Annotated in this window: 117 protein-coding genes and 5 pseudogenes (1 of these 122 running past the window's edge); 49 read left to right on the top strand and 73 right to left on the bottom strand. The window is 66.5% G+C overall.

The annotated features are described in order from the left end of the window. From GS4_RS17480 to GS4_RS17465, 4 genes are all read left to right on the top strand, one after another. Positions 1-1220: the 3' portion of an urease subunit alpha gene (locus GS4_RS17480; protein WP_007622991.1), read on the top strand. Its footprint begins 502 nt before the window's first position; the window shows 1220 of its 1722 coding nt (coding positions 503-1722); its start codon lies off the left edge, out of view; it ends in the stop codon at positions 1218-1220. A 7-nt stretch (positions 1221-1227) separates the two neighbouring features. Continuing rightward, entirely contained in the window at positions 1228-1914 is a 687-nt protein-coding gene (locus GS4_RS17475; protein WP_007622989.1) for an urease accessory protein UreF, read from the top strand. Positions 1915-2023: 109 nt separating this feature from the next. Further along, positions 2024-2713, top strand: coding sequence for an urease accessory protein UreG (ureG, locus tag GS4_RS17470; protein WP_007622987.1), 690 nt, complete (start codon positions 2024-2026; stop codon positions 2711-2713). Between the two features lie 4 nt (positions 2714-2717). Then, positions 2718-3422 carry an urease accessory protein UreD gene (locus tag GS4_RS17465; RefSeq protein WP_007622981.1) on the top strand — a complete coding sequence of 235 codons (705 nt, stop codon included), beginning with the start codon at positions 2718-2720 and terminating at the stop codon, positions 3420-3422. 20 nt (positions 3423-3442) lie between these two features. Here GS4_RS17465 and GS4_RS17460 read toward each other — a convergent pair whose 3' ends face one another. After that, positions 3443-4918: an NAD(P)/FAD-dependent oxidoreductase gene (locus GS4_RS17460; protein WP_007622979.1), complete on the bottom strand. Its 1476-nt coding sequence runs from the start codon at positions 4916-4918 to the stop codon at positions 3443-3445. Between the two features lie 123 nt (positions 4919-5041). Next, complete coding sequence (locus GS4_RS17455; protein WP_007622977.1) at positions 5042-5668, bottom strand: GNAT family N-acetyltransferase; 627 nt, start codon at positions 5666-5668, stop codon at positions 5042-5044. Between the two features lie 232 nt (positions 5669-5900). Here GS4_RS17455 and GS4_RS17450 point away from each other — a divergent pair, with 232 nt between their 5' ends. The 4 genes from GS4_RS17450 to recD are packed head-to-tail and all read left to right on the top strand — an operon-like array spanning position 5901 to position 15222. Continuing rightward, positions 5901-6332 carry an acyl-CoA thioesterase gene (locus GS4_RS17450; RefSeq protein ID WP_007622975.1) on the top strand — a complete coding sequence of 144 codons (432 nt, stop codon included), beginning with the start codon at positions 5901-5903 and terminating at the stop codon, positions 6330-6332. 45 nt (positions 6333-6377) lie between these two features. Next, entirely contained in the window at positions 6378-9842 is a 3465-nt protein-coding gene (locus tag GS4_RS17445) for an exodeoxyribonuclease V subunit gamma (protein WP_007622973.1), read from the top strand. Then, positions 9839-13249: a UvrD-helicase domain-containing protein gene (locus GS4_RS17440; protein WP_007622971.1), complete on the top strand. Its 3411-nt coding sequence runs from the start codon at positions 9839-9841 to the stop codon at positions 13247-13249. The genes GS4_RS17445 and GS4_RS17440 overlap by 4 nt, the downstream gene beginning before the upstream one ends. After that, positions 13246-15222 (top strand): exodeoxyribonuclease V subunit alpha, encoded by a 1977-nt coding sequence (gene recD / locus GS4_RS17435; RefSeq protein ID WP_007622969.1) that lies wholly within the window; start codon positions 13246-13248, stop codon positions 15220-15222. The genes GS4_RS17440 and recD overlap by 4 nt, the downstream gene beginning before the upstream one ends. Before the next feature lie 8 nt (positions 15223-15230). On the opposite strand, the gene GS4_RS17430 is transcribed toward recD, so the two are convergent. Next, entirely contained in the window at positions 15231-15989 is a 759-nt protein-coding gene (locus GS4_RS17430; protein ID WP_007622967.1) for a PIG-L family deacetylase, read from the bottom strand. Positions 15990-16124: 135 nt separating this feature from the next. On the opposite strand from GS4_RS17430, the gene htpG reads away from it, so the two are divergent. Both htpG and GS4_RS17420 read left to right on the top strand, forming a co-directional pair. Continuing rightward, a complete protein-coding gene (gene htpG / locus GS4_RS17425) occupies positions 16125-18077 on the top strand; it encodes a molecular chaperone HtpG (protein ID WP_007622966.1) in 1953 nt (650 codons plus the stop codon). Between the two features lie 113 nt (positions 18078-18190). Beyond that, positions 18191-19417, top strand: coding sequence for a hypothetical protein (locus GS4_RS17420; protein ID WP_245555749.1), 1227 nt, complete (start codon positions 18191-18193; stop codon positions 19415-19417). On the opposite strand, the gene GS4_RS17415 is transcribed toward GS4_RS17420, so the two are convergent. Next, on the bottom strand, positions 19418-20392 hold the full coding sequence (locus tag GS4_RS17415; RefSeq protein ID WP_245555740.1) for an N-acetylglucosamine kinase: 975 nt from the start codon (positions 20390-20392) through the stop codon (positions 19418-19420). A 69-nt stretch (positions 20393-20461) separates the two neighbouring features. Next, positions 20462-20902 carry a hypothetical protein gene (locus tag GS4_RS17410; protein ID WP_007622963.1) on the bottom strand — a complete coding sequence of 147 codons (441 nt, stop codon included), beginning with the start codon at positions 20900-20902 and terminating at the stop codon, positions 20462-20464. 136 nt (positions 20903-21038) lie between these two features. On the opposite strand from GS4_RS17410, the gene GS4_RS17405 reads away from it, so the two are divergent. Beyond that, entirely contained in the window at positions 21039-21509 is a 471-nt protein-coding gene (locus GS4_RS17405; protein ID WP_007622962.1) for a nitroreductase family deazaflavin-dependent oxidoreductase, read from the top strand. Between the two features lie 253 nt (positions 21510-21762). Here GS4_RS17405 and GS4_RS17400 read toward each other — a convergent pair whose 3' ends face one another. The 3 genes from GS4_RS17400 to GS4_RS17390 all read right to left on the bottom strand — a co-directional run bounded on the left by GS4_RS17400 (position 21763) and on the right by GS4_RS17390 (position 24895). Further along, on the bottom strand, positions 21763-23397 hold the full coding sequence (locus GS4_RS17400; RefSeq protein ID WP_007622961.1) for an alkaline phosphatase D family protein: 1635 nt from the start codon (positions 23395-23397) through the stop codon (positions 21763-21765). A gap of 130 nt (positions 23398-23527) precedes the next feature. Next, entirely contained in the window at positions 23528-24355 is an 828-nt protein-coding gene (locus GS4_RS17395) for a crotonase/enoyl-CoA hydratase family protein (protein WP_007622959.1), read from the bottom strand. Positions 24356-24412: 57 nt separating this feature from the next. After that, positions 24413-24895: a carboxymuconolactone decarboxylase family protein gene (locus tag GS4_RS17390; RefSeq protein WP_007622957.1), complete on the bottom strand. Its 483-nt coding sequence runs from the start codon at positions 24893-24895 to the stop codon at positions 24413-24415. A 73-nt stretch (positions 24896-24968) separates the two neighbouring features. On the opposite strand from GS4_RS17390, the gene GS4_RS17385 reads away from it, so the two are divergent. Next, the gene (locus tag GS4_RS17385; RefSeq protein ID WP_007622955.1) at positions 24969-25667 is read left to right on the top strand and encodes a PaaI family thioesterase; all 699 of its coding nucleotides are present in this window, start codon (positions 24969-24971) and stop codon (positions 25665-25667) included. Positions 25668-25679: 12 nt separating this feature from the next. Here the strand turns inward: GS4_RS17385 and GS4_RS17380 are convergent, their stop codons facing one another. The 3 genes from GS4_RS17380 to GS4_RS17370 are packed head-to-tail and all read right to left on the bottom strand — an operon-like array spanning position 25680 to position 27621. Then, a complete protein-coding gene (locus GS4_RS17380) occupies positions 25680-26111 on the bottom strand; it encodes a methyltransferase domain-containing protein (RefSeq protein ID WP_007622953.1) in 432 nt (143 codons plus the stop codon). Beyond that, positions 26108-26710 (bottom strand): dihydrofolate reductase family protein, encoded by a 603-nt coding sequence (locus GS4_RS17375; protein WP_051989766.1) that lies wholly within the window; start codon positions 26708-26710, stop codon positions 26108-26110. The genes GS4_RS17380 and GS4_RS17375 overlap by 4 nt, the downstream gene beginning before the upstream one ends. Next, positions 26677-27621: a helix-turn-helix transcriptional regulator gene (locus GS4_RS17370; protein ID WP_007622949.1), complete on the bottom strand. Its 945-nt coding sequence runs from the start codon at positions 27619-27621 to the stop codon at positions 26677-26679. Before GS4_RS17370 ends, GS4_RS17375 begins: the two co-directional genes overlap by 34 nt. 176 nt (positions 27622-27797) lie before the next feature. Here GS4_RS17370 and GS4_RS17365 point away from each other — a divergent pair, with 176 nt between their 5' ends. Then, positions 27798-28268 carry a nuclear transport factor 2 family protein gene (locus GS4_RS17365; protein ID WP_007622947.1) on the top strand — a complete coding sequence of 157 codons (471 nt, stop codon included), beginning with the start codon at positions 27798-27800 and terminating at the stop codon, positions 28266-28268. A 6-nt stretch (positions 28269-28274) separates the two neighbouring features. Here GS4_RS17365 and GS4_RS26250 read toward each other — a convergent pair whose 3' ends face one another. The 9 genes from GS4_RS26250 to GS4_RS17325 form a co-directional block, all read right to left on the bottom strand. Beyond that, positions 28275-28436 (bottom strand): hypothetical protein, encoded by a 162-nt coding sequence (locus GS4_RS26250; protein WP_007622945.1) that lies wholly within the window; start codon positions 28434-28436, stop codon positions 28275-28277. Next, entirely contained in the window at positions 28415-29470 is a 1056-nt protein-coding gene (locus tag GS4_RS17360; RefSeq protein ID WP_007622943.1) for a M23 family metallopeptidase, read from the bottom strand. The genes GS4_RS26250 and GS4_RS17360 overlap by 22 nt, the downstream gene beginning before the upstream one ends. An 88-nt stretch (positions 29471-29558) precedes the next feature. Further along, a complete protein-coding gene (locus GS4_RS17355; protein WP_007622941.1) occupies positions 29559-30251 on the bottom strand; it encodes a YoaK family protein in 693 nt (230 codons plus the stop codon). 19 nt (positions 30252-30270) lie between these two features. Next, positions 30271-32046, bottom strand: a complete 1776-nt coding sequence (locus GS4_RS17350) for an alpha/beta hydrolase (protein WP_245555739.1) — start codon at positions 32044-32046, stop codon at positions 30271-30273. Between the two features lie 89 nt (positions 32047-32135). Continuing rightward, positions 32136-33242, bottom strand: a complete 1107-nt coding sequence (locus GS4_RS17345) for an ABC transporter ATP-binding protein (protein ID WP_007622930.1) — start codon at positions 33240-33242, stop codon at positions 32136-32138. 34 nt (positions 33243-33276) lie between these two features. Then, positions 33277-34158, bottom strand: a complete 882-nt coding sequence (locus GS4_RS17340; RefSeq protein WP_007622929.1) for a carbohydrate ABC transporter permease — start codon at positions 34156-34158, stop codon at positions 33277-33279. Beyond that, on the bottom strand, positions 34158-35117 hold the full coding sequence (locus GS4_RS17335) for a carbohydrate ABC transporter permease (RefSeq protein ID WP_007622927.1): 960 nt from the start codon (positions 35115-35117) through the stop codon (positions 34158-34160). The genes GS4_RS17340 and GS4_RS17335 overlap by 1 nt, the downstream gene beginning before the upstream one ends. 4 nt (positions 35118-35121) lie before the next feature. Beyond that, positions 35122-36501, bottom strand: a complete 1380-nt coding sequence (locus tag GS4_RS17330; RefSeq protein ID WP_007622925.1) for an ABC transporter substrate-binding protein — start codon at positions 36499-36501, stop codon at positions 35122-35124. Positions 36502-36506: 5 nt separating this feature from the next. Beyond that, on the bottom strand, positions 36507-37496 hold the full coding sequence (locus GS4_RS17325) for a sugar-binding transcriptional regulator (protein ID WP_007622923.1): 990 nt from the start codon (positions 37494-37496) through the stop codon (positions 36507-36509). Positions 37497-37667: 171 nt separating this feature from the next. Between GS4_RS17325 and GS4_RS17320 the strand changes: the two genes are divergently transcribed. From GS4_RS17320 to GS4_RS17300, 5 genes are read left to right on the top strand one after another with little or no spacing between them, the layout of a single operon-like run. Next, entirely contained in the window at positions 37668-38708 is a 1041-nt protein-coding gene (locus tag GS4_RS17320; RefSeq protein ID WP_040510915.1) for an NAD(P)-dependent alcohol dehydrogenase, read from the top strand. Positions 38709-38745: 37 nt separating this feature from the next. Next, positions 38746-40227, top strand: a complete 1482-nt coding sequence (locus GS4_RS17315) for a mannitol dehydrogenase family protein (RefSeq protein ID WP_007622920.1) — start codon at positions 38746-38748, stop codon at positions 40225-40227. Further along, a complete protein-coding gene (gene xylB, locus GS4_RS17310) occupies positions 40224-41654 on the top strand; it encodes a xylulokinase (protein WP_007622918.1) in 1431 nt (476 codons plus the stop codon). The genes GS4_RS17315 and xylB overlap by 4 nt, the downstream gene beginning before the upstream one ends. After that, on the top strand, positions 41651-42007 hold the full coding sequence (locus GS4_RS17305; RefSeq protein WP_007622916.1) for a DUF1330 domain-containing protein: 357 nt from the start codon (positions 41651-41653) through the stop codon (positions 42005-42007). The genes xylB and GS4_RS17305 overlap by 4 nt, the downstream gene beginning before the upstream one ends. A gap of 60 nt (positions 42008-42067) precedes the next feature. Beyond that, the gene (locus GS4_RS17300; RefSeq protein WP_007622915.1) at positions 42068-43297 is read left to right on the top strand and encodes an oxygenase MpaB family protein; all 1230 of its coding nucleotides are present in this window, start codon (positions 42068-42070) and stop codon (positions 43295-43297) included. Between the two features lie 90 nt (positions 43298-43387). Here GS4_RS17300 and GS4_RS26010 read toward each other — a convergent pair. Together GS4_RS26010 and GS4_RS17290 are read right to left on the bottom strand one after the other, a co-directional pair. Then, positions 43388-43801 (bottom strand): annotated as a pseudogene (locus GS4_RS26010) (DUF3995 domain-containing protein); the annotation flags it as partial. A gap of 95 nt (positions 43802-43896) precedes the next feature. Continuing rightward, the gene (locus GS4_RS17290) at positions 43897-44982 is read right to left on the bottom strand and encodes an NAD(P)H-dependent amine dehydrogenase family protein (protein ID WP_040510909.1); all 1086 of its coding nucleotides are present in this window, start codon (positions 44980-44982) and stop codon (positions 43897-43899) included. 191 nt (positions 44983-45173) lie between these two features. On the opposite strand from GS4_RS17290, the pseudogene GS4_RS25320 reads away from it, so the two are divergent. Next, positions 45174-45914 (top strand): annotated as a pseudogene (locus tag GS4_RS25320) (alpha/beta fold hydrolase); the annotation flags it as partial. A gap of 195 nt (positions 45915-46109) precedes the next feature. On the opposite strand, the gene GS4_RS17285 reads toward GS4_RS25320, so the two are convergent. Together GS4_RS17285 and GS4_RS17280 are read right to left on the bottom strand one after the other, a co-directional pair. Continuing rightward, entirely contained in the window at positions 46110-46904 is a 795-nt protein-coding gene (locus GS4_RS17285; RefSeq protein ID WP_007622911.1) for an ABC transporter permease subunit, read from the bottom strand. Then, positions 46904-47815, bottom strand: coding sequence for an ABC transporter ATP-binding protein (locus tag GS4_RS17280; RefSeq protein WP_007622909.1), 912 nt, complete (start codon positions 47813-47815; stop codon positions 46904-46906). Before GS4_RS17280 ends, GS4_RS17285 begins: the two co-directional genes overlap by 1 nt. A 131-nt stretch (positions 47816-47946) precedes the next feature. On the opposite strand from GS4_RS17280, the gene GS4_RS17275 reads away from it, so the two are divergent. Both GS4_RS17275 and GS4_RS17270 read left to right on the top strand, forming a co-directional pair. Next, positions 47947-49110 (top strand): sensor histidine kinase, encoded by a 1164-nt coding sequence (locus GS4_RS17275; protein WP_007622907.1) that lies wholly within the window; start codon positions 47947-47949, stop codon positions 49108-49110. Further along, positions 49107-49760: a response regulator gene (locus GS4_RS17270; protein WP_007622905.1), complete on the top strand. Its 654-nt coding sequence runs from the start codon at positions 49107-49109 to the stop codon at positions 49758-49760. Before GS4_RS17275 ends, GS4_RS17270 begins: the two co-directional genes overlap by 4 nt. Positions 49761-49769: 9 nt before the next feature. Here the strand turns inward: GS4_RS17270 and GS4_RS17265 are convergent, their stop codons facing one another. Then, positions 49770-50843 carry an NAD(P)H-dependent amine dehydrogenase family protein gene (locus tag GS4_RS17265; RefSeq protein ID WP_007622903.1) on the bottom strand — a complete coding sequence of 358 codons (1074 nt, stop codon included), beginning with the start codon at positions 50841-50843 and terminating at the stop codon, positions 49770-49772. Between the two features lie 140 nt (positions 50844-50983). Between GS4_RS17265 and GS4_RS17260 the strand changes: the two genes are divergently transcribed. Further along, on the top strand, positions 50984-51718 hold the full coding sequence (locus tag GS4_RS17260) for a glucose 1-dehydrogenase (RefSeq protein WP_040510908.1): 735 nt from the start codon (positions 50984-50986) through the stop codon (positions 51716-51718). Between the two features lie 152 nt (positions 51719-51870). After that, positions 51871-52302: a type II toxin-antitoxin system Rv0910 family toxin gene (locus GS4_RS17255; protein ID WP_040510907.1), complete on the top strand. Its 432-nt coding sequence runs from the start codon at positions 51871-51873 to the stop codon at positions 52300-52302. Positions 52303-52324: 22 nt separating this feature from the next. On the opposite strand, the gene GS4_RS17250 is transcribed toward GS4_RS17255, so the two are convergent. Next, the gene (locus GS4_RS17250) at positions 52325-53449 is read right to left on the bottom strand and encodes a carboxylate-amine ligase (protein WP_007622897.1); all 1125 of its coding nucleotides are present in this window, start codon (positions 53447-53449) and stop codon (positions 52325-52327) included. A 96-nt stretch (positions 53450-53545) separates the two neighbouring features. Between GS4_RS17250 and GS4_RS17245 the strand changes: the two genes are divergently transcribed. Further along, positions 53546-54472, top strand: a complete 927-nt coding sequence (locus tag GS4_RS17245; protein ID WP_007622895.1) for a hypothetical protein — start codon at positions 53546-53548, stop codon at positions 54470-54472. Positions 54473-54520: 48 nt separating this feature from the next. Here GS4_RS17245 and GS4_RS17240 read toward each other — a convergent pair whose 3' ends face one another. The 5 genes from GS4_RS17240 to GS4_RS17220 all read right to left on the bottom strand — a co-directional run bounded on the left by GS4_RS17240 (position 54521) and on the right by GS4_RS17220 (position 60128). Continuing rightward, on the bottom strand, positions 54521-55723 hold the full coding sequence (locus GS4_RS17240; RefSeq protein ID WP_007622893.1) for a cation:proton antiporter: 1203 nt from the start codon (positions 55721-55723) through the stop codon (positions 54521-54523). A gap of 47 nt (positions 55724-55770) precedes the next feature. After that, the gene (locus GS4_RS17235) at positions 55771-57273 is read right to left on the bottom strand and encodes a flavin-containing monooxygenase (protein ID WP_040510952.1); all 1503 of its coding nucleotides are present in this window, start codon (positions 57271-57273) and stop codon (positions 55771-55773) included. A 65-nt stretch (positions 57274-57338) separates the two neighbouring features. Further along, on the bottom strand, positions 57339-58256 hold the full coding sequence (locus GS4_RS17230) for a hypothetical protein (RefSeq protein WP_007622883.1): 918 nt from the start codon (positions 58254-58256) through the stop codon (positions 57339-57341). Positions 58257-58289: 33 nt separating this feature from the next. Then, positions 58290-59162 (bottom strand): SDR family NAD(P)-dependent oxidoreductase, encoded by an 873-nt coding sequence (locus tag GS4_RS17225; protein ID WP_007622880.1) that lies wholly within the window; start codon positions 59160-59162, stop codon positions 58290-58292. Next, entirely contained in the window at positions 59163-60128 is a 966-nt protein-coding gene (locus GS4_RS17220) for an alpha/beta hydrolase (RefSeq protein ID WP_007622872.1), read from the bottom strand. A gap of 98 nt (positions 60129-60226) precedes the next feature. On the opposite strand from GS4_RS17220, the gene GS4_RS26005 reads away from it, so the two are divergent. Continuing rightward, positions 60227-61201 (top strand): MerR family transcriptional regulator, encoded by a 975-nt coding sequence (locus tag GS4_RS26005; protein ID WP_007622870.1) that lies wholly within the window; start codon positions 60227-60229, stop codon positions 61199-61201. Positions 61202-61238: 37 nt separating this feature from the next. Here GS4_RS26005 and GS4_RS24890 read toward each other — a convergent pair whose 3' ends face one another. The 6 genes from GS4_RS24890 to GS4_RS17185 all read right to left on the bottom strand — a co-directional run bounded on the left by GS4_RS24890 (position 61239) and on the right by GS4_RS17185 (position 68246). Then, positions 61239-61895, bottom strand: a complete 657-nt coding sequence (locus tag GS4_RS24890) for a hypothetical protein (RefSeq protein ID WP_007622868.1) — start codon at positions 61893-61895, stop codon at positions 61239-61241. Between the two features lie 122 nt (positions 61896-62017). Beyond that, positions 62018-62644: a response regulator transcription factor gene (locus tag GS4_RS17205; RefSeq protein WP_007622866.1), complete on the bottom strand. Its 627-nt coding sequence runs from the start codon at positions 62642-62644 to the stop codon at positions 62018-62020. Positions 62645-62647: 3 nt separating this feature from the next. Continuing rightward, positions 62648-63967, bottom strand: a complete 1320-nt coding sequence (locus GS4_RS17200; protein WP_245555735.1) for a sensor histidine kinase — start codon at positions 63965-63967, stop codon at positions 62648-62650. An 87-nt stretch (positions 63968-64054) separates the two neighbouring features. Then, complete coding sequence (locus GS4_RS17195; RefSeq protein ID WP_007622864.1) at positions 64055-65251, bottom strand: alkane 1-monooxygenase; 1197 nt, start codon at positions 65249-65251, stop codon at positions 64055-64057. A 282-nt stretch (positions 65252-65533) separates the two neighbouring features. Next, on the bottom strand, positions 65534-67768 hold the full coding sequence (katG, locus tag GS4_RS17190; protein ID WP_007622863.1) for a catalase/peroxidase HPI: 2235 nt from the start codon (positions 67766-67768) through the stop codon (positions 65534-65536). 31 nt (positions 67769-67799) lie between these two features. Next, a complete protein-coding gene (locus tag GS4_RS17185; protein ID WP_007622862.1) occupies positions 67800-68246 on the bottom strand; it encodes a Fur family transcriptional regulator in 447 nt (148 codons plus the stop codon). A 220-nt stretch (positions 68247-68466) separates the two neighbouring features. On the opposite strand from GS4_RS17185, the gene GS4_RS17180 reads away from it, so the two are divergent. Further along, positions 68467-68904 (top strand): VOC family protein, encoded by a 438-nt coding sequence (locus GS4_RS17180; protein ID WP_007622861.1) that lies wholly within the window; start codon positions 68467-68469, stop codon positions 68902-68904. A 71-nt stretch (positions 68905-68975) separates the two neighbouring features. Here GS4_RS17180 and GS4_RS17175 read toward each other — a convergent pair whose 3' ends face one another. Beyond that, a complete protein-coding gene (locus GS4_RS17175) occupies positions 68976-69689 on the bottom strand; it encodes a cutinase family protein (RefSeq protein WP_007622860.1) in 714 nt (237 codons plus the stop codon). Between the two features lie 177 nt (positions 69690-69866). Between GS4_RS17175 and GS4_RS17170 the strand changes: the two genes are divergently transcribed. Both GS4_RS17170 and GS4_RS17165 read left to right on the top strand, forming a co-directional pair. After that, the gene (locus tag GS4_RS17170; protein ID WP_007622859.1) at positions 69867-70298 is read left to right on the top strand and encodes a PPOX class F420-dependent oxidoreductase; all 432 of its coding nucleotides are present in this window, start codon (positions 69867-69869) and stop codon (positions 70296-70298) included. Positions 70299-70382: 84 nt separating this feature from the next. Next, positions 70383-70997 (top strand): class I SAM-dependent methyltransferase, encoded by a 615-nt coding sequence (locus GS4_RS17165; RefSeq protein ID WP_007622858.1) that lies wholly within the window; start codon positions 70383-70385, stop codon positions 70995-70997. 49 nt (positions 70998-71046) lie between these two features. Here GS4_RS17165 and GS4_RS17160 read toward each other — a convergent pair. Beyond that, a pseudogene (locus tag GS4_RS17160) lies at positions 71047-71328 on the bottom strand (Pr6Pr family membrane protein); the annotation flags it as partial. A gap of 114 nt (positions 71329-71442) precedes the next feature. Here GS4_RS17160 and GS4_RS17155 point away from each other — a divergent pair. Continuing rightward, positions 71443-71961, top strand: a complete 519-nt coding sequence (locus GS4_RS17155) for a putative immunity protein (protein WP_040510905.1) — start codon at positions 71443-71445, stop codon at positions 71959-71961. Between the two features lie 226 nt (positions 71962-72187). Here the strand turns inward: GS4_RS17155 and GS4_RS17150 are convergent, their stop codons facing one another. Then, positions 72188-72649 (bottom strand): flavodoxin family protein, encoded by a 462-nt coding sequence (locus tag GS4_RS17150; RefSeq protein ID WP_007622855.1) that lies wholly within the window; start codon positions 72647-72649, stop codon positions 72188-72190. A gap of 172 nt (positions 72650-72821) precedes the next feature. Between GS4_RS17150 and GS4_RS17145 the strand changes: the two genes are divergently transcribed. Then, positions 72822-73484: a hypothetical protein gene (locus tag GS4_RS17145; protein ID WP_007622854.1), complete on the top strand. Its 663-nt coding sequence runs from the start codon at positions 72822-72824 to the stop codon at positions 73482-73484. Positions 73485-73537: 53 nt separating this feature from the next. Here GS4_RS17145 and GS4_RS17140 read toward each other — a convergent pair whose 3' ends face one another. From GS4_RS17140 to GS4_RS17125, 4 genes are all read right to left on the bottom strand, one after another. Beyond that, entirely contained in the window at positions 73538-74296 is a 759-nt protein-coding gene (locus GS4_RS17140) for an alpha/beta fold hydrolase (RefSeq protein ID WP_007622853.1), read from the bottom strand. Between the two features lie 173 nt (positions 74297-74469). Continuing rightward, positions 74470-74784 carry a transcriptional regulator gene (locus GS4_RS17135; RefSeq protein ID WP_007622852.1) on the bottom strand — a complete coding sequence of 105 codons (315 nt, stop codon included), beginning with the start codon at positions 74782-74784 and terminating at the stop codon, positions 74470-74472. After that, on the bottom strand, positions 74781-75245 hold the full coding sequence (locus GS4_RS17130; RefSeq protein ID WP_007622850.1) for a hypothetical protein: 465 nt from the start codon (positions 75243-75245) through the stop codon (positions 74781-74783). Before GS4_RS17130 ends, GS4_RS17135 begins: the two co-directional genes overlap by 4 nt. A 102-nt stretch (positions 75246-75347) precedes the next feature. Beyond that, positions 75348-75719: a winged helix-turn-helix transcriptional regulator gene (locus tag GS4_RS17125; protein WP_051989764.1), complete on the bottom strand. Its 372-nt coding sequence runs from the start codon at positions 75717-75719 to the stop codon at positions 75348-75350. A 27-nt stretch (positions 75720-75746) separates the two neighbouring features. Between GS4_RS17125 and GS4_RS17120 the strand changes: the two genes are divergently transcribed. Further along, entirely contained in the window at positions 75747-76520 is a 774-nt protein-coding gene (locus GS4_RS17120) for an SDR family oxidoreductase (RefSeq protein WP_369403314.1), read from the top strand. 63 nt (positions 76521-76583) lie between these two features. On the opposite strand, the gene GS4_RS17115 is transcribed toward GS4_RS17120, so the two are convergent. Beyond that, complete coding sequence (locus GS4_RS17115; protein WP_007622845.1) at positions 76584-77156, bottom strand: CGNR zinc finger domain-containing protein; 573 nt, start codon at positions 77154-77156, stop codon at positions 76584-76586. 36 nt (positions 77157-77192) lie between these two features. On the opposite strand from GS4_RS17115, the gene GS4_RS17110 reads away from it, so the two are divergent. Continuing rightward, the gene (locus tag GS4_RS17110) at positions 77193-78431 is read left to right on the top strand and encodes an epoxide hydrolase family protein (protein WP_007622843.1); all 1239 of its coding nucleotides are present in this window, start codon (positions 77193-77195) and stop codon (positions 78429-78431) included. Between the two features lie 30 nt (positions 78432-78461). On the opposite strand, the gene GS4_RS17105 is transcribed toward GS4_RS17110, so the two are convergent. Next, positions 78462-78830: a VOC family protein gene (locus tag GS4_RS17105; RefSeq protein WP_007622841.1), complete on the bottom strand. Its 369-nt coding sequence runs from the start codon at positions 78828-78830 to the stop codon at positions 78462-78464. Positions 78831-78900: 70 nt separating this feature from the next. On the opposite strand from GS4_RS17105, the gene GS4_RS17100 reads away from it, so the two are divergent. Together GS4_RS17100 and GS4_RS25315 are read left to right on the top strand one after the other, a co-directional pair. Beyond that, positions 78901-79338, top strand: coding sequence for a MarR family winged helix-turn-helix transcriptional regulator (locus GS4_RS17100; RefSeq protein ID WP_007622839.1), 438 nt, complete (start codon positions 78901-78903; stop codon positions 79336-79338). Between the two features lie 16 nt (positions 79339-79354). Continuing rightward, complete coding sequence (locus GS4_RS25315) at positions 79355-79804, top strand: MBL fold metallo-hydrolase (RefSeq protein WP_281169221.1); 450 nt, start codon at positions 79355-79357, stop codon at positions 79802-79804. 16 nt (positions 79805-79820) lie between these two features. Here the strand turns inward: GS4_RS25315 and GS4_RS17090 are convergent, their stop codons facing one another. Continuing rightward, entirely contained in the window at positions 79821-80384 is a 564-nt protein-coding gene (locus GS4_RS17090) for a dihydrofolate reductase family protein (RefSeq protein WP_007622835.1), read from the bottom strand. A gap of 245 nt (positions 80385-80629) precedes the next feature. Here GS4_RS17090 and GS4_RS17085 point away from each other — a divergent pair, with 245 nt between their 5' ends. Both GS4_RS17085 and GS4_RS25660 read left to right on the top strand, forming a co-directional pair. Beyond that, positions 80630-81466, top strand: a complete 837-nt coding sequence (locus GS4_RS17085) for a DUF4436 family protein (protein ID WP_007622833.1) — start codon at positions 80630-80632, stop codon at positions 81464-81466. Positions 81467-81656: 190 nt separating this feature from the next. Next, on the top strand, positions 81657-82244 hold the full coding sequence (locus tag GS4_RS25660; protein ID WP_157226662.1) for a hypothetical protein: 588 nt from the start codon (positions 81657-81659) through the stop codon (positions 82242-82244). A 318-nt stretch (positions 82245-82562) separates the two neighbouring features. On the opposite strand, the gene GS4_RS24880 is transcribed toward GS4_RS25660, so the two are convergent. Further along, positions 82563-83429 (bottom strand): zinc-binding dehydrogenase, encoded by an 867-nt coding sequence (locus GS4_RS24880; protein WP_439644627.1) that lies wholly within the window; start codon positions 83427-83429, stop codon positions 82563-82565. Positions 83430-83671: 242 nt separating this feature from the next. Next, a complete protein-coding gene (locus GS4_RS17070; protein WP_007622826.1) occupies positions 83672-84052 on the bottom strand; it encodes a winged helix-turn-helix transcriptional regulator in 381 nt (126 codons plus the stop codon). Positions 84053-84150: 98 nt separating this feature from the next. Here GS4_RS17070 and GS4_RS17065 point away from each other — a divergent pair, with 98 nt between their 5' ends. The 4 genes from GS4_RS17065 (at position 84151) to GS4_RS17050 (ending at position 85921) form a co-directional block, all read left to right on the top strand. After that, positions 84151-84561: a RidA family protein gene (locus GS4_RS17065; RefSeq protein WP_040510902.1), complete on the top strand. Its 411-nt coding sequence runs from the start codon at positions 84151-84153 to the stop codon at positions 84559-84561. Positions 84562-84656: 95 nt separating this feature from the next. Beyond that, complete coding sequence (locus GS4_RS17060; protein WP_040510937.1) at positions 84657-85124, top strand: hypothetical protein; 468 nt, start codon at positions 84657-84659, stop codon at positions 85122-85124. Positions 85125-85155: 31 nt separating this feature from the next. Then, the gene (locus GS4_RS17055; RefSeq protein ID WP_217997692.1) at positions 85156-85479 is read left to right on the top strand and encodes a transcriptional regulator; all 324 of its coding nucleotides are present in this window, start codon (positions 85156-85158) and stop codon (positions 85477-85479) included. 49 nt (positions 85480-85528) lie between these two features. Beyond that, a complete protein-coding gene (locus tag GS4_RS17050; RefSeq protein WP_007622819.1) occupies positions 85529-85921 on the top strand; it encodes a hypothetical protein in 393 nt (130 codons plus the stop codon). A gap of 630 nt (positions 85922-86551) precedes the next feature. Here the strand turns inward: GS4_RS17050 and GS4_RS24875 are convergent. The 9 genes and pseudogenes from GS4_RS24875 to GS4_RS17005 all read right to left on the bottom strand — a co-directional run bounded on the left by GS4_RS24875 (position 86552) and on the right by GS4_RS17005 (position 94498). Continuing rightward, positions 86552-86764 (bottom strand): DUF2188 domain-containing protein, encoded by a 213-nt coding sequence (locus tag GS4_RS24875; RefSeq protein WP_051989761.1) that lies wholly within the window; start codon positions 86762-86764, stop codon positions 86552-86554. An 11-nt stretch (positions 86765-86775) separates the two neighbouring features. Beyond that, positions 86776-86943: pseudogene (locus tag GS4_RS26000) on the bottom strand (hypothetical protein); the annotation flags it as partial. Between the two features lie 236 nt (positions 86944-87179). Beyond that, positions 87180-88487, bottom strand: coding sequence for a PGRS repeat-containing protein (locus GS4_RS25655; protein ID WP_439644628.1), 1308 nt, complete (start codon positions 88485-88487; stop codon positions 87180-87182). A gap of 1219 nt (positions 88488-89706) precedes the next feature. Further along, entirely contained in the window at positions 89707-89868 is a 162-nt protein-coding gene (locus GS4_RS17030; protein ID WP_157226661.1) for a hypothetical protein, read from the bottom strand. 204 nt (positions 89869-90072) lie between these two features. Further along, on the bottom strand, positions 90073-91200 hold the full coding sequence (locus GS4_RS24870; protein ID WP_007622808.1) for a hypothetical protein: 1128 nt from the start codon (positions 91198-91200) through the stop codon (positions 90073-90075). A gap of 272 nt (positions 91201-91472) precedes the next feature. Beyond that, positions 91473-92102, bottom strand: a complete 630-nt coding sequence (locus tag GS4_RS17020; RefSeq protein WP_007622806.1) for a DUF3159 domain-containing protein — start codon at positions 92100-92102, stop codon at positions 91473-91475. 64 nt (positions 92103-92166) lie between these two features. Further along, on the bottom strand, positions 92167-92514 hold the full coding sequence (locus GS4_RS26245) for a hypothetical protein (protein ID WP_245555734.1): 348 nt from the start codon (positions 92512-92514) through the stop codon (positions 92167-92169). A 140-nt stretch (positions 92515-92654) separates the two neighbouring features. Next, complete coding sequence (locus tag GS4_RS17010) at positions 92655-93182, bottom strand: hypothetical protein (RefSeq protein WP_007622802.1); 528 nt, start codon at positions 93180-93182, stop codon at positions 92655-92657. Beyond that, positions 93179-94498 carry a glycosyltransferase gene (locus GS4_RS17005; RefSeq protein WP_007622800.1) on the bottom strand — a complete coding sequence of 440 codons (1320 nt, stop codon included), beginning with the start codon at positions 94496-94498 and terminating at the stop codon, positions 93179-93181. The genes GS4_RS17010 and GS4_RS17005 overlap by 4 nt, the downstream gene beginning before the upstream one ends. A 183-nt stretch (positions 94499-94681) precedes the next feature. Between GS4_RS17005 and GS4_RS17000 the strand changes: the two genes are divergently transcribed. The 6 genes from GS4_RS17000 (at position 94682) to GS4_RS26345 (ending at position 100496) form a co-directional block, all read left to right on the top strand. Then, positions 94682-95308 carry a TetR/AcrR family transcriptional regulator gene (locus GS4_RS17000; RefSeq protein ID WP_007622798.1) on the top strand — a complete coding sequence of 209 codons (627 nt, stop codon included), beginning with the start codon at positions 94682-94684 and terminating at the stop codon, positions 95306-95308. A 410-nt stretch (positions 95309-95718) separates the two neighbouring features. After that, positions 95719-96645: a glycine-rich protein gene (locus GS4_RS16995; protein WP_007622796.1), complete on the top strand. Its 927-nt coding sequence runs from the start codon at positions 95719-95721 to the stop codon at positions 96643-96645. A 328-nt stretch (positions 96646-96973) separates the two neighbouring features. Beyond that, positions 96974-97774: a glycine-rich protein gene (locus tag GS4_RS25285; protein WP_007622794.1), complete on the top strand. Its 801-nt coding sequence runs from the start codon at positions 96974-96976 to the stop codon at positions 97772-97774. A gap of 102 nt (positions 97775-97876) precedes the next feature. After that, positions 97877-98854: a hypothetical protein gene (locus GS4_RS16990; RefSeq protein WP_007622792.1), complete on the top strand. Its 978-nt coding sequence runs from the start codon at positions 97877-97879 to the stop codon at positions 98852-98854. Between the two features lie 272 nt (positions 98855-99126). After that, entirely contained in the window at positions 99127-100371 is a 1245-nt protein-coding gene (locus GS4_RS16985; RefSeq protein WP_007622789.1) for an ApeA N-terminal domain 1-containing protein, read from the top strand. Continuing rightward, positions 100368-100496 (top strand): hypothetical protein, encoded by a 129-nt coding sequence (locus GS4_RS26345; protein WP_281169218.1) that lies wholly within the window; start codon positions 100368-100370, stop codon positions 100494-100496. Before GS4_RS16985 ends, GS4_RS26345 begins: the two co-directional genes overlap by 4 nt. Before the next feature lie 23 nt (positions 100497-100519). Here GS4_RS26345 and GS4_RS16980 read toward each other — a convergent pair whose 3' ends face one another. The 10 genes from GS4_RS16980 to GS4_RS16940 all read right to left on the bottom strand — a co-directional run bounded on the left by GS4_RS16980 (position 100520) and on the right by GS4_RS16940 (position 106106). After that, positions 100520-101317: a Fic/DOC family protein gene (locus tag GS4_RS16980; RefSeq protein WP_007622787.1), complete on the bottom strand. Its 798-nt coding sequence runs from the start codon at positions 101315-101317 to the stop codon at positions 100520-100522. Between the two features lie 80 nt (positions 101318-101397). Next, positions 101398-101634, bottom strand: a complete 237-nt coding sequence (locus GS4_RS16975) for an antitoxin VbhA family protein (protein ID WP_007622785.1) — start codon at positions 101632-101634, stop codon at positions 101398-101400. A gap of 39 nt (positions 101635-101673) precedes the next feature. Then, the gene (locus tag GS4_RS16970) at positions 101674-101883 is read right to left on the bottom strand and encodes a hypothetical protein (protein WP_040510897.1); all 210 of its coding nucleotides are present in this window, start codon (positions 101881-101883) and stop codon (positions 101674-101676) included. Positions 101884-101936: 53 nt separating this feature from the next. After that, positions 101937-102140, bottom strand: a complete 204-nt coding sequence (locus GS4_RS16965) for a hypothetical protein (RefSeq protein WP_040510931.1) — start codon at positions 102138-102140, stop codon at positions 101937-101939. A 22-nt stretch (positions 102141-102162) separates the two neighbouring features. Next, entirely contained in the window at positions 102163-102861 is a 699-nt protein-coding gene (locus tag GS4_RS16960; protein ID WP_007622776.1) for a hypothetical protein, read from the bottom strand. A gap of 40 nt (positions 102862-102901) precedes the next feature. Further along, positions 102902-103063, bottom strand: a complete 162-nt coding sequence (locus tag GS4_RS25880; protein ID WP_007622774.1) for a hypothetical protein — start codon at positions 103061-103063, stop codon at positions 102902-102904. Positions 103064-103076: 13 nt separating this feature from the next. Continuing rightward, positions 103077-103322, bottom strand: coding sequence for a glutaredoxin-like protein NrdH (nrdH, locus tag GS4_RS16955; protein WP_007622773.1), 246 nt, complete (start codon positions 103320-103322; stop codon positions 103077-103079). Between the two features lie 415 nt (positions 103323-103737). Next, on the bottom strand, positions 103738-104733 hold the full coding sequence (locus tag GS4_RS16950; protein ID WP_007622772.1) for a DUF3560 domain-containing protein: 996 nt from the start codon (positions 104731-104733) through the stop codon (positions 103738-103740). Positions 104734-104822: 89 nt separating this feature from the next. After that, positions 104823-105404, bottom strand: coding sequence for an LPD29 domain-containing protein (locus GS4_RS16945; protein WP_007622771.1), 582 nt, complete (start codon positions 105402-105404; stop codon positions 104823-104825). A gap of 84 nt (positions 105405-105488) precedes the next feature. Further along, the gene (locus tag GS4_RS16940; RefSeq protein WP_007622770.1) at positions 105489-106106 is read right to left on the bottom strand and encodes a hypothetical protein; all 618 of its coding nucleotides are present in this window, start codon (positions 106104-106106) and stop codon (positions 105489-105491) included. Between the two features lie 423 nt (positions 106107-106529). On the opposite strand from GS4_RS16940, the gene GS4_RS16935 reads away from it, so the two are divergent. Beyond that, on the top strand, positions 106530-106973 hold the full coding sequence (locus GS4_RS16935) for a hypothetical protein (RefSeq protein WP_007622769.1): 444 nt from the start codon (positions 106530-106532) through the stop codon (positions 106971-106973). 80 nt (positions 106974-107053) lie between these two features. Here GS4_RS16935 and GS4_RS16930 read toward each other — a convergent pair whose 3' ends face one another. From GS4_RS16930 to GS4_RS16910, 5 genes are all read right to left on the bottom strand, one after another. Continuing rightward, positions 107054-107482 carry a hypothetical protein gene (locus GS4_RS16930; RefSeq protein WP_007622762.1) on the bottom strand — a complete coding sequence of 143 codons (429 nt, stop codon included), beginning with the start codon at positions 107480-107482 and terminating at the stop codon, positions 107054-107056. Between the two features lie 517 nt (positions 107483-107999). Beyond that, the gene (locus tag GS4_RS16925; protein WP_157226660.1) at positions 108000-109517 is read right to left on the bottom strand and encodes a hypothetical protein; all 1518 of its coding nucleotides are present in this window, start codon (positions 109515-109517) and stop codon (positions 108000-108002) included. 824 nt (positions 109518-110341) lie between these two features. Beyond that, positions 110342-110668: a hypothetical protein gene (locus GS4_RS26240; protein ID WP_007622759.1), complete on the bottom strand. Its 327-nt coding sequence runs from the start codon at positions 110666-110668 to the stop codon at positions 110342-110344. Continuing rightward, entirely contained in the window at positions 110665-111093 is a 429-nt protein-coding gene (locus GS4_RS16915) for a hypothetical protein (RefSeq protein WP_007622758.1), read from the bottom strand. The genes GS4_RS26240 and GS4_RS16915 overlap by 4 nt, the downstream gene beginning before the upstream one ends. Before the next feature lie 61 nt (positions 111094-111154). After that, on the bottom strand, positions 111155-111823 hold the full coding sequence (locus GS4_RS16910) for an MspA family porin (RefSeq protein ID WP_007622757.1): 669 nt from the start codon (positions 111821-111823) through the stop codon (positions 111155-111157). 140 nt (positions 111824-111963) lie between these two features. On the opposite strand from GS4_RS16910, the gene GS4_RS25280 reads away from it, so the two are divergent. Then, complete coding sequence (locus GS4_RS25280; RefSeq protein ID WP_007622756.1) at positions 111964-112167, top strand: Eco29kI family restriction endonuclease; 204 nt, start codon at positions 111964-111966, stop codon at positions 112165-112167. 2645 nt (positions 112168-114812) lie between these two features. Then, positions 114813-115097, top strand: a pseudogene (locus tag GS4_RS26500) (ANTAR domain-containing protein); the annotation flags it as partial. Positions 115098-115343: the final 246 nt, after the last annotated feature.

Here is a 115343-nt window from a genome sequence, read left to right as displayed (position 1 = left end):
CAGCGGAGGGCAGCAAGGCGACGACGGTCACGCCCGGCGCCTGGCACCTCGCGTCGATCTTGCGCGCCACCGACGGTTGGCCGCTGAACATCGCCTTGCTCGGCAAGGGCAACACCGTCAACCCCGCCGCGATGCACGAGCAGATTCGGGCGGGGGTGTCGGGCTTCAAACTGCACGAGGACTGGGGGAGCACGCCGGCCGCGATCGACGCCTGCCTGCGCGTCGCCGACGAGACCGGCGTGCAGGTCGCACTGCACTCGGACACCCTCAACGAGGCGGGATTCGTCGAGACGACGCTCGGCGCGATCGCCGGTCGCAGCATCCACGCGTATCACACGGAGGGGGCCGGCGGCGGCCACGCGCCCGACATCATCACGGTTGCCGCGAGTCCGAACGTCCTCCCCAGTTCCACCAATCCGACGCGTCCGCACACGGTCAACACGCTCGACGAGCATCTCGACATGCTGATGGTGTGCCATCACCTCAACCCGACGGTCCCTGAGGACCTGGCGTTCGCGGAGAGTCGGATCCGGCCGTCGACCATCGCTGCAGAAGACCTGCTGCACGACCTCGGCGCCATCTCGATGATCGGTTCGGACTCGCAGGCGATGGGCCGTATCGGCGAGGTCGTGCTGCGCACCTGGCAGACCGCACATGTCATGAAGAGCAAGCGCGGACCGTTGCCCGGTGACGGTCCGGCCGACAACGTCCGCGCTCAGCGCTACATCGCCAAGTACACGATCTGTCCCGCCGTCGCGCACGGCTTCGACGCCGAGATCGGATCGATCGAGGACGGCAAGCTCGCCGACCTCGTCCTGTGGGATCCGGCGTTCTTCGGCGTCCGACCCGAGCTCGTCATCAAGGGAGGCGCGATCGCATGGGCCGCGATGGGTGACGCGAATGCGTCGATCCCGACGCCGCAGCCGGTGTTGCCGCGCCCGATGTTCGGCGCCGCACCCAAGACGGCCGCCGACACGTCGCTCACCTTCGTCGCTCAGGGCGGCCTCGACGACGGGCTCGCCGACCGACTCGGACTCGACCGTCGATTGGTGGCGGTCACCGACACCCGGTCGGTCGGCAAGGCCGACATGCCGAACAACGACGCGTTACCCGACATCCGGGTGGATCCCGACACCTTCACCGTCCGCGTCGACGGTGAGGTCTGGGACTCCGAGCCGGTGGGGTCACTGCCGATGGCCCAGCGGTACTTCCTGTTCTGAGCACACCATGACCACAGAGCAGATCCCTTCGGAGGGAGCACATCCCGGGCGGTACGCGAACTCACCGCTCGCCATGATGCTGACCCTCGCCGACTCCCGGCTGCCGGTGGGCGGCCACGTCCATTCCGGTGGAGTCGAGCAGGCGATCGCCGACGGGCTGATCCGTGGCCTGCCCTCGTTGGCCGACCATCTCCATCGGAGGCTGACCACCAGCGGTCTGGTGGCCGCCTCGATCGCCGCCGCGGTTGCCGACGATGTCGTCGATGTCGGTCGCGCACAGGTCGAGACCGACGCTCGGACACCGTCGCCCGCCGCCCGCAAGGCGTCGCTGGCGCAGGGACGGGGGATGGCCCGCCTCGCCCGCCGGATGTGGCCCGAGCGCGATTGGACGGCGCACGCACCGACCACACACCTGCCGGTGATCTCCGGGGCAGTCGGGCGGGCGTGCCGCCTCTCCGGGTTCCACACCGCGCTGGTGCTGGTCTACACCACGGTGAGCGGCTCGGCGACGGCCGGACAACGACTGCTCGCACTGGACCCGGCCGACGTGGCGATCCTCATCGCCGACCTCGGCGCGGAATGTGAACGGGTTGCCGCCGCCGCGGCCGTCGGACTCGCCGACCTCAGCGACCCGGCCCTCGACGTGCTCGCCGAACGCCACGAACGTCGACCGATGCCGCTGTTCATGTCCTGATCGTCCATCCCGTCCACCCCGACCGCCCGGCCACCACCGACTATCTGTTCACCGACCACATCGACTGAGGACCGGCACGGTGCCGGTCGACCCGAGGAGAGGAGATCCGTTGCCTCCGCATCTGATCGACGGACAGCCCCACACCCACGACCACGATCGACCGCGACGACACCGCGAACCCGGCGAGGCGCTGCGGATCGGGATCGGTGGTCCGGTCGGTTCCGGCAAGACCGCACTGGTCGCAGCCCTGTGTCGGGAGCTGCGTGACGAACTGTCGGTGGCGGTGCTGACCAACGACATCTACACCACCGAGGACGCCGACTTCCTCCGCCGTCACGCGGTGCTGCCCGACGAACGCATCACCGCGGTGCAGACCGGCGGCTGCCCCCACACGGCGATTCGCGACGACATCACCGCGAACCTCGACGCCATCGATGATCTGGTGGCGGCGAACCCACCTCTAGATCTGATCCTGGTCGAATCCGGTGGCGACAACCTCACCGCCACCTTCTCGACCGGTCTGATCGACGTGCAGATCTTCGTCATCGACGTCGCCGGTGGGGACAAGGTCCCGCGGAAGGGCGGTCCTGGGGTCACGTTCTCGGATCTGTTGGTGGTCAACAAGACCGACCTCGCGGAACGCGTCAACGCAGACCTCTCGGTGATGCGACGCGATGCCGAGAAGGTCCGAGAAGGACGACCGACAGCCCTGATCTCGCTCACCGACGATCCATCGGCGACTGACGTGCTCGACTGGGTTCGCGCACAGTTGGCCGCGGCGGCCGTCGCCGCCCCGTAGCGCGGTGCGTACCGAGGTCGAGATCGTCGCCGAACCCGGACGGTCCCCACGGTTCCGCAGCGTCGGGGGGCTGGCCGTCCGGCGCACCGGCGCCCACACTGTGCATCTGATCGGGACCGCGGCGACTCCGCTGGGCGGCGACCTGGTCACTGTCGACGTCCGCGTCCATCCGGGAGCCCGGCTGACCATGCGGAGCGTCGCCGCCACGATCGCACTCCCGGCGCTCGACCGCGCCGACTCCGAGATCCGATGGCACATCGAGGTCGGGGCCGGCGCGCGACTGGTCGTCGAGCCCGAGCCGACCATCGTCGCCGCCGATGCGGTGCTGCGCACCACCACGGAACTGCACGCGGATCCCGGGTCGGACGTGTCGGTGGCCGAGCACGTCCAGTTGGGACGCACCCTCGAGCGTGACGGCGATGCCCGGGATGCTCTGTGGGAGGGGGCACTTCACGTGGACATCGGATCGGCGCCGGTGCTGCGCCACCGGTTGCGGATGTCCGCCGCGGATGCCCGGCCGCGGGGGCTGAGCAGTACCTTCCGCCACCCCGAGCATCGACCGGACGCGGTCTCGCCGACCGACCTCGTCGGTCGGATGACCCTGGCCGGGGGTGGGAGCCTGACGACCTCCATCGCCGACACGGCGACGGCGGCGAGACGGCTCCGAGACGAACTCGACGTGCCCCTGGTCGGGGGCACGTCGAGGTAGAACCGATCAGGTGGTACGGGTCAGCCGGCCCGGGTCGACGGCTCCTCGTCGCGGTCGGCCTCGCTGGTGGTCTCCGACGGTGCGGCCGGTGCCTGATCGGCACCCAGTGCGCCTGCCTCCACCTCGGGTAGCGACTTCTTCTCCAGTTCGCTCAACTGGCCGAGCGCTGTCCGCGCGTACACCTGCTGTTCGGTGACGGCCAGTTGCGAGCGCCCGCGGGTGCTGAAGGCGAAGAACCAGTTGATCAACGTGTTGAGTCGGTTGCGGAAGCCGACCAGGTACACGAGGTGCAGGGCCAGCCAGCCGAGCCATGCGAAGTAACCCTCGGTCTCGAACTTCTTCTTCGTCCCCGGGATGGGCACCTGCATCACGGCACTGAACCGGGAGACCGTGGCCATCGAGCCCTTGTCGTAATAGCTGAACGGCTTGCGCTGGTCCGGCGTCTGTCCCTTGATCTCGGCCTTGATGGCGTCGGCCGCGTAGCGTCCACCCTGGATCGCGCCCTGGGCGACGCCGGGCACGTCGTCGACGGCCATCATGTCGCCGACGACGAACACGTTGGGGTGGCCGGGGATCGACAGATCGGGGAGGACCTTCACGCGGCCCGCTCGGTCCAGTTCGACCCCGGACTGTTCGGCCAACTGCTTGCCCAGCGGGCTGGCCTGCACGCCTGCCGACCAGACCTTGCACTGGGATTCGATCCGGCGGGTGGTGCCGTCCTTCTCCTTGACGACCAGTCCGTCGTAGTCGACGTCCACGACCATCGCGTTGAGCTGGATCTCGACCCCCATGCTCTCCAGGCGTCGGGCGGCCTTGGTGCCGAGCTTCTCACCGAACGGCGGCAGCACCGCGGGCGCGGCGTCGAGCAGGATCACGCGCGCCTCGGTCGGGTCGATGTTGCGGAAGGTGCCCTTGAGGGTCTTGTCGCTCATCTCGGAGATCTGGCCCGCCAACTCCACACCGGTGGGTCCGGCGCCGACGACGACGAAGGTCAGCAACCGGGCACGCTCTTCCGGATCGTCGGACAGCTCGGCCTGTTCGAAGGCGCCCAGGATGCGGCCGCGGAGCTCCAGCGCGTGGTCGATGGTCTTCATGCCGGGGGCGTACTCGGCGAAGTGATCGTTGCCGAAGTAGGACTGGTCGGCGCCCGCGGCGATGATCAGGTCGTCGTACGGGGTGACCGTGATGCGCTCGAGCAGCCGCGAGGTGACGGTCTTCTGCTCCAGGTCGACCGCGAAGACGTCGCCGAGCAGGACCGCCGTGTTGCGCTGTTTGCGCAGGATGACGCGGGTAGCCGGGGCGATCTCACCCTCGGAGACGATGCCGGTGGCCACCTGGTACAGCATCGGCTGGAACAGGTGGTGGGTCGTGCGGGCGATGAGGGTGACGTCGACATCGGCCTTTCTCAGGCGCTGGGCTGCGAAGAGGCCCCCGAACCCGGATCCGATGATGACCACCCGTCGGCGTGCCGGCGTCTGGAGAGTGGGGCTGCTCATGAGAGAAACATCTCCTCCTGGATCGGTTGTCGGCATGCACTGCCGCACACCCTCAACGGTAGACAATCATCGCGCGCAGGTCGCGCCGAGGACCCCTTGTCCGGACAAATAGTCGACGAACGGTCAGGCGGTCAGGCCGGAATGTCCGAAGCGGTCGGGAGAAACAGCCGTCGACCACGTCATGGTCGTGGTCTCCCAGTGGGTCCTGAGCACCTCGTACTCGACCTCTCCGTGCCCGCGGGACGACCAGTCGTCGGAGGCGTCCCCGGTCACCCATGCGTCGGACAGATGGATCGCGGAGAGTCGCATGCCCACCTTCTCCATGACGCGCCGCGAGCCGACGTTGGCCGCGGTGGTGCTCGCGAACACGCGGTCGGCGCGGATCTGCTGGAAGGCCGTCGCGATGAGGGCACTCGCCGCCTCGGTCGCCAGTCCGCGACCCCAGGCCGAGCGATGCAGCCGATAGGTCAACTCCAGCTCGGAGCTCCGGCTGTGCCGAGGTGCTCGCAGCGACAACCAGCCGAGGAATGCCCGGTCGTAGCCGCCGATGGCTGCCCACATCCCGGTGGAGTGTGAGCGACGTTCGGCCTCGGCGCGTGGGACGACCCAGTTCTCGATGACCTCGCGTGGGGTCGGGACACCGCCGCTGACGTACCGCATGACCTCGGGATCGCTGTCGAGACGGACCAGGTCCTCCACATCGGCGACGGTCACCGGGCGCAGCCACATCCGTGCCGTCTCGATGATCACGCGTCCCCCCGTCGCACTGCGTCGTCGCCGTCGGCCACCGGCGCCCGGTGGATCGCGACCGACGGCGGAGCCGACCGCTCCCGCATCCGATCGGCCGCGTCCTGCTCACGACGCCCCCCGGCGTCGCCGACCGTTCGTCGCGAGTCTACGGTCTCGGCCCCGCGCTGGTCGCGACATCGCGAAGCGTGTTGTCCTCGGCGGTGCGTCGGCACCGCCGGATAGTGTGCTGACCGTGACGGACCAGTCTCTCGACGTGTCGATCCAGCTCCGCTGGGGTGACATGGACATCAACAACCACATCAACAACGTCCAGTTCGCGCGGCTCTTCGAGGAGAGTCGTGTCCGTGCCTTCAGCACCTGGTTCCCGACGCGCCCGGCACGCCTGTCGATGCTCGTCGCGCGGCAGGACATCGAGTTCACCGCGACCCTCGACTACAGCCCGGATCCGGTGGTGGTCCACGCGTCGGTGAGTCGCTTGGGTACGTCGTCGTTCACCATGACCTTGATCCTGGACGACGCGTCCGGCACCACCTGTGCGATGGCCGAGACCACGATGGTGGTGGTCGATCCCGCGACCGGACGGCCCACGCCGATGGAGGACGATCTGCGCTCCGAACTCGAGCGGTGGCGGGGCCCGCGCGCACCGTTCCACGATCGCCGGTGACATCGCCCACGACGTAGTCCGTCTCGAGATCGAGAGGCCACCAGGATGTTCCACCTCCACCGTGCGGAGCGCGCCGACGTCCTCGCCGATGCGCTGACCGACGTTCTCGCCGTGCCACTCGCCGACGTGATGGCGACCGAGATCGTGGCGGTCCCAGCACGCGGCGTCGAACGGTGGCTGCAGCAGCACCTGGCGGTGCGACTCGGCGGCAGCGGCCTCGCCGACGGGGTGGCGGCGAACATCGACTTCTCGTCACCGAACGCGGTGGCCGATGCGGTCATCGACGCGGCCGTCATCGCCGGCGGCCATGTCGATCTGGCTGCCGCAGAACGCGATCCGTGGCGACCGGATGCCCTGTGCTGGCCGGTGTTGCGTGCGGTCGACGACATGCTCGACGATCCGCGGATGGCGGTGCTCGCACGACACCTGGGATCGGGTGCCGCGCGTCCCGACGCCCACCGGATCGGCCGCCGCTATGCGACCGCACGCCATATCGCCGGACTATTCCACGGCTACGGGAGGCAACGCCCGGACGTCATCGTGGACTGGGCGGCCGGCACGGACACCGACGGTGCCGGTGCACCGGTGCCCGCCGACATGTCGTGGCAACCCGACCTCTGGCGCCGCGTGCGTGACCTCGTCGGCAAGCCCCATCCCGCTGAGATCCTGGGTCGCGCTTGCGATCTGGTGCGAGACCGACCGGAGGCACTCGACCTGCCGGAACGTCTGGCCGTCGTCGGACCGACCCGGCTGTCCGAGACCGCGCTGCGGGTCCTGTCGGCTGTCGCGGTACATCGCGACGTGCACCTGTTCGTCCCGCATCCCTCGCCGTCGTTGTGGCAGACGATCGGCGAGTCGACCGATACACATGGGACGAGGGCGGCCGCACGTCGATCGGAACGCCCCGCGGTGCCGGTGCGTCACCCACTCGTGGCCAGCCTGTCCAGGGACGTGCAGGAACTCCAGCTCCGGTTGCTCCCGGTCGTCGACGTCGATCAGCACCATCCGGCGCGACCGGACACGCCCGCCACCGTGCTGGCGGCCTTGCAGCGCGGTATCGCCGCCGACCGCCTCGACACTGATTCGGTCGACGCCGACGACACGGTCGAGATCCACGCCTGCCACGGACCCGAACGCCAGGTCGAGGTACTCCGGGATCGTCTGCTGCACCTGTTCCAGTCCGATCCGACGCTGCAGCCGCGTGACGTCGTCGTGATGTGCCCCGACGTGGAGACGTTCGCACCGCTCATCCGGGGCGCCTTCGGTCAACCCGGGTTGGGAGAGGGGCCCATCGGCCACCCGGCGTTCCAGCTCCGCGTGCGGCTCGCCGACCGCGGTCTCCGACAGGTGAACCCGATTCTCGACGTGGTCGCGGCGGTGGTCGAACTGGCGGCCGGTCGCGCGTCGGCCGGTGACGTCGTCGACCTGCTCGGCAGACCGCCGGTCCGGGCCCGCTTCGCGCTGACCGACGACGACCTCGACGTGGTCCGGGAGTGGGTGGCGGCAGGCCAGATCCGATGGGCCATCGACGACACCCAGCGTGATCGATATGGACTCAAGGGCTTCCGCCAGGGAACCTTCGCGAGCGGTCTCGACCGGATCGCGCTCGGAGTGGTGGCCGACGAGAGTGACCGCGAGTGGTTGGACACCTCGCTCCCGCTCGGTGGTGTGGACAGCACATCGATCGATCTGGCGGGACGACTGATGGAGTTCGTCGAGCGACTCGGCTCGGTGGTCGACTCCATGGCCCAACCCAGATCGGCTGCGGGCTGGCGGACGTCGATCGTGGACCTCATCGACCAGCTGACGCTGCCCGACACCGGCGAGGAATGGCAGCGCGCACAGGCGATCCGCGCGATCTCGGAGATGTTGGGCACCGAATCCACCGACGGCACCGGCGGCGATCCGGACGCAGTCGCCGATCGCGGTGCGGTGGGTGTCGACGCTCCGGCGGCTGGTGGCTCGGAAGCGACGCGGATCCGACTCGCCGACATCCGCGACATGATGACCGCCCTCGTCGCCGGCCGACCGACCAGGGCGAACTTCCGGACCGGTGAACTGACGGTGTGTTCCATGGTGCCGATGCGCGCAGTGCCACATCGGGTCGTCGTGTTGCTCGGCGTGGACGCGGACAGCTTCCCCCGGGTGCAACGCATCGACGGTGACGACCTGCTCGGACGCGATCCGCTCGTCGGTGAGCGGAGCCCGCGCGACGAGGATCGCCAACTGTTCCTCGACGCGATCGGTGCGGCGTCAGAGAACCTCTTGGTCTTCTACAGCGGCGCCGATCCTGTTTCCGGCGTACGGACACCACCAGCGGTGGTGGTGAGTGAACTGGTGGACACCGTCGCCGCCCTCGTCGGTGCGGAACCCGACGACGCCGGGCTGGTCCGTCGACACAGTCTGCACGCGTTCGACGCGCGCAACTTCCGCCCCGGCGCGGTGCGTGGTGTCGACGGTCCGTTCGGGTTCGACAGTGCCCTCGCCGCAGGCGCTCGAGCGCTTCGTGAAGAGCCGCAGCGCGTGCCGCCGCTCAGCACGGCAGTGGTGGGGAGTCCGGGGGCCGGCGACGTCGATCTCGCAGACCTGATCACCTTCCTCAACGACCCGATCGCGGGCTTCCTGCGTCAGCGTCTCGGTGCCCGCATACCCGACGACGACCAACCGCATCCGGATCACCTCGACGTGGCTCTCGAACCACTCGACCGCTGGGCCGTCGGGGACCGGTTGCTGGCCGGTCTGCTCGCCGGCGCAGATCTGGTGGCGTGCCAGGCAGCCGAGCTCCGCCGTGGGACGTTGCCGCCGTTCGCCCTCGGTACCGCCGAGCTCCGCGACGTGGTCGACGCCGTGGGTGCGGTCTTCGACGCAGCGGTGTCCCTGCGATCAGGGGAGCGGGAGAGTCGTGACATCGTCGTCACGTTGACCGGTGGTCGTCGCGTGCAGGGCACGATCGGCGACGTGTTCGGGCGGCGGATCTCCACCGCCACGTACTCGACCCTCCGGCCACGACAACGACTCGGGGCGTGGGTCCGGTTGCTGGCGCTGGCTGCCGGTGGGACGACCGCTGCCACCGTCGACTCGAGTGTCGCCGTCGGTCGCCGAAGTTCACGGTCTCGCCGGGTCGCCCGGTCGGAGTTCACCGTCCCTGCCGACCCGCTCGCCGAGATCACCTCGTTGGTCGGCATCCGCGATCTGGGCCTCCGGGTTCCGCTGCCCTTGCCGCTACAGCCGGGGGCGGTGTACGCCGAGCGCCTGTCGAGCACACGCGACCCGCGCGAGGCGCTGGCCGCGGCGCGCAACGAGTACGAGCGGGGCTTCGAGTCGACCAGTTCGTACCTGCGACTGACCTTTGCGGGCGATCCGACGTCGCCGGTGGCGTTCGACGATCTGCTCGGCCCAGCACCGCAGGCCGCTGCAGGAGTTCTGGACGCCGCCCCGGGCGAACCGTTCTTCTGTGCGCTGGCCCGTACGCTCTGGACCCCGGCCATCGAACAGGAGACGCGCATATGACCCCACGTGGCGAACGTCCGTCGCCGTTCGAGATCGGTGAACCGACCGCCGACGGCACCACCGTCCTGGAGGCGAGTGCGGGTACCGGCAAGACCTTCGCCATCGTCGGCGTCGCCGCACGGCATCTCGCCGACGGTGTGCCGATCTCCGAGCTGCTGCTGGTCACGTTCAGTCGTGCAGCGACCGCCGAGCTGCGTGAACGCATGCGGGATCGCGTGCGACAGTTGGTCGCCGACCTCGGCGACATCGCGGTCGCGCGGGCATCCGACGACGAGTTGACCCGTCTGCTCGCCGACGGGTCCGAGGAGACGGTCGTCGAGCGCCGCACCAACCTCGCCCGTGCGCTCTCCGACTTCGATGCGTCGACGATCGCCACCACCCACACCTTCTGCAACCGGATGCTGGAGGCCCTGGGCTTCCTGGGCGAGCGGGAGTGGGCGCACCAGATCGTCGAGGACACGGACGAACTGACCGAGGAGGCCGCTCGCGATCTGTACCTGCGTGGGTTCGCCGGTCAGGAGAGGCCGCCGATCACCTTCGCGGAGGCAAGCGAGACGGCGCTGGCGGCCGTGCGTGCGCCGGCAGTCGATCTCGCCCCTCGGCCCGAGCAGGATCACGCCATGGACGACCGTTCGTCCGCGGCGATCGCCGCCCTGCGGGTGCGGTTCGCCACCGCGGTCCGCGCACAGACGGAGTCCCGTAAGCTGACCGCCCGCCTGCGCACCTATGACGATCTGCAGCAGATCCTCTTCCGCATCCTGACCGATCCGGAGGTGGGCGAGACCGCTGCGCAGCGCATCCGAGACTCCTTCGCCGTGGTGCTGATCGACGAGTTCCAGGACACCGACCCCCAGCAGTGGGAGATCGTCCGCCGGTGCTTTCACGGACACCGGCGACTGGTCCTGGTGGGTGACCCCAAACAGTCGATCTATGCTTTCCGCGGGGCAGAGGTGCTCAGTTACCTCAGTGCGGTGCGACACGCGGACGCCTTCCGGGTGCTCGACGTCAACCGTAGGTCGGATGGCGACCTGGTCGACGCCCTCGGCCAGATCTACGGCGGCGCGCAACTCGGGCACCCCGACATCGAGGTGCTGCCGGTGGTCGCGTCGCACCGCGGGAGTCGACTCACCGGTACTGCGCCACTGCGTATCCGCACCTTCGTACGAGGTGACTTCTCGGTCGTCGGCGCGAGTGGGTACCCGGGTGTCGCGGCGATCCGCGAACGGGTCACCGCCGACGTCGCGGCCGACATCGCCCGGCTCCTCGCCTCCGAGGCCACCATCGACACCGGTTCGGGTCCGCGGGCGGTCACACCAGGCGACATCGCGATCCTGACCAAGACCAACAAGACGATCGGACCCCTGCAGGAGCAGTTGCAGGACCTCGGGGTGGCGGCGGTCGTCGGGTCGGGCACCAGCGTCTTCCACACCGCGTCCGCGATGCACTGGCTCTGGGTCATCCGCGCCATCGAGCAGCCGGCCCGCAGCGATCGTGTGCGACTCGCCGCGCTGACGCCGCTGATCGGCTGGGCCCCCGACGATCTCGCCGCCGCCGACGAACATCCGTTGTCGGCGCTGGCCCAGCGACTTCAGGAGTTGGGCCGCGTCTTCGACACCGGCGGCTTCGCAGCGCTCTCGCAGCGACTGATGGTTGCCGACGACGTCGCGGGCCGGGTACTCGGAACAGTCGACGGTGAACGCGTCCTGACCGACCTGATCCAGGTGTCGGCGCTGTGTACCGCGCACGTGATGGAGACGGCCTGCGGTCTCGGAGCGCTGGCGCAGTGGTTGGCGGATCGGGTCGCCGACGGGTCGCGATGGCGTCGGCACGACGACCAGATCCGCAAACTCGATCGTGACACGCACGCGGTGCAGATCATGACCGTCCATGCCAGCAAGGGGCTGCAGTTCCCGATCGTCTACGTCCCGTTCGGATGGGATGCCTCCCGTCTGTCGGATCCGGCGACCTTCACCTTTCACGATGCAAAGGGTGTTCGTCAGCTCGATGTCGGTGGTCGTTCTGCTCCGGGACGTGGTGAACGACTGGCCGTTTCGGAACGCGAGAACGCGGGGGAGGACTTGCGGTTGCTCTACGTCGCCCTCACCCGGGCACGCTCGCAGGTCGTGCTCTGGTGGGCGCCGTCGTACGCCGGCAGTTCTGCTTCGTTGCAGCGCATGCTCTTCCGGGCGAGTGACGGTGGAGTGGTCCCGGAGACGGTACCGATCCCCGACGACGCCGAGTGTCTGCAGACGCTGTCGTCGATCGCCGCACGCCATCGGTCGATCTCGGTCGAACCCGTGGAGCATCGCGCCATCGAGCCCTGGCGTCACGGGGATGACACCGACACGGACGAGCCGTTGACGGCCGCTCGGTTCGACCGGATGGTGGACCAGTCGTGGCGTCGGACGTCGTATTCGGCGATCGTCGCAGCCGCCGGGCACGTGGTCGCGCCTGTCCTGACCACGGGGAGCGAGCCCGAGGATGCGGTACTCGCCGACGAACCGGTGGTCGCCGACACTGCCGACGTCGAAATGGTCGAGCGATCCCTGGTCGACCCGTCCCCGGTCGAGGAGGTGCCCGACGGCATACCCTCGCCGATGAACGGGATGCCTTTCGGCGCTGCCTTCGGAACGCTCGTGCACGAGGTCCTCGAGTACGTCGACACCGACGCACCCGACCGCGCAGCCCACGTCCGCGAGCTCTGCGCGGCGTCGGTGTCCCGACAATCTCTCGAGGTCGACGTCGACGACCTGGCGGACGCGTTGGTCGCCGTGCTCACCACGCCGCTGGGTTTCGGTGACCTGTGGGGTGTCGCACCGCGGGATCGGCTCGCGGAGATGGATTTCGAGTTCCCGCTCGGCGACGTCGGGCAGGGCATCGGTGCCCGGGCGGGCGAGAGTGCTCGGGGCCGCCCGGGAGTGGAGATCACTGCGATCGGTGACCTGCTGCGCCGACACCTGCGCGCCGACGATCCGCTACGCCCATACGCGGACGTCGTCGGCGATCTCCCGGACGATCGCCTCCGCGGATTCCTCACCGGGAGCATCGACTCGGTGCTGCGAGTGGACGGGCGGTTCGTGATAGTCGACTACAAGACCAACCGACTGCGTCCCGGTCTGCTGGTCGCGGAGGACTTCACCGCCGAGGCGATGGCCGGCGAGATGATGCACGCCCACTATCCGTTGCAGGCGCTGCTGTACTCGGTTGCGCTGCACCGATATCTGCGATGGCGGTTGCCCGCGTACACGCCGGCTCGACACCTGGGACCGGTGCAGTACCACTTCGTGCGGGGGATGGCCGGGCCCACGACTCCTCCCGGTTGCGGCGTGTTCGGCTGGCAGATCCCACCGGATCTGGTGACCGAGCTGTCGGATCTGTTGGCGTCGTCCGGAGGAGGAGAACGATGACCGATCCGGGGACCGTCGACGAGGTGACGACCCGTCGCGAGCGGCATTCCGGCCAACTGGTGGAGTCGGGGGCCGGAACCCTCCGGGTGCTGAACGAACTCGGCGTCCTCGCAGCGGCTGATCTGCACGTGACCCGGCGCCTCATGAGGATGTCAGGCGCCGGGAGCGGAGCGAGCGGGCCGGGTGATGCAGGCGCCGGGAGCGGAGCGAGCGGGCCGGGTGATGCAGGCGCCGGCGGCGAGGTGGCCGCGCTGGCAACGGCTCTCACCGTTCGCGCCGTCCGTCTGGGGTCCACCTGCCTCACCCTCGACCGGTACCGGGACGTTATCCCACTCGATGACGAGGTCCTCCGCGCCGAAGGGGTGACACTCCCGTCTCCTGCCGAACTGGTGCGTGCCGTGGTCGGCAGTCCGCTGGTCGCCGGTGGTACCGCGGGACCGCTGCGACCTCTTGTGGTGATGGACAGCGACGACGGGCCGTTGCTCTATCTCCAGAAGTATTTCCGCCAGGAGGACACGATCCGCGATCTGCTGGATCGTCGGTCGGGGAGCCGGCCGACGGTGGATGCGGTTGCGCTCGCGGAGGCTGTCGACGCGGTGTTCGGCGATGCTCCTCCCGGTGGCCGCACCGACCGTCAGCGCGTCGCGGCTGCGTTGGCCGCCACGAGTTGGACGACCGTGCTCGCGGGTGGCCCGGGAACAGGCAAGACGCATACGGTGTCCCGCATCCTGGCCGTCCTGCATCGCTTGAGCGGTGGAGCCTCGCGGATGGGTCTGTGCGCGCCGACCGGGCGGGCGGCGGCCCAACTCCAGTCGGAGGTGTCGGCCGACGAGCTGGCACCCGCAGGGCTCCGCGCGGTGACCGTCCACAGCCTGCTCGGCTGGCGGCCGGGGTCGGTCCCGCGCCACGGCCCGTCGGACAAACTGCCCTTCGACGTGATCGTCGTGGACGAGACATCGATGTTGTCGATCACCGCGATGAGCGCCCTCCTGTCGGCAGTGCGCGCCGACGCTCGGGTGATCCTGGTCGGCGACCCGCACCAGTTGGCGTCGGTCGAGGCGGGCGCGGTACTCGCCGACCTGGTGGATCGCGAGTCCTCCGGCAGCGGCAACCCGGTGTTCGACGAGGTCGTCGCCCCTGCCGCACAGGATTTCTCGGGGGCTGAGATCGATCGCCTGCGATCGGGGGTGATCACACTGCGTCACGGCTTCCGGTTCGGGGGGCGGATCGCCGAGGTTGCCGAGGCCGTCAACCGTGGTGACGCGGAGCGCGTGGTCGAATTGGTGTCGGCCGGTGACGACGACGCGGTCACACTGTTGTCCGCCGACGATGTCGACGACCTCCGTCCGGTCATCGCGACGTGGGGACATGCGTTGTACCGCAGCGGGATCGCGGGCGATCAGAAAGGCGCGCTCGCCGCGCTGGAGTCGCATCGGGTGCTCTGTGCACATCGTGACGGTGTGTGGGGCGTCAGCGGCTGGTCACAGCGCATCCGGGAATGGTTGACCGCCGACGGCGGGATCCCGTCCGGAATGCTCGACCCCGCTGCGTGGTATCCGGGCCGCCCGGTCCTGGTGACCGCCACCGATCGGCAGGCGGGGGTGTTCAACGGTGACAGCGGCGTCGCGGTCGCCGCCGATCCTGGTGACCGCCACGGGCCGGTGGACGTGCTGTTCCGACGGGGCGACGAGATCCGGACGCTGCATCCCACCCGTCTCGCGGACGTGGTGTCGGTGTACGCCATGACCATCCACCGCAGCCAGGGCAGTCAGTTCGACGAGGTGACCGTCGTGTTGCCACCCACCGGATCGGAGCTGCTGACCAGGGAACTGCTCTACACGGCCGTCACGAGGGCGCGGCGAGCCGTGCGGATCATCGGTGACGTCGAGGTGTTGCGGGCAGCGGTCTCACTGCCGGTACAGCGTGCGAGCGGGCTCCGCTCGGCCGTGCGTCCCCATCGATCGGGAGCGTGAACGACGCGTCACCAGACCAGGTCGGCTCCACCGGCGGTCAGGTCGCGGCGGATGTAGCACTCGGAATCGAGCAGCAGGTTCCGACGATCGGTCGGCATGTTCATCAGCAGGCTCAGCGTTCGACTCCGGTCGATCTCCGAGCGGTGCGCTTCGATGGCGGCGAATTTGCGGTCACGCCAAGCGCTCACATCGTTGGTCACGGCGATGTCGGAGTCAGGTGTGCCGGGCATCGCATCCCGCGGGGTGTCGCCGAAGACCTCGGGCCAGATGATGTCGAGCATCCATCCCGGGATGGTCACCTGATAGACCGAGCCCACCTGCCAGGGCAGGCCTGCCGATCGATGTAGTCCGCCGACCCCGGACGCCTCGGCGGCAGCCACCGCGAGACGGTGCGCGTGGACATGGTCGGGATGGCCGTAGACGCCGATCGGGTCGTAGGTCACGACCGCCTCGGGACGCAGTCGGCGGATGATCGTGACGAGCTCACGCACCTGGTCGTTGAAAGCCACGTCGCAGAAGCGCTCGGAGTCGGGCGCGGACTCGGGCACCTGCGCGTCGGCATATCCGAGCATGATCGGCTCGCGCCCCATCCCCAGGGCCTTCGTCGCGGCGAGCAACTCGCCGTGTCGGTGGGTGCCCTCGTCCCAGGTACAGGTGACCAGATCCACCTCGCCGCCACGATCGATGTGCCGTGCGATGGTGCCTCCGGTCCACAACGACTCGTCGTCGGGATGAGCGTGGACGAACAGCAGTCGGGGAGGCGACATCAACCTGCTTCCTTCGGCGGTCGGGGATCATCGCTGATCCCCCGACCGGTCTGACCCAGTTCAGCGTAGCGGCTGACGGCGTCGGTAGAATCCGGCTTCGTCGTCACATGCCCAGCAGTCGAGTGGAGGTCGTGCATGAGCGCCCCGTCAGAAGTTCGTGAATTCCAGGCGGAGACCCGGCAGTTGCTGGATCTCATGGTGCACTCGGTGTACTCCAACAAGGACAGTTTCCTGCGGGAACTGATCTCCAACGCGTCGGACGCGCTCGACAAGTTGCGCATCGAGTCGCTGCAGGACAAGGACCTCGACGCCGACACCACTGATCTGCACATCGACCTCGTCCCCGATGCGGCCGGCCGGACGCTCAGTGTCGTCGACAACGGGATCGGGATGTCTCGCGACGACGTGATCGGGCTCATCGGAACCCTGGCGCGGTCGGGCACCGCGGAGCTGCGCAAGTCCCTCGCCGAGGTGAAGGACGCGGCCGCGGCGGACGACCTGATCGGTCAGTTCGGCATCGGCTTCTACTCGACGTTCATGGTCGCCGATCAGGTCACGTTGATCACGCGTCGGGCCGGGGAGAGCACCGGTACGCGCTGGGAGTCCAACGGTGACGGCACCTACACCCTCGACGAGGTCGCCGACGCCCCGCAGGGCACGTCGGTGACGTTGGCGCTCAAGCCCGCCGACGCCGACGACCACCTGTACGACTACACCGATCCGGGCAAGCTCCGGCAGCTGGTGAAGCGGTACTCCGACTTCATCGCCTGGCCCATCCGGATGGATGTCACATCGACGGTCGAGACGGAGGCGGGGGAGTCGGAGACCACCGTCGAGTCGGAGACCCTCAACTCGCAGAAGGCCTTGTGGGCGAAGTCGAAAGACGAGGTGTCCGCCGACGAGTACAACGAGTTCTACCGGCATGTCAGCCACGCCTGGGACGAGCCGCTCGAGGTCATCTCGCTCAAGGCGGAGGGCACCTTCGAGTATCAGGCGCTGCTGTTCATCCCGAGCCAGGCGCCGTTCGATCTCTTCATGCGAGAGCGCACCGGCGGGGTCCATCTCTACGTCAAACGCGTCTTCATCATGGATGACTGCGAAGAACTCATCCCCGAGTACTTGCGCTTCGTCAAGGGTGTGGTCGATGCAGCCGACCTGTCGCTGAACGTTTCTCGCGAGATCTTGCAGCAGGACCGCCAGATCCGGGCGATCCGACGTCGGCTGACCAAGAAGGTGTTGAGTACCGTCGCCGACATCCGCGCATCGCGCCCCGAGGACTACGCGACCTTCTGGCAGCAGTTCGGTCGGGTGTTCAAGGAAGGGCTCGTCAACGATCCCGACAACCGGGATGCGATCCTGGCCGCTTCGTCCTTCGAGTCCACCGACGGCGCGGAGCCGATCGCGCTCGGGGACTACCTGGGGCGGATGCGCACCGGCCAGGACACGATCTACTACATGACCGGCGAGTCCCGGCAGCAGATCGAGAACTCTCCCCATCTCGAGGCGTTCCGATCGAAGGGGATCGAGGTCCTCCTGCTGAGTGATCCGGTCGACGAGATGTGGGTCGGTTCGGGCGTGACCTTCGAGGGCAAGACCTTCACCTCGATCGCCAAGGGTGCCGTGGACCTCGACGAGATCGAGGGCGCGGACGGCTCTGAGTCCGACAGAACCGATCGCAGCGAGGAGTTCGCCGGCCTGCTCACCTGGCTCGGTGAGACCCTCGGGGACGAGGTGAGCGAGGCGCGCCTGTCGCATCGTCTGACCGAGTCGCCTGCCTGCCTGGTCGGCGACACGTTCTCGATGTCCCCGCAACTCGAGAAGCTCTACCGGGCGTCGGGACAGCAGGTGCCGGTATCCAAGCGCGCGCTCGAGCTCAACGCCGATCACCCACTGGTCACCGCACTCAACGCGACATTCGCCGCGGACGACGACCACTCCTCGCTGGTGCCGACCGCCCAGCTCATCCACGGGATGGCCGTCATCGCCGAGGGGGGCGAACTGGCGGATCCGGCAGGTTTCGCGAAACTGCTGGCCCAACGGTTGACCGACACGATCGACCCGGATGATTCGGCCGCAGAAGCCCCCTGACCAGGGAATCTGTTTCGATGTGCGCACTGCCGTGGTCGTCCGAACGAGGGACACCGCACTGACCTGAACCGTCGATCCGGGCGACGTTCGTTTATGGTGAGTCCGATCGTCCCGTGGGACGCGACCGAAAGGCAGTCGTGAGTTACCCGAACACTCCAGGTCAGCAAGGCCCCAACCCGTACGACCAGACCCAGCTGGGTCCGTCTGCGGGTGGTCAGTACGGCGCTCCCGGCGGACAGTACGGACAGCCCGGATACGGTGCTCCCGGTCCGGGGGCGAACTACGGCGGCCAGTACGGGGCCCCGTACGGTCAACCCGCGCAGGGCTACCCGCAGGGCCAGCAGCCGCAGCAAGCATGGGGCGGCGGTGGCGGCGGCCTGCCGCCGCAGACGGGGTCCGGGCGTCGGAAGACCATCCTCTGGATCACCATCGGTGCGGCCGTCCTGGTGGTCGCACTCGTCGTCACCCTCGTCCTGGTCGTGACGCGCGACAAGGGGCCCGGCGGGTCCCCTCAGGCGGCGGTTCAGACGTATCTCGAGGCGCTTGCGGGCGGCGATGCGAAGAAGGCCCTGAGCGTCATGAAGACCCCGCCGTCGGAGGATCTGCTCACGGACGAGATCCTGAAGAAGCAACAGGACATCGCCAAGATCACCGAGATCGACGTCCGGGAGCCCGACACCGACACCGGGACCCTGGCAGTTGTGAAGGCGACCTACCGGTTCGGTGATCGCAACGCCGACATCGACTTCCGGCTCAACAAGTCCGGCGACGAGTGGCAGATCGACGACGGCGCCATCGCGTTGAGTGTCGAGAACCTGCGCATCCCGCAGCCGACCTTCTTCGGTGTCGACATCTCCGACGAGACCAAGATCTACGTCTTCCCCGGCCCGCAGGACTGGGGATCGGCGAACCAGAACATCACCGCAGAGAACAGCAACGGTCGCGAGTTCCCGCTGGGGCCGGGCGCGTTCAGTTATGTCTCGTTGGATGCGGTGCTCAGTCCCAAGGGCAAGTCGACCGTCGAGACCGCGGTGAACAACTACCTGACCACCTGCGCGACGTCGACACAACCGCGTGCCGCCACCGACAAGCCGGGATGCTCGCAGTCGATCTTCGGCGCCCAGGCCGGGACCGTACGCTGGACGAAGCCGACCGATCTGTCGGGTCTGTCCTACCGGCTCGACTACTCCGACCCGTCATCGGTCTCGGTCAACGGAACCGTGCAGTGGAGCGCGACGTATGTCCCGACCTACTCGAGCTCCACGAGTAGCACCGACACCGACTACCTCAGCGGCAAGGTGGATCTCAGCGCCAGCACGCCGACCTTCGACGGTAGCTGATCAGGTGCCGGCGTCGGTGAGGGAACCGGCGTCGGCGACCAACTCAGTGAGCGGGTGACCGACCGGGACGGCCAGCAGCCGTTCGAGTCCGGACATGGTGTCGCCCAGCGGTTCGCGGACGGCGACCTGCGGTGCGCGAGTGGTGACCTCGGTGACGAACCGTTCCCGAAGCCTACGATTCGCTGCGGGCACCGTGCCGGTCCAACTCACCCGACTCTGTCGCGCCCCCGACTCTTCGGTGGTGGGTGATGCTGATCCCAGCGCACCGCAGCGACCGAGCGCGGCGACTGCGGAGTCCGCGAGTTCGACCGCTGCGCTGTCGATGATCGCGCCGGCGATGTGGTCGCCGCCGTCTGCCGACTCGGCGACGGATCGTGCGAATCCCGCGGTGCGGGAGACACGATCGGGGTCGCCCTGCAACTGCATGTACAGCTCCGGCAGGGAGCCGAAGTGCTCGGTTGCCGCGACCATTAGTGTCGTGTCCCCACCACGGCCGTCGTACGCCCGCAACGCTGCGTCGATTCCCGCCCGGCCGATCCAGTAGGCACTGCCGGCATCACCGAACAGGTGACCCCATCCGTCGACCCGCGCTGTGCCCGACGGTCCGGCGCCGAGGGTGACCACGCCGGTGCCGACAGCGCACACGGCCCCGAACTCGAATGCGTTGGCCGCCAGGTACGACGAGACCGAATCGTGTGTGAGCACGACACGGGTGACCCCCACGGACCCGACGAGGTCGAGCAGTTGCTGAGGTTTCGTAGCGGCCGGTGTCAGGCCCGACACCCCGACCGCGAGCTGCGCGCCGGGCTGTGTCTTCGGGACCACGGATCGTATGAGTTCGGCGACCTGGTCGACGACAGGACGATCCGTGTGTACCGGGTCGACCTCATGATCCACCACCCGACCACCGGCCACGATCCGGATCCGGCTGCCCGTCTGACCGGCGTCCACCAGGATGTGCGAACTCGGGACCACCACTCCTCCTTGCAGACTCGTCCGTCGGCGGGTGGCAACAGCTCGGGGCGGCCACGCCTCAGGGGCGGCTCACGCGGCGGCGTCGGTCGGAGTCCACAGCGTGACCACCGACGTACCGTTGGCGCGATGCACAGGGTACAGCGGCACATGATGGCGCCGAGCCGACTCCACCAGCAGGCGCGCCCATTGCGCATCGGCCTCGGTGATGCCGTCGCGGCCGGGACGGCTCAGCAGGAAAGCAACCGAGATGTCGGGTGATTCGTCGACCACCTCGGCGAGCCGCGACAGGAGCACGTCGATCATGCCCGCGACCGGCGTCGTCGACATCGGCAACTGGTTGAGCGCAGGCAGCAACGTGCCGTCCGCGTCGACGAAGGCGAACCACAGCAACGTCTCGGAGAACCCGAGGGGGCTGAGGATGTGGACCCATCGCTCGCGTAGCGACTCGGCGTCGGTGAGCGGGGTGTGGATGAGGTCGTCCGCCGCGGCGGTGTGATCGTCTGGTGCCATGCGCACAGGATCGGCGCGAAGCTTCGTCGGCGCGACTGATCCGTCCACAGCTGGACCGGGTGGGGACCGCGGTGTTGACATCGACTCACAACGGGTGTGCGCACGCGATCGGGGGCGGGGTGACAGACTCGAGCACATGGGTGTGTTGACTCCGCTGGCGGTGAAGGTCGGCTCGATCAGCTGGATGCCGAAGCTATTGCCGCAGATCGTCAAGGTGGACGCCGCGATCCAAGGTGTGAGCGGTCGGCGGGTGTCCCTGCTCGACATCGCCGGCCTTCCCAACATCGTGATGCTGGTGCCCGGCCGGAAGTCGGGAGTCCCTCGGCTGACCCGACTCCTGGCCGTGCCGTCCGGCGAGAACTGGCTGATCGCTGGGTCCTACTTCGGCGGTCCCACGATGCCGCAGTGGGTGTTCAACGTCCGTGCGGCCGATGAGATCGAGGTCCGGCACAGCACCTCTTCCGGTCGGTTCACGCCTCGAGAGCTGCACGACGCCGAGCGGGACGCGGCGTGGCAGGAACTGCGGTCGGTGTGGCCGAACTTCGACCTCTACGAGAAGCGGACCGAGCGGCTGATCCCGGTGTTCCTACTCGAGCCGATCGACTGAACCACCGCTCCGCCGACCTTCACCTCGCGTCGATCGTGCGCTCGAGAGCGTTGATCGTGCGCTGTAGACGGTCGATCGTGCGCTCGAGAGCGTTGATCGTGCAGTGTCAGGGCGTCGATTGCGCTTCGAACCCTCTCAGTCGGGCGTGCTGGACGGGCGTCAGCGTTGTAGACGACTGCCGGTAACGCACGGTCAACGGATTCGAGCGCACGGTCAACGGATTCGAGCGCACGGTCAACGGATCCGGGCGATGTCAGACGACGTCGACGACCGGCGCCCGCCCGCCGCCGTCTCGTGCCGGGACGGTCACCACGGCGCGGCGTCGCAGGGGTGCGGCAGGGTCAGAGACCCGGTCAGAGACCCGGAACTCGGACTCCCACGCCCGCTCGGTGATCCGACCCAGGACATATCCGCGCTGCGCGTTGCCGAACCGTACGTGTGGCGACGCCGACTTCAGTGCGCGATCGGTCGCATCACTGTCCGAGCCGTCACCACCCGACGAGATCGACGTGCCGGCGAACTCGACGCCCAGGGTCGGCGATGCCCGGTCGTAGTCGGTCCGGATGTCTGCCACGACGTTGCGATGGATGTCGCCGACGAGCGAGACGAGATTGTCCACCCGCCGTGCACGCACCGCGTCGAGCAGTCGCCGGCGCTGTGCCTGGTAGCCACTCCATCCGTCCATGGACACCGAGCGCACACCGTCGTCGATGCGGGCCAGATCGGCGATCGGGACCTGATGGGCGAGAACCGACCAACGCGTGGACGTGTCCAACCCGGCGGCCAGCCAGCGTTCCTGCGTCGAGCCGAGCAGGGTCCTGTGCGGATCGGCGGTCGCGCTGTTCTGCGCGGTGTCGTTGTCGCCGTTGACCTGATCGTCGCGGTACTGCCGCGTGTCGAGGAGGTCGAACTGGGCGAGGGTCCCGAACCGGAACCGTCGATACATCCGGAGGCGCCCACCGTTCGGGGCCGGAAGCCGGACCGGCATGTGCTCCCACCAGGCCTGGAAGGCGGCGGCACGTCGACGCATGAAGCGTGCGGTATCCATGCCGTCCTCGGGAATCGTTGCCGCCCAGTTGTTGTCGACCTCGTGATCGTCCATGGTCACGATGAACGGCGACATCCGGTGGGCTTCGCGGAGAGCAGGATCCGACTTGTAGAGCGCGTACCGCTCCCGGTAGTCGTCCAGCGTCTCCGCCTCGAAACGCGCCGACGCCGGTACCGACTGTCCGGGTTGTCGGCCGTTCTGTGTGGGAATCGGCTTCTCGTAGATGTAGTCCCCGAGATGGAGGACGACGTCCGGGGCGTGCGCGGCCATGTCGGTGTACGCGGGGTAGTGACCGTCCGACCAGTTCTGACAGGACGCCCAGGCGACGGTGAGTGCTCCGGCAGGCGCGAAGGCGAGCGGGGCGGTACGAGTCCGCCCGGTCGGCGACACGTGCCCGTCCACGCGGAACCGATACCACAAATCAGCGCCCGGAGGCAGTCCGGTCACGTCGACTTTCACGGCATGGGCGGTCGGCCGCCGAGCACGCACGGTCCCGGCGCGGACGACGGTGCGGAACCGCTCATCGAGCGCCACCTGCCAGTCGACGTCGCGATCGCCCGGCGGCAGTTCGCCGTCGGGCGCGCACGGATCGACGACGAGACGGGTCCAGATCACCACGGCGTCGGGCAGCGGATCACCTGACGCGACGCCGAGGGCGAAGGGATCGTCACCCGCGAGTCGGCGGGTGGCAGTCGACGGCGCGGCCACCCCGGCTGCGGAGACCGCACCCACCGCGAGGCCCAACCCCACCATGCCCAGTCGCCGCCGGCTGAGAACCGTACCGGTCCCGGATCGGTGGGAGGCCTCGGTGGATCTGTGGAGCCCGTCGAAATCCGCCACGACGCCACCCGACCATCGACGGGTGGACCGTCGGCGTCATCGGGTCGACGCGTCGGTGAATGGTCCCGGACATCTCGTGCGGCGGCTTCCGGCCCGGTGGGGCGGCGCGACGATCGGCCGCCTGAACGGATCAGGCGCCGGTGAACTTCGGCGGACGCTTCTCGAAGACCGCCGCGATCGCCTCGCTCAGGTCCTCACTCGGCAGGAACGCCGCGTTCCACGCCGCCACGTACCGGAGACTGTCGTTCACGTCGGCCGAGCGGCTGTGGTCGAGGACCTGCTTGATCCCGTTGACCACGAGCGGAGGGTTCGCGGCGATCTCTGCCGCAGTCGCGCGCGCCGCCTCGACCGCCGCCGCCTGATCGTCGAAGACATCGTTGACGAGTCCGATCCTTGCAGCATGTGCCGCGTTGATGTCCTTGCCGGTCAGGGCCAGCTCACGCAGGTGGCCGTCGGAGATGATCGCGGGGAGCCGGGCGAGGCTACCGACATCGGCCACCATACCCACACGGACCTCGCGGACGCTGAACTTCGCATCGGAACTGGCATAGCGGATGTCGGCGGCACTGATCAGGTCGACGCCACCGCCGATGCACCAGCCCGAGATCGCCGCGACGACCGGGGTCCGGCAGTCGGCGACCGCGGTGATCGCACCTTGCATCCGGGTGATCGTGTCGTGGAAGGTGGTCCGCGCGCGGGCCTTGGCACCGTCTGCGAGAACCGGTCCGATGTCGCCCGCCATCGCGGCGAGGTCGAGACCGTAGGAGAAGTGCTTGCCCGAACCGGTCAGCACGATTGCGCGAACCGCGTCGTCGGCCTCGAGGGCGGCGAAGATCTCGGGGAGTTCCCGCCAGAAGTCGGGTCCCATCGCGTTGCCCTTGCCGGGCCCGATGAGAGTCACCTGCGCGATGTGATCGGCGACGGAGACCTCGAATGCTGTCCATTCCTGCTCGCTCATCTGCCCGAGGTTACTCGGCGGTCGGGTCCGAGAGGACCCTGGCCGGTGCGAACGTTTCTACAGGGTCAGACGGCACGCCTGGCCGACGTCGAGCACCCGCAGGGCGCGGCCCTGCCCGAGCCACAGCGCACAGGACAACGCGAGATCGGTGATCAGCTCGTCGGACAGCACCGCGTGACAGCGGGTCCAGAAGTCCTCGTCCTCGCGGAGGCCGACATGATCGGTGGCGAAGCGAAACGCGAACTCGGCGACGATGCGCTCGTCGTCGCCGTACCCGGACCATGTCGCCCAGTCGTCGACGTGGGCGTAGAACTCCTCGTCGAGGCCGGCGGCGTCCCCGTCTTCGGTTCTCGTGTTGCGACAGACCTCGCACTGGTTGTCGGTGGCGATCACCATGCGCGCCAGTTCACGCGAGCGGGTCGACAGCCGATCTTGCCGATAGACCGCGTCGGCGTAGGAGCCCAGTGCGCCGCCGAGGTCGGGGGAAAGGGCGAACCACCCGATGAGATCGTCCGGGGCGAAGTCGCCGATTCGTGCCATGATCGGAGATTACCAGCGAAACTATAACATGTTCTTGTTTTGTGGCGAGGTGTGACGAGTGGGACGACACGACATGGTGGCCGCCGACGGCGACCGGGGAGCAGGTGTGACGGTGCGGGGTTATTTCAACGAGGATCTGAGTCCGGCCGAACTCGAGCATCGGACCCGGGTGGCCGACGACCTGACCGCGGACGTGCGACGGCTCGTCTCGGCAACGGTGCTCACCGACACCGACGATGACTCGGTGGCGGAGGCGCGGCGGCACATCGCCGCCGCCACCGCGGCGCTGCAGAGGCGCACACTCGACTCCGACCACTTCGGCATCCGCTACAACTCCGATGGGTCGAGGCGCCACTGGGGGAATGCGATGGTGGGTCGGCGCAATCCCATCGCGCCACCGATGGTGCTGCACCATGACGCCGAGCGGACGTGGGCCGAGTTCGAACTGGGGGCGCAGTACGAGGGCCCTGGTGGCCTCGTCCACGGCGGCGTGCTGGCCTGTGTCCTGGACCAGGTCCTCGGGTCGGCTGCCGAGCACGCCGGCGCACCCGGTATGACCGGGACCCTCACGATCCGATACCGACGCGCGACCCCGCTGGGACCGGTGCGCGCCGAGGGCCGACTGGATCGGGTCGAGGGCATCAAGTCGTACGCCACGGGTTCGGTGTCGACCGCCGATGGTGTGACGGTCGAGGCCGAGGGGGTGTTCATCCTGCCGCGCTGGGCGCGTGCGGCCGACGGAGACATCCGGACCGCAGGTGGTGATGCCTGAATTGGCGTCCCGTCATCGGTAGCCGGTCAGATCCACTTCGCGCAGCGGGCATCCGCCGTCGACGTACAACCGCCCCGCCGGCGTCAACAGATCGGCGATGCATTGCAGCGCCGATGAACTCCGATCCGGGTGACGACCGTCGAGGACCCCCACCCGGAGTGCGATGGCGATGTCGAACCGTGCGTGGTGCGAGGCGACGAACTCCTCGATCTCGGCTCGCTGGAACGACAGCCACGGCAATCGGTCGGCCTGGGTCGAGCGCGCCGTGGCGATGGCGTGCGCCGAGCGATCGATGCCGAGCACGGCACCTCGGGGACCGACGCGCCGTGCGATCTCACGCGCGGCCGCGCCGGGCCCGCAACCGATCTCGACGACGCGCAGCCCGGGTGAGAGCGGCAGCGCGTCCACCGCCGCGGACAGTCGACCCGACAGCCGATCGGTCATCGGGCCTGCTCGTGACCCGACTGCGGCGCATCCCGTGGCCCGACGACGGCATACCGCGCGCATGCGAATGCCTTGTTGCGGTCGAGGTCGATGAGTTCCAGGTCGTACGCGCGCGGGAACAGCGGACGCCCGGATCCCAGGGTGACCGGTGCGTAGCTCAGGTGGACCTCGTCGAGCATTCCCGCCTCGGCGAACTGCCCCGCCAGGTCTCCACCCCCGACCACCCAGAAGTCCTCGTCGCCGGCGGCATCGACGAGCTCGTCGCGTCGATCGACCACCGGTCCGGCCACGATCCGGATCGAGTCCGCCACCGGCTCGACGTCGCGATGGGTGAAGACGAAGGTCGGTATGTCGTACGGCCACGGATTGCCGGTTCGTATCTCGTGATCGACCACCCACTCGTAGGTGGTCGCACCCATGGCCATCGCGCCGATGGTGCCGAAGAACGCGGAGTAGTTCATCGGTCCTTCTTCGTCGATCGGTTGCGTGAGCAACCAGTCCAGGGAGTCCCCCTCGTCGGCGATGAAACCGTCGAGAGTTGTTGCGGTGTAGTAGTGGAAGCGGGTCACAAGAGTCCTCCGGATCGGTCGCGGTGCCATTGGATGGGGTCGGGGTCGAGTCGCGGGTCGGCCGTGGACACACCGGCGTCCTGGAGCATCCACCGTGCGAGTTGTCGGCGGTGTGCGGCGAAGGTCAGGACATGGGCGACGATCTGCGACATGAGAAACGACTCCGGTGGTTCGCAGAGCGCATCGATCACTCGGTCGCCCCACGCACCACGACGGTCGATGTCGCGCACGATCGCCAGCCAGCGCGGTGCGAGGTCCCGGTGCCGGTCGATGAGGCCGGCCACCGTCAGAGTTGCCGACTGATCGGGCATGTCTGCACCCTCGATGGTGGCGATCCAGGGCTCCTTGGACATCACCAGGTGTGTCAACACCTCGGCGAGGGACTCGTCCGGTCCGTCCCATTCCAGCGTCCGTGATCCGGGCAGCCGCTGTGTGCGGAGTGCGTCGTCTCCGATCGCCTTCGCGGCATCCAGCAGCGCACTCACGTCATCCAGATCGTGGCGGATCATCAGGGCCAGAACGTCACCCGACGACTCCTCACGGGCGACGCCGTTGTCGACGTAGAGGACTGTCGGCGAATGGAAGTGGATTCCGTTGGGTGCGGGGAGCCAATGGCCGCGTTCGGTCGGTGAGCCCATCTGGGAGGGGGCGTGTCCATAGGCGCGTGCGAACGCCCGACCGAATCCCTCGACCGAGTCGTACCCGGCGGTGAACGCCGCGTCGGTGACACTCGTCCCGCGCTGGACCTGCCAGGCCGCACGCTCGAGCATGACCCTCCGCCGGAGCGCGACCGGGGACTCGCCGGCGTGGCGGGACAGCTGCCGACTGAAGTGGAACTGCGACGCGTGGGCGCCCGATGCCATCGAATCGAGCGTCGCGTGGTCGTCGGCGAGCACCGCGTCGATCAGTTCACGGATCCGATCGCGTCCGGGCGTGGTCATGAGTTCAGTATCTCCGTCCGGGGGCGTTCTCGACCCGACCGTTCTTGCTCACCGCGGTCGCATCCGGACACGAGGTCGCCTACGCCGACCTGTTGACACCGTGGCCGCCGACCCCGTTGGATCAGCGCAGGTGTCGACCCGAGTCGGGCGGCTGAGAACGAGACCCGGAGGCCCGCGTGCCCGTCGATGTCGATCCCGAGACCGATCCCCGCGAGATCGTCCTGGGTATGTGGCGGGAGCTCGCCGCGCGGAACTGGTCGCGGGTCGCAGACCACCTCTCCGACGATTGCATCTACTTCGACGTGCCGTACGGGCCGGCGTTGTCGGCGCGTGGGCCGGCCGACATCGTCGCGAGACTGAAGGTGGGGCTGGAACCGTTGGCGGCGTACACCAATCACGACGGGGTGTTGGTGGCCGACGGCGCCGACGTCCTCTACGAGCATGCCGAGACCTGGGAGTGGTCGTCGGGGGAGTCGGTCGTCCTGCCGTTCGTGACCGTGCACCGTGTCGCCGACGGTCGGATCACGCTGTGGAAGGACTACTGGGACGCCACCACCCTGGTGTCCGCGGCACCCGCCGAGTGGATGACGCAACTCGCGTCCGCAGACACCGATTGGCTGTACGACGCCACCGATGAGTTCAGCTGACCCGGGTCACCGGTTGCCGAAGTCGACCACATCGAGGAACAGCGGCATCTCGCCGGTCTTCCGACCGGTGTGTTCGGCCACCGTCGCGACCGGACCGCCGGTCGATATCAGCCGGTCGATGAGGTCCTCGGAGGCGACCTCTTCGGTCAGGTCGAACGACGTGAACACGTAGGGGAGTCCTTTGGACCGCAACGGGTCCGGTGCGACATGACGTGGAAGTGCAGGTGCGGGGCGTCGGTGTTGCCGAGCTTGGCGATCGTCTGTCCCTCGGTGAGGTCGTCGCCGACCTTCACACCACCCAGACTCCCGGTCGTCAGATGTGCATACAGCACGTATCGGCCGTCGCCGATCTGTTGCACGATGTGGTTGCCCGCGTACTGGTCGAGAGGGAGGCCGGTGGGGGCGGTTCCCGCGGTCTGTTCGGGGAGGTCGTCGCGCAGTCCGACGATGCGACCGGGTGCGACCGCGTGGATGTCGTCGTCGAAGTACGGGTACGACTCGACCTTGGTGGGGTCGCCGACGTAGAGCCTGCCCGCCGGATCGAGTTGCACGAAGTCGATGGCGAATCTCTCCGCCAGCCAGAACGATCCGTCGATCGGGTTCGCCGCGCCGCGGTGCGGAGTGATCTCGCAGCATCCGTTCGCGTCGAACCAGCCGGCGCCGCGGAGCGGTGGCGCGATCTCGACCGGCTTCTGGTCCGACACGGTGACCTCGGCGATGGGTTCGGCGATCTGCGCCGGCAACAGTGGCGGTTCGGGCTTCTCGGGCGCCACGGTCACCACGTGACTCAGCGTGCGGGGCACCGCGTCGGCGTCGACCGCCACGTCGAGCCACAGCCGCCCAGCCTGCCCGGGACTGAAGATGTCGGTCGGTGCCGATGTCCCGAAAACCCTGAGCCAGTTGCTCAACGTGGCCTGGTCGAGCGTCAGTAGCGACTTCCCGTCACCCTTCACCTCGACGGCGCGGATGGTCATCCGTTGGGGGCTCGGGTTGGTCAATGCGACCTCGTAGACGAGGTGGGTCTTGCCGTCGGTCGCGGGCACCGGGATGGGCGGGTCCATCACCGCTCCCGTCACCGGCGTGATCACGTTGGCCGCACTGGTGGACGCGGATGCCGCGGCCGAGGTGGCCGTCGATGCCGAATCTGCACCGGAACACGACGTGAGGAGGACGGCGGTGACGACTACGGCGACCAGGTTCACGGTGGCGATCCGTGGCTTCCCCGGGCGACCGTACCATCAGATGACACGGCTTGACCTGTGGTTTCGTCGGAATTCACCGAGGCGCGCCTCAGTCGCGTGCGGTCTCGTCCCGACTACGCCGTTCGTCGACGACGAACAGCACCAGGGTGCCGACGAGGACTGCGGCCGGCACCCAGACCGCGTGGATCCCCCAGGTCTCGGTTGCGAAGGCGCCGACGACCGCTCCGACGATGAAGGCGCCGACGACTCCGATGTAGATGCGAAAATTGCGCCGCGACGCGGTGTCGCGCTCGATGGTCGCGGTATAGCCGGATTCGACGAGGCGGGCGAGATTCCCGGTTGTCGCGATGGCCATGTACGGTAGCTCGCCGATGGTCCGGAACAGTTCGAACTGCATCGCTGCGACGAACGCGATCGGCACGGTGGCGATCCCCGGAGGCCACGATGCAGGCAGGAACCCGACCACGACCAGTAGCACTGCCTGCGCGAGCATGGTCCACCGGATCGGGTGGGAGAGTGCGTTGTCCATCCGGCCGGCCTTGATCGCGGCCGCCGAAGCGACGCCGGCGACGAAGGCGAGGATCGGCCAGAGATGGGCGAGGGCGCTGCCTGCGCGACCGTTGGCAAGGTCGAGGGCGCCCAATACGACGTTGGCCGTCTGGGCATTGGCGAACACCCCGCCGCGGGCGAGGTAGGTGTACGCGTCGAGGAAACCGGCGGCGCCGGTGACGATCAGCGCGAATCGCAGCGTCGTGGTCGTCGCTCGCGAACCGGCACCCATGCCCGAAGGATACGTCCGGTCAGTCCCGACTCAGGAGCGGAACGAGCGCTTGCGTCTTCGCGTCGTCCCACCCCGGCGGCCGGAGGATCTCGGCCCAGATGTAGGGGATCGCGGCCCGGTAGTTGTGGCCGTGTCCGTCCGGGACGCCGACCGAGACGGCCATGTCGGCCGACACCTGGAGGAAGGTGACCAGGGGGATCCACCGGGTCGATCCCACCACATCCGCTCCGCGCTCTTCACGAAGCCAGTCGGGTTTGGTGAGTGCCAGGTCGGGCGACCACCAGGTGATGGGATCGGAGGCGTGCTGCAGATACACGATGCGCGAGTCACCCCACGCGGTCCGGGGTCTGCCGAGATCGGCGGTGTCGGCGACGAACCGGGCCTGTCTGCCGTTCTCGTACACCGGGAGTCGTTGCGGCGAACCCGGATCGCGGTCTCGGGTGGCGTCCTGCCACAGGCCGTTGCTGAACGTCGGTCCGACGAAGAAGGCGCCGTCGGTGCGTGCCGCGATCGACGGGATGGTCCCGAATGCCGACTCCCCGGCGAAAGAGCCCAGGCTCTCACCGAACACCACGATCCGAGGCCGCTCGGCTTCGCCGATCGCGCTCACGCGCTCCCAGACGGCCTCGAACAGGGCGCGCCCGGCTTGGCGCGCGCGTTCGCGATCGACCAGGAAGGAGAGCCAACTCGGCAGGTAGGAGTACTGCATGCTCACCGTCGCGACGTCGCCGTCGGTCATGTATTCGAGGGAGTCGACCGTGGCTTTGTTGAGCCATCCCGAGCCGGTGGTGGAGCCGATCGCGATGGTTGATCGTCGGAGGCCACCGGCCCGTTCCAGTTCGCGCGCGGCGAGTTCGGCCGTACGACGGATCGTCGGGGCGGACTTCAGTCCGGCGAACACCCGGATCGGTGCGAGCGCCTGTCTTCCGTTGAAGGCGGTCAATTGCTCGGTACTGGGTCCACTCGAGACGAACAGGCGCCCCTCACGGCCGAGCGAGTCCCAGGTGACGAGGGAGTCCGGACCGCCGGATCGCAATGACGACGTCGGCGGCGCCGAGTCGGCGACGGTTTCGTCGTTGGCGGCCGCGAACGACGAGTTGAGCCATTGCATCGAGTAACGCGCGACCACACCGTTGAGGATGAACACGGTCAAGGCCATCACCAGGGTCGCCGCGATCGTCGCGGAGATCCGCGGCGGTGCGATCCGGTTGAGCTTGCCGACCAACCATGACACCGATCGACCCCACGCCTGGCCGAGTGACATGAGCACCCCGAACACCACGAGAGCGACCGCAGCGGTCACCGGATAGGCTGTCCACGACAGGTGTTCCACGCCCATCAGGTCACGGATCTCGTTCTGCCAGCGGGAGAACCAATACAGCATCGCAGCGGTGCCGATGACGGCGACACCACCGAGACATGTCCACCACCGACGTCCGGGACTCGGCCACGGATCGGTGCGCGACATCATGTATCCGGCCAGCCAGGCGCCGAACACACCGATCCCGTATCCCATCGCGGCCGACGCCCCGCTCACGATGCCCTGGAACAACGGGCCACGCGGCAGCAGCGACGGCGTCACCGAGAACCACAGGAGCAGCAGCGCGATCACCATGCCGCTGTAGGCGTACCGGTGACGATGCCGGGTGAAACGATCGGACCACGTCGGCCGACCCGCACCGCCGACGTCGGCGATGCCGGGCTCCGAGGCCGCGGGGATCTCGACCTCGGACGAGGTCTCCGCGTTCACCTCATCTGCCGGTGTCCCGATATCGGTCGACTCGCTCGTGGACACCTGTGCTCCTGCGCTGACACTCGTTCGGGTGGAGCGGCAAGAGTATCAGCAGGTGACAGCGCGATCTGCGCGACGACCCGCCTGCCGACTCAGCCGAGGCGCTCACCGGTCGACGGGTCGAACAGGTGGACGGCCGTGGACGTCTGGCGGATCCGGACGCCCTCGCCGAGCTTCGCCGGGGCCCGCTGCGGTGAGCGGGCGACGATGATCTTCGAGTCGCTGTCGAGGGGCGTGATGTCAGGGTCGTCGATCCGCGCATACACGTATGTCTCGCTGCCGAGTTCCTCGAGTAGCGCCACGTCGGCATTGATCCCGTCACCGCTGTCGGCGAGCGAGAGGTGCTCGGGACGGATGCCGACGATCACCGACGACAGCCCGGATCTCCGGAGCAGCGCGTCGGATTCGGCATCGAGGTCCACGGCGGCTCCGGCGATGCGGATGACACCGTCGCGTACCGGCGCGGTGAACAGGTTCATCGCGGGTGAGCCGATGAACCCGGCGACGAATGCGTTCTTCGGTCGGTCGTAGAGGTCGGTGGGGGTGGAGAACTGTTGGAGCACCCCGTGGCGGAGCACCGCGACGCGGTCGCCCATGGTCATCGCCTCCACCTGGTCGTGGGTGACGTAGACGGTGGTGGTGCCGAGTCGACGTTGGAGTGCCGCGATCTGCGAGCGCGTCTGGACACGCAGCTTGGCGTCGAGGTTCGACAGTGGCTCGTCCATACAGAAGACCTGCGGCTCACGGACGATGGCCCGGCCCATCGCGACGCGCTGGCGTTGGCCACCGGACAGCTTGGCGGGCTTACGGTCCAGGAAGTCGGTGAGGTCGAGGAGCTTGGCCGCCTCGGCGACCTTCTCCTTGCGCTCGGCCACCGGGATGCCGCGCATCTTGAGCGCGAATCCCATGTTCTCGCCGACCGTCTTGTTCGGGTACAGCGCGTAGTTCTGGAACACCATGGCGATGTCCCGATCCTTCGGCGCGACCCCGACCATGTTCGACCCGCCGATGCGGATCTGACCGGAGTCGATCTCCTCGAGACCGGCCAACATGCGCAGCGCGGTCGACTTGCCCGATCCCGACGGACCGACCAGGACGACGAACTCGCCGTCGTCGATGTCGAGGTTGAGCGAGTCGACGGCGAGCTTCTCGGCGCCGGGGTAGACACAGCATGCGTTGTCGTAGGTGATGGAAGCCATGGGAAATCTCTCTCCTGGTGAGAAGGGAATCGGGTTACTTGATCGCGCCGAAGGACAGGCCGCGGACGAGCTTGTTCTGGGCGACCCAGCCGGCGATGACCACCGGGAGTGCGGCGAGCACGGATGCCGCCGACAGCTGCGCCCAGAACAGTCCCTGGCCGGACATGAACCCGGTGAGGGCGACCGGCATCGTCTGCGCGTTGACCGCCGTCAGGTTCACCGCGAAGAAGAACTCGTTCCACGAGAAGATGACGCAGATGAGTGCCGTCGCGGCGATACCGGGTGAGATCAGCGGGAGGATCACCTCACGGACCGAGGTCCACAGGCTCGCACCGTCGATGCTGGCCGCTTCCAACAGTTCTCCCGGGACCTCGAGGAAGAACGACCGCATCATCCAGACGGCGATCGGGAGGTTCATCGCGGTGTACAGGATGATCAACGTCCAGATGTTGTCGAGCATCCCGATGCGACCCACGATGACGTACAAGGGGATGATCGCCGCGACGATGGGCAGCATCTTGGTGCTGATGAAGAAGAACAGCGCGTCCTTGGTCTTGCGAACCGGGCGCAGCGACAACGCGAACGCGGCCGGAATGCCCAGCAGCAGCACCAGGATCGTGGACACGACGGTCGCGAAGACCGAGTTCAGCAGTGGCGTGGCGATGCCGGAATCGAAGACGGCCTTGAACTGGTCGAGTGTCGGCGTGAAGAAGAACGTCGGCGGATCGGTGGCCGCCTGGTTCTCCTGTTTGAACGCGGTCAGCACCATCCAGAGCACGGGGAAGAAGAATCCGAGCCCGACGATCCAGGTGATCACGGTCAGCAGTGCGTCCTGTGGCCGCCTGCGGCGTCTGATGTTCAGCTCGGCGGCGGTATGCGACCCGGTGGTCGCCGGCCGGGGTGCGGTGGTGGTCATCAGGCTGCCTCCTCGGCTCCGCTGAAACTCTTGAAGATGAGTCGGATGGCCAACGATGCGACCACGATGGTGCCGATCACGGTCACCACACCCATTGCCGCCGCCTGACCGATGTCGAAGCCGAGAAATGCGCGCTGATAGATGTAGAACGGCAGGTTCGCGCTCGCCACACCCGGGCCACCGGATGTCATCATGTACACCGCGTCGAAGGTGTTGACCAGGTAGATGGCTCCCAGCACGGTGCCCAGTTCGATGAACCGACGCAGATGCGGCAGTGTCAGCTCACGGAACAACCGGAAGCTCGTCGCGCCGTCGACGCGTGCGGCCTCGGCGATGTCCTTCGGCATCGACTGCAGCCCGGCGAGGATGAGCAGCATCATGAACGGAGTCCACTGCCAGACCAATTCGGCCATCACCGACATCAGCGGGAACTCACTGAGCCAGTCGACGTCGATCCCGAGCGGACTCAGTGCCCAGTTGACCAAGCCGTTGGTGGGGGAGAGCAAGCTCGTCTTCCACAGCAACGCGGCGGCCACCGGGGTCACCAGGAACGGCGTGATGAGCAATGTCCGGACAATGCTGCGGCCGATGAACTTCCGGTCGAGCAGTAGCGCGAAGATCAGTCCGAGAACCACCGACAGGACCACGGTGCCGACGATCAGCACGATGGTGTTGAGGGTGACCTTCCAGAACTGACCGTCCTGGAAGACTTCGACGTAGTTGTTGAGTCCGTTGAATTCTCGGGAGCCCGGGCGGACGAGGTTCCACGACTGAGTCGAGTAGTAGAGCGTGAACAGGAACGGGATCTGCGTGACCACTATCATGAAGATCAGGGCCGGGAGCAGTGGTCCCCGTCTACGCCACCCCTCGGCGCGAGAGATGTGGTCCCGCTTGGAGGTCGGGGTGCCCGACGAGTCGGGTCCGGCGGGGGTCGGCCTGTCGGCCAGCGCGGTCGCCATCACGTCACCTCTTGTCCTGGTATGTCTTACCCACGACCTCGGCATAGGTCTGGGCCTGGGCGAGTGCGTCCTCGACGCTGATCTGACCGGCGATCGCGGCACTGATCTGCTGGCTCACCCGGGTTCCGAGATCCTGGAACTCGGGGATGGCCAGGAATTGGATACCGGTGTACGGCACCGGCTTCAGCGACGGCTTGCTCTGGTCGGCTGCCTTCATCGAGGTCAGTGTCGGCTCGGCGAACGGGCCGGAGATCTTCTGGTATGCAGGCAGTTCGTACGTGGAGAGCCTGCTGCCCGGCGGGACGTGGCTCGGGCCGAGCTTGTCTGCGACACCTGCGATGTAGTCCTTGCTGGTCATCCACTCGATGAACTTCCAGGCATCGTCCTTCTTCGCACTGCTCGAGGGGATGCCGAGCGACCAGGTGTACAGCCATCCGTTGTCGCCCTTGGCCTTGCTCGGCGCGAGGGCGTACCCGACGTTACCCGCGATGGTCGACGTGTCCGGGCTCTCCAGCACCGACACCGCCGACGTCGCGTCGTACCAGATCGCGGCCTGCCCCTGGGAGAGCAGATTGCCGCACTCCTGGAACCCGGTGGACGCCGCGCCGGCCTCGCCGTAATTCCGGACGGTGTCGACGTAGAACTTGACCGCCTCGGTGACCTCCGGGCTCGTGAGCTGCGCATTCCAGTTCTCGTCGAACCAGCGGCCGCCATAGGCGTTGATCACGGTGTCCAGCGGCGCGAGGATCTCTCCCCAGCCGGGCTTGCCGCGTAGACAGATCCCGGCCACGCGATCGCTGTGCAGTCGTCTGGCGGCGTCGGCGACCTGGGGCCAGGTCGGTGCCGCGGGCATCTCGATGCCCGCGTCCGCGAACATCTTCTTGTTGTACATCAGGAACGACGACTCGCCGTAGAACGGCGCCGAGTACATCGAACCGTTGTACGAGAGTGCATCTTTCAGTGTCGGGATGAAGTCATCCGGGTCATAGGCGGGGTCAGCTGCCATGTACGGCGAGAGATTGACCAACCAGCCGTTCTCCGCCCACATCTTGGTCTCGTAGTTGCTGATCATGACCACGTCGAACTCGCCACCACCGGTGGCGACCGACGCGGTGATCTTGGCCCGTGCCTCGTTCTCCGACAAGGTCACGAACTTGAGGTTGACCCCCGGGTTCTCCTGTTCGAACTCCTTCGACAGCGACACGGCGTCGGTCATCTGGGAGTTCGAGACCATCGCGATGGTCACCGCCTCGCCGCCGCCGGTCAGCGAACCGGCACCGGAGCACCCGACCGAGAGTCCGAGCAGCGCACCCAGACCGAGTGCCGCGCAGGCCTTCGCAGTCCGCCGGTCGCGCCTCTCGCGCCGGCGCAATCGTGGTGTCACAGTGATCACCCTTGACCTTTCTGTTGGGCCAACAGCCATGTCGCGGTCGGCAGATCGGTGACGAGGATCGTGGCGTATCCGCCTCGGAGTGCGCCGAGAACGGATTCGCGGCGATGGGTCCCACCGGAGGTGAGGATGGTGGTCGGGCAGGCGCGTACGTCCGCGAGAGCCACCGAGACAGTGCGATCGACCAGGGTCGACTCGACCGCCACACCGTCGGCATCGTAGAAGCGGCCGCCGATCTCTCCGACCGCACCGAGATCATGGAGCTCGTCGAGGACGGCTGCGTCGATGTAGGCGCCCTCGAACAGCGTCGTGGACGTCGAGACCGAACCGACTCCGAAGAGCATCACCGAGGCGGTCTTTCCGGCGAAGAGTGCCTGCGAGAGAATCGAATCCCGGTTCAGCGCGCGGACGGTGGCAGGGTCGGCGTACAGCGGGGCGACCAGACGCATCGGCTGCGCGCCGAGCCTTTCGGAGAAGCGCGAGAGTGCGTGATCGACACCGGTGTGGTACTCGACCGACGTCATCGAGCCGTCCATCTGAACCACCCGTCGGCAGCTCGCCGCACCGGAGAGCGCATCGGCGACCGCCACCTGCTCCGGTCCCCAGGTGAAGCCGAAGGTGTCGCCGAGCTGGAGACGTCGCGTCAGGACCGAGGCTCCGGCGCGGCCGAGAGCCGCATTGCCCGAAGCGCTTCCGTCGGCCTGCTCGTCGATGATCAGCACTTCGTCGAGTCCGAAGACCGATTCGACCTCACGCTCCTCCTCGGTGTGGATCGACGGGCTCAGGTGTTCCGGCGCAGTCACCGTCACGTGCACGAGGCCCTGTGCGCGCGCCCGGGCGACGAGTCGCCCGGCGGTCGGTCGGGAGAGGCCCAGTCGGGCGGCGATCTCGGCCTGCGTCAGACCTTCCAGGTGATACATGGTCGCTGCGCGGACGAGCAGTCGCAGATCGTGTCCCGACTCCGAGGAGGTCCGCTGCGGCGAGGACATTGGGCGACTCCGTGTGTTCGGTCGGGTGTGTTCGGTGTGCCGATCCGGATCGCGATCGACGAACGATAGGGTGAGCAGATGCTCACTGGCGGTGCATGTGCTCATTACGCTAACATCGGACATGTGACCTACGCAACAACCAGCTCGAAGAGTGATCTGACATCCACATCGATGCAGGCGAGCGTCCTTCATGTGGACGGCTCGCTGACGGTCGAGTCACGGGAGATACCCACCCCGGCGCCCGACGAGGTGTTGGTGCGTGTGGCGGCAGTCGGCGTGTGCGGATCGGACACCCACTACCTGCGCCACGGTCGGATCGGAGATCACGTGGTGACGGGGCCTATCGTGTTGGGCCACGAGGCATCGGGTCGCGTCGTGGCGGTCGGCTCAGCGGTCGGGGGGGACCGGATCGGCGAGCGGGTGTCGATCGAGCCGCAGACGCCGGACCCGACCAGTCGTGAGTCGCGACGCGGCGACTACAACCTGTGCCCGAGCATGCGCTTCTACGGAACGCCGCCGATCGACGGTGCGCTGGCCGAGTTCGTGACCATCGGCGCCTCCTTCGCCCATCCGGTGCCCGAACATGTGTCCGACGAGGCCGCAGCGCTCATGGAACCGCTGTCCGTCGCGATCGCATCGATCCGCAAGGCCGGGGTCGGGATGGGAGAGTCGATCCTCATCACGGGCGCCGGTCCGATCGGGCTGCTCTGCGCTCAGGTGGCGCGGGCGGCCGGCCTCACGCGCATCATCGTGGTCGAGCCGGGTGTGCAACGTCGTTCGGCTGCACTGCGGTTCGGCGCGACGGAGGTGGCCGTATCGGTCGCCGACTCCGACGCCGGCCAGACGGCGGTGGACGCCTTCGTCGACGCCAGTGGCGCTCCGCCCGCGGTCCTCGACGGCATCTCCGCGGTCCGGCCCGGTGGCCGTGTGGTGCTCGTCGGCATGGGCGCCGACACCATGGAATTGCCGGTCTCGCTGATCCAGAACCGCGAGCTCGTCCTCACCGGCGTGTTCCGCTACGCGAACACCTGGCCCACGGCGATCGAGTTGGTCGCTACCGGAAAGGTCGATCTCGACGATCTGGTCACCTCGCATCACGGGATCGCCGATGTGCGTGCCGGGTTGGACGCCGATCGGATTCCGAGCAGCATCAAGGCCGTGGTGCATCCCGGGATCGACACCGTCGAACCGGCCGCCCGACCCTCATCCTGACCGCCGCGACCCATCCGATCCGAGAGGAGTGCACACCGTGACGTCCGCGCACGAGCTGAACACCGCAGAGTTGCCGAAGATCTCCACCGTGCCGACACCGGGATACGACCGGAGCGCGGTCCGCACCGGCATCGTGCACTTCGGTGTCGGCGGCTTCCACCGCGCCCACCAGGCGATCTACCTCGACCGGCTGTTGTCGGCCGACGAGTCGGCGAGTCGGTGGGGATTGTGCGGAGTCGGTGTGCGCCCGGCCGATGCAGCCATGCGTGACGCACTGGTCCCGCAGGACGGTCTGTACACGGTTACCACGAAGCATCCCGACGGCGAGATAGACACCGCGGTCGTCGGTTCCATCGTCGAATATCTCTTCGCACCTGATGATCCCGAGGCGGTGATCGAGAAGCTGGCTCATCCGGACACCGAGATCGTCTCGCTGACGGTGACCGAGGGGGGATACAACTTCGCACCCTCCACCGGTCTCTTCGACGCCGAGAACCCCGATGTGGTCGCCGATCTCCGGCCGGACTCGGTGCCGATCACGGTCTTCGGCTTCGTCGTGGAAGCACTTCGTCGCCGCCGGGATCGTGGACTCCCGTCGTTCACCGTCATGTCGTGCGACAACATCCAGGGCAACGGGGAAGTCGCGGCGGCCACCTTCGGCGCGTTCGCCCGGCTGAAGGATCCGCAACTGGCGGACTGGATCGCCGAGCAGACCCGTTTCCCGAACTCGATGGTCGACCGGATCACTCCTGCGACGCCGTCGACCCTGCGTGCCGAGGTCGTCGAGCGCACGGATGTCGACGACCGTTGGCCCGTGGTCGCCGAGCCGTTCATCCAATGGGTGCTGGAGGATTCGTTCTCCACGGGGCGGCCTGCCCTGGAACGGGTCGGCGTACAGGTGGTCGACGATGTGACACCGTACGAACTGATGAAGCTACGGCTGTTGAACGCCGGCCATCAGGCGCTCTGCTATTTCGGATACCTGCTCGGTTATCGCTATGTGCACGACGCCGCAACGGATCCGGCCATCCAAGCACTGCTTCGTCGCTACTGGGCGCAGGAGGGACGGCCCACCCTGCATCCCGTTCCCGGCATCGATCTCGACGACTACACCGAGACACTGCTCGAACGCTTCGGGAACCCTTCGATCGCCGACACCATCGCGCGCCTGTGCCAGGACGCGTCCGATCGCATACCCAAGTGGTTGGTCCCGGTCATCCGTGAACGGCTCGATGCCGGCGGCGAGGTCGAGTTGGCGGCGGCCGTCGTGGCGAGCTGGACCCGGTACTCCGAAGGGGTTGACGAGCAGGGCGAGCCGATCACCGTCGTCGATCCGCTCGCCGATAAACTGGTGGAGCGCGCCCGGGCGTCGCGGACCGAGCCCCATGCCTTCATCGACGACCCGGCCCTGTTCGGCGATCTCGCCGAGCGGGACGGATTCGTCGTGCCATACCTGCGCGCACTCGATTCGCTGCGCGCCAAGGGAGCACGGGCGACGCTGACGGATCTGCTCGGATGACCCTGGTGGCCGGCGTCGACTCCTCGACGCAGTCGTGCAAGGTCGTGATCTGCGATGCCGACGACGGGCGGGTGATCCGCACAGGAAACGCCGCCCATTCCTCGGGTACCGAGATCCATCCCGACAACTGGTGGGACGCACTCCGGTCGGCCGTCGCGGCTGCGGGTGGCCTCGATGATGTCGCCGCCGTGTCGGTGGCCGGCCAACAACACGGCATGGTCACGCTCGATGAGCGCGGCGATGTGGTCCGCCCGGCGCTGCTCTGGAACGACACCCGATCCGCAGATGCCGCGGCAGATCTGGTCGACGAGTTCGGTGGCGCGCAGGCATGGGCGGACGACGTCGGAGTCGTTCCGGTGGCCTCCATCACCGCGACGAAGCTGCGCTGGCTCGCCGACAACGAACCCGACCACGCCGACGCCACCGCCGCGGTGTGCCTGCCACACGACTGGCTGACCTGGCGGTTGTCCGGGTCGACCGACATCGCCGACCTCGTCACCGATCGCAGTGACGCGTCGGGGACGGGCTACTTCTCCGCTGCCGCAGGCGACTACCGTCCCGACATCGTCGAGCTCGCGTTCCGTGGGCGTCGTCCCGATCTGCCGCGCGTGCTCGGTCCCGCGACGTCGGCGGGGACGACTCCCGGAGGGATCGTGCTCGGGCCCGGGGCGGGAGACAACGCCGCCGCGGCGCTCGGCGTGCACGCGAGCGCCGGAGACGCAGTGGTGTCGCTCGGGACGTCGGGGGTCGTCAGTGCCGTCACCGACACCGTGCCCCGCGATGCGACGGGACTGGTGGCCGGCTTCGCCGACGCCACCGGGCGGCACCTTCCCCTGGTGTGCACGCTCAACGGCGCACCCGTGCTGGCGGCGACCGCGTCGACGCTCGGTGTGGACCTCGACGAGTTCGCGCGACTCGCGCTGTCGGTGAGACCGGGTGCCGACGGGCTCACCATGGTGCCGTACCTGGCCGGCGAACGATCGCCGAATCTACCCGACGCCACCGGTGCCCTGCATGGCATCACTGCTGCGAATCTCGATGCAGCACACGTGGCCCGGGCTGCCACCGAGGGATTGTTGTGCTCGCTGGTCTTCTGCATCGACCAGATCGTCGGGCAGGGCGTCGACGTCGATCGCATCGTCCTCGTCGGTGGTGGAGCGCGATCGGAGGCGGTGCGCGAGATCGCGCCGGCCCTGTTCGGTCGTAGCGTCGTGGTGCCGGATCCGGGCGAGTACGTCGCGCTCGGTGCGGCTCGCCAGGCCGCCTGGACGTTGACCGGCTCCCTCCCGGAGTGGGAGCGCGGTCGTGCCGAGCGACCGGTGGGTGCAGCCACTCCGGCGGTCTACGAGCAGTACCTCCGGGCTGCCGACCTCATCGTCGCACGACCCACGACATCCAGTATCGATACGACCGGAGGTGGCCGATGACCGATCCCGACGGACCTGTGTACGCGCTCAACCTGTTCGACCTCGCCGACAACCAGGACTATCGGGCCTACGCTCGGCGGTCTGTCGCGGAGGTGACGGCTCACGGCGGAAAAGTCGTGTCGCTGGGCCGTTTCCGGCGATCCGAGACCGGGGATGTCGAACCCCGGCAGGTGATGGTGCTGGTGGAGTGGGAGTCCATCGAGGCCTTCGAGAGTTACCGCGACGACCCGGCTCTCGCGGACCTGCATCCCCTGCGGGAGAACGGGACGACCGGCTACATCTGGCATCTCTTCGACAAGCTGTCCGATCTGCGGCCGGTGTTGAACGTGCCGGCCGTCGACGATCGGACCTGACCGCACGAAAGGATGCGGGGGGCCATTGCGCACGGTGAGACGAATGGTTAGATTCGTCTCATGACCGCCGCGCTGCAACCCCGCCGATCGGATCATCCGCGCCGTCATCGGGCAGCGGAGAGTCGCGGCCGGTCGATCGGGCGGGCGCTCAGGCTGTACATGCGGCTGCGCGAGCCGACCGCCGCCGAACTCGATGCCGTGGGTCGGCGCCTGCTCACCCGCGACGAGACGGCAGCGGCCCTGGTACGGGCCATGCGATTGCCCGCAGGTACCGACGGTCGGGTGACGATGCGACAGTTCGAGCACGCGTTGGCGGGCGCGATGCCGGAGACTGCACCGGCTGCTCTGCGCGAGTTCTTCCGACACGTGGAGGACACCCCCGACTGGGTGGACCGGGAGCTGTGCGAGAGGGGCGCCGGAGTGTACCGGCGGTTGGGGCAGAACGCGAACGACGTCCTGCTGCAGCTCTCGCTGATCGGCGGCTACCGTTTCGGCGGCCCCGCCGACCTGCTCGTCGCGACCGGTGGTCTCACCGGGTCGACGGCGATGCGTCGTCTGGGAGAGACCCAGACCTGGGGGATCGCCGTCGGCCGGCCTGGTGGGATGGAGCGGTCGGGGGAAGGGTGGCGACTCACGGTCCATGTACGCCTCATGCATGCGCTCGTCAACGAGTCGTTCGAACGCAACGGGCGCTGGGACCACGAACACTGGGGTCTACCCATCAACCAGTCCGACCTCGCCGCGACGCTCAGTCTCTTCAGCGGCACGCTCCTCATGGGGGTCCGCGCTTTGGGTGTACCGGTGTCGCAGGAGGATTCGCGCGCCATGATGCACCTGTGGAAGTACGTCGGATGGTTGATCGGGGTCGACGACGACTGGCTGTTCGATGCCGAACGCGACCAGCACCAGCTGAGCTACGCGATCCTGTTGTCGCAGAGTGACGTCACGCCGGCGGGTGCAGCGCTGACAACTGCCATCGTGGAAGCCCAGCGCGACCTCCATTACCGATGGCTCCCGGGACCTGCGGCACGATACTCACGGCTGCGACTGCTCAGCATGCTGCAGGCATTTCTCGGGCTCCGCGGGATGCGCGATCTCGGTCAGCGACCCGCCATCCCATGGGCCGTCGGTGTCGCCTGGATCCGGAACACGTTGAACCATCGAATCATCGGGCGCGCACCGTTCGGTGAGCGATATCTCGAGTTCCTCGGGCGCCGGGCCAGTGACCGTGCACGATTCCGACACTTCGGGACTACCGCCGCCGAGATCGGTCGCCTCGACGGTCGCTGACCATCGTCGACGATCAGCCGCGGGGTCGGCAGAGCTGAGCTCGGCGCGGATCGGCCTCGTCCACCACAGCCCCAGGCAGAGAGCGACACCCCACCCCAGGAACAGTGGATCCCACACCGCCGCATGCCCGATGGTTGCCGCGGCATCGTAGTCGGTCGGGCGGGCGAGGACTCCGAGCGCGAGCATCGATGCGGTGACGGTGTTGAGCAGGCCCCACGCGACGAGCACTGCCGCGCCGGACCACGCGCCCGATCGCCAGATCCGACCTCCGGGGCGCGCCTGTGACAGCCACACCGGTGCGATCGCGGCGACGATCTTCGCGATCCCGATGCCGATCACTGCTCCCGGGTGGGTGTCGGCGACCTCCGCGATCGCGCCGACCGTGGTCAGGCCGACGTGTCCGCCGAGGCCCCAGTAGACACTCCATGCCCCGTGGACGATCCCGGCAAGAGCGGCGATGCCCAACGCGGTACGGGCGTGCGCCGACGGTGAGGACGTGATCATCCGATCAGCATGGGCGGCAGAGGAGTCCGCCCACATCCGGGACATCACCCATGTCGCCCCGGGACTCGTCGCCAGGCGTCAGCGATGCAGGACGATCAGTGCGGTCTCCCGAGCTTGCCGGGGACCGGGCTGAGTGGAACCTCGAGGCCGTCATAGATTCCCGGTTCGGCCACGGCCAGCCACGGGATCGCGTTCACCAGGCGCCCCACCGCGGTCGCATTGCCGCCGCCGGCACGGTTCCCGGCATCGTCGGTGGCCTCGACGGTGATCTCGATGCGTGGCAGCCCTTCGATGATGACCCGATGGGCACCGTCGCCCCCGTCGGCAGGGGTGGGCCAGTCAGCGGCGCAGAACGCATGGATCCGGGTCACGTGTTCGATCACGATCAGCGGATCGCCGCCGACGATGCCCTGGACCTCGAATCGGATCGCGCCCTGGGTGCCCGCCTCGAAGAGGCCCATGGACGCGGTACTCACATCCGCCTCCAGTGGCCGACGTTCCAGCGTCTCCCGGATCTCGTCGAGCTCCACGCCGAGCGCTCGGGCGATCAGGCGGACCTGACCTCCCCAGACCATCGACGGGACACCTGCCGCGACCATCGGGGGCTCATAGTCCATCGGTTGGCCCATTCCCACGAGGTAACGAACCGAGTCGGGTTGGTCGTAAGTCGTGTAGTCGAAGATCTCCTGGCATCGGATCCCGTCGATCCGGGACCCCAGACCGCTGGCGAGCGCCGGCAGGATGTCGTTGCCCCAACCGGGGTCGATACCCGAGACGAACAGCGAACCACCGCCGCGCGCGACGGCGTCGAGCACCGGGTCGCGGACCTCGGGAGGTGCCGACCGGTGGTCGTACAGCGCATAGAGCGACGGAGTCACGACGATTGCGCCTGCGGCGACGGCCCGCACGATGTCCGCGAGGGCGTCGTCGGGCCGGATGTCGCCGGACGCTGCGTAGACGACTGCATCGGCATCAGCGAGCACATCGTCGATGCGGTCGACGGCGGCGACGCCCAGGTCCACGTCCAGCCCGGCGAGGGCACCTGCGTCGCGGCCGACCTTCTCCGGATTGTGGACGACCACCGCCGACAATTCGAGCGCGGGGTGGGTGTTGACCGCGTGGATCGCCGCCTGCCCCACGTTCCCGGTTCCCCAGACGACCGTGCGTTGTGTACCGACCATCGCGTCAGGATAGGGAAGCGGCGGTCGGAGGGCGGAGGTGTTCGCAGAACCCACTCGAACACAACTCATCCTGATACCGAGCGCCGCGCCACGGCCCACCGCTGCACGGGACCGATGTGCCATTTGTCCGATGAGTTCCGGTGGCGGGCCCGGTCTGTCCTTCGAGACCCGATGACCAGGAGAGGTACGAGATGAGCGAGACCACGGTCAGCAAGCACGGCGACACCATCGCCTTCGACCGCCACGGGGATGGCGAGGGCCCGACCGTGGTGTTCGTCGCAGGGGCGGGTCCATGGCGCGAGATCGATCCGACCACCTCCGAGACCGCTCGACTACTCGCCGCCCGGGGGATCAACGCACTGGTCCACGACCGGGTCGGGCGCGGTGAGAGTTTCACCTCCGGACCGATCTCGCTCGAGCGTGAAGTGGCCGCACTCGATGCATTGCTCTTGGAAGCGGGCGGACGGGGAGTTCTTTGTGGTCACTCGTCGGGATGCTCGATCGCGTTGTACGCCGCCGTCACGGGCCTCCCGGTCTCGGGGCTCGCACTGTGGGAGGCTCCGCTGGCGCCACCTGGGAGCGGAGGCCGGGAGTGGGCGGACGAGATCCAGGCATGTCTCGCGACGGACCGCCTCGAGGAGGCGTTGCGTCGCTACATGGTCGACATGCCCGATCAGATCCTCGAGATCGTGTTGTCCACACCCGCAATGATCGACCAGGCGGGCAGTCTCGCCGCGGATGCGGAGTCGCTGGCGTGGGCCGAGTCGGCCCCGCATGCTGATCTGTTCGGAGACCTGACGATTCCTGTCGCGGCCTACATCGGCTCCTCGACGTACGACGTCATGCGGCCCGCGGCCGAGTCGATCGCCGCAGCCGTGCCCGGTGCCGAATGGCACATCGTCGACGGTGCCGAGCACTCCTGGGATCCGGCGGCGATGGCCGATGAACTCGAGGTACTCGTGCGTCGCGCAGGAGTCGTCCGGGCACAACTGAACTCGGGAGCATCAGGTTCGGACTCGCCCGGTTCGGGTGGGCGGCAAGCGACGAGGAGCGCCGGCGGGCCCTCGGAGAGAAGGGCCCGCCGGCGGTGGTACCGCGGTGGTGATCGCGCTAAGCGCGCTGGGATATCACTTCACCTCGGACCGGAGAATCCGGATCACGCCCAGCGTCAATGGGATTGCGATCCAGATGATGCCGGAGACGGCCAACCGGGCCCACTCGCCACCGGTGGCCCATTCACTGGCCTGGAAGGGGATGTTGGTCGCAGTCGTGTCGATCCAGCCACCGATGTTGTCCTTGAACCAGGGCACGAGCTGGGTGACCAGTGACAACGCACTCGGGAGCGCGAAGTAGGCGACGATCGCACCGGGAGTGTTCAGGATCAGTGCTGCGAAGCCGAATCCGAGCAGCAGTCCGAAACCCTGGAGCACGAAGGCGTTCACGACGCCGGCCGCGGTGAAGCTCCACGACCCGGCGGGGTCCCCGTAGGCGATGCCGGCGATCAGGGTCGCCACCGCACCCAACACGAGCGTCACGCCGATCGCGGCGACACCTGCGGCCAGCGCCGCTGCCAATTTGGCGATGATGACGCGTTGCCGCCGCGGTTCCAGTGAGAACGTGGTCAGTGCGGTCCGCTGGCTCCACTCGCCGGTGACGAGCAGGATGGCCAGCACCGGCAGGATGATCGACACCGGGATGCCCATGATCCCGAAGAAGTGACCGAAGGTCAGGTCCTCGGGGGAGTTCCGTGAGGCGATGAGCAGCACGACGGCGACGACCGCGGTGATCACACCCACCGAAGCGGTCAGCCAGAAGCCGGCCCGGGTGTCGACGAGCTTGCGGATCTCGACCCGGAGCAGGCGGGAGAGCGGGATGTGCGGTCGATCGAGCTCGACCACAGGTGATTCGAGCAGGGTGGTCATCAGAGGGCTCCTTGGGGGGTGGGTTGTTCGCGCTGGGTGTCGGCGGTGAGCTGGAGGAACATCTCCTCGAGCTGGGCGCCGTCGCCAGTGCGCAGTTCGATGAGAGCGACGCCTGCGGCGGCCGCGGCTCGTCCGACCTCTTCGGGTGTCGCGTCGGTGGTGAAGCCGCCGTCGGGGACCGCCTGGGTTCGGATGTCGGCGCGCCGGAGAGCGTCGAACAGCGCGACGTCGTCGAGCGAACGGACACGGGTGCCCGCGCCGGCCAGCAGCGAATCCTTGGTGCCCGCGGTGACGATCCGGCCCTGTCCGATCACGAGGATCTCGTCGGCGATGATCTCGATCTCGTGGAGCAGGTGCGACGACAGCAACACGGTTCCGCCGCGATTGGCATAGTCACGCAACAGGCTTCGCATCCAGTGGATACCCGCCGGGTCGAGGCCGTTGGCGGGCTCGTCGAGGATGAGGATGCGCGGATCACCGATCAGCGCGTTCGCGATGCCGAGCCGCTGTCGCATGCCGAGCGAATAGTTGCGGACGCGTCGTCCCGCCTCCTTCGGCGAGAGGCTGACGAGGTCGAGCATCTCGTCGACCCGACGCCGCGGGAGACCCATGGTCAGCGCGCTGAGGGTCAGGATCTCGGCGCCGGTGCGGCCCGCGTGCTGTGCGGAAGCGTCGAGCAGGACCCCCACCTCGGTGCCCGGGTTGGGGATGTCGGTGTAGGCGACACCGCCGACCGTCGCGCTACCGGAGGTGGCCGGGGTGAGTCCGGCGATGATCCGCATTGTGGTGGATTTGCCGGCGCCGTTCGGTCCGAGGAAGCCGGTGACCTGACCGGGCTTGCACACGAACGAGACGTCGTCGACCGCGACATGGTCGCCATAACGCTTGGTCAGGTTCTGGACGGTGATCATGCAATCATCCTGCTGCGCGGGCACAGTCCGACACATCACCCGGCGGGCTGACTTTGCATCAGCCGAAAGTCGTAGTCGGGTCGAGCCGCAGGTCGGGGGAAACCCCGACCTTCCGACGATACGGTGATCAGGTGCAGCCCGAGGACTATCAGCCACCGCTCACGTGGTGGAGCCACGTCTGGCGGTTGGTGGTCATGCTGGCGATCAGTGGGATCTCCTGGGGCACTCGTATCGACTACCAATGGGATCATGCACGATGGTGGTTCTTCACCGACCTCGCGCTCGGACTCGTCACCTACGCCGCCATCTGGTGGCGCCGCAGTCATCCGGTCGCGCTGGCGACCCTGACCAACCTCACCAGCATCGTGTCGGCCAGTTCGGGCGGTCCGGCCGCGCTCGCGATGGTGTCGTTGTCCACACGCAGACGCTGGGGCGAGATCCTCCCACAGGTCGTCCTCGGTGCCCTGTGCAGCGTGCTCGCCGAACAGTTCTTCCGCACGCCGCAGGAGTCGGAACCGATGTTGGTGCGGTACAGCGTGGTGATCGCGACGATCGGCATCACCGTGTCCTGGGGAATGTATGTCGGCTCGCGCCGCGAGTTGCTGGCCAGTTGGCGCGCCCGTGCGATGGCGTCCGAAGCAGAGCAGCAGGCGAAGGTCCGGGAGGCCAAATCGCTGGAACGCGCACGGATTGCACGGGAGATGCACGATGTTCTCGCACACCGCATCTCGGCGGTCAGCATGTACGCCGGAGCGCTGGCCTACCGGGATGATCTGACACCGGCCCAATTGCGGGAGACGGCGACCACCATCCAGGAGAACGCGCACCTCGCCCTCACCGAGCTGCGTGAGGTCCTCGGTGTTCTTCGGGAAGGGCCCGGGGACGCCGACCCAGAGCGACCGCAACTGGGCGTCGGTGATCTCGACGCACTCATCGAGGAATCCCGGCAGACCGGCGTCCGCGTGGAACTGGTGCGGTCGGTCGATCTGGCCGCGGTGACGCCGACCATCGGGCGCACGCTCTACCGCTGCGTTCAGGAAGCCCTGACCAACGCGCGCAAGCATGCTCCGGGTACCACAGTGTCGGTCCGGATCACCGGTGGGCCGGAGCAGGGGATCGACCTACTGGTGGAGAACCCGTTGCCGGTCGGCGGCCACCGGGCGTCGTTCCCGGTATCCGGACTCGGACTCGTCGGCCTGGCCGAGCGCGTCGCTCTCAACGGCGGCCGTCAGTCCTACACGCGCACCGACGATCGTCGGTTCGTGTTGCACGTCTGGCTACCGTGGCAGTCATGACCGCGCGCATCATGATCGTCGACGACGACCCGCTCGTCCGTGCCGGGTTGTCGCTGCTGCTGGGCGGTGACCCCGATCTCGACGTGGTCGCGGAGGCGGGCGACGGCAGGCAGGCGCTGGACCTCCACCGTGCGACACCGGTCGACATGGTGCTGATGGATCTGCGGATGCCGGTGATGGACGGGATCGCTGCGACCACCGAGTTCAAACGGCTCGAATCCGCACCAGCGGTGATCGTGCTGACGACCTTCGACGCCGACGACTACGTCGTGCGTGCGCTGGCGGTGGGCGCCGATGGGTTCTTGGTGAAGGACACCCCACCCGCCGACATCGTCGCGGCGATCAAGAACGTCCTCGCAGGCAACCCGGCCCTGAGCCCGTCGATCACGGCGACACTCATCAAACAGGTCGTGCAGCAGACCGGCGGCGGACGCACGGTCGATGCCGACGATCTCGTGGCGACGCTCACCGAACGTGAGCGCGAGGTCGCGATCGCGTTGGCGCACGGCGCATCCAACGCAGAGATCGCGGCGCAGCTCTACATGGGACTGGCCACGGTGAAGGCACACATCTCGCACATCTTCACCAAACTCGGTGTCGCGAACCGGGTCCAGGTGGCGATCCGGATGCACGACGCCGGCCTCGTGTAGCGGTCGGTGTCAAGGCCGATACAGCCCGGTGCCGGTGATCAGCGGAAGGTCCAGTGTGGTCCGGATCCCGGCTGGTGCATACACGACGGCCGGTATCGCGTTGACGATGCGGCCCGCCGCCGCGACGATCGCCGCGTGGTTGTGGTCGCCGCGTGTGCTGGTGGGGCAGATGTCGACGGCGTAGTTCGGCTCGCCGACGATCTCCACGCGATACGAACCACCCGCTTGCGCGGGGCGCGCCCAGTCCGGGCGCAGATCGTCGCGCAGTCGCGTGACGTGCTCGACGACGATCACCGGTGCGCCGTCGACGAGCCCGGTGATCTCGAAGCGCACGGCTGCCCGGGTGCCCTCGTCGATGTGCCCGGCCGCGATGTCGAACGGCTCCGGTGCGGGCTCGTCCTCCCAGTGCTCGACGATCTCGTCGACCGTGACGCCGAGGCCGGCCGCGAGCTGCCGAATCGTGGTTGCCCAGGCGAGTCCCAGAACTCCGGGTAGGAACAGCAGGGGCACGTCGTCGAGTGCCTTGCCGAAGCCCATGACGTCGAACATGACCTCGGCGCCGTCATACGTGGCGTAGTCGGCGATCTCGAGGCACCTGATCTGACTGATGTGCTGACATGTCGATGCAAAGGCGAGGGGGATGAGATCGTTGGCGAAGCCCGGGTCGACGCCGGTGACGAAGATGCTCGCGTCGCCGTCGGCGGCAACCTTCTCGAGTTTGTCGATCGCCTTGTCGGGCAGCACACCCCACGGGAACTGGAGAGAACCGGGCGCCGAACCGACCACGTCGATACCGGCGGCCAGGATGCGGCGACAGTCGTCGAAGGCCTCGATCGGCCGGGTGTCGCCCATCGCGCAGTAGACGACGCAGTCGGGTCGGGACGCGATTGCCGCGTCGAGATCGTCAGTGGCCGCGATGCCTGTCGTGGCGTCGGTGCCGGCGAGCTCACCGGCGTCGCGGCCCACCTTCTCCGGCGTCGAGACGACCACGGCCGTCAGCTCGAATCGAGGATCCTCGATCAGCTGGGTCAACGCGAGCCGGCCGACGTTCCCCGTACCGACGTGTGCGACGCGGAGCGCCATTCCCATACCTCCTCCGGGTCCGCCGGACCAGGGCGACGTGAACACCTGTCCGGACTTCTGTCCATGCCAGTAGACCACGGCAAACGCCATTCCGGTAGAACGTGTTCTCATTTGTTGGAAGCCGATGTACTGTGCTCGCCATGGGACGAGTGGACGGCAAGGTCGCGGTGATATCCGGCGGTGCGCGCGGCATGGGCGAGGCTCACGCGCGACTCCTGGTCGCTGAGGGCGCGAAGGTCGTGATCGGCGACATCCTGGACGCGGAGGGTGCGGCGCTGGCCGAGGAGATCGGCGATGCTGCACGGTTCGTGCATCTCGACGTGACGTCGCCGGAGGAGTGGCGAACCGCCGTCTCGACGGCCGTGGACCAGTTCGGCCACGTAGACGTCCTCGTGAACAACGCGGGCATCGTCAACGGCAGCACCATCCAGGACTTCCGCCTCGACAAGTGGCAGCAGATCATCGACGTCAACCTGACCGGGACGTTCCTGGGCATCCAAGCGGTGGCCGACGCGATGATCGCCGCCGGTGGTGGTTCGATCATCAACGTGTCGTCGATCGAGGGGATCCGCGGAACTCCGTGGGCGCACGGCTATGTCGCTTCGAAGTGGGCGGTGCGGGGACTGTCCAAGTCGGTGGCGGTGGAGCTGGCACCGCACAACGTCCGGGTCAATTCGATCCATCCGGGTCTCATCCGAACGCCCATGACCGAGGGAATCCCCGAGGACATGATCACCATCCCGCTGGGGCGGGCCGCGGAGTCGTCGGAGGTGGCGAATTTCGTGCTGTTCCTGGCCAGCGACGAGTCGTCGTATGCGACTGGCTCGGAGTTCGTGATGGACGGCGGGACGACCGCGGGCGTGCCGCACAAGTAGGCGGCCTGCGCGTGGCCCGCGGGCGTGCGTGCGGTCCACGACGGGTCCACGGCGGGTCCACGATGGCGAGCGGCCGTGTTTCCGTCGGCCCGGGATGGGTAGATTCGTTCGGGAGCACGACAGACCGAGTACCCGACGCGGGGAGACACGACGTGGCCAGAGTGGCAGTGGGCATCGAATCCGATCTCGATCCGGCAGCGGCGTGGAAACTGGCCTCCGACCTGTCCCGGTTCGGTGAGTGGATGACGATCTTCGGCGGCTGGCGGAGTCCGGTTCCCGATCAGATCCGACAGGGCACCAAGGTCTCCTCACTCATCACGGTCAAGGGCTTCCGCAACGTGATCCATTGGACCGTCACCGAATACGACGAGCCGAATCGGATCGCCTTGGCCGGCAGCGGGCGCGGTGGAGTACGAATCGACATCGCCATGAAGGTCGGCCGGGCCGGCGACGGTGGTTCGCATTTCGACCTCACCGCCGACCTCTCGGGCGGTCTCCTCAACGGACCCATCGGCCGGCTCGTGGCCAAGGTGCTGGAGTCCGATGTGCGCAAGTCGATCTCCAACCTCGCCGCGTTGCGCTGACCGGTCGTACTGGACCGAGGTCTCATCCGTCGTCGGCAACGTCGACTCGCGCCGCGGCGGCCACCGCACGACCCGATCCTTCGGCATCGAAGACGGCCCGCTGCCGTATCGCGCCGTTCCCCTCTGATCCCGAGCGGTGCAGAGACCGTTCCACCTCCAACAGTTCGCCGAGGTGATCGAGGGCGTGTGACACCCGGTCGACAAAGGTGTGCAGGTGATCCTGCGCCTCCACCAACCGTCCGGTGACGACGTCGACTGCGCTGCCGCTCAACCCGTCGTGGGCGGCACGCCAGTACGCGGCCGACAGCACGGTGGGGTCGACGTCGTCGGGGACACGGTCGGCGCGCAGTTCAGCGGTCGCGGTCATGACCGCCGCCCGAGCCAGCGATGCCAATGTCTGGGTCTCGGCGGCGCGGCCTTGGACGTCGCCGACCCTGATCTCGATGGTGGGCAGGTGATCCGATGGTCGGACGTCCCAATAGATCATGTGCTCGTCGAGTACCGCACCGGTGTCGACGAGAGTTCGCCTGATCTCCGCCAGATGCTCGACGGAGCGCAGGTACGGAGGAGGACCGCCCGCCGGCCATCGCGACCACAGCACCGAGCGCCAGCTCGCATACCCGGTGTCGGCGTCGCGATGGATCGCTGAGTTGGCCGACAACGCGAGCAGGATCGGCAGCCACGGGCGGAGCCAGTTGCACACGCCCAGCGCAGTGGTCTGATCGGGGACACCGACGTGGACGTGACAGCCGCTGATGCCCTGCTCGTGGGCGAGCATGCCGAAACGCTCCGCGATGCGCCGGTAGCGATCGCCGTCGGTGATCGGGAACGAATCGGGCACCGTCGGTGGAACGCCGGCCGCGATCAGGTCGATGGCCACGTCGTCTGCACTCGCCGACAGCAGGCCGCGCAACCGACGCAGGTGTCCTCCGACGTCGTCGATGGACGTCAGGGTCGGGGTGGCGATCTCGACCTGGCACGACGTCAGCTCCAGGTCCAACTCGAGTCCACGCCGTGCGGCGGCCTCCGCGACGTCGCGATTGCGGCCCACGGGGTGCCCGGAGACCCGGTCGACCAGAACGAACTCCTCCTCGACCCCGATCGTCGGTACCTCGCGGTCCCGGAGGCCGCCGATGTGAGCGATCATGAAGACGAGTGCCCGCCAGGCACGCCCGACAAACGCACCCGCATCGAACCGGCGGGTGTTGTCCCCGAGCCCGGACAACGCGACAATTGCTCGACCATGGCCACTGCTGATTTCGACGAGATCGCCGACGAGCTCTACGGGCTCGACCCGCCGGAGTTCGTGCCGTCGCGCACTGCGCGTGCCCGTGATGCGAAGGCCGCGGGCGACACCGACCTCGCGAAGGCGGTCAAAAAATTGCGCAAGCCGACCCAGTCGGCCTGGATGGTGAACCTGCTCGCACGTCGTCGACCCGACGAGATCGCCGAACTGCTGGATCTCGGTGCTGCGATCCTGTCGGCCCAGCGACGGGCCTCCGCCGAGGCGTTGCGCGAGTTGTCGACACAACGGCAGCGGGTGATCGGAGCCTTGGCCGACATCGCCGCCGATCTGGCGCATGAGCGCGGTACGACCCCTTCGCCTGCTGCCGTGCGAGACGTCGCGGCGTCGTTGCGCGCCGCGATCGCCGATCCCGACGTCGGCGAAGCAGTCAGACGTGGTCGGATGGTGACCGCGGTCGAGTACAGCGGGTTGGGTCCACCCGGGCTCGTCGCCGTCGGTAGCGCCGATGCCCCGACTCGCGGTCGTCGACGGTCGGAGTCGACCGGGTCGGGTGCCGACGGGACCGACTCCCGTACCGGATCTCCCGGCGCAGACGACGCAGATGACACCGGCACCGAAGTCGACGATGAGCGGGCTGCTGCCGAGCGACGACGGGAAGCCCTGATCACGGCCGCTCAGACCGCGGTCGACGATGCATCCTCTGCGTCCGAAGCAGCCGCCGATCGTCTGACGGAGGCGGAGGCCAGGGTCACCGAGCTCCACGCCGAGATCGAACCGATGCGGGCGAAGCTGGCTCAGCTCGACGAAGAGCTGCGATTCGCGCGACGATCGGCGAAGACCGCCGAGACCGAGAGTCGAGACGCCGCACGCGAACGCGACCGTGCACGCACCGAACTCACGCGGTTGCGGGAGTCGACCGACTGACACATCTCATGACAGCGCTCGCGCGCGGACGATTCACGACTGCACCGTTCAGCCCGACGTCTGCCGCGAGCGGGGGTAGTGCTCGGCCGCCCATCCCGATCCGGCGCCGTGGATGACCACGCTGCCGATCACCACGGCGGCCATGGCGTACAGCGTCTGGTCGCCAGGCGCGTCGTCGAGTGCGTTGTAGGCCAGCAGTCCGAAGACGATCGAGGCAGTACCTCGAGGACCGAGCAGACCGATCATCACGCGGTCCCGACGAGCGAAGTCGGTACCGATCAGCGAGAGGTACACCGGCACCATCCGCAGGACCGTGAGTGCCGCCAGCGCGAACACGATCAGGCGCCAGTCGAGACCCATCGAACCGAGCATGACCACCGCGGAGCCGAAGACGAACCACATCGCGAGGCTGGTGAGGATGCTGACATCGTCGACGAGACTCAGTTCGGGCTCACTCGGCGGCGTCGAGCGGGCCGCGCGATAGGCGAGTCCACAGATGAACGCCGCGACGAATCCGTTGCCCTCCACCGACAGCGCCACCGAATAGCTGAGCAGCGGGATGAGCACGAGACTCATCCGTATCGAGGCAGGCGTGGTGAGGCCGGCCGCGGTGCACTTACCGGTGAGCCACGCGGTTGCGAGGCCGATCGGTGCCCCGATCACGACCGCATAGCCCGCTGCGGGCAGTGCCGCTCCCAGCGCGTCCAACGGGGTGTCGTGCTGGTTGTCGCCCGCCAGTGCCAGCGCGAAGATGAAGACAGGCGCGATGATGCCGTCGTTGTAGCCGCTCTCCACGTTCAACAGATGTCGGACGCGACCGGGGATGCGCTCGTCGCGCACGATCGCGGCGGCCGGCGCGAAGTCGGTGGGGATGACGATGCAGGCGATCACCAGGATCACCGCCAACGAGATCCCCGGCAGCAGCACTGCTCCCACGCCGACCGCGGCCAGGATCGACAACGGTAGTCCGATGAGCAGGAGGCGGAGAACCGGCCCGCGTTCACCGCCGAAGTACCCGCCCTTCACCTCCATTGCGTCGACGAACAACAAGAGCGCCAGGATCAGCTCGACGATCCGTTCGGCGACAACCGTGTTGAGCGTGCGACCGATCTCGTCGGTGGTGGTGAAGCCGATCGCCACCCCCGCAGCGACCATCAACAACGGGCCGGTGATCCGCCATCGGGTCAACCGTCCCGCCAGCAGCGTCCAGACCACCATCACCAGCAGGCCGATGAGAACGGACGCGATCACGTGTTCGGCCTCCTGCTCGACGACGTTGCCTCGTGAGCATATTGCGATCAGTGCACGCCTGCGGCCTCTCGCGCAGGCGCGTCGTCCGACTCGTCCGCCCATCGCAGGGCCCGGAAGTCGCGACTGAAGTCCACGCCCCGCATCTGGGCGATGAACTGGCTCGCGAAGCCGGGGAACATCGTCGCGTTGAATCCGTCGTCGGTGAGATACCAACTACGACAGCCGGAGTTCCACGTCGTACGCCGTAGGCGCCGCTGGATGTCGGCGTTGTAGCGACGTTGTGCCGGCTCGTGGACGTCGAGGGCCTTGATCCCGCGGTCGAGGACGACCCGGACCGCGGCGACGATCGTGTCGATCTGCGCTTCCATGTAGACCAGCGCGGAGTTGTGGCCGGGACCGGAGTTGGGGCCGAAGGTGAAGTACATGTTGGGGAATCCGGACACCGCGAAGCTCTTGTACGCGAATGCGCCTCGAGACCACTCGGATCCGAGGTCTCGACCGTCGCGGCCGGTGATCGGGATCGGGGCACCTTGTTTGGACACCTCGAACCCGGTCGCGAACACGATGCAGTCCAGGTGGCGTTCGATGCCCTCCACCGTGCGCACCCCGGACGGGCAGATCTTCGCGATCGGCCACGTCACCAACGAGCAGTTGTCACCCTGCAGCGCAGGGTAGTAGTCGCTGCTCATCAGGAGTCGTTTGCAGCCGGCGCGGAAGTCGGGGGTCAGCTGTCGGCGCATCCACGGGTCGGAGACCTGGGCACGGAGGTTGAGTTTCGCCGCCATCTCGATCAGACGGGTGGCCGGTGAGGTCCAGACGGCGCCGACCGCCACCGACTCGTGGCCCCAGAACCAGGCCGCCCGCGCGAGTTGTTGGGCACCCGGGACCCGGCGGTAGATGGAGGTCGTCGTGGCCCCCACCTCACGGTCGAGCCGGGGGAGTACCCAGCCGGGGGTTCGTTGGAAGACGGTCACCGCGGCTGCCTCCCGCACCAGTTCCGGGACGATCTGTACCGCACTCGCCCCGGTACCGATGACGCCCACACGTTTGCCCGCGAAGTCGTAGTCGTGGTCCCACGCCGCCGAGTGGATCCGCTTCCCCTCGTAGGTGTCGATCCCGGGGATGTCGGGGTAGCCGGGTGTGGACAGCGGGCCGGATGCCATCACGACGGTGCGGGCGACCATCGGTGCGCGCCCGGTGATGTCGATGCGCCAGGTCCCGGTCGGTTCGTCGAACTCGAGGCCGGTCACCTCGTGGTCGAACCGGATGACTTCGGCCAGCCGATGGTCGGCGACCATGGCGTCGATGTAGCCGAGTATCTCTTCGCTCCGTGAATAGGTGTGCGACCAATCGGGTTTCGGAGCGAACGAGTAGGAGTAGAGACGCGACGGGATGTCGCAGGCCGCGCCGGGATAGGTGTTGTCCCGCCAGGTCCCGCCGACCCGTGTGCCGCGCTCGAGGATCACCAGATCGTCGACGCCCGACTGGCGTAGCCGGATCGCGGTCCCGATGCCCGCGAAGCCGGCACCGATGATGACGGTCGAGACCACCCGGTCGGCGACGGAGGCAGCCCCCGAGGTGTCGGTGACGGGATCGGCGGTGGAGTCGCCCGCGGTCACGCGATCGCCTCGTACGTCAATTCTTTGGACCACGTCGGCTGCGCGCGCAGCAGACGCCGCGGATACCGATCGGTGAGGGTCACCATCGCATCCGCGAACAGGTGGTACGGGCTGGAACGGTCGATCACCCAGCCGGCATGGACTTTGAGCACCTGGTAGGTGAGGATTCGTCGGCCGGCTCCTCGTTCTCCATTGCGCTTGAAGCGCTTCATCGCCTCGTAGAGCCGCTCCTCCTGCAGACCCATCGCCACGATGTTGTCGCGCATCTTGTTCAACAGCGGCACATACATCAGCGCACCGATGAGCACACCGGGCGAGACGACCGACCCCACCGACTCGATGACGAGCTTGCGTAGCTTCGCCTGGCCCAACATGTCCAGGGCGTGGAAATCGACTGCCAGGTGGCGGGACTCGTCGGAGTTGATCTTGCGGAATGCCTCGTGACACACCGGGTCGTGGACCTCTTCGAGGAGGAATTTGAGCAGCGCGCCGTCGAGCGCGACCTCCAGCATCGGGATCACCGTGCCCAACACCGACAACGACATCCGGTCGGCGAAGGTGTCGAGCCATTCGATGGCGAGTCGGATGTTGATGTTGGGTTCGGGCACCTCGTCGTCGGCAAGCATGCCCCACCGCCGCATCAACGCGAGTTCGGCGTTGGCATGTTTCTGCTCCTCGGCGTGGAAGTAGCGGTAGATCTCTGCCAGCGTCTCGTCCGGTGCCTTCTTCGCGAGCGCCGCGAATCCGCGTGCGCCGACGTTCTCGATCCACACGAGATCGGCCATGAAGGCCTTCAGCTTCGGCCGCTGTTCGTCGGTGATCATCTCGGCTCCCGGCGCATCCCAATCGATGTCGGCGAGCGCCCACTGGCGGTCCTTGATCGTCTGCAGCATGTCCTCGAGCACGATGGCCATGGTGTACCTCCTCGATGTGTCGTCGTTCGTGGTTCAGCTGGTCCGCGCGGCGCTGCCCGCGTCGGCCGTCTCGGTCGTCGGTGACGTCGCCTGGGGGAGTAAGCGATTCAGCAGACCGGCACCGTAGGTGTAGGCGCCGGGCGCCAGCCGCTTGCCCAACCAGACCGCCTTGGCGTCGATCTGGGGCACCACGTGCAGTCGTCCGCGATCGTGGGCGTCGAGGGTGCGTCGGGCCACCCGGTCGGCGTCGGCACCTGTGTGACGCATCAGGTTCTGCGCCAGGTTCATCGCCTCGCCGGTGATCCGTCCGTCCGCGGCGACGTTGGTCTTGACGAAGGTCGGGCACAGGACCGTCACCGCGAGCTTCGTCCCTGCCAGCTCGGCCGAGATCGTCTCCGACAGCGCCAGAACGCCGGCCTTGCCGACGTTGTAGGCAGCCATCCCAGGGGCGGCGGCGAAGGCGGCCGCCGATGCCACGTTGATCAGTCCGCCGTATCCCGCCTCTCGTAACTGAGGGACGAAGACCTCGGAGCCGTAGACCATGCCCCAGAGGTTGATGCCGAGAGCCCACTGCCAATCGTCGACGCCGATCTCACCGACCGGGCGGCCCCCGATCCCCACACCCGCGTTGTTGATCATCAGCGTCGTCGGCCCACCGAAGTGCTCGCGGGCGAACGCACCGAGGCGATCGATGTCGTCGGTCTGGGAGACGTCGCAGAAGAAGGCCGTTGCGCGGCCCGCCGGCAACTGTCCGATCATCTCGACCGTCCCCGCTGCGCGGTCGACGTCGATGTCGGCGCAGATGACGTTGCCGCCGCGGCGGGCCAGTTCGAGAGCGAAGGCACGGCCGATGCCGCTGCCCGCGCCGGTGACCACGGCGTGTGCTCCTCTGGTTCGTCGGGACATTCAGGCACTCCTCTGTAGTGGGTCGGTGGAACCATGTCTGGCGATGAAGTCGACCGCCTCCGCGAGCGCCGGACGCGCTTCGGGGATCAGTGCGGGGAGCGCCTGGAACACGTGGATCTGACCGGGCCAGACCCGCAGCTCACAGACGCCGCCGGCGTCGGTGATGAGTCGGTGCGCGGCTTCGGCATCGGCGCGGAGCATCTCGCGGCCGCCCACTTGGATGAGGACCGGCGGGAGGTCGTGGCCGTGTTGGAGGGTGAGTCGTAGACGAGGCAGATCGTCCGCCTGGCCGCGGGTGTAATGCCGTACGAGTCGACCCGCGGCCTCGGCGGAGATCAGTGGATCCGGATGCGTCCGTTCGCGTTCGGCGGCGAGTCCGAGCGTGAGGTCGAGGAGCGGGGACATGAGGACGGCGGCCCGTGGTTGCCCGCGCCCGGTCCGGAGGTTCTCGCCCAGCAGATCCAGGATGAGATGGCCGCCGGCAGAATCGCCGACGACGAAGATGCGATCCGGCCGATGGCCGCTGGAGATCAGCCACTCATACGCGGCCGCGACGTCGTCGGCGGCCGCCGGGAACCGGTGTTCGGGGGCAAGTCGGTAGTCGACGGTGAACACCGGCATGCCGGTCTGTCGGGTCAGGCGGGCGACGAGGCCACGGTGCGTTGCGGGGGAGCAGATCGCGTATCCGCTGCCGTGGACGTACAGGATGACGTGCCCGTCGGCGGTGGCGAGCCGGCGCGTGTCCCCGCTACCTGCGCGCACCCATTCGCCACGGACGTGTGGGGTTCGGATCTTCTGAACGCGTACCCGACGCGGCGGCGGTGATCCCGCCAGCATCGAGACGGCGACCAGGCCGCGGGCGATCCCGACGCCGAACCGGTTCGCGGGCAGCGCTGTCGCGAGCGGACGTAGCCAGAGACGGGAAGTCGCCGCGACGAACTGTGACCTGCACGACACCGAAGGCATGTCACGACAACACCAGTAACTGTGCCATTTGTCAATGGCGCAAACAGTCGTGTCGTATGCTGACGCGACAAGGCCCTGATCATCCCGGGAAGAAGCTGATGCCACGACCCACGCAGACCAACCGCGCCGTGCTGGTGTCCGCGTTGGAGCGCGCGGTGCGCAGCCCGGCCCGCGTCGGACGACAGTCCCGCGAGGTCGAGGCGACCGTCACCCGCCTCGTCGACTCCGCCGTGCGCCAGGCACGCGGTGAGCGACCGCCGACCGAGTACCGGATCGACGAGCTGGCGCGGGCAGCAGGGACCACCACCCGCAACGTCCGCGCCTATCGAGAGCGCGGACTGCTTCCGCCGCCCCGGCGCGTCGGACGTCTCGCGTTGTACTCCGACGACCACCTCGGCCGATTGAAGCTCATCGGCTCGATGCTCGAGCGCGGGTACACGTCCGCCCACATCGACGAGATGCTGACCGCTCTGCGCGACGGCCGCCAGCTGTCCGACATCCTCGGTGTCGAGACCGAGGTCGCCGACGCCTGGGCAGACGGGACCCACCAGATGATCAGCCGGTCGGAGTTCACTGACGCCGGCTTCGGCCCGGCCGAACTGGCCCGACTCGCCGATCTCGGCCTGCTCGTCGACGACTCCGTTAACACTGCCGGCGGCCCCGAGGCCACCGGCGAGGTGCGGGTGCGCGCGCCGGAACTCGTCGAGCCGTTACTTGCTCTCGTCGATGGTGGTGTGCCGCCCTCGGCCGTGCTCGACATCGCCGAGCGCTTCGCGCCGGTTCTGACCGACCTGGGCCGCGCCGCGGTGCAGTCGGGTGTCGACCTCAGCGGTATCCCCGACGACCAGACCATCGGCGATGCCGACCTCGTGGGCCTGGTGACGGCCGTGCTCCGGCTCCGGGCGCTCGCCACCGCTGCGCTGAGCGTGACCATGCGTGCGGCGATCCGCGAAGTGCTCGACGCACATTCGCCTGACGACGCCGGCCACCGGTCCGACCCGGTCGATGAGTCTGTCGAGGTCACCGATGATCCGAACAGGGTCTCGACCGAGCGCGACGCCGCCTCGGGCTGAGACGCCGGGTCGGTCAGTGGTCAGTGCTGCAGGTCGGTCAGTGACTGCGGGCGCGGCGGGAACCGACCTCGGTGTCGGCAGCTTCGTCCCCGCGAGGCCACAGTGCCAGCGCGGCCACCAGGAATGCGATGGCACCGAAGAATGTCCCCGCGTTGTCCCAGAAGGGACTCAGCAGGTGACCGTCGGGATCGAGCGCGGCCCCGACCGCGGATACGCCGAAGAAGATCGAGCCGAGCATGTTCGCCACGCAGATCAGCCGCGACCGTCCGGCCAGCAGGTGGTGACGTCGTCGGCGAGCGACCGGATGCCACGCGATCCAGCTCGACACCAGGAACAACACCGAACCGATCGCGTCCGGACGCCAGATCGCTGAATAGTCGGGCTCCGACAGTGCCATCGACTGCACGACCGAGCGGATGGTCATGACGTTGAAGTAGACGGTTCCGACGAGCTGGACGATTGCACCGAGCCAGTCGGCGTCACGCAACGGATGACGTGGGTGATGGCCGATGGCCTCTGCCCACTGCACTCCCGCCGCTGCCGTGAACAGCACGGCACCGACTGCGTACACGACGCCGTTGGTCACGTTGTCGATCCGCGTCGTCGCCAACACGGCACCGGTGGCGAAGAGCACCGAACCGACCCCGAAGCCCGCCGACATCCATCGCAGCCGACGGACCTCGTGCGACACCATGGTGCACACCCTATGTCGCACAGCGTCCTTCCGCCCCGAACTCGTCCCTCCGCGTCATGTCCGCGGCGGGAGGAGGGACTCGGAGCGGAAGAACGTCGGGTGCGACCTGATCCGACTGCCGGTCAGTGCTCTGCCAGATAGGTGAGGATCGCCCGCACCCGCCGATTGCCCTCCTCCGGCGGCAGATCGAGCTTGGTGAAGATGTTGGCGACATGCTTCGCGACCGCTGCGTCGGAGACGGTGAGGCGCACTGCGATCTGGGTGTTCGACAATCCCTCCGACATCGCGGTGAGGACTTCGCGCTCCCGTGGTGTCAGACGGTCGAGCACGGAGGTCCGCAGCATCGTGCTGATGACCTCCGGGTCGACGATCACGCCGCCCTCGGCCACCGTCGCGATCGCCCGGAGGAAGTCGGCGACCCGTCCCACGCGTTCCTTGAGCAGGTACCCGACCGCGCCGCCGGAGTCCAGGAGTTCGCGAGCGTATGCCGAGGCGACGTACTGGGAGAGCACCAGGACGGGGAGTTCTCGTCGGACGGTGCGGATCTCGAGTGCCGCACGGAGTCCGTCGTCGCCGTGACCGGGCGGCATGCGGACGTCGGTGACGACGAGATCGACGTCGTCACCGACGCTGCGGCGCAGCGTGTCGGCATCGGTCACGGTCGCGACGACCTCGTGCCCGGCCTTCTCGAGGATTCGCGTCAGCCCCTCTGCGAGGAGGATCGAGTCCTCGGCCACCACGATCCGCACCCGCTACAGCTCCTTGGTCTTCGACCAGCGCAGCACGGTCGGTCCACCCTGTGGGCTGTCGATGTCCAGTCGCGCACCGACGGCTGCGGCACGCTCGACCAGACCCGACAGTCCCGACCCGCGATCGGTCGTCGCGCCACCGATCCCGTCGTCGACGATCTCCATCGAGATCGTCGTGTCGTCCTCGCTCAGATAGATGGTGACGGCATGCGCGCGCGCGTGTTTGGTCGCGTTGGTGACCGCTTCACTACCGGTGTAATAGATCGCCTTCTCGACCTCGGGGGTGAATCGTCGGGTGTGGTGCCACGAGCCCTGCGGCACCACGTGCACGGGGAGCGGACCGCGACCGAGTTCGATCAGGGCTGCCGTCACCCCGTGATCGTCGAGCACCTGCGGGTAGACACCGCGCACGGTGTCGCGCAGGCCCGAGAGTGCACCCTCCACGCGGGCTTGCGCCGCGATCACCTGGGTGCGGACATCGTCGTCGTCGACGGCGAGTTGGAGTTCGCCCAATTGCATCGACAACGCGACAAGGTCTCGTTGCGGTCCGTCGTGCAGGTCGCGCTCGATCCGACGTCGTTCGCCCTCGAACGAGTTCATTAGGATTCCGCGCGAGGCACGCACGTCGGCCAGTTGAGCGGCGAGTTCTTCCTCTCGCGGCCCGAGCAGCGCCTGGGCGAGCGATGCGAGGATCGCCGAGACGGCGGCGCACAGATAGACCGCGGGGATGAGCAACACGATGCCGATCACGGTTGCGGTCCACGCCTCGGCCGGGGTGTCGATCGTCCAGCCGCCGAACATCATCGGATCGGTGTCGGTGAAGGCCGGCGCGAAGATGGTCCCTCCGACCGCCGCCCCCAGGACGACGAGGCCGATCGACAGGAACGGCGTGGCTGCCGCGAGGATCAGCGAGTAGCCGGTCTCACGCCATGTGGACGTCTCGGCGAGGCGGTCGCCGATGTGGGCGGCGACGCCGCGCGAGTAGAGGGTCCGGTGGGGGTCGGCGATCGGCGCGAGGCGGAGCAGTGCGACCCGTCGACGCTCGAGCTTGGCGAGTACATACGACCACGCGGGCGCGAACGGCAGGAGGATGATGACGATGAACAGGCCGAACTGAATCCACCCGAGCACCAGGGACACGGCCAGATGGGTCAGCGCGCGCCACGGATCCGAGGACAACAGGTACCGAACCGGGTTGCGGGCCATCGCGAGCCACGCGTTGCGATAGGGAGCACGCGGCTGCCCGGCCGGTGTGTCCGGCCCGGTTTCGGTGGTGATGGTCGGTGGCGCGTCGGGTTCGATCGTCATGGGTTCTGTCATCATGCCGCCGACGCTATGACGATGTCCACGCGCGATCACTGGTGTGCGCTGTAGTTCTGGGGGTGGTGCTGACACCACCCCCAGACCAGGTCACGACGCTGCGCCTACTCCCGCGGAGTCCGCTCGCCGGGCCGGACGCCGTAACGGACCGGCGATGCGCTGCGTCAGAGGGGCACGGGTGGGACCGTGATTCACCAATGTCACGTCGCCGTCGTAGTGGGCGAGCAGGCGCGGATGGATCACGCGACGCCACACCGGAGGGATGTAGGCGAGCAATCCCATCGCCGCGTACCCCGCCGGTAGCTGGGGGGCCTCCCGGGCCGAGCGCAATGTCTGATAGCGCCGCATCGGATTCGCGTGGTGATCGCTGTGTCGCTGCAGGTGATACAGGAATGCGTTGCTGCACACATGATCACTGTTCCAGCTGTGTCGCGGTGACACCCGAACGTACCGGCCGCGCGGAGTCGTCTCGCGCAGTAGTCCGTAGTGCTCGATGTAGTTGGCCGTCTCGAGCAGGACGACGCCGATCGCCGCCTGCAGGACCAGATACGGCGCGACCTGCCATCCGAAGACCGCGACCAACGCAGCGAACAGTCCGAGACTGGTGAGCCAGCCCAGCACCAGGTCGTTGCGAAGACCCCAGCGCAGCTGGCCGCGCCGATTCAGTCGGGCCGACTCGTGCCGCCATCCCGACCGCAGACCCCCGAACACCGACCGCGGCAGGAAATGCCAGAACGTCTCGCCGAACCGCGCGCTCGCCGGGTCGTCGGGCGTGGCCACCTTCAGGTGGTGACCGTGGTTGTGCTCGACATAGAAGTGGCCGTACCAGGACTGTGCCAAAGCGATCCTGGCCAGACGGCGCTCGTGTCGAGTCCTCTTGTGGCCCAACTCATGTGCAGCATTGATCCCGACACCGGCGACCACGCCGACGGTCAGTGCCAGACCCAGGCGTTCGGCCGTCCCCATCGAGGCGGTCGTCCACACCCAGCATGCGAACACCAGCCCCGCGTACTGCATCGGCAGGTACAGGTACACGCACCACCGATAGAAGCGGTCGTCTTCCAACGCCGCCATCGCTTCCTCCGGCGGACTGCTCCGATCGGTGCCGGTGAACCGGTCGACGATCGGAATGATCACGCCCACGAGCAAAGCGCCACTGGCCCAGAAGATTCCGAGCTTCAGATAATGAACGAGAACCCACGACAGGAACGGGCTGAGCGGAATCACGATTCCGCACAACCAGAAGTGTCTTTTCGGGTCTCGCCAGAGATCCCCCCCGATATTCATGTTTTCCCACCCCGCAGAACAGTTGTCGACGATTCCGTCGTCGACGACATGATCTGCCCATCACGATCCACCTGCCGTGATGCGGCAGATCGCGTTGATTTCTTTCCCCATTCGAAAGATTACCGGGCGGCATGCTCACGCCGAAAGTCGCGTGGGAGTGCAGAATGTCACAGCCGTTCCGGTGCAGGTGAGCCGGTGCGTGTGCCAGCACATTCCGGCGCAACTGACGACGGCACCCCCGCGGTGTCCCGCGGGGGTGCCGTCGTCGTGATGCGTGCCGAGTCAGTTCTTCACGTCGAACCGATCGTTGTCGGCGACCTTGACCCACGCCGCGACGAAGTCGGCGACGAACTTGGCCTGCGAGTCATCCTGCGCGTACAACTCGGACAGCGCGCGGAGCTGCGAATGCGAACCGAACACGAGGTCGGCCGCGGTCGCGGTCCACTTGGTCGCACCCGACGTCCGATCGACTCCCTCGTACACGTTCTCCCCGGACCCCGCGGACTTCCACTCGGTACCGAGATCGAGCAGGTTGACGAAGAAATCGTTGGTCAACGCGCCCGGGCGGTCGGTGAGTACGCCGTGGGTGCTGCCGCCGTGGTTGGCGCCGATCGAACGGAGACCGCCGAGGAGGACCGTCAACTCCGGTGCGCTGAGGTCGAGCAGGTACGCGCGGTCGAGCAGGAGCTGCTCCAGCGGCGCCTTCTCACCCGCACGGGAGTAGTTCCGGAAGCCGTCGGCGCGTGGCTCGAGGAATCCGAACGACTCGACGTCGGTGTTCTCCTGTGTCGCGTCGGTGCGGCCGGGTGTGAACGGGACGGTGACATCGTGCCCGCCGTCCTTGGCCGCCTTCTCGACGCCGGCAGCGCCGGCGAGCACGATGAGATCGGCCAACGAGATCCTCTTACCGCCCGAAGCGGATGCGTTGAAGTCCTGTTGGATCTGCTCGAGGACACCGAGCACGGACGCGAGCTGTTCGGGTTCGTTGATCTCCCAGCTCTTCTGGGGCTCCAGACGGAGCCGTCCGCCGTTGGCGCCGCCGCGCTTGTCGGTGCTGCGGAAACTGCCCGCAGCCGACCACGCAGTGGCGACCAGCTGGGCGACGGTGAGGCCGGACTCGAGCACCGTGGCCTTGAGCGCGGCGACGTCCTCGCCGTCGACGAGTTCGTGATCGACTGCAGGTACCGGGTCCTGCCAGAGCTGTTCGGCTGGAACCCATGGGCCGAGATAGCGAGTGACCGGCCCGAGGTCGCGATGCAGCAGTTTGTACCAGGCCTTCGCGAAAGCCTCGGCGAGCTCTTCAGGATGATCGAGCCAGCGTCGGGTGATCTTCGCGTACTCCGGGTCCTCGCGCAGCGAGACGTCGGTGACGAGCATCGTCGGGTTGCGGCCCGGGCCACCGAAGGGATCCGGGATGGTCCCGGCGCCTGCCCCGTCCTTGGCGGTGTACTGCCACGCGCCTGCCGGGCTCTTGGTGAGCTCCCACTCGTAGCCATACAGGTTCTCCAGGAACCCGTTGCTCCACCGCGTGGGGGTCTTGGTCCACACGACCTCGAGCCCGCTGGTGATGGAGTCCTCGCCCTTGCCGCTGCCGTAAGCGCTCTTCCAACCGAGACCCTGCTGCTCGATCGGTGCTCCTTCTGGCTCGGGGCCGACGAGGTCGGCGTTGCCGGCGCCGTGCGTCTTGCCGAAGCTGTGGCCACCGACGATCAGGGCGGCGGTCTCCTCGTCGTTCATCGCCATGCGGCCGAAGGTCTCGCGGATGTCGTGCGCCGCGGCCACGGGATCCGGTTGTCCCTCCGGTCCTTCGGGATTTACGTAGATCAGACCCATGGTGGTCGCGCCGAGGGGCTTGGCGAGTTCACGCTCACCGGAGTAGCGCTTGTCGGTGCCGAGCCAGGTGTCCTCCGGTCCCCAGAAGACCTCTTCGGGCTCCCACGTGTCGGGGCGTCCGAACCCGAAGCCGAAGGTCTGGAAACCCATGGACTCGAGGGCCACGTTGCCCGAGAACACCAGCAGGTCGGCCCAGGAGACCTTGTTGCCGTACTTCTTCTTGACGGGCCAGAGCAGTCGACGGGCCTTGTCCAGGTTGGCGTTGTCGGGCCAGCTGTTCAACGGCGCGAATCGTTGCGCGCCCTCACCCGCGCCGCCACGTCCGTCGAAGGTGCGGTAGGTGCCGGCCGCGTGCCAGCTGAGACGGATGAAGAGGCCGCCGTAGTGGCCGTAGTCGGCGGGCCACCAGTCCTGGGAGGTGGTGAGCACTTTCTCGACGTCCGCCTTCAGCTCGTCGAGGTCGAGCTTCGCGAACTCGGTGGGGTAGTCGAAGTCGGCGCCGAAGGGGCTCGACTTCGTGTCATGAGCATGCAGAACCGAGAGGTCGATCTGCTCCGGCCACCAGTCCTGGTTCTTCAGCGGCGCATGTGCTTTGGGTGTCGGCGACGGGATCGCCGGGTTCTCGCTCTCGCTGGCGCTGTGGGTGCCTTCATCGGGATTGGGTGGACGACTATCGGAGGTCACAGCGTTCCTTTCGGGTTGATCGGGCTGATGATCACGGATGTGATCGGGCTGAGGGCGTCGTTGATGTGCACTGCGGGCAGGTGCCCCAGAAGGTGACCTCGGCCTCGTCGAGGACGAAGCCATGATCGTCGGGAGCATTCAGGCACGGTGTCTCGCCGGTCGCGCAATCGGCGTCGGCGATGACACCGCAGACTCGGCAGACGATGTGGTGATGGTTGTCGCCCACCCGCGATTCATAACGGGCGACGTGGCCGGCGGGCTGGATCCGCCGCACCAGTCCTGCGAGTGTCAGGGCCCCGAGCACGTCGTACACCGCCTGCCGGGACACGCCGGGCAGACCGGAGCGCACCGATGTGAAGATCGAGTCGGTGTCGGCATGCGGGTTTTCGTGCACCGCCTGCATGACCGCGAGGCGTGGGCGCGTCACACGCAGATCGGCGGCACGAAGCTGTCCCGCGTGATCTGCCGACGATGCCACGAGGCCAACCCTAGTCATGGCTGGCGCTCGACGCAGCGCTTTTCTGGAATTGATCAAGTTTCACCGAACAGCAACGAAAAGGGTTGCGCCATCCCGTTTGGCGGGTCATCTACGACGGGGCGCTGCGCGGCGGTTGCCGACTCTCGACGAATGCGGACACAGGCTGACCTCGATCGATGCGAGAGTGGATTCCGACGGCGATCACGAGAGGAACGCGAACATGGCGACCGAGATACAGGTGACATTCGACTGCGCTGACCCGGCTGCCCTGGCTGCGTTCTGGGCCGACCTGCTGGGCTACGAGATCGCTCCGCCACCACCGGGCTTCGACTCCTGGCCCGAGGGGTTGCTGGCCCTCGACATCCCACCCGAGCGCCACAACGACGCCTCGGCAGTCGTCGACCCCACGGGTGCGGGACCGCGGATCTTCTTCCAGCGCGTCGCGGAGGGCAAATCTGCCAAGAATCGGGTCCACCTCGACGTGCGGGCAGCGCCGGGACTCGAGGGTGACGAGCGGATGGCGGCGCTCGAGCAGGTCGCCGAGCGTTTGGTCGCTACGGGTGCGACCCGTCTCGAGCGCTTCGAACCCGCGCTGCCGTTGTCGGCGGGCCAGATCGTGATGGCCGACCCGGAGGGCAACGAGTTCTGCTTGGACTGACAGTCGGAAACCGCGGGCTGGAAACGACGAAGGGGCCCTCGTGTCGAGGGCCCCTTCATCGTGAGTTCAGATCAGACGCGTGCTTTCACGTACTGCGCAGCCCGCAGGGCGTCACCGTTCACGGTGTAGAGCACATGCAGGCCGTTCGGCTGTGCAAGCGGCGCGCCGTTACAGATGTTGTCGCCGGGGATGCAGTAGCGGACGGTGCGGTTGGCGACCTTCGGCGACACGCGCAGAGCCGGTGCCCCGCCGTCACGCAGGAACCGATCCGACGGCGGCGCGAAGAGGACGACCGCGGCAATGCGTCGGCTCAGGTCTGCGGACAGGGCGGGAGGCACGTCTGCCTGGTAGCGGGCGTACTGACCCAGCGCCTTGATGCCGTCACTCGCGGAGTAGCCGACAACCGCCGCACCCTGCGAGTAGCCGCCCAGGACGATCTTCGTCTTCGCGCACTTGGCGGCCACGCTCTTCACACGGGCCTGCACGTCTTCGATGCCGTCGATGACGGAGTGCGCGAAGGCGAGGCGATTGTTGAAGTTGGCGCTCGCCTCGTAGTTGACGGCGCGAACATTCACCGACTTGCTGGGGAGCTGATTACGCAGAGCCTCACCGAATGCCGCTCCGGTCAATCCGAGTGGTGCACCCGGCTCGACCGTGCCGCGGGCGAAGATCGCCTCCACGTCGGGGCATCCTGGGGCTGCTTCGGCATGCTGGGTGACAGAGAAAGCGGATCCGGCCGCGAGCATGGCCGTTCCCGCCAGGACTACGAAGAGGCGCTTGATCATGCGTCGCACTCTACGGGACGGTCTGTCCAGCCGAGGGCCTGATGCGTGGGGTTCACCTGGTGATCAGGCCGACCACACCACTGATCCCCCCTCTCACCAGCGTAGATACGATCCGTCACGCCGGATATTTTGCGACCTCGCCAGGAATGTCCCCGGCCGCGGCGAGGTTTCCCCGGTATGGCCGACGACACATATGACCCCCGCACCCTCATCGCCGACAGTTCGCTGGGCATCCTGGCGACGATTCGGGCGAACGGACTCCCGCAGCTCTCACCGGTGACCACCGTCTACGACCGCGACGCCGACACCGTCTTGGTGTCGATGACCGCGGGCCGGGCCAAGACCGTGAACCTCCGTCGCGACCCCCGGGCCGCGGTCGAGTTCACCAGCGCGGACGGATACACGTGGGCGACCGCCGAGGGTGCGGTCACTCTGACCGGGCCTGGGACCGAGCCCGACGGACCCGAGGTGGATGCACTGGTCGAGTACTACCGCCGGGGTGCGGGTGAACACCCGGACTGGGACGAGTACCGATCGGTGATGGTCTCCGACCGTCGGGTGCTGATGACCCTCCACATCGAGCGCGTGTACGGGGAGAAGCTCCGCTAGTCGGTTCAGCCCTCATGGTCACCGACCACGACGCCTGCCCGTTGCCCACGACCACCGCCGGCAGAGCACGTTAGGCTCGGCGAGGTGACGCCCGCGCCCGGACGACCGAGGTGGAATCACAACATCCACTACCACTCTGTGGTGCTGTCAGCGATTCCGGAGAGTGCGCGCAGCGCCTTGGATGTGGGTACCGGCAACGGGTTGCTGGCGGTCGATTTGCGTCGTCGACTGCCAGATGTCACCGCGATCGATTGCGACACACGGGTGCTCGATGCCGCAGCGGCTGAGGCAGGTGTGGCACACCCCGACATCAACTGGATCGCCGACGATGTCATGTCCCATCGGTTCGATCAGACCTTCGACGTCGTCGCCTCGGTCGCGACGTTGCATCATCTGCCCGATCTCGAGGCCGCCCTGCTCCGATATGCGGAACTAGCCAACCCGGGCGGTGTGGTCGTCATCATCGGTCTGGCGAAGGCCACCCGGCCCAGGGAGATCGCGATGAGTCTGTGGGGCGTTGTCCAACACCGGTGGTACTCCTGGCGACGCGGGCTCTGGGAGCACGACGCACCGACGGTGTGGCCGCCGCCGCACAGCTATCGCGACGTCCGCTCGGCGGCGGGATCTATCCTGCCCGGAGCGAGTTTTCGGCAGTTGCCGATGTTCCGGTACGCCATCGTCTGGCGGAAGACGATCTGACCGGTGGCGCCGTCGGGCGCACGGCGGGGCCGGCGAGCACCGCCGTCGATCAGGTGATCGCCGATGGGTCCGTGCGGCGTTTCGCATCGCGGCCACGCGTAACCAGCCAGTAGACACCGAATGCCATCAATTCCATCCCGACGAAGACGACGACCAGCGTGATGCTCATCGACAGGTAGCCTTGGCGGCGCGGGTCGATGAACGGGTAGGGGTACCAGTCGACGATGGGTCCGCGGATGAGCGTGTAGATCTCGTACACGAAGGGGATCGCGAGCCACGACAACCAACTGCGTTCAGGCAGTCGGCGTGACCGCACCAGGATCCGCCAGTTCGCGGTCACGAAGCGATTTTTGCACCTCGAGGTGATTTGCAATACGGACACGCCGCATGCAATTTGGGTCCCGTTGCGCATCGGAGGCTGCGGCGGTCTGACAACATCGGGTCGGTGATCCTGCCGACCGAGCGCGACCCCAGGTTGGTCACCATCCGCCGTGGCGGCTCGCTGACCGACGCCGATCACCATCTGCTCGCGCTCTGGGCGGCGACCTGTGCCCAACACGTCCTAGACCTATTCGAGCAGGAGCGATCCGATGACCCTCGACCACGACACGCGATCGACGCGATCCGCGTGTGGGCGAGGGGAGAGGCGACGATGATGCCGACGCGCGCGGCCGGTGGTCACGCGATGGCTGCGGCACGCGACTTGCGCGGGGCGGCCCGTCACGCCGCCTACGCGGCGGGGCAAGCGGCGGTGGTCGCCCATGTGCCCGAGCACGACCTCGGAGCGGCCGCGTATGCGATCAAAGCTGCCTGTGCGGCAGCTCCACGGGACCAGGTCGAGGCCGTTCGACACCGGGAATGCCAGTGGCAGCGTGAGCAACTGCCGTCAGGTATCCGTGACTTGGTGATCGACGACCAGCATCGCCGGAACAGCATCTGCTGGTCGGTGTTCGACACCCCGTGATCGCGAAGCCTCGACCCGATCCGCAGTGGCCCGGCCGGCATTCGCTACCAGAACTACCGTTCGCTACCAAGGGTTTGGTAGCGAACGGTAGGACTGGCAGCGAACCCGCACCCGCTGTGACGCCCGACGCGGTGTGGCTGCCGCGGACCCGGACGCGTTGAATCTCGCCCGAACCGACCGGCACCCGCGATCAACGATCACTTGGGCCAGGGCGTGATTCCCGATCTCAGCCGCCGGCGAGTCGGCGGCCGAACTCGCGGGCCTCGGTGAGATCGTCGGCGGCTGGATGCCCCTTGTTCACGCCACCGACTGCGCCGAACGGGCCCCACGTGTCGAGGCCGCGGCACACGAATGTGTCCACGACCTCGAAGCCTTTGTGCTCCAAGGCCCGACCGATCGTTCTCGTGTAGCGACGGAACGGGGGTTCGGGCAGCCCGCTGGTTGCGAACACGAACGCGCGTCGACCCTGCTTCTCCGGTAGCGCCGCGATGAACTCGACCAACCGACGATCGAATCCCATGTAGTAGATCCCCGACCCGAATCCCACGAGTTCGGCGTCGTCGAGATATGAAGACGACGTCTGTGTCGGCGTGACGATCTCGGCATCGAGGGATCGACCGATCGCGTCCGCGATCCGGCGGGTGTTGCCATGCGGAGAACGGGAGGTGGTGACGATGATCGATTTCACTAACAGTCCTTTCGTGTCGATGGTGTCGCTCCTACAGACACCACGTGTGGACGATGTGTGACACCAGTCCGGAACTCCAGGTCCAGGCGTGGTGACCGTGAATCGGCGAACTAGGATCGCGAGGGTCGGCGGCAGAGCCGTCGGCCGCAGGTGAGGAAGGTGAGAACCGGCCGTGACGTTGGTGAATCCGAGTCGTCGATGGTGGAATCGACCGCGCTTCCGTGCGCTGCTGCCGTGGGTGAGTTGGGGAGTCTCCGCAGTCCTGTGGCTGATCGTCGGATGGTCCCTCACCGACGGCGTAGGCGTCGACAGCTCTCCCTGGGTGGTTCCGGTCGTCTCGACGTTTGCGTTGGGCCTCATGCTCGGCGGCACGTTTCTGGTTGCCTTCGGCGGCTCGGACGATGCCGTCGATCTACGCAGCGCCCTGGTACCGACGACCTCGATGTTCGTTGCACTGGGCGTCGCCGAGATCGTGCACGCGATGGTCGTCGGGGTGAGGCCCAGGACGGAGTCGATCGTGTTCGTCTGTATCGGCGGGGTCTCGACCGCCGCTGTCTTTGCACTGCATCACTTCTGGTCCGCACGCCGTCGTTCGATGGCGATCGTGGCGCGCAACGGTGTTCCGACATCGGGCCGCGTGACTCGGGTCAGCGGATTCTGGATCGATTACCGTCCCGTCACCAGAGCCACCGTCCAGTTCACCGGCGCCGACGGGAGAACTCGCTGGACGACGCAGACCATCGAGGGCTCTGTGGCTGTCGGTGATCGCGTCGACGTGCGATACCAGCCGATGGAGGGGCGGCGTCGGGTTCCGGCGGTGGTGACCCGTCGGTGACGTCCGCGTGTGACGCGCCTGGTCGACTCACTGCCTGACGCGTAGGTCCGGCCCTACGGCTGGTCGAGGAAGTCGATCAACCAGGGGAGTGTCCGACGCAGTGCGGTGTCATCGTCGGCGGCGAACTCCTCGCCGAGGAAGTCGCCGTGGTTCCCAGGGACGACGAGAACCCGCGCGTCGGGAGTGTGCACTGCGAGTTCCACGGTGTGCTCGGTGCGGACCACATCACGATCGGCGCCGATGACCAACGTGGGGATCCGCATCTGCGCCAATTCGGTTGTGGCCCAATCGGCGAAGTTGCTCATCTGCTGCACGTCCAGCTCGAAGAGCAAACGTTGATGTTCAGGATCGTCGGGATTGATGGCCCGATCGGCGTCCAGGTAGACCGTGGGCATCTGAGAGATGTCCGGCGCCGCGAAGCCATCCCAGAACCCGTCGATCATGCCGTCGCGCCGGAACAGCGCCGACGCGATGATCTGCCGCCGGACGAGCCCTGGATGTCGCATCGCGAGTCGCATCGCAGTGTTCCCGCCGTTGCTGAAACCGAGGACATCGACGGGTCCGATATCGAGTCGGGTGAGCAGCGCGGCCAAATCATCGGCCGAGTTCTCGAATGATGGTGTCCGCTCCGGATGACTGGCGGTGTGACCATGGCCCTGCAGTTCGACCGCGATGATCTGCCGACTGGGCGCGACCATCGGGATGAACCGGCCCCAATTGGTCCCGATGGTCGACCCGCCGCCGTGGATGAGCAACAGCGGGGTCGCCTCGCTCGGCAAGCCGTGCGTCTCGTGATGGATGTCGATGGTCATCGGAAGTCTCCGTTCGTGCGACGGCGTGCGGCGCGTTGTTCGGTTGCCACGGTTCGGTCGTTCGGAGCTTTGACCTTCTGAGCGGCCGGAACTCATCGCGGGCGTTTGACTTCGGCAGTCGGTCAGCGAGGCGTGGTTCGCCTATCGGCGAGGGGGTGAGCGTTTCGATCAGCTCAATCGTCGACGGATATGGGCGCCCGAGCGGCCTCCAGAATTGCTTGCAGTGCCGCCACATGTCCGTCGAAAGCGGCGCGCCCGTCGTCGGTCAGTCGGACGCGGACAGTTCTACGTCTGCCGTTGGAGCGGCGTTCCGAGAGCACGTATCCGGCTTCTTCCAACGTCGAGAGTTGTTTCGACAGTGCCGAATCCGACATCTCCAAGCGATCCCGAAGAGCCGCGAACTCCGCCCACTCGACCGCAGCCAGTGTCGAGACCAGTGTCAGACGGGTACTCGGATGGATCAGCTCGTCGAATCGCGGAATCGTCATGCGTGGGCCCATAGACGCGTGACCGCGAGGATCTCCGGACCGGCGAATCCGACGATCACGGCGACCAGGCCGCCCGCCCACGTCGCGGGGTGATGTACCCCGTCGAGCTGCAGCGCCACCGCCAGACCGATCGTCACGACCACGAATCCGAGCAGTATGCCCACCATCAGGGCGGGGATCCGACGGCTCGCGAGGCCTCGATCGACGCGGAGGCCGTGGCTGCGCCGCCGACCGTCCAGCAATCGCGACGCCACGATCGAATGGCCGAGCGCGAAAGCTACTGTCGCGACCGTGGTTGCCCAAGCCGGCGCGAAGTCGGCCAGGATGCCGAGAATTAGCCAGGCGGTCGCCAAAGCCCACCAGTACGTGCGCGGCAGTCCGATCTCGGCGGTGACATGCCGGCGTGCGGAGTCGATGGTGCGCAAGGCATCCGCGGCCTGGTCAGGGGTTACGTCGGCCATTGCGTTCTCCCAACATGACGACAATGTGTTTCCTACTTGGACAGTAGTGTCTACTTTCCCAGTAGGAAAGTCAAGAAGGTGGAGTTGCCGAGGATGTGGACCTCAGCGCCGCCGGCGAGCATTCTCGCCGGCTTCGGATCTGAGCGCACCGGTGAGTCTCGTCGCATTGGCGTCGGCCCACTGCCACAGGTTCTCCAGGACCGCGCCGAGTTCGGTGCCACGACCTGGGGTCAGTTCGTACGACTTGTCCAGGTGCTTGTCGACGAGACCAACCTGGGTAAGGGTCGCCAGTCGATCCGCAAGCATGCTCGACGAACAGTTGCCCATTCGTCGGCGCAGTTCCAAGAACCCGAGCGGGCCGGGTTCCAGTTCCCAGATGACGCGGAGAATCCAGCGTTGTCCGAGTAGGTCCATCGCAGCGTAGATGCCGGCCTCTGGTTCATCGGCGTCATTCGCCACGGTTGCGCTTCTCATTTCGAACCAGCATACTCGTGCTTCGAAATGAGAAGTGATTCGAAAACAGAAGCGATGGGCGTGCGAGTGGCGGACAGGCGAGTCATCTTGGTGACCGGAGCGGCGCGCGGGGTGGGCGCTGAGACAGCGCGAGCTCTGGCTTCCCGCGGACACCATGTGTTGGTCAACTATCGAGTGAAGCGCACTCGCGCAGAATCGTTGGTTGCCGAGATCCAGGAGCGAGGAGGGGTCGCCACTGCGATCGGTGCCGACATCACCCAGCCTCGATCGTTATCAGCGCTGGTTGCGCGAGTGAGCGAATTGACAGGCGGCTTGGATGCGCTGGTATTGAATGCCTCCGGCGGTCTCGAACGTGGCGCCGATGCGGGCTATCCGATGCGCATCAATCGCGACGCCCAGGTGACTCTCGTCGAAGCGATGACGCCGCTTCTGCGCCCAGGGTCCCGGGTCGTGTTCGTCACCAGTCATCAGGCTCACTTCGTGGGCACTCACGAAGTTCCGGCCGATTACGGGCCGGTGGCTGCGAGTAAGAGCGCGGGGGAGAAGGCGATTCGCGAACGACAAGCGGGTCTCGCCCGAAAAGGCATCGGGGTCTCGGTGGTGTCGGGTGACATGATCGAGGGGACGATGATCGTCCGACTGCTGGAGCGGCGCGATCCCGACGCCGTCGGAACTCGTCGTGACGTCGCACCACTCCCGACGGTCAATGAGTTCGCGTCCGCTGTCGCCGACGAGGCTACGCGTGCGGGCACTACCGCGATCAGCGTGTTTGTCGGCGGGAGTGACTATCTCGCCTCCTGATCCGAGGGTGGGCGAGCCAGCGGTTATCTCGCGGGTTGCGGCCCGCTGCCGCCGAGGTCATCGTCATCGGCGATCTGACTTCGCGCGCTGATTCGCGGTGAAGCGGGCCTTCTTCTGGCGATTGCCGCAGGTGTTCATGTCGCACCACCGGCGGGATCGGCTCTGGCTTGTGTCGAAGAACGCCGCCTGGCATGTCGGCGACGCGCAAAGCGCAAGCCGTCCGTCCCGTTCACCCGCGATGATGGCGATCGCATCGGCCGCGATGACGCCGAGCGCATCTTCGACGCGCGCACTCGAACTGAGCTGCCAGCGTCGTTCTCGGGTGTCGGACAAGACGGCCGTGGCGCGTCCACGAGTGCTGCAGGTGTTCACGATCTCGAGTGCGGCGGCGGGGAGGTCGTCGCCCTGGGCGGCGGCGGTCGCAGTCTGGTGGATCGATTCGCGGAGTTCGCGAGCGAGGTCCAATTGTCCTGCGGTGCAGGAGTCGACGTTCAGGTCGTAGACGTCGAGCCAGTCGATCAGTCGCTGCGGTGTCGGGATTCTTTCGACGGGCACGCCGTGACGTTCCGACAGGGTGCCGGTGAAGCTGGTTGCCAACACGCTGCCGAGGCGGAATTCAGGCTGCCGATCACGCATGGAACCACCTTAGCCGGTTGTCAATGACGGTTCGTGATGCTAGAACCATCTAAGACGGTTCTGAAGGCAGAGCCGGGTGACGACGGCTGCGAGGTGGCGACGACTGTGAACCAATCGACCGATGTTCTCGAATACGATTCCCGCGCTACCGATGGCGAGCTCGACGAGCTCCGCGTACGGTTGGCCGAGACTCGATGGCCCGAACGCGAGACGGTATACCGGCCCGCTCCCGACCCGAGGCGCTGGGACCAAGGCGTCCCGCTCGCCGATCTTGCCGACCTCGTGGAGTACTGGCAGAACGACTACGAGTGGCGGAGGTTCGAGACGCGACTTGCCGCGATCGGCCAGTACCAGACGGTCATCGACGGCCTCGCGATCCACTTCTTGCACCGGAGATCCGCGCGCGCGGACGCCACACCGCTGATCATCACCCACGGGTGGCCCGGCAGCATCGCCGAGTTCAGCGACGTCGTCGACGATCTCGCGGATCCGAGCGACCCTGGTGCGCCGGCGTTCCACGTGGTGGTCCCGTCGCTACCCGGCTTCGGTCACAGCCAGAAGCCGAGTGTCCCCGGGTGGGGTACCGAGAAGATCGCACGTGCCTGGGTGGAGTTGATGACGAGGCTCGGCTACCCGAGATTCCTGGCACAGGGCGGCGATTGGGGAGGCGTGATCACCACGATTCTCGGAGGCCGCTTTCCCGCGCACGTCCTCGGCATCCACACGACCGTTGCGCAGGCGCCTCCCGGTCTGTCGATCGACGGATTGACCAGCTCCGAGCGCGAGTGGGCCGAGCAGACGCGCGAATTCTGGGTCCACCGTGCCGCGTATGCAAAACAGCAGGCGACCCGACCGCAGACCATCGGCTACTCGCTCGTCGATTCACCGGTCGGCCTGCTGGCGTGGATTCTCGACAAGTTCGCGGAGTGGACCGACACCATGGACAGTCCGCTCGAGACGATCTCTCGGGACCGCATTCTCGACAATGTGACCCTCTACTGGTTGACGCGCACCGGCGCCTCATCAGCGCGCATCTACCATGAAAGTCACAATTCTCTCGATCCCGAACTGCGCGTGGACGTTCCGTCGGCGATCACCACGTATCCGCGAGACATCGAGAAGAGTCCGCGTCCGTGGGCTCGGGAACGGTTCCGCCAGATCGTCCGCTGGCGCGAACCGGACCGCGGGGGACACTTTCCATCGCTGGAGCTTCCCGAGGACTTCGTCTCGGATGTCCGGGAAGGGCTCGCGGCGGTCATGGCGGCCACTCGATGAGGGTGTGCGCCGGCCGTCGATCCGGCAGGGTCAGGCGCGGTCGTGCAGGGTGACGTGATAGCCGTCAGGGTCGGTGAACGTGAACGTTCGACCGAATGGGCCGTCGATCGGCGGGGACACGATCGTGTGACCGTCGGCGACCAATGAGTCGTGAATCTGCTGGACGTCGTTGGCGTGCAGCCAAATCGCGGCCCCGACACCCGGTTGCGGGACGTTGTCGAGGTCGGTGCCGGGGATGACGTCTCGAACGGCGAACGCGATCGGCGCGGTGTCGAAGACGACTGCGTGCGGGGGACCCGCCTGCGAGCGGATCAACCCGAGGTGCTTTTCGTAGAAGGCCTGCGATGCCGGAAGATCGCGTACCTGCAGTGAGATGAAGTCGGGGCCGGTGGCGGGCATGGTGCTCCTTCGTTGTCGCGACTTGGTGTGTCAGATTACTGACACGGACAATCTATGTCAGAATACTGACATGAGTCAAGACGGCGTCGATCTGGACACCTCCCTCGGATACCTCGTGAAGGAGGTGTCCAGTGCTCTGCGGAGTGCAATGGAAGACGTGTTGCGGCCGTTGGACATGACTGTCACGCACTACTCATGCCTGGAACTGCTCGCTCAGCGTCCAGGTCTGTCGAACTCCGAACTCGCCAGGGGAGCGTTTGTCACCCGTCAGTCGATGAATGTGCTGCTGCGAAGCCTCGAGAGGGATGGCTATGTGTCACGGCCGGCCGAGGCTCCGGTCGGCAAGGTGCTTCCGACGCAACTCACTTCGCGAGGTCGTCGAAGCCTGGAACAGGCCACCGTCGCAGTGCATTCCGTCGAGAGCAGGATGCTGGCCGATCTCTCCGACGACGAGCAGGCGACTGCCTTGCGGTTACTGCGCAGCATGGTCCGTTCACTGCGTGAGTGACTGTGGGCTCCAGGCGATGCCGCGGTCGTCGCTGTCGGCATCGAGGGCACCGGTCGTCGGGAGAATCCGGCGATCTCGTCGGCGTGCTCTTCGGTCCATCGCGATGAGCGTTCCCACTTTCGCCGGCGAAGAGCACCTCGCCCTAAGCATCCGGTCGCCTCCGCTTGTCGGCCATACTCCAGGGCACAGCGGCGTCGTCGTATCCGCGGGGGATCGGACGGTGTACGTAGTGGGCGACCTCGTTCATCTGCCGGCGGTGCAAGGGCCGCGACCTTGCGCCACGGGGATGGTCTTCGATGTGGACAGCGATGCTGCTGCCGACACCCGGGCCGCCTTCTTGGAACGTGCGGTTGCTGAACGTCTGGTCATCGCCGGCGGGCACACCGAGTATCCCGGCTTGACCCGGGTACTCGCCCATGTCGGCGGGTTTCGGCTTCAGCCCGAACTGTGGGCAGAGTGGGCCTGACCTGAGAGCCTGACGTTCAGCGCCGGGTCTCGTACCTCGTGAGTGTCACACCGCCCGGGAATGTTCGGGTCTCGACGAGGTTGAGGTTCACCCAGTTGTCCAGGGCCGCAAAGAAGGGGGTGCCACCGCCGACCAGGACCGGTGCGGTCGCCAGGATGTACTCGTCGATGAGCCCGGCCTGCATGGCGGTGGCAGCGAGCGTTGCACCACCGATGTCGATCGGTCCTCCGTCATCGGCCTTGAGTCGTGCGATCTCGGCGACCGCGTCGCTGGTGACGAGTCGAGTGTTCCAGTCGACCTGCCTGTCGGTCTTTGAGAACACCACCTTGGGCATGGACTGCCATCGGTGAGCGAACTCGATCTCGGCCGGCGTCACGCCGGGCTGCTGATCGGCTGTGGGCCAGTGTGAACTCATCGTCTCCCAGAGTTTGCGTCCGTACAGCGCGGTGCCTGTGGCGGCGACTCGGTCCGACCACCATTGGAACAACTCGTCGCTCGGAACGCTCCAGCCGATGTCGTCGCCCGGCCCGGCGATGTAGCCGTCCAGGCTCACGTTCATGCCGAAGGAGAGTGGGCTCATGGTCTGCCTCCCGAGAGTTGTGGTCGAGGTACAGACCACCCTGGTGGACAGAATTCATCGGTGCCTGCGTGCGGCGAGGGTACTCTGTGGACGCACCCGGCGCGGGCGTAGGGGAGTGCAGTAGGCGACCGGCCGGAGTTGAGACGGCTGTCAGATCCCCTCCGCGGCTGAGTGGTAGCGATACACTCACCGGCAGCCGGCGCCGTTCCCGGCCGCCCAATGGTGATGTTCGTGGAGGCGCGCGTATGGCTGAGACAGGCAGGCGGCGGGCGTGGCTCAGGGGTGCGGCGATTGTGATCGGCCTGCTCATCGTCTATGCGATCGTGTTGGCGGTCTATGCCGCCGATGGATCCGGTGACGAGCCGGACACGCGTTCACCAGCCGCGAACGGGGTATTGGTGTACCTCGACATCGATTCTGTGGACGGTGCAGCCTTCGAGGTCGGCGGCCACCTGTCGGTATATCCCGGTGCCGATCTGCTCGACGCCAGGGGAGACCTCAAAGACGATCTGACGATCGACATCTCGCCGGTTGTCTCGCCGACTGAGTTGAAGTTCGCCGCCGGTACACGGCCAGGAGTTCTGCCGGTCTCGTTGTACACCGATGGCGACATCCGACTCTGGCCGTTCGACCAATACGTATCGGAGCCGGAGACGGTGCGCGCGTTCGGTCCGAACGATGTCGAGTTGCCGGCGGAGGTAGCAGTCACCGATTCGATCGCCGGTTGGAACATCCGGGCCGACGGCGGCGATGCCACCGGAGGACAGGCATTCACGATCACATCGTCACGGACGGTCGGGTCCCTGATGTTCGACCTCTCGTTGTGCGCAATGCTGGTGATCCTGCCAATCTGCACACTGTTCGTATCGATCCAGACCATCCGTCGCCGCAAGGCGTTTCAGCCGCCGATGGTGACGTGGTTTGCGGTGATGCTGTTCGCAGTGCTGCCGCTGCGCAACATCTTCCCGGGAGCGCCTCCGTTCGGATCGTGGGTCGACTACTCGGTGGTGCTGTGGGTTCTCGGCGGGCTCGTTGCTTCGCTGGCGATCTACGTCATCGCTTGGTGGAGGCAGGCTCCGTGATATCGGCGGCTATCACCGCGACAGGCCCCTCGTCGCCGGCGGTCGAACTGGTCATCATGCCGCCATCGCGCGGCCACAGAGAATATCCTGAGAATCGGTGGTGCTGAGTTTGTGGAGTCTCCGCAACCATGTGCGAAGCGTCCGATTGGGCTCACCGCGACGTCGATGCTCGAACGTCGCACATGATGAGGTGGTTCACAACGTGTCAGTTCATTCTCGCTTTGCCGCGATCGCCATTGCCGTCGGTGTGGTCGCATCAACCGGTATAGCGACAGCTGCTTCGGCCTCTGCGACACCGACGGTGACGTTTCCGAATTTCGGATCGTCCGAGGGACCAGGCGTCGGGTCTGCTCGCGTTTTCCGACATCTCAAGTGGGAACTACCGGAGACCACCGTCCCCACGACCTGGACGATCACCGTGTCTCCGTACACCGTGAAGGGTGAAATCGCCTGCGTCGAGGACAAGACGACGAGGTTCAGCTTCACGCAATCGGTACCGTCCCATACCCCCGTATCCCTTCGGAATGACGAGATCTTCATGGTCGCCGACCAGAGCGTCTTCAACGGCTGCGCCCAGCAGCCCAGCCGAGGGCGGTGGGAACTGATCGTGCAGGCCGACTCCGGCGACAGGCGTTACAGCTACACCAAGCACGACGAGATCAATTTCGTGTACGTCAATCAGGTTCTGACAGTGAGAGCTGGATTCGAGGATGTCCCGGTAACGCAAACCGGCGAAACCCTCGTCGCCCGACCGCCGAAGCCGTTGAAGAACAACTAGGGCGTAGCGGTCAGTTGACACGAGTATCTATTCGTGGCGCAAATACGTTGGGGCGCAGCATGTTTAGAACTGACGGCGACTGCGTCTATTGGCGAGCGCGCGCCGCTCAACCTCTGCGGCGTATAGAGCGATTTCACCTCAGGCGTCGCACAGATCCTCAGCCATCGACTCGGAGGAGTCGGGCTCCCGGAGCGACGCAACGGTCCTCGTTGCACGGCGCTCCAGGTGCTCCGAGTGACGAGCTTCGGTCGGTGCGCCGGCAACGCCGCCACTTCACTCGTTGGCGATGTGAGCGCCGAGCCTGACTGCCGTTGTCGGTCAGCTCACAGGTTCCTCGTGATCGACAGTGAAGACAGTCCGTCCCGAAGGCCGAGGTGCGCCTGCTGCGATCCAGGCGGCCAACTCGGTCCAAGCCTTGACATCCAGCTCGCCGAATTGGAGCTCGCGGTCCGCTGCGAGATAGGTCATCTCCTTGGCCAGCTCGGGTTCCGATCCGAGGAAGAAGCTCGTGATCGCTCGATCGTACGTTGCGGGGTCCGCGACAAAGGCTCCGAACGGGAAGTGTTCATCGGCTCCCGCAGCGTGCCCGAGGGCGATGACTGTCCCTCCGCGGTCGAGCAGTGCATAGGTCTGAACGAGGTGTCGTCCGCCGATCATGTCAATCGCGCCGTACACCCCTGGACTGACCGAATTCAGGTCAGTGTGGGTTTCATGCGCGCCGAGACGATGGAGTTCCGCGTGTTGCGACTGGTCGCGTGCCACGGCGACGACGACAGCCCCTGAACGCGCCGCCAACTGCACGGCGAACCGCCCAACCGCGCTCGTGGCACCGACAATGAGTAGACGTCGCCCGAGGAGCGAACCGAACCTCCGCACGGCACGCAGAGCACTTGTCGCCGGCACCGGGAGGGTGGCGAGCTGCTCCCACGAAGCGTCGGCGGGAGCCGCGGCGGTCATCGCACGGGGAACCGCCCGCCGCTGCGCCCAACCACGGGCAGCCAGCCCAAGAAACACGACACGTTCACCAACACTCAGACCCTGCCCGTCGGCTGCGGCTTGCAGAACGACCCCGCTGCCATCCCATCCCGGTATCGCCCCCGGGGGTGCCCCGGTGAGCGCGGCGAGGTCCCCTGGATTAGGTGCGACCGCCTCCACCCGTACAACCAGCTCGTCCGGCAGCGGCACGGGCTCGTCCACCTCGCGAAGAAGCAGTCCACCTGGTGAACCCGGGCTCGTCGTCCATGCCAGCACGCTAGTTCTCTCTCATTACGTTCCTATCGCCCTTTTGTGAACGTCAACCAGCGCACCCGCATCCGCATTCCACACCCGGACTACCGCCGTTTCCCCGCCCCGTACGGAGCTCGTTGTTCTTTCGTTCAAGCAACACAGAGCAACATCAGGAGCCCTGAGCTGGGTGCCCAGCGCCACTAGTTCGCATCGTCGCCAGCGTCGAAGGTCACCCGAGCACGCTCAATCGCTGCTCGGTGCTCCGATACCCACTCCAACAAAACCTCGACCGGCTGCCGGAGAGTCTTGCCCAGCGGCGTGATCCGGTACTCGATCGCGACCGGGCGAGAACTCAACAGCCGCCGATCGACGATGCCGTTCCGCTCCAACCGGCGAAGCGTGGCGGTCAACGACTTCTGCGTCACAGCCGGGATCGCACGCCGCAGCTCACTGAAACGACAGGGCCTCTCGCACAGCTCATTCAGGACACTGAGCGACCACTTGTCCAGCACCTGGTCGAGCAGTTCCCGGTGTGCGTGCCCAATGTCGAACCGACCTTCATGCAACGTCGTATCAACCACGAAACCTGGCCACCTTGAAGTGTCTGCCATCAACCAAGTATCACATAGATACCGGGCTCTCGAGGAGCTCAGCCGACCACGACACGGGAGCGACGAACATGGCAGTACGACGATTCAGCCCGCAAGGCCTTCTTCAGCCGACGCCATACCATCACGTCGCCGTCGGTACCGGAACCCGGATCGTGTACGTAGCGGGCCAGACAGCGAGCGTCCCTGCAGGCCCACCGGTCGACGCCGACGATCTCGCAGGGCAAGTCGCGCAGACCCTGCGGAACACCGCAACAGCCCTTGCTGGAGCCGGCGCGACGTTCGACAACGTAGTCCGGATGACCTTCTACGTGACATCCTGGACGCCCGACCAGATCGGTCCATTTATGGATGGCGCCGACTCCGTTGCCGACGAAATCGGCCTCCCAATGCCAATGCCACCCGCATCACTCATCGGCGTCGAGCACCTCTTCGAACCAGCCGTGCTGGTCGAACTGGAGGTCACCGCAATCCTCGACTAGTAATTCTGACCACCGACGTTGGGGAGCGGCAAGCCGCGGCGATTGCCTACCCCAGTTGGTTGCCATCCTGGAAAATGATCTTTAGTGTTGCCGTTATGGAAAGCGAGTTCTCGGGGTGCTTCCCTGACGATGCCGAGAAGAGCTTGCGTGACTTGCACGCGGATCGGGAGCGTCTAGTGCAGCGGGCCCGGGTTTCGCCGTTGGTGTTGGCGGGCTTTGGTGCTGCTGGCGGTGTGGGGGTTGCTTCGGCGGCGACGACGAATCCTGGGGGCAACTACGAGCCTCCGATGCTGGGGATGGCGGCTTTGGTCGCGGTGGTGATCTTGGGCTACTTGGTTCGTCGTGTGATTGGGGTGCGGTTCCGTTCGTGGGGAGTCGCAGCGATCACTGCGGCGGTAGGAGTGGTGATCGTGTGCATGGCGCTCTACAGCGTGTCGTTGGGGTTGGTGGCTTCCGGGCATCACTGGCCGGTCGCGTTGACGAGTGCGGCGGCGTTCGTGGTGGCTATGGCTGGGGCCGCAGCGTCGTATCGTGGCGCGATCAGGAATTTGCACAGTGCTTGAGCCACGATTCGACACGGTGATTCACGCGCCTGTGCGTCTGCGGATCTGCGGGCTGCTCAACCCCGTGGACCGTCTCGACTTTTCGGTTCTGCGAACAGCGCTCGACATTTCCGACGCCACGCTGTCCAAGCACCTCAAGACGCTCATCAACGCTGGCTATGTCGCCTCCACGCGGGCAGCCTCAACGCGTCGCACTGACGCGCGGCGATTGACCTGGTTGTCGCTGACCGCCAACGGCCGTCACGCCTTCGACAGTCACATACTCGCGCTACGCATCATCGCCGGCGACCCCGGCGAGACCTCGTCACAGGACCACGTTGCGACGGAACGGAACCGTACCCATGAACCTCGGTAGGACAACACGTATCAGCGCGTGTGCAATCGCTGCGTGCGGACTATCGACAATGACCGAGGCCGGCCCCAGCTCCGCCGATAGCTACCACACGAGCCAGTACGTTGCCCAGCACTGCATCGGCCTGAGCCCCAACATCATCGACTTCCCCGACCGTGGCGGACTCACCATCACAGCAGATGGGCTGGGCCTGGCCGGGGTGGTCTGGGGCAATGTCAGCATCTGGGGATACCACACCGACGGCACAGTGCGGTGGAAGAACCTGCGCACCGGTGCAGCCGGTGAGGTCGTCGCGCGATTCGAGCGTGGCGGCGGGGGCGGCGGATTCGCTACCAGCATCCACACCGGCAGCGGCCCTGTGCGATTCACCACCACCGCAGTCAACCGAGGCGCGCTCCTGACGCTGCCGGCACCGACGTGCACCGGCACCGCCACCATCCGCTGACCTCCCCGGCCGCTACATATCCATCATCGGACAACGGAAAGAGATGACCATGCGCACTGGTTGGAAACGGAAGCTGGCCGCAATGGGTGCAGCGATCACCCTGGCAACCCTCGGAGTGGCCGGGGCGGGAGCCGGTACAGCTACAGCGGACGAGCCTCAGCGTGTGACTGGGACAAAGGTTCCCGTGTGGCATGTACCGGCCACCGGTATCACCGTCAGTGGCCTGTTGGTGCCTACACCGTGGCTCGCGGTCGTCTACGCCTCGAGTGACCAACCAGGCACGGTGACCTTCAGCGTAGGTGGCGGATCATTGTGCTCGACTAACGCTGCCTATCGTCCGGTGCAGCTACATTGGGCCAACGTGAGCAACGGGCGCACGGGCGTGGCCCACGTCCAACCGTGCAGTTTCGGCGATCCGAACTATCCCGGGCTGTTCACCACAGCAGCGACTGGCTCGGGACCGGTGGCGATCACTTTGATCGTGCCCGCGGCGGCACCTGCAACCCTTCCGGGAGTGGGCGGTCTCCTCGCTCCCTGACACCCGGCCGCATCGTGAGCTTCTCCTTGCGTGGCGCGTTAGCGTCGCGGCTTTGACCTCAAGCGCCCACCAGCCGGGCGCAGACGGCTCACCTACCCCTCCGGCGGGTAGGGGTCCGTCTTGCCGATGGTGTCGGAGTTGCGAATCTGATTGTTGTCCTTGCGATGATCGCGCACCTCACCTCCACCACTGTTCTCGGCGAAGCCGCGCGCCGCGTCGTGGGTCTCGCGCTGGGTCCGATAGTGAGGTCGTCCAGATGGTTTGGTCTTCGAACGGCGGCGTCGGGGGCATTGCGTTTGGCCGATTCGATCCCGTTCAGCGCTGAGGATTTCGATTCATATGCCTCGCCGACCGCGATGATCTCGCCGGTATCCAGTCTTGAGCCGGAACCGGAACTTGCCGGCGTAGACCTCGAACTCGCCCGCCATCTCAACCACCCTCTTCCCGTCGACGTGCTGGGGTCTGGACCGAGCCTGGCTCTCACCGAGCGTCCTACCGGGGGGCTCGATCTCCCGTCAGGCTCTGGCGAGAGCGCGACGACACCCCGATGGGACCCGGGGCCACATCCTCACAAACCGGACAGTCTGGTGATCGTAGTTGCATCACATCAGCGGATGGCATATTCACAGCGGCACAGTCGTGGTGGGGTGTGACGCTTGTGATGCCCCCGCCTGTCGGTGGTCGACTCATACAAGGAGACTGGTTGGGCTGCCTGGGTGGTTAGTCTGATGCCGAGCCGGTGGAACCGTCGTTTCCTGCGGTTGAGCCTGATCCACCGGTTCCGCCCGCTCCGCCGCGGCCCCCGGACCCGCTAGTGCCGCTGGTGCCGTTCGATCCCGCAGCGCCGAAGGTTCCTGAGTAGCCGCCGATTCCGCCAGCTCCCCCTTGGCCCCCGCTGCCTGCCGCCCCGCCGTCGCCGCCGTCGCCGCCGACTCCCGCCGGGTTCCCGCGGCTGCCGGCACCACCGTTGCCACCGTTGCCACCGGTTGCTCCGTTGCCACCGGTACCACCAGCACCGCCGCTGCCCCCGGTACCACCGTTGCCCACCACAAAACCACCCGCGCCGCCGTTGCCGCCAGCTGCCCCATTACCACCGCCGCCAGCGTTCGCACCGTTGCCGCCGTTACCGCCGTTGCCGCCGTTTGCGCCGATCGCTCCGGTTCCGGCGTTGCCGCCGTTGCCGCCGTTTGCTCCGGTTCCGGCGTTGCCGCCGTTACCGCCGTTACCCGACAGGGCGCCGTTGCCTCCGTTGCCGCCGTGACCTCCGTTGCCGCCGACGCCGCCGATCCCTCCGTTGCCGCCGTCACCGGCGTTGCCACCGCCACCGCCGGCGCCGCCATTTCCGCCGTGCGCGCCGGGCCCACCGGCCCCGCCACTGCCGCCGTTGCCCGCCAGGCCGAACTGGCCACCCGTACCGCCGTTACCGCCGTTGACACCGGACTGGAGACTGTCGGCACCGTCACCCCCGTCTGCATTGCCAACACCGTTGACTCCGTCGAGGGAGGGGTCGGACAGGGTGGGCCCGCCGGTGGGGTTGACACCATCAGCTCCGGTAGCCCCGGTCCCGCCTCGGCCACCGGCGCCGCCGTCGCCGAACAAGCCTGCGTTGCCGCCGGTGCCGCCGATTCCGGCGTTGAGATAACTGATGCCATCGGCATCCGCCCCGGCTCCACCAACTCCACCATTGCCCGAGACCACACCGCCCCGCCCACCGTTACCGCCGGCACCGTGGTTGACACCCAACACGCCGACACCGCCAGCGCCGCCGGAGCCAAACAGCCCAGCATTGCCGCCGTTTCCGCCGGCGTAACCGTTGCCGCCGTTGCCCCACAACAGACCGCCATGGCCGCCGGTGGGGTTCTGCGCGGTGCCATCGGCGCCGTCACCGATCCACAACACACCGTTCGGGCCGAGCACCCGTAGCCCGGTAGCCGGGTCGCGGGTAACGGTGAACAGTGCCTGCACCAGTGCGTGCCCGTCGCTGCCGGTGACGACCGCCGCAGGCACCGACACCGCCGAGGCCGGTATGAACGCGGCCGCTGGTGTGAACACCGGCGCAGACGGGGTCGGTGCGGTCGGTGCTGGCAAGCCCGCTGATCGGGGCGCCGTCGTCGCAGATAGCGCGGTCGAGGCAGTCGGGCGTCCCGCCACCACAGGTGTTGCCCCAGCAGCCGAGGCTCTGTCGGTGATGTGGGTGATCGCGGACTGGACTCGTATCGCAAACTGACGCGCCCCGGTCGACGCCTCCGCCGTCTGGGCCCGGGCCGCGATTGCCGCCAACAACTCCGCGGAGTCCACCACTCGTAGCTGGCCACCGTTGAACGCCACCGGCGTACCCGTTGTCACTGCGGATGCTGCGCTAAGTTGATGGGCCCACGACACCGGGGCATGCACCGGCGGTGTCGAGGTGGGAGTGTGCAGTGCGGTGAGCACCAGTGGAACCGCAACCGATGCGACACCACCAGAAACCAGGACAGCAGGGACCTTCATGTTTCGGCCTTCGAGACGGAGCCCGACTCCCCGGGCTACAAGTGAATGGAGTCGAGACAGACACACCCCGGCACACACTGCCTCGGCCCCAACCTGCCTCACCCACCAGCCTCACCCATATCTCACAGACGCCTCAAGTCCCGGAAACAGGACTATCCCCGTATCGACTGGTGTCACTCGTGTCGACCCCGGGCATCAGCACCTCGCCATTGTCGGTCCTCGCCACAGCTTCGCCAACACGCTGTTACCGCACCGGACTTCGGAAAACGCCCGCCTCCGGCGCGATGCTCGTGCGCGCCCCCGTGCGCAGTGTCGGGCTGAAGCTGGGCGCGGGCGTTGTCGTCGTCGATCGAGGTCTCCCGCAACCGGGGCAGCGAGAGGTCCTCGGCGAGCTTCTTGCCGCCGCGCATGATCGGTTGGCCGTGCTTGTTGGCGCACTCCGATGCCGGCAGTCCAACACCTGAACCCGGTGACCGCATCCGAGTCGCTCTTGTCGTAGCGCGCGGACCGGATCACGAGTCCCTCGGCGCGCTCCAGACGCACAAACTCAGCCGGCGGCGTCCTCGATGTCGGCGGGCCGGTAGCCGAAAATGAGATCCTGATACGGGATGGTGCCGCGAATCATGCGGCCACCGAAGTGCGCTTCCCGTTGGACGGTCGCAGTCTTGGGGTACGCGCGCAGTACCGGTAGCCAGTGTCCGAAGCCGTCGCCAACGTGATCGCCTGCGCTGATGGTGGTGCGGCGGTAGTCGCCGGTCTAGCCGGTGCCGATCTGGGCGGCGCGCACGGCGCGCCAGTCGGTCAGCTCGTCGCCGCGTTGGGCCATGGCGGCGATGATCTGCTCGCGCCGCTCCCCGGTCGCGGACGGGGTGGTCTCTACGGCGCGTTGCAGCGCGCTGCTCGGCTCGTTAGTGACCATTTCGTAATGGTTCTGCGCTCGGAGCCAGGTCATATCTGCACGGTGAGGCGCAGCTGACGATTCGGGGTACACCTGCCAGATTCCCTGCCCACCAACTGTAGTCCCCGAGGTCGCAAGTTCTGATCCTGTTGGTGTCGGTGGCGATGCAGATCAACCAGTTGGGGTCGTCGACGCTGCGGGCGAGGTGGGTGATTCGCATCGCGGTCACACCCTGCCGGCGAGGTCGACATTCGCCGACGGAAGTTGCCGGACGAGCTGGCGGTCGAGGGCGGGCAGCGACGTGATGTCGGCCCAGCTGACGGAGACGGTGTGGATGTTGTCGAGGCAGCGGGCGATGTCACGTTTGACCGCGGCGAGTTCGGGATCGTCGGCGGTGCTGGTGGCGAGTCGGGCGACGAGGGTGTTGAGGCGTTGCAGCGCTGCGCGTTCGGTGGGGCTGCGATCGTCGAGGCCGACGGTGACGGCATGGTCGTTGGCGGCGTGCCAGGCGATCCATGCATGGTCGGCAAGATCGACCGCACGGTGGACGTCAGTGTCGGGGGAGTGCTCGTGCAGGTCCTCGACGGCGGCGGCCAGGTCGGTCATCGCGGTGTTGTAGGCGACGGTGGTTGCGACGGTGCCGGTGGTGTCGTGCAGGACGGGTCTGGTGAGGTACCAGGCTTCGGGGTCGAGTTCGTAGCGTCCCCACTCGCTGTTCAGATCGGCGAGAGCCTGGACCGCCTGGTTGCGCTGGTGGCCGAGGTCGCCGGCGCACGCTGCCTGGGTGCCAGTGCCAGGGCTGCGCTGAGGCTGGGTGGCGTTGAGTGCGGCTTGTCTGACGAGGATGGGCCAGGCACGGTGGGCGCGGCCACGATTGCCTCGCTGGAACACGTAGTTGCGCAACGCCATACAGATCGCCGCGGCGCCACCCATGACTGCACCAAAGATCACGAGCAAGGGCATGAAGGCACTGAGGGATGGGGGCAGCTGGACGGCAGGAAGGACGAAGAAGTACGTCCCGAGCATGGCGACGGAGAAGCCTGACCTCATAACAAGCTCGGCGATATCGCGGACTCGGCGGGTGCGTTGCCATCCGGTGTCGTCGACGAGCTGCTGTCTGAGGTCCGCGAGGGCCAGGGTGCGAGCGAGCTTGCGTTCCCACTGGGAGGCGTAGCGGGTGGCGTAGGCGCTGGCTCGTCGGTCACGGGATGCGGCGCGGTCGATCTCGGCTTGTTCGGCGACCCGGACCGTCAGAGCGCGGACGTTGGGATCGGTCGTGGTTCGGAGGCGTTCGGTGATCCGCTCGACGAGCTGAGGGTGTGAGAGCGTGACGACGAACGTTCTCGTGGTCATGGTTCGGGTGTCCTGTCCCGTGCTAGGCGAGTGATCCTTTGGGTGCGGCGAGCCGCCACCGGGGAGCGTTGCAGGCATCGTCGAGTGCGGCGATGACGTGCTCTGCTCGGCTTGTTCGTCGACCGAGCTGGCTGAGTGATCGTTGATCGCCGTTCTCACCGCTTCCACGTCATTTCTGTTCCAGCTGGATTCAACCGACTCGATGATCGGGTCGGGCGCGGTTACGACGTTTGCCGGAAGGTCGCCGAGCGTGACGACCTTTCCAGCCGAGATCAGGTCTCGATGGTGGTGCCCACTTCCTGCTCGTGGTCACGTTCCTGGCGTGCTGCACCGACGGCATGTTTGGTGTATTTGCCGGCCAGAACGAGCAGTGCGATGGGGGTGATCCAGTTCAGCAGCAGGTCCATCGGCCGCGTCCCGTCCGACGGCGAGGTCGTCGGGTCGATGAGACCGGCCACGACGTGCCCGATACCCATGAGGAGAACGGCGAATCCCCAGACCGCACTGACTTTTCGGTTGGTCGCGCGGAACAGCGGGTGTGACCACCGGTCTTCGGGCACTGAGTCCTTGGCGTACTGCTCGGTGAAGGGCACGGTGACTGCGGAGATCAGCATCAGCACTGCAAGGATCAGTGTCGATCCGCCGCGGGCGAAGTTCGTCAACCACTCTCCGAGTGAATCGCCACCGAGAAGGCCGGCGGCGGCGATAGCGCCGAAGGTCACCACGCCGGCGATGTCGAGGAACTTGACTCCGCCGCGCCCGCGGCTGGTCCACGCCATGACCGCGGCCAGTGCTGCTGCGATCAGGGCAGCGATGGCGACCGAGTCGTCGCCGAGCCGGTGGCTCAGTACCGAGAACAGAAACCAGGGTGCCAGACCGAGAACAAATCCCAGGGGGTTCATATGATCTCCGATCGCGCTGTGGCGCAGCGGCCGCGCCAGTGGTAGCGGCAGTGGTGGTTGCGGATCATCGCAGGACGTAGGTTGCCTTGGAGTTCGGCCCGTAACGGTCGATCCGAGCGGCGTTGACCTCCCCGTTGGATGCCCCGGTGTTGCCGAGTGTGGTGAAACCCAGGGCCCAACTCAGTTCCGACTTGTAACGCCACTGCGCCCACCGGTAGGTGTTCGAGTACGTCACCGAGGCCGACATGTGGGCCGGATTGGCCGACCAGGCACGCACGATCTCCGCGCCACCTCGGGGAAGTACACGCGCAGGTGGATCGATCCACCGCGTGGCCGACGAGCTACCTCCCCACGTGTCGGTCGACGGCCAACCGCTCAATGACAAGTCCCAGCCGGTTTTGTTGATCACCACCAGCGTCACTGTCGACCCTCCCGGCGGTGCCGGACGCGCTTGAGCGTGGGGGGCCGCAACCGCCATGCTGATCAGGACGAGCAGTGCCGACACGATGGCGGCGCGGCGGATTGCGATCATTGGTGTATGCATGATTATCCTCACTGATTGTTTTCGGGGACAGATGTGGTGGGCGAAGAGCGCATAGTGGATGCGGACGTCGCCGATTGTCTTGGTGACAGGGGTTGTGCACGGCGCCACAGGATTTCGGCCTGAACAGCGATCATCACGCCGATCATGATGATGATCTCGCCGAACCCACCGTGACTGCTGTTGCCGAGCAGGTAGGCCGTGGTGCCCAGGGCGAACTTGATGACGATCATGCCTATGAACAAAAAGATGGTGAAGATGGTGCCCTGTACATAGACGTGGCCGTCGCCGTCGGCGGAGATGCGCGTGTACCGACCGCGGATCAGTCCGACGACGACGCTCAGAGCAATGCTCGCCGCGAAGAAGGCGTAGCCGAGGAGACCGACCGGCAGACGCAGCCCACCGATCAGCAGTCCGACACCGATGTAGATCAAGGCCATCTTGAAACGGGTGGACCCGACCAGCTCATGCCGTCGCGACTGACGGTACACGGCATACGCCATCAGTGCGATCAGGATCAGAAGTTCAGGAATGGTCATCGCGCAACGTCTTTCGGGTCAGGGCGAGGATCACATCTGGCCGGGTCGAGTTCATCGTGGAGTGCGTTGGCAATAGTTCCGATGGGGTCATATGTGGCGATCGCCCGTGCCATGGCGGTACATGACTGTGTGACGCTGTCATCGGACAGGATTCGGATCGTCGCGTCGGCAATCGACGACGCCGGCGGCCGACGCGTCCGAAGATCGGCACCGACGCCGAAGTGCTGTACGCGGGCGGCCACCTCGGGTTTGTCTTCGGCACCGGGTGCCACGATCACCGGTACGGCGTGGCGCAACGCGTGCAGCACTCCGCCGTAGCCGCCGTTGGTGACCATCACCGCGGTGCGGGGGAGCAGCGCATTGTAATCGAGGAATCGCGCGATCCGAGTGTTGGATGCGAGGCGGATGCTGTCGGGATCGGCGCCGCCGGTGGTGACAACCACCTGAACATCGGCGTCACCGAGTCCAACGATGGCAGGTTCGATCAGCTGGGAGAGATCATGGTTGTCCAGAGTGCCCTGCGTGACATGGACGATCGGGCGTTGGTCGGCGAGCATCTCCGGCCACCATGGGGGTTGTGCCACTCGTCGGTTCGGGCCGCCGACTGGACCGACGAACACCGTGTTTTCTGCGAGATCAGCTCGTGTGTACTCGAATTCGGCGGGTCCAAGTTGGAAGAATCGATCGAATGCGCTCGACAGGTCCAGGATGAAGTGATCGAGCCGGCCGCCGGCGGCACCGACGAGGCCAGCCGCATATCGTTGGGTCGCGGCGAACATGCCACGACGTACGACCTGATGGGCGATCCGATTGCGGATGTTGCCCACCAGCCCCGGCATCGGCGGCAGTCCGCTGTTGAACGGGGCAACGTCACGGCTGGTCTGCGCCAACGGCATCGTGCCCAGCCCCATCACCGGCGGCCGTTGCTCGCGGGACCGCGACAACAGCGGGACGATTCCGGCGAAGGTTCCGTCGCACAACACCGCGCCGACGTCGCCGGTGTCGATGACTTCGTTGACGGCCGCTGCTTGATCGAGCAGCGGACGGACAAAGGTGTTCTCGACCTGATACCGGGACAACGCGAGCCCGCGGTGACGGTCCCGTTTCGGGAGGAAGCTGTCCGGATCGCGTTCGTCGATGTCGGCGATTCCGGCCAGTGGGTGCATCGTGAGGCCGGCGTCGGCGACTTGATCTGCGAAGCGCGAGCCGGTCACCATGATCACCTCGTGACCGCGTTCGACCAGGCCGTGCCCGACGGCGGTCACCGGGCCGACATGGCCGGCCAACGGGGTGCTGCAGAGCAGTATGCGCGCCACCGCGCTACCTCCTCACATTTCGATAAGTTCAGACCTTATCGAAAATAGATCGCGCATGCGGACGAACGACCAACTTTTTTGCCGTGCCTGTTCGGCGGGCATGGATTCCGATCGTGGTACATGGTGATGTCCGGTGCGATGGGTATGATTTGGTGAGTTCCGACCTTAATGAAAGGCTCGACGATGACAAGGCGGCAATACACCGCGCGTAAGCGGGCGGTCACTGCCGCACAGACACGCGCACGCATTCTCGATGCCGCGCAGGAGTTGTTCGTGACGCACGGATACTCGCGCACAACGCTGCAACAGATCGCTCAGCACGCCGGGGTGTCGGTGGGCTCGGTGTATCAGGCAGGCTCCAAGGCTGCGCTGATGATGGCGGTACTCGAGCGCGGCTTCACCGGCGACGAGAAGTTCGTGTCACTGCTCGAACGTCCAGATTTCGTGGCGATCATGTCCGACGACGACACCGACCGCGCCATTCGCCGCTACATCGACTACGTGACCGAGGCCAACAGCCGGATCGCCGATCTGTGGCATGCAGCCACCCTTGCGGCCGACACCGATCCCGCCATCGGCGAGCAACTCGAACGTTCCGAACTACGCCGACTCGACGACATCCACACCGGCTGTCACTGGTTCGTACATCGAAACCTGATCTCGGACAATCAGGTCGACGAGTTCTCCGACATCCTCAGCCACGTCACCAGCCCGACGACCTACCGGTACTTCACCGTCGAACGCAACTGGACCGCGACACGTTTGAATGGGTGGATTCGTACGAGTATCTCTGCGGCACTGGAGGGTTGACCGACACTCGCACTAGCTGGTCCGGCCTGGCGGCCAGGATTGCATATGTCAACGGGGGCACATGTGCGTTAGTTGGCATAACGTACCGTAAGCCTGTTTTTGTCCTGTTCGGGCTCGGCTGCGGCCGCACGCAACTCGATGGATAGGAATCGAAGTCCGCGCCGAATATGACAAGCGAGTTCTGCAGCATCAAGAACAATCCGCCACACCCCACACAGGGGTGACCGCAGTCCCAGTCTGGGGACTGGTGGCGGGGTGGTGGTGCGGCTTAGCGTCGCGTCCAGGTGGTACTGCGCGTTGGGTGTGGTGTCCTGATTGTTGATGGGGATTCGGTGATTATGTTGTGGTCCAGCCATTCTCAGGGTTCTCGTCGTGGTCGTGGTCGTGGTCGTGGTCGTGGTCGGGGTGGTGTGGTCGGCGCAGCTGCTGGTGCGGCGATCGTGGTCGCCGGGCTGACCGTGGCACCTGGTACGGCCTCGGCGGCGCTGCCGGGCGAGTGTGTGCAGCCCGACCCGACCGGCGTGGTGACATGCACCTACACCGCGGCAGGCCAACACACACTGACCTTGCCCGCCGGTGTGGAATCGGTGCAGGTCACCGCCATCGGCGGCCACGGCGGCGCGATCACGAACGCCCAGACCGGCGGTCGGGGCGCGGTGGTGACCGGCACGGTGGCGGTACCCGCTAACTCACACACGCTGGTCGCGATGGTCGCCAGCAACGGCGCCAGCACCAAACCCGATGCTGTCGGGGATGGCGGGGAAGGTGGGGAGGGTGGCGGCGGCCACGGCGGCACCACTCCCCGGTCTGGGGCATCCCCGGGTGCGGGCGGCGGCGGCGCCTCCGATATCCGCACTTCCACTAATGATCTGGCGAGCCGGGTACTCATCGCCGCCGGCGGCGGCGGCGCAGCGAACTACGGTGTTGGTGGCAACGCAGGCGAACCCGCCGGCAAAGGGTATCTATCCGTGGCGGCACAGGCTGGAACAAGCACTGCCGGCGGCGCGGGCGGAACGTTCCTAGACTTTGCTATCTACTCCGGCGCGGCCGGATCCCTGGGTCTGGGCGGGGCCGGCGGCCCCGTGGAGCCGGACCCCTTCAACCAGTACGGCGGTGGTGGCGGTGGTGGTGGCGGCCTCTACGGCGGTGGCGGCGGCGCGATCGGCAGCGGCGGCGCAGGTGGCTCCTCGTTGGCCCCGGACGGCGGCGCTGTTGCCCTCACCGACCAGGCTCCGTCGATCACCATCACCTATCAACCGCCAGCCACACCGAATCCACCGAACCCGCCGTGCAGCGGCTCTCTGTGCCTACCCTCAGGCGTTTTCGGCAGCAGCTGAACACATGTGTCCCAGGACAGATCCTGACGCGGTCAGTCCCCAGTGGGTGCGGTGCCCTCATCGCCGATGTGGAGCCGAGTGGCTGCCGCGGTGATCGCGCACGCCGGCGGGCGCCAACAGCGTCGATGATCTGCTGGTGCACTGGTGTCCCAGCGATGGAGTGGAGTGACTGATTATGCTGCGGTACAAACATTCTCGAGGCCATCGAGGTCGGGGTGTTGTGGGCGGTACTGCGGGGGCAGCGGTGATCGTTGGTGCGCTGGTGATCGCGCCGGGTTCAGCGTCGGCGGCATTGCCGGCCGGGTGAAAGCAAGCTGACTCAGGCGGCATGGTGACGTGTACCTACACCGCGGCAGGCCCGCACACCCTGGTACTTCCTGCTGGTGTGCGGGCGGTGCAGGTCACCGCGATCGGTGGCCACGGCGGCACGGTCGAGAACCGTGGAGTTGGTGGCCAGGGCGCGGTGGTGACCGGCACGGTCGCGGTGCCTGCCCAATCGCGAACCCTGACCGCGGTGGTCGCCGGCAACGGCGCCGACACCACGTATAGCTCTGATCCCGGCGGGGTAGGGGGAGTCGGCGGTGGTGGACGCGGCGGCACCCCCAACATGCCTGGGAGTCACTTTCCCGGTGCGGGCGGCGGTGGCGGGTCAGACATCCGCACTGTTGCCGATGATCTGGACAGCCGAGTGCTCGTGGCCGGTGGCGGTGGTGGTGGCGGCTATGTTTTCGCTGGCGGCGAAGCGGGCGCGCCCGGCAACGCCCAGTCTTCCGGGACGCCGGCGCAGGCTGGAACGAGCAACGCTGGTGGTGCTGGTGGCACTTACCCGAATATTCCTGCCTTTACCGGTTCGCCTGGAACCCTGGGGGTAGGCGGATCTGCTGCCCTTAACCAGACAGAATCGCCTCTCGAAACCAGCCAGGGCGGCGGCGGAGGCGGCGGCGGCCTGTACGGCGGTGGCGGCGGATCGATAGCCGGCGGCGGCGCCGGGGGCTCATCCCTGGTCCCGGCCGGCGGAACCCTCGGGGTTACCGAAGTCCACACGCAGCGTGGTCGTTCTCCGCCGCTGGGACAGCGGCCCACCACTCGCAAGCCGGTGGGGAAACGTCGGCCTGGACAGGGGAGGTGACGAAAACGGACACCCTCGCCTCCAGCCCCACGCCTGCGGTACGCCGCAGCCTGTCCGACCCCGTCGATAGAGTTGCTTCTTCGCCTTTGAGAAGGAGGGCCGATGTCAAACAACAGGCGAGACAAGCAGGACCGGCGGAAGCGGCGAAAGAGTCGGGAGCGCGGACCACTGGTGCCGATGACTGACGACAAATACATGTCGATCGAGGACGGACCGATGTCCTTCGTCTTCAAGATGACCGATACGCGTAAGACCGACGGCGGCAAGACGTTGAGTGTCAAATCCATCCCGCTCGAGGACACCATTCGTCCGGTGGCCCTGAAGTTCGACCCGCCACTCGCATCGGACGGCACGGACCCTACGTGCTTCGACTACCAATGGCAGCAGCTGACCTACCTCTTCGATCTTGATGACCCGTCGACTTTCGTCAATGTGCTCGGCGCGTTGAGCGACGACGACAAGCAGTTACTTGTTCGGTACATCCAGACGTGTCGAAATCTCGCGGGCTACAGCATCATCAACAGCAAAGCGACGTTCTCCATGTCCTCGAAGGAGAAGGCAAAGGGATGGGCAGTTCGCGCTGATCTGCCGAGCCACCAAGAGTTCAGCGGCTTCTCGGCGACATTCCGACAGCTGCACAACGACGGCGAGCCGGCGAGCTTTGTCAAGACGTGGAACATCATCAACCGTGCGCTGAACGATGTCGGGCTTGGAGAGACCGAGCTGGACGGCGCCCGCGCGGTACTGAAGGCCTGGAAGAAGGCTCGCGCGAGCCTGATGAAGAAGGCACCCGCCACACTCATCTGCGAGAAGCTCAACCCGAACCTCAAAGATGAGCACCCACGAACACTCAAGGGGGTCGTGCCCGAGGAGCTGATCAGGAGCTTTAACTACGGCGACACTCTGCACTGGGGCGATAGCCGGGAGCAGCTCGCTCAGCTGACAGACGATCCGTTCAACGCGAACTTCCACAAGTTCTGCTGCGCCAGCACCATGACATCACTCAGCCACCTCTACTTCGGCTTCGCGGTGCTCGCCGCTGCGGCGCTCGGCGTCCCGGATCTAGGCCAGAAGGCGTAATCTCCTACCTCGCTCCCACGAGCCGAGGTGCTTTTGGTCGATGAGCGCGCCAGTGCAGGGGGTTACCGAGTCCACGCGCAGCGTGGTCGTTTTCCGCCGCTGAGACAGCGGCTCACCGGGCGCGAGCTGATGGCGAAACGTCGGCCTGGACAGGGGAGGGTGTGCGCCGCGCGGACACGTCGGCCCGCCTCCGGTCCAGGTCGTGGGCGACGTCGTGTGAGCATCTGCGAAATCCGATCGCAGCGGCACCGTTGTGGCGTCACAATCGGTGCGTGAGCGACGAGCGCCGCTACCGCGGCTTGTGGTGGATTCCGGCCCCAGTGGGCGACGGCAGCGACGTCGACAAGGTGGGCGGGGTCCTGACGATCGACGCCTCCGGCCGAGTTCATTTGGAGGTCATGTCCGCACTTGTGGACGGGCACCTGCCAGGTGACGGGTCGGTCCGCCGGTCGGCGCGGAGCTTCGATGAGCCGCGCATCATCCACGGCGAGGCGGAGGGGCAAGCCGTCACCCTGCTCTACTGCACGAGAGCGAACGGCGGGATGATCCACGTGATGCCCGCGCCTACCGAAACGCAGGTGTTTAGGGCTGGAGCGGCGGTGGTGGGCGGTTGGTTAGACAGTGCCGATGACCAGATTTTCGTGGGGATGCGGGTCGAGATGTCTCATCTCACGGAGTGGTCCGGACGCAGCGGCCTCTCGCATAGCATCACCGGCCCCCATCCCGTGAATGGCGATGAATCATCCGCGGCAACCGGACACACTATGACGATGACCCTGGAAACCGTTCCCTCTGACAGGGTCGAGCTTCCGAGTGAGGACATCACGGCGATCCTGCTGTGGTCTCAGTCCTTCGGCCGCGGTGGAACGGACAACGCCTGGGGCCGCACGCATCAGATCAAGGAGCGGACGTTCTATGAGGTGCAGACTCCGCAGCCGAGAGGTGCACTTGAGTTTCAAGATGCGATCCGGCCGGTGCAGAACTTGCTCACTCTCGCGACGCAGAGTCCGTGTGCAGTGGGCGGCCGCCACCTCATCGCGGCCGACGACGCCGAGAGACGTCCTCGAGTTGAGCTGTTCTTCCACGGCGAGGACGTCGAGATCAAGGGGAGCAGAGAATGGCACCACCTGTTGTTCACCCTCGACGACCTGGGCGGCGTGCAAGCCCTCGACAGGTGGTACGCGCTGTCGCGCAAGATCGGTCCGCCGTTGAACGTCTTGTTCGGCCTCGACTACGAACGCCACGGCTACTACGAGACGCGTCTGTTCACCGCTGCGACCGTTGTGGAGGGCTTCCACTCAATCCTGTGCCCCACCTCGACAGCGATCTCGCCGGAAGACCACAAGACGATCCGCGACCTAATCAAGACCGCACAGTGTGGGCGAAGTGGCTGGTTCACGCGAGGAACTCAGTCGGTCACGACCACCTCACGCCTCCACGTCACGACGAAACTCCGCAAGAGGGGTACGACCGTCTACTCGACATCACACGACACCTGTTGCACCTCATCCTCATGAGCCAGCTCGGCCTCGACGCCTCGCTGCAACAGAGCGCGGTCACCGACCATTGGGGCTACCAAGCTCGCCGCTTCCGCGAATTGGTCACCGAGTACAACAACCGGCGCGCATCCACCCCGACGTAACCGCCACGCCGACAGTGCAACGGTCAGCGGCCGCGACCTTCGGACCCGCGGTCGTACCCAGTCCCGCGCCGACGCTGGGGGCTGCCTGACTCCGATCGCGATCCCGAGGTTGGGGAGCGTCGGGAGGTGCCGCGGCTGGCGATCCGGGCCGCGCGTTGCGTGTCGGTCTCTCGTGGAGCGGCGTGCTCGGCCGCGGGGGGTTGCAGTGGTGCGATCGGTTCGGTGATCCGCTCGAACACCGGGATCATGGTGTCGGGGACGGGCTCGAATGTGCCTCGGTCGGGGTGGGAGAGCATGGCGGCGTTGCCCCACTGTTCGGGTGTGACGCGGCCGTAGTCGAGTCGGTAGCCGGCATCTGCGGCGAGTTGGGACATGAACACCTTGACCGTCCGGCCGTTGCCTTCGCGGTAGGGGTGGCCCATGTTGATCGTGGCGTAGACGGTGGCGGCCTCGACGGCGAACCCGCCGTGGTCCAGGTCGGTCCAATCGACGGCGGCGATGTGGTCGCGGGCGTGGTCAAGGTATCGGCCGATCTGGTCGGGGTCGGCGAACGGCAGGCCGTCTTTGCTCAACGGGTAGGTGCGCGGAACGCCGGCCCATTCGTAGAGCGGGGAGAACAACGCGGCGTGGATGGTGTGCAGATGCTCGGCGTCGTAAGTGCGGGCGATCGGGGGACGTCCGTCGACGATCATCGCTTCGCGGTGCGCAGTGATGGTGTATTCGGCCGCGGCGAGCGCGTCGGGATCGGTGATGCCGAGTTTGTTGGCCAGCACGGTGGTGCCGGGGATGAACGTGGCGGCCCAGTCATCCTGTGCGGTCACTCACCCTCACCTTCCAGACATGGCGACGGCACCACCCGGGGCGGTGGTGCCGTCGTGAACAACTACCAGGTTGTGGGTGGTCAGCCGAAGGCGTGTGCGACTCGTGAGCCGGTAGCCATGGCAACGGCTTCAGCGATGACTTCGGCGTCGGTCAGCTCGCCGCGCGCCGACCGGGTGAGCAGGTCGACGTCGGCGCGTTGCGGGTCCCACCCCTCGAGGACGTTGTTGTCGATTGCCTGCACGACACCACGAACCTGGGTGTCGGTGAGGCCGGCGAACAACTCCGGCCAGCGGGTGATCCATCGTGACTCGATCATCGCGCACCTGCCCTTCCTGAATGTCTCGTCGGACTCAGTTTACCGATCATCGCTGCGCCTCGGGGCAGTCCGCGACGTCGACCGCTCGTCGCGCAACTTCGTCAACTCTTCCGCGACAGACGTGTGCCCGCGCAGCACCCGGCGGGCGGCGTCGGCATCGCCGGCGGTGGGAGGCATGCCGGCCATGATGTGGCCGGCAGTCGCCGCTGACAGGATCTCGTCCTCGGTGCGGGTGTGCGGTGCAGTCATCGACTCTCTCCACATGGCGAGGGCGGTTCTCCCGACCTCTAAGGTGTGCGTGATCAGAACAGGGCGATTTGGTCGCGTGCAGCGAGTTCGGCGGCACGCTGGTGTGCTTGGTCGACAGCATGTTTGACGGCAGCTTCGGGCAGTGCGAGGTCGTGGGCGATGTCGGCCCAGCTGCGGCCGTGCTCGCGCATGTCGGCGGCGAGGTCACCGAGTTGGCGGTCCTGGACGTTGAGGTCGTCGAGGTCGTCGTCAGTTATCACGGGGGCTGTGCCTTCGCTGTCAGATGCGGGCGAGGGTGTCGCGGATGGCCAGCCACCGGGTTTCGGCGGCTTGCTGATGTGCGGTGAGGGCCGTCCAGTGGCCGGCGAGTTCGGCGGTGGGGCGCTCGGTGGTTACCTGGGTCATGCGGGCCAGCGGTGCGCGGTAGCCGCGGCGGTACCAGCCGTCGATGAGGGCGGCGGCGAGGTGGGGCAGATCGGCGCTGTCGGCGACGGGTCGGCCGTGGCGCGGGGAAGCGATCTCGAGCATGACGCGGCGAGTGCGGGTAGTCAGTCCCCGATCGGCAAACCGCGCATTGACCAGAACGGGTGTGGCGGGGCTACCTTCGTCGAGCAATGTCACCACGGTGTCGAACACGTCCTGATGCACAGCACTGAGGAACACCACACTGCCTGCGGGAAGCACACTGCTGGTGGTGCCGGCGTCGCGGGCGGCGCGCGAGCCGATCAACGCCTCGACGACCTGGCGGGCTCGGGCCGGTGACGCCCACAACAACGCGGTGAGCATGTCCAGCTCCAGGGCGAGAGTGTTGTCAACCTCGGTGGTGTCCTCACCGACAGTTCCGGTAAGGGTGAGGGTGAGGGTGAGGTCATCTCGGGCGGTGACGGTTTCCAGTTCGGGCAGCGGTTCGATCGCGGTGGCCGGCGGTTGCGGCACATCAGATCGTGCGACATCGGGGTTGTCGGCCATAACAATCACCTACTGTCTCCTTGTTCGCGTCGGTCGGTCTGGCTACTGGTTAGGCGACGTCACTGCGGACGCCGGTGAGATCTTCGAGTGCCCATTCCTCGCACTGTGCGGCGAGGTCGGCGAGTTCGTCTCCGAGTTGCGGGTCACCCTCGGTGTAGGCGTGATCGGACTTGGCCCAATAGGCCACTGCCTGCTCTGCGTAATCAGTCATCGCACAATCCCTTTCACGCGGCCGCCTTGACGAGGGCTTTGATGCGGTCCGGCCGGAAACCTGCCCAGTGATCGTCGCCGACCACCACGACCGGTGCTTGCAGGTAGCCCAGGCTCATCACGTAGTCGCGGGCGGAGTCGTCGTCGCTGATGTCGACCACCTCGTAGCCCAGTCCCTGCTTGTCGAGTGCTTTGTAGGTGGCGTTGCACTGGACGCAGGCGGGCTTGGTGTAGACGGTGATCGTGGTGTTCTCGCTCATTGTCGTATCGCCCATACTTGGCTGGGCATTCTGTCCATTTAATGGAGACGAAACAACTACCCGCGAAATAAGCGGAACGGAGCGGCGCGACGTGTAGCGCGTGGGTCGCTTTTCGGTGGAATGGATTGACAGAAGGACCGGCCACGCTTGTGATAATGGGGCGATCAGGGAGGCAGCGCGTGCCAGGGTGGACACCGGGTGCGCGAAGCGCGTCGACTGGCGGGCTCGATGCCCGCCGGCCGGCCCTCCCGATTCTCCGGGGTGAGAGGGGCGCGGCAACGGTTCCGGGTGCCAGGGGAGGCCACGCTAGGCGCCCGGGGGTGAGTGGGAACCTGCGGTCGGAACCGTTGCCACGCTGCTAGCTAGACTACGCTATCTAGCATTTGCTCTGCACTATCGCGTATTGCCGTGGTGTTCATCCGGCGGCGTCGTCGATGGTGGCGGCGGACTGGTGGCCGGTGAGGTCCTGGTAGGGGATGGTGCCGCGGATCATGCGGCCCCCGAAGGGTGCTGGTCGTTCGACGGTCACGGTCTTGGGGTTGGCGCGCAGGACCGGCAGCCAGTGTCCGAAGCTGTCGCGGACCTGATCGCCTGCGCTGATGGTCTCGCGGCGGTAGTCGCCGGTCTGGCCGGTGGCGATCTGCTCGGCGCGCACGGCGTGCCAGTGGGTGAGCTCGTCGCCGCGTTGGGCCATGGCGGCGGTGATCTGCTCGCGACGCTCCCCGGTCGCGGCCGGGGTGATGTCGACGGCGCGTTGTCCGTCGCTGGTGATGAACAGGGTTCGGGTGTGTCCGTCGAGGGCGCGTTGGTCGGCGCGCTGCTCGGCTTCTAGCTTCTCGATGCGGTTGGCCACGGTACGCGGGTTGTAGCGGCGTTCGGTACCGCGTGCAGCGGTGTCGGCCCGCTGCGCGGTCGTGGTGGCCTGGGTGTCGGCGTCCATGGCGTGGCGGAACTTTCTGTGCGCGTTGTCGATCGCGCGGCGGTGGCGGCCTTCGCTGTGGTGTCCGACGTGGATCGGTTCACCACCGGGCGGCAACGCGGCGGCTGCACGCTGCTCGGCATCCCACGCGGCGTCGGCGCGGGCGCGGTGGCGGTCGGCCTTGTTCTCGAGTGCATCGGCGCGGGCCTGTTGGCGGTCGGCCTTGTCGGCCTCCACCGTGGCGGTGTCGCGGTGGGTGCGGTCGATGTCGACGGTCACGGTGTGACCTGCCTCGGTTAGGGCGCTGCGGGCACGTTCGATCTTCGGTTCGTTGGGCTGACGGTCGCGGCTGCCTGCGATGCCCCACACGCCCAGGGTGCGGAACCAGCGGAAACCGTGGGCTTTCAGAATCGTGTTGGTGCCGTCGCCTTTGCTGGTGCCCTCGACGAGGGTTCCGTCGGCGGCGGTGTGGGTGATGGTGATGTCACTCATGACTAGTCGTGCTCCTTGGGTGGTGGTGTGGGGGTTCGGGGTGGTCCGGGGTCCCTTGTGGGTCGACCGTCCGGGCCACACCGAAGCGGTCAGGCCGCCGGGTCGGTGGCGGTGGTGGTGAAGTCGGTCAGCTGCAGGGCGGCGGCGACCGTGGTTCCCAGGTCGGGCAGGTAGCGGGGGATGTGATCGCCTCGGTAGACGATGCTGTTGGCGAGGTTGTCCAGCCTCATCAGGCGGGCGTCGCGGTGCAGATCGTTGTAGACCAGGGTGTCGATGTCGATGCCGTCGATGTCGAATGCGGTAGCGACCTCGGGGTTCTCGGCGACGAACGCACGCAACACGATTCGGGTTGCTTCGTCGGTGTAGACGCGTTCGGTGTTGATGCCGCAGCACGAATACCGCACCATCTCCGGCAACTCACCCGGCGTGGTGACTACCAGCGGATCCGGCTGCTGCTGGTAGCTGTCGGTCATGCCGTCGAACCGCTCGGACTCGTAGTGGTTGCACACCGCGCGGACCTGATCGTCGTCGGGACCATCGACCCAGGCCACCCGCATCCATCCGTAGGCGGTGCCAGTCGCGCACCGAACCGAGAATTTCACTCCCGGCCAGGTGGTGCGCAGCTGTGTACGCAGCGCGGCGGCGGTCTCTTTGGTGGTGTAGGTCTTCATCAGTGGGGTTGTCCCTTCCCTCGGGTGTGGTGGGTGATCGGCGGGGCAGGGGGTGGGGCCACGAGCGGCGCGGCCCCACCCGGTTCAGCGGTAGTGCTGGTCTGTGGCCCCGTCGAGGAGTTGGTCGGCGACCTGGCGGCGTTCGATCAGAACGGTGATTGCGTCCAAGTGCTCCTGCGCAGTGGCCACGCGAGCCGTCGAGTCGATGACATCGCCGGTGGCCGGGGCAATCCACATCGCGGCTTCGCGGGTGTGGGTCTCGATCTGCCGGTCGAGCGCGTCACGCCAATCCCGCAGCGACGCAAGCAACGTCTCAGCGAAGCCGGTCCCGGCCAGGGTGGCGCGCAGGTTGATCGCGGCCATGTTCGGCCCGACCAGATCGACCCCCGCATTCGCGGTTGAGAGCACTGCGTGACGGTCGCGAGTGTGGTCAAGGGTGCAGGTCAGTGCGTCGCAGCACTGGGTGCCGGTCGTGCGATCAATCCACGGGGTCTCGTGCGTAACGGCCATGAGAAGTCCTCCTGTTGGGTCGTCCGGTGTGTGTGACACCTGCCAATCGCTTGCGTGAGTGAGGGAGCTGCAAGGGTGCTCCGCAGCGAAAAAGTCATCCGGGCCGCAGGCCTGCAAACCCGTAGGGCGGATTAGTTTTTCGCGGCGCTTGTTGCGGATGAGCGAGGGTAAGAGAATGGAAGGGGGCAACACACCCCGACCTCCAAATTGGGTGCGGACGAAGTCCGCTCCGATCAGTGCCGGCGGCCGCCGGCAGTCCACCCGAAGGGTGCTGTACTGCTGTACTGCCGGACACCAGGTCGGTTGGTCGACGAGCATGGTGTGGCCATCGGGGGTGGGGTTCTATGCTGCACGTGCGGAGGCTGGGAGAGGGTTTCCAGGATGTTCCACGAGGTGATGCCGACGCGGTGTCCGAACGGGCACGAGCTCGGCCCGAACCGCATCCTGGTCGGTTGGGATTCCGGACACCGCCCGTATCCGTGCAGGCTCTACATCTGTCGGCGCTGTGACGCGCGGATGTGGAGCGACACGATCAGCCATCCACCTCGAGTCGGCTACGAACCGCCGACGCCGTGAACCCACAGCGTGAGCTGGGGACCGTGGCACAATGCGGCCATGCCAGGCCAGTTGCTATCGGTGGAGGTGACGCCACGACGCATCTGGCAGGCCACGCATGTGGTTGCGACTGTGGCGATCCCATGGGTGCTGGCCGTGTACTTCCTCCAGGCCGACAAGCGGACCATTACCGCGTCGGCGCATCTGGTTGCCGACTTTCACACCAAAGCGGCGATCGCTGCGGGTGTGCTTCTGGCGAGTTCGGTGCTGCTGCGCTGCTTCGGGCGCAGTGTCGCGGCGACCATTCCGTTCGCCCTCATGTGGGCGGCCGCGCTCGCTTTCTCGATATCGCAGGTCAGGGCCTACAGCGGCCGGTTCTTCTGCGAGAGCGAGTTCTGCATACCTGACTTCGGGCTCCTCATCACTGCTGTTCCGTTCGCAGTCGTGGTGTCTGCTGCAGTGATCGGATCCGCGGCGATCGCTCACTGGACAACTCGTCTGTGACTGGCCGCCGTCTGGTGCGCGCCACTGATGGCGGCCGTCTCGGCGACGACGCGCGCTTCGACGAGCCTCGGGCGTGGACGCTAGTCGACCACCAGCAGAGTTTGGGGACAGAACTTCCACTCGTCGTTCTCCCAGGCGAAGCTGAACTTCGTTCGCAGCGGGGAGTATTCGTAATTGATGGTGGCGTAGACCTCTGCTCCGTCAGCATCGTTGAGGGTCGGCTCTTCCACACTGACCACCGGCCCTGGGGGGAATCCTGCGAACGACGGTGCCGTCTTGTAGCCGTCGCTTTCGCGGACATCGGCGCACAGCAGACGACTGAAGGCCTGCTGATCGCGCGCATTGACCGCCGAGGCGGTCTCGTCGAAAACCGCCCGCACCTTGTCGAGTGAGGCGCGCCGATCTGAGGGTGTCGACCCTGCGGGATCTGCACCGCAGCCGGTGGCGGTCAGTGTGACCATCGCGGCGCAGGGCAGTAGCCAGCGGGCGGCGGTGGGGAGGTTGCTCACCGACTTCACCCTATTGGAGTTGCGACACCCTACGAGAAAACAAGGCAGCCGAGCATCCGCTCGTACAGGGCATTGATGTGCGCGAAGGTGATGTCCGAGCGAGCACGGCGAAGGCGGAACCGCTCATCGCTTGATGATGCACTTCGGCTCCGACACCTGTCAATCGACAGCAGCGGATCTGTCAATCAGTACTTGACATATGTACATTGTCGGCTTGCAATCGACTGCGAGGTAATGCACATCGCGACCAGTGACTATGGCTTGCGCTTTCTTGAGGATCGTCGTCTGCGGTTGTTCGCGAGCGCTTTAGTTGCGTGTTCGGCCTCGGTTTGGCTCTTGTGTGAGTTTGTGACGGGGCGTGAGGTGTCGTAGGAAGGTCGGCGTTGCGGTCGTGGTGGTCGTCGAGGCCATTGACCCAGGTCGCCAGCTCCGGTCGAGATGGTTTGGACGATCAGGTAGGCCGCGGTGCGTGTGAGCCACCACAGCATCTGGGCTGCCCACCGCAGATAGTCACCGATCAAAATACTGACCTCCATGCTGAGGCGATGCCGCTACCAACGGCTTTGACTCCGGAGTTGATGCCGTTGGTCAGACCGTCGGGGAGCTTGTCGTAGGCCCATTTGCCACCGTAGTAGACGCCGGCACCGACTCCCGCTGCGATGACGACGGAAACAATGCCGGGGCCTAGGAGAGCAGCAGTGGCGATGGTGGCTCCTGCGCTGAGGGCTCCGACCGTGACCGCTTTGCCGGGCTCCATGCCATTCTTGATGTCCATATACATTCCGACTGGTGCAGCAACTGCAGGAGCGAGTTTGCCGAACCGCACGGCGTAGTCGAAGGTCTTCATGCTGGTGCTGGCGATCTGAGGGTTGTTGTCGAGCCAACCGGCTATGGCCATGCTGACCGCAACATTTGATGCCAACTTTGATCCCTGTGATGCCGCCTGGCCGGTGAGTAGTTTAGGCGCGGCGTTGGCGGCCGCGGTCATCAGTGGTGTGCCGTAGTTGTCGAAGAGGGTTTGGTTGCCATCTTTATCAATAACGCTGCGGGTTCCGTCGGAGAACGCGATAACCTTGCTTCCATCTGCACCTGCGGTGACTTCAGCAGAGGTGCCATCACCCACATTGGGAATGTATAGAGTGCCGTCGTCCTGGCCATAGATCGTTCGGCCCCGCTCATCGGTCGTGACGTAGACGACTCTATGCGTGTCAACTGTTCCGTCGGAGTTGGGATCCGAGCGGGTGATCACTGTGTTGCCGTGCGAAGTGTTCGCTTGGGTGATGATGTTGCCCTGGTCCCCGGTTACCGCAGAATTGCTACTGACGTGGCCTTCCGGCGTGTCGGTTTCGGTGTGTATCGACCCGTCGTAGTTGGGGGTGGAATGGGCCGAGTACTGACTGCCATTGGGGGCGGTGTAAGTAGTGTCGATCCCGCCGTCGGCGGTCGGTGTCGACTGGCCATACCCGAGGCCTGACGTTCCGGGTTCGGTGTATACGGTCCCATCGGGATAGACCACCGAGTTCGAGCCGTCGGGATTCGCTGTCCAGGTCGTCACGCCGCCGTTGCCATCTGGCACCGATCGAGTTTGGGTCGTAGTCCCGTCCGCGTTGTCGATGGTTGTATCGACGCTGCCCCCTGAGTCCGGGACCGCGGTTGAGGTTGAGGTGATTGTTCCACCGTGACCGTCTTGGGCGGTGGTGACAACCGAACCAGCCGAGGTCGCTGTCGAGGTAGAGGTTTGCGGCTGTTGCGGTTGCTGAAATCCACTGATCCCGTTTCCGTCGGGATCATCCGGAGTGCATTGGCCAATCTCAGTGGGATCAGCGAGGATCGGGAAGAGGGCGCTGTCGATGGGGTTGATGTGTTGGATGAGGTCGCCGTTGTCGGCGGTGGTGTACCAGGTTTTCTGGGGGCGGCCGGCGCTGTCGTAGGCCCACGGCCGTGCTACCGAACGGACCGGATTTCCGTAGCGGTCATAGACTGTCGCCGAGCCGTCAGGGTTGATTCGGGTGGTGCCACCGTCAGGGACATCCATCGCAAACCGGTAGGTGCGTGGGCTGGTCGGGTCGTTGATCAGAACCAATCGAGACGGACCGACTTGTGCTCGGTGAGAGCCACCGCGTTGCAACAGACTCCACGATCGCGGGAGACCATGTCTGGTCAGGGCACGTCCAGGTCGGGGGTGGGCTACTGCGAGTGCGGCGGCACCGGCGATCAGCCATGCGGTGAGGGGGATCGTCGAATTGTTGGCAGGTTGTGGCGGGCCGGCCTTCTCGATGCTGTCGTCCGAGATTTGCGGGCGGGGTGACAGGTGTGGGCTCGAGGGTGTGCCGGGTGATGGCTGCGTGGCGGTGCTGTCGGGTATCGGTGTTGGGGGCGCAGCATCGGGTGTTGCGTGGGGAGCGTTCGGTATCCGGTCGCCGGAACCGACCGGCTCACCGGGAACAGGGATTGGCTGCCCGTCTTGGCGCGGCGCGGGTTGTCCGGGTACGGGGACGATGGGGGTGCCGTTGCCCTCGCCGGGGCCGGGTCCGGGGTTACCGGCGATTGCGGGTCCTGCCGAGGAGTCTTGGTTGCCGGGCCCAGTTGTGGTGGGCGTGTTCTGGGTGGGTGGCGGGGTGTAGGTGGGCACGTTGATACACGGCCAACCTGCGCCGTACTGGGCGCGCATCTGATCACACAGTGCATCCGCACGTGCCTGCGGTGCAGCCTCGGTCTGCACACTCACTGCGAGTACCGCGGCCCCGACGACGCCGCACAGAAGCGTCAACAGTGTTGCTGTGGTGCATGTTCGGCGGCTGGGACGGTGCCGACCCCTCTGCGCGGCACCGCACCCAGCCGCCCCCGACCACGAACCACTCATCGGTTGCCGATCACCCTGGCCAGTACGGCATCAGCGCCGACCCAGAACCAACGGCCAGCGATCGACATGACGAGGAAGAACACCAGGAACACCGGGATCTGTCCCCACCGGTGCGACCACTCACCCAGGTGCGTCAAATTCGCTGCCGCCAACACCAGCAGCACACAACCAGCCACGAACAACACGGCTTTGCCGGCGGGAAACCCAGAACCGGTTCCGCCAGAGCCAGCTCGGCGGTGCGGGTTGGCGTCGGACCGATCGTGGTCATCGCGTGCCTGCACCGGGCCATCCAGTGCACCCTCAGCGGCGTGAGTAAAGGTCATCGCACAGCTCCTGAGCGCGTGGGCCAATATTGGGCGATACCGATCGGCAGGTCAGGACGCTGGCGGTCGAGAACAACCCCGATCTGGCCACCGGGCTTGGATGCGGCCTCGTCCACGAGTTGCTGCTTCCAAACGTGGAACACTCGGCGACCGTCGATTCTGGTGAACTGGTTTCTGAAACGTGAGTCCGGGCGGACCACGACTCCTGCGTGTTCGATGATTCCGGGCTGATCGAGAAATCTGACCATACCTATCTGCGCGGCCTGCTGGGTCTCGGCAGGCGACAGCCACACCATCGTGTACCGACTGTCTTGTTTCACTTGAACCGCGTGCGCAGGACCCACGCCACCGACAAGGCTTGCCCCACTGATCGCCGCCGCAGCACACACACCGGCAACAATTCGTCTCGCACTGACACCAGACATACTTTCGACTCCTTCAATCGTGCCGTCTTCTGTTGCCGCACTTGCTGTCCGACGATTACGTTCACAGGTAGTGGGGTGTGCCGTAGACGTTGACGGTGTTGTCGTTGACCGGGGTCGAGATCGCCACGGTCACATACGAACGCACCGCAACCGGCCCCAAACAGCCATCGACTTTGACGTGCACCCCGTCGACGGTCAGACCCGCGCGGGGCCCGGCGAGTTTCTTCACCCCGAAAGCGATGTCGGCGATCGTTCCGGGTTTCAACGTGGTCGATACGTTCCCGCTGGCTTGGGCTCCCACGATCAACGCTGGTGGCCACGAAATCGACATCTGCGCAGTCGGACCCGCCGTGACCCCCAAGGTCAGACCCGAGGTGACGTCGGTATTGCACCCGATCTGGAACCCCGCGCGCACCGTGCCCGCAGAAACCGCCACCGTCCCGGCACCGCTGATGCGGCCTTCACCGCGTAGCGACAGGAATCCCTCACGCGTCCAGGGAGACTGATTCAACGGCGCCACCGAACGAACCCGCTCCTTGGCTTTGACCGCAGTCACCCGCCAACCGTCTTCGGTCACCTTCGACACCGACCGATCGCCGAACGAATCAGGCGCTGCCGCCACCGGACCCGCGCCCGCACCGGTCAGGACACCGACGGCAATCGTCGCCGCAGCAACACCCGACACCGCGACACGGCCATACCCGCACCGTGCGAACCCTCCCACACCCATCCGACACTCCACACTGATACTTTGCGATATTGAATATTGCAGATCACAGCACACGCCCCGAAAGCTCACCAACAGAATCTGTTGGTTTGTGATCGAGGACACGGCCGGGTCATCCGAACGAACGACAACAGCCCATCGCGTTGTCACCCACCGCCCCCGTTTGGAACGCTCTCGTTGACGGCTTCGGCAACCACGACCCCGGCCGGGGTCGCCGAGCGGGACGCCGGTCCCTTTGGGACACCCTCCACCCAGGCCGCCCCTGGGCCGAGCAATTCCCGCCAAGCACCAAGACTGCCGAGGACATCGAACTCGACGCGGCGGAATACCTCCGCCAGCGTCTCTAGACCGCGTTAGTCGTCACCGCACCTTGCAATCCCAATTGAGATGCCCTTCTGGCAAGGGAGAGATTGACCGCCATGAGGGCCGTGGAACGCAACTGTCGATCGCGGGAGTTTTCACCAGGAGCGCAGCGACCGCGGATGGTGAGAGGCCCGAGGATTTCTCGCGCGCCGAGACACAAGTGTCCGACGAGGTGACGCAGCGCGCTGCGACAGGAGGGCTATGCTGCCGAGGTGTCGCGCTCGGTGAACCGGTGGACAGCACAATTGCAGCACCACGATCGCAGTCAATGGCTAGCGTTCGTGGATGCGAACTCGGGGTTGCCAGGCCCGCGAGCGAACACCTCGCTGGCAATAGCGCTAGCGGCCCTAGCAGATTCAGATCTAGTTGAGCAACTCCTGAGCAGCGACGACGAATACCGGGTGATGTGCGGTGCGATTTGCGTCGGTGCGCGGGTCGCCGATGCTGACACTCATGCGCGGCTACAGGCGCTGGCTGTCGACGAGCGATGGCGAGTCCGCGAGGGTGTGGTAATCGGCATGCAAGAAGCGGCCGACACCGATCTTGGCATTGTCCAATCAGTCGTCCGCAGTTGGGCATCCCAGCCTGATCCCCTCATAGCCCGGGCAGCCGTAGCAACAATATGCGAGCCGCGTCTACTGCGCTCGCCGGCAGCGGCGGCCATCGCGATCGAGGTGTGCGGCCGAGCGAGCACCGTGCTTACCAACACCCCTCGCGCGACGCGGCGCTCCCCGGCCGCACGGGCCCTGCGTCAGGCCCTCGGATACTGCTGGAGCGTGGCTGTTGCAGCCGACCCACACCCAGGACTGGCCGCGTTCAACGCTCTCGATATCACCGACCCGGACCTCGAATGGATCGTCCGGTCTAACCGTGGGAAAAAGCGACTTCAACGCCTCCTATAAGCCAACCTACGTCGCCGATAACGTCGGATGCCACCGTTCTCGGGAATGCCGCCTGCACTGCGGCGGCTGCGCCGAGGATCGATCCAAGAGGGAGCGCTGTAAACCGTGCAGGGCAAGACCCGATCCATCGCCCAGGCTCGGCAGGGCCTGTAGGACGATCTCGGCGAGGGCGCGGTCGGGCGGCGAACCCACGACGCCCGCTCGAAGTTCGCCAGTGTCTATCGCAGCTGTGGGCGATGCGATAGACGTCGTCGTCTTCGAGTCAGGCGCCGAGCGCTCCGGCGAGAGTGCTCTGTGAGGAGGTGAGCTACGCGAGTTCAAGGTAATCCGGCCATGCAACATGGTGCCCGAGCGCGCCCGTCATTCGCGACCGATGTCGTGCCCGAATCGGGTGCGGCTCTTCGTCGTCCAGCCCATCCAGCGTCGGTCTGCAGGACTGCCAGACCGCCCTTATCTACCTTGCCGCCTGACATCCGCCGACACGTCATTGTTGGATGACAACGAACCTGGAAGCGGTGACTGAGCCTGGATGACAACCGAATTGGGAGTGACCGGATCGATTCGTGCAGGTCACGGCGGGACATATCTGACGTCCGTGTCATCGAGTCTCAACCAGCGTGGCCATGTCCCAACTACGTTGCCATCCGACACTGGCTGCCATCTTGCCCGTCTTCAGAGCGCTGTTGATAGCGGTGAACTGGCCTCGGTGACAGCCGATGTGGGAGTTCGGCGTGGATTCTTGCAGGTCGGTGAGGTCGAAAGTCCTAGGTCGGTGTCACCGGGTCTCATCTAGGGTGGCAAAGTCTTAACTACCTTGTCACCCGACACTCGCCCCACAAGAAATCGTTCTCTACCAGCCACTTCCGGCCTTTACTGGTAATTCTGCATATTCGATCACTGCATATTCGCCGCCGACCGCGGCGAGCGATTCAGTCTTGCCGCGATGCCAGTCAGTCGGTGGTCGCGACACAGGCCGCAGGCTGGCGACAAACTCAGTTAGCCTGTAGCCGGTCGACGAATCTGGCAATATGTGGGGGCTGCATTGGATCAAACCCGTTGTCGTAGTCGGCTTTTGGGGCTTGACCCGTGAACGAAGTGACAGGTGGTTGGTTGATTCATCTGGTGCAATATGCAGTGGTTCGCTTGACATAATGTATCTTATCGGCGTGCAGAGTTTTGTCGATCACGACTGGTCGCATTGCCTTCTGTGATTTGCAAACGTGACGTCATCACGTTGTGGTCGAGCATTATTCGACGACAGCGCCGTCCGCTGACATCTTCACCATCATCGGCCCGGCGGCCGCAGCCGGGTGCATGGTGCGACGAGAACCCTGTACGGCTGTGAGGGCAGGACATCGTCAGAATTATTCGCTCCTCGGCGGGCGCTGCAGCTATCCGGCATCTGCTGTCGCTTGTGACGCCCTGCCCCTGCCATTGCCACACATTTCGTCACACGTGACGAAATGTGTGGCAGTGCCTCCTCGCGACAGACTCCGCTCTGACCGTCGGCTTTTCGATGGAGCCACGCACGATCGCCGACGCCACGTTCTCGGCGGTGCGCGTCCAGATACTGCTTCTATCGAACCGTGGCGGTGCTGAGTCCTCCAGCGGTTACGTGTCCAGAAGGCGATGGCGCCGACGTACGGTGCCACTGACACGACCACAGCCCAGGCGAATCCTCGAGCACGCCCAGTCGGCTCGGCGATCACCGACCAGACGCACTCGCCTCGCGAGACATTGTCGGCCAAGCCAAAGGCATCATCATGGAGCGCTTCGACACCGACGCATACAGCGCATTCGACCTGCTCCGAAGACTCTCCCAGGAAACCGACACACCACTAGCCGACATAGCCGAACAACTCGTGACCAAAGAACACCCCGCACCAGACAGGATCGTTCGCCCCCGACAGTGCCACGCGGATCGCCTCGGTGTCGCGGAGGCGGCCATCCGCGTCCAGCAGAGTCGCGAACCGCACTCCTTGCCGCCGGGCGTCGGGTGCTTAGACAACTGACAGCTCTGGATAAATGACACACCTCAAAGTCGTATTTGGGAGGCCACGGTTTGTCGTGGTCGCGTGCGCGTCAACCACTGTCGTGCCGCCGTGAATTGAACTATTGACAAATAGCTGGCGGACGATGAATCTCACTGCGGGCCATGCCAACAACGGATGCACGTACCCGATGTGCGCCACGCCTGTCTAGCACTGATCTCGCCTACGGCCAGATTTGCCAGAGTTAACTAAACTATTTCGAGAGGG

This window comes from Gordonia soli NBRC 108243 (genome assembly GCF_000334455.1).
Lineage (GTDB): Bacteria > Actinomycetota > Actinomycetes > Mycobacteriales > Mycobacteriaceae > Gordonia > Gordonia soli.
Note: the sequence above shows the minus strand (reverse complement) of the source record. Positions and strands in the feature narration are given on the sequence as shown.

Coding starts and splice junctions, on each gene's coding strand:
- GS4_RS17085 (WP_007622833.1), top strand. CDS start 80,630: ATGGCTGAGACAGGCAGGCGGCGGGCGTGGCTCAGGGGTGCGGCGATT.
- GS4_RS24870 (WP_007622808.1), bottom strand. CDS start 91,200: ATGACCACGAGAACGTTCGTCGTCACGCTCTCACACCCTCAGCTCGTC.
- GS4_RS17030 (WP_157226661.1), bottom strand. CDS start 89,868: ATGGTCACTAACGAGCCGAGCAGCGCGCTGCAACGCGCCGTAGAGACC.
- GS4_RS17050 (WP_007622819.1), top strand. CDS start 85,529: ATGACCGAGGCCGGCCCCAGCTCCGCCGATAGCTACCACACGAGCCAG.
- GS4_RS17475 (WP_007622989.1), top strand. CDS start 1,228: ATGACCACAGAGCAGATCCCTTCGGAGGGAGCACATCCCGGGCGGTAC.
- GS4_RS26240 (WP_007622759.1), bottom strand. CDS start 110,668: ATGACCTTTACTCACGCCGCTGAGGGTGCACTGGATGGCCCGGTGCAG.
- GS4_RS17290 (WP_040510909.1), bottom strand. CDS start 44,982: ATGGTCGGTACACAACGCACGGTCGTCTGGGGAACCGGGAACGTGGGG.
- GS4_RS17170 (WP_007622859.1), top strand. CDS start 69,867: ATGGCCGACGACACATATGACCCCCGCACCCTCATCGCCGACAGTTCG.
- GS4_RS17325 (WP_007622923.1), bottom strand. CDS start 37,496: ATGTCCTCGCCGCAGCGGACCTCCTCGGAGTCGGGACACGATCTGCGA.
- GS4_RS17335 (WP_007622927.1), bottom strand. CDS start 35,117: ATGGCGACCGCGCTGGCCGACAGGCCGACCCCCGCCGGACCCGACTCG.
- GS4_RS16950 (WP_007622772.1), bottom strand. CDS start 104,733: ATGAGTGACATCACCATCACCCACACCGCCGCCGACGGAACCCTCGTC.
- GS4_RS17090 (WP_007622835.1), bottom strand. CDS start 80,384: ATGAGCCCACTCTCCTTCGGCATGAACGTGAGCCTGGACGGCTACATC.
- GS4_RS17340 (WP_007622929.1), bottom strand. CDS start 34,158: ATGACCACCACCGCACCCCGGCCGGCGACCACCGGGTCGCATACCGCC.
- GS4_RS17130 (WP_007622850.1), bottom strand. CDS start 75,245: ATGGCCGACGTAACCCCTGACCAGGCCGCGGATGCCTTGCGCACCATC.
- GS4_RS17125 (WP_051989764.1), bottom strand. CDS start 75,719: ATGAGAAGCGCAACCGTGGCGAATGACGCCGATGAACCAGAGGCCGGC.
- GS4_RS16935 (WP_007622769.1), top strand. CDS start 106,530: ATGCCAGGCCAGTTGCTATCGGTGGAGGTGACGCCACGACGCATCTGG.
- GS4_RS16925 (WP_157226660.1), bottom strand. CDS start 109,517: ATGGATGTCCCTGACGGTGGCACCACCCGAATCAACCCTGACGGCTCG.
- GS4_RS17320 (WP_040510915.1), top strand. CDS start 37,668: ATGCAGGCGAGCGTCCTTCATGTGGACGGCTCGCTGACGGTCGAGTCA.
- GS4_RS17285 (WP_007622911.1), bottom strand. CDS start 46,904: ATGACCACCCTGCTCGAATCACCTGTGGTCGAGCTCGATCGACCGCAC.
- GS4_RS17460 (WP_007622979.1), bottom strand. CDS start 4,918: ATGAGCAGCCCCACTCTCCAGACGCCGGCACGCCGACGGGTGGTCATC.
- GS4_RS16915 (WP_007622758.1), bottom strand. CDS start 111,093: ATGTCTGGTGTCAGTGCGAGACGAATTGTTGCCGGTGTGTGTGCTGCG.
- GS4_RS17260 (WP_040510908.1), top strand. CDS start 50,984: ATGGGACGAGTGGACGGCAAGGTCGCGGTGATATCCGGCGGTGCGCGC.
- htpG (WP_007622966.1), top strand. CDS start 16,125: ATGAGCGCCCCGTCAGAAGTTCGTGAATTCCAGGCGGAGACCCGGCAG.
- GS4_RS17200 (WP_245555735.1), bottom strand. CDS start 63,967: ATGATGACAGAACCCATGACGATCGAACCCGACGCGCCACCGACCATC.
- GS4_RS17245 (WP_007622895.1), top strand. CDS start 53,546: ATGGCCACTGCTGATTTCGACGAGATCGCCGACGAGCTCTACGGGCTC.
- GS4_RS17230 (WP_007622883.1), bottom strand. CDS start 58,256: ATGGCCATCGTGCTCGAGGACATGCTGCAGACGATCAAGGACCGCCAG.
- GS4_RS17000 (WP_007622798.1), top strand. CDS start 94,682: ATGACAAGGCGGCAATACACCGCGCGTAAGCGGGCGGTCACTGCCGCA.
- GS4_RS17110 (WP_007622843.1), top strand. CDS start 77,193: ATGCTAGAACCATCTAAGACGGTTCTGAAGGCAGAGCCGGGTGACGAC.
- GS4_RS17220 (WP_007622872.1), bottom strand. CDS start 60,128: ATGCCTTCGGTGTCGTGCAGGTCACAGTTCGTCGCGGCGACTTCCCGT.
- GS4_RS17300 (WP_007622915.1), top strand. CDS start 42,068: ATGACCGCCGCGCTGCAACCCCGCCGATCGGATCATCCGCGCCGTCAT.
- GS4_RS24890 (WP_007622868.1), bottom strand. CDS start 61,895: ATGGTGTCGCACGAGGTCCGTCGGCTGCGATGGATGTCGGCGGGCTTC.
- GS4_RS17020 (WP_007622806.1), bottom strand. CDS start 92,102: ATGAACCCCCTGGGATTTGTTCTCGGTCTGGCACCCTGGTTTCTGTTC.
- GS4_RS17355 (WP_007622941.1), bottom strand. CDS start 30,251: ATGGGTGCCGGTTCGCGAGCGACGACCACGACGCTGCGATTCGCGCTG.
- GS4_RS17115 (WP_007622845.1), bottom strand. CDS start 77,156: ATGCGTGATCGGCAGCCTGAATTCCGCCTCGGCAGCGTGTTGGCAACC.
- GS4_RS25285 (WP_007622794.1), top strand. CDS start 96,974: ATGGTGACGTGTACCTACACCGCGGCAGGCCCGCACACCCTGGTACTT.
- GS4_RS17195 (WP_007622864.1), bottom strand. CDS start 65,251: ATGAATATCGGGGGGGATCTCTGGCGAGACCCGAAAAGACACTTCTGG.
- GS4_RS16970 (WP_040510897.1), bottom strand. CDS start 101,883: ATGACTGCACCGCACACCCGCACCGAGGACGAGATCCTGTCAGCGGCG.
- GS4_RS17270 (WP_007622905.1), top strand. CDS start 49,107: ATGACCGCGCGCATCATGATCGTCGACGACGACCCGCTCGTCCGTGCC.
- GS4_RS26345 (WP_281169218.1), top strand. CDS start 100,368: ATGAGCCAGCTCGGCCTCGACGCCTCGCTGCAACAGAGCGCGGTCACC.
- GS4_RS17105 (WP_007622841.1), bottom strand. CDS start 78,830: ATGCCCGCCACCGGCCCCGACTTCATCTCACTGCAGGTACGCGATCTT.
- GS4_RS17380 (WP_007622953.1), bottom strand. CDS start 26,111: ATGACCGATCGGCTGTCGGGTCGACTGTCCGCGGCGGTGGACGCGCTG.
- GS4_RS17430 (WP_007622967.1), bottom strand. CDS start 15,989: ATGTCGCCTCCCCGACTGCTGTTCGTCCACGCTCATCCCGACGACGAG.
- GS4_RS17395 (WP_007622959.1), bottom strand. CDS start 24,355: ATGAGCGAGCAGGAATGGACAGCATTCGAGGTCTCCGTCGCCGATCAC.
- GS4_RS17440 (WP_007622971.1), top strand. CDS start 9,839: ATGACCCCACGTGGCGAACGTCCGTCGCCGTTCGAGATCGGTGAACCG.
- GS4_RS17265 (WP_007622903.1), bottom strand. CDS start 50,843: ATGGCGCTCCGCGTCGCACACGTCGGTACGGGGAACGTCGGCCGGCTC.
- GS4_RS16990 (WP_007622792.1), top strand. CDS start 97,877: ATGTCAAACAACAGGCGAGACAAGCAGGACCGGCGGAAGCGGCGAAAG.
- GS4_RS17180 (WP_007622861.1), top strand. CDS start 68,467: ATGGCGACCGAGATACAGGTGACATTCGACTGCGCTGACCCGGCTGCC.
- GS4_RS17065 (WP_040510902.1), top strand. CDS start 84,151: ATGGCAGTACGACGATTCAGCCCGCAAGGCCTTCTTCAGCCGACGCCA.
- GS4_RS17175 (WP_007622860.1), bottom strand. CDS start 69,689: ATGATCAAGCGCCTCTTCGTAGTCCTGGCGGGAACGGCCATGCTCGCG.
- nrdH (WP_007622773.1), bottom strand. CDS start 103,322: ATGAGCGAGAACACCACGATCACCGTCTACACCAAGCCCGCCTGCGTC.
- GS4_RS16945 (WP_007622771.1), bottom strand. CDS start 105,404: ATGAAGACCTACACCACCAAAGAGACCGCCGCCGCGCTGCGTACACAG.
- GS4_RS17405 (WP_007622962.1), top strand. CDS start 21,039: ATGGGTGTGTTGACTCCGCTGGCGGTGAAGGTCGGCTCGATCAGCTGG.
- GS4_RS17445 (WP_007622973.1), top strand. CDS start 6,378: ATGTTCCACCTCCACCGTGCGGAGCGCGCCGACGTCCTCGCCGATGCG.
- GS4_RS17225 (WP_007622880.1), bottom strand. CDS start 59,162: ATGTCCCGACGAACCAGAGGAGCACACGCCGTGGTCACCGGCGCGGGC.
- GS4_RS16975 (WP_007622785.1), bottom strand. CDS start 101,634: ATGATCGAGTCACGATGGATCACCCGCTGGCCGGAGTTGTTCGCCGGC.
- GS4_RS25315 (WP_281169221.1), top strand. CDS start 79,355: ATGCCGCGGTCGTCGCTGTCGGCATCGAGGGCACCGGTCGTCGGGAGA.
- GS4_RS17375 (WP_051989766.1), bottom strand. CDS start 26,710: ATGGCACCGCGACCGATCCGGAGGACTCTTGTGACCCGCTTCCACTAC.
- GS4_RS26005 (WP_007622870.1), top strand. CDS start 60,227: ATGCCACGACCCACGCAGACCAACCGCGCCGTGCTGGTGTCCGCGTTG.
- GS4_RS17345 (WP_007622930.1), bottom strand. CDS start 33,242: ATGGCTTCCATCACCTACGACAACGCATGCTGTGTCTACCCCGGCGCC.
- recD (WP_007622969.1), top strand. CDS start 13,246: ATGACCGATCCGGGGACCGTCGACGAGGTGACGACCCGTCGCGAGCGG.
- GS4_RS17060 (WP_040510937.1), top strand. CDS start 84,657: ATGGAAAGCGAGTTCTCGGGGTGCTTCCCTGACGATGCCGAGAAGAGC.
- GS4_RS17410 (WP_007622963.1), bottom strand. CDS start 20,902: ATGGCACCAGACGATCACACCGCCGCGGCGGACGACCTCATCCACACC.
- GS4_RS17385 (WP_007622955.1), top strand. CDS start 24,969: ATGGTGGCCGCCGACGGCGACCGGGGAGCAGGTGTGACGGTGCGGGGT.
- GS4_RS17120 (WP_369403314.1), top strand. CDS start 75,747: ATGAGAAGTGATTCGAAAACAGAAGCGATGGGCGTGCGAGTGGCGGAC.
- GS4_RS17140 (WP_007622853.1), bottom strand. CDS start 74,296: ATGACCATCGACATCCATCACGAGACGCACGGCTTGCCGAGCGAGGCG.
- xylB (WP_007622918.1), top strand. CDS start 40,224: ATGACCCTGGTGGCCGGCGTCGACTCCTCGACGCAGTCGTGCAAGGTC.
- GS4_RS17370 (WP_007622949.1), bottom strand. CDS start 27,621: ATGACCACGCCCGGACGCGATCGGATCCGTGAACTGATCGACGCGGTG.
- GS4_RS17100 (WP_007622839.1), top strand. CDS start 78,901: ATGAGTCAAGACGGCGTCGATCTGGACACCTCCCTCGGATACCTCGTG.
- GS4_RS17280 (WP_007622909.1), bottom strand. CDS start 47,815: ATGATCACCGTCCAGAACCTGACCAAGCGTTATGGCGACCATGTCGCG.
- GS4_RS17390 (WP_007622957.1), bottom strand. CDS start 24,895: ATGGCACGAATCGGCGACTTCGCCCCGGACGATCTCATCGGGTGGTTC.
- GS4_RS17305 (WP_007622916.1), top strand. CDS start 41,651: ATGACCGATCCCGACGGACCTGTGTACGCGCTCAACCTGTTCGACCTC.
- GS4_RS17250 (WP_007622897.1), bottom strand. CDS start 53,449: ATGATCGCTCACATCGGCGGCCTCCGGGACCGCGAGGTACCGACGATC.
- GS4_RS17135 (WP_007622852.1), bottom strand. CDS start 74,784: ATGACGATTCCGCGATTCGACGAGCTGATCCATCCGAGTACCCGTCTG.
- GS4_RS17010 (WP_007622802.1), bottom strand. CDS start 93,182: ATGACCATTCCTGAACTTCTGATCCTGATCGCACTGATGGCGTATGCC.
- GS4_RS25880 (WP_007622774.1), bottom strand. CDS start 103,063: ATGACTGATTACGCAGAGCAGGCAGTGGCCTATTGGGCCAAGTCCGAT.
- GS4_RS16910 (WP_007622757.1), bottom strand. CDS start 111,823: ATGGGTGTGGGAGGGTTCGCACGGTGCGGGTATGGCCGTGTCGCGGTG.